Origin of the sequence: Enterobacter sp. R-1.6.2, assembly GCF_035064085.1 — a bacterium.
GTDB lineage: Bacteria > Pseudomonadota > Gammaproteobacteria > Enterobacterales > Enterobacteriaceae > Enterobacter > Enterobacter asburiae_B.
On the sequence record NZ_JASEYI010000010.1, the window covers coordinates 55,439 to 170,781 of the forward strand.

Sequence of the window (115,343 nt, forward strand, 5' to 3'; positions counted from 1 at the left end):
ATGTTTTCGATGCTGATGTGGTTGTCTTGCAGGGTGGTCAGAAGTTCTTTGTAGTAGCCCATATCGGTTTGCGGCATCACCCACTGCTCGTGCGTGAGCGATGCCAGTGTCGTCGGGCCGGTGCACGTTCGCGTTTTGCTGGCGACCAGCACAAACTCGGACTCAAACAGCGGTTCGACGTGCAGATCCTGCAGCAGCATTTCATCACTCAGCGTGCCGATAGCGAAATCCAGACGACCGTCGCGAATAGCCGGAAGGAAAGAGGAGAGCTGGGCTTCATACATCGAGACGCGTGCTTTCGGGAACACTTCCTTGAATTTTTTGATCATCTCGGACAGGAAGGTAAAGCCGATCAGCGACGGGTAGCCAAAGGAGACGTCCATGACGGTACTGAAGCTCAGGCTGTTAATCTCACTCACCATGTTTTTCATTTCGCGGGTGATCGACTCAGAGTACGAGAGCAGAACCTGACCCGCGGCGGTGAGTTTTACGCCGGTGTTTTTACGCACCATCACTTCCACGCCGAAGTAGGACTCAATATCGCTGATGATTTTGCTGACGGCGGGTTGCGTCAGGCCAAGCTGTCTTGCTGCAGAACCTATGGAGCCACTTTTAATGACTTCCTGAAATACCACGAGGTGCTGTGTTTTCGGTAGAATAATAGTGTTCATAATATTCTGCGCTTATTTCCCTATGACGGAGCGAATTCTACCTAATAGTGTTTAAGGGGGTATGTGCTGTCACTCACAATTTGCTTTTCCGCACGTTTTACAGGAACAATGACAACCAAAAAACATATTTATTATCAATAAGATGAATAAGTAAGGCCACACCATTACGCTGATATCGATCAATAAAATCAGTAGTAATAAATTTATTTTATGGCGATAACCTTGATAAATTTTCCTGCGTTAAAAAAATCAATAAAGACGATCTTTCAGGCAATTAAAGACCAATAAATAACCGCTATTTGTTTGAAACATTCTTTCAGTTTATTAAATTTTTCCGATGCGAATTTTCAGGTTTGCGGAAAAGAGTGGAATGCGTCACATATTCACGGGAGAAATGTATTTGATTTCAATATATGCATATCAAACGAGAAAAGATTCTCGATCATATAGGTAACAAACATAACAAATTATCAATACTAAAAATCGTGTGTTTTTTAGCGCGAAATTTTGTGATGGCGATCGTCTACAGGTACAGGAACGATACGAAAGGTATAAAAGCAGTGAAATGTGCTTAATGTCGCAAATATGAGAATTGATGTCGTTTGTCCGGCGCTGCGCTTACCCGGTCAGCAACACCCGGAAAGCAAAAAACCCGCCGAGGCGGGTTTTTTTAAGAAGTTGAAGCTGACCGATAAGCCGGGTTCTGTCGTGGACAGTCATTCATCTAGGCCAGCAATCGCTCACTGGCTCAAGCAGCCTACCCGGGTTCAGTACGGGCCGTACCATGTGAACCCCTATTTGGCCTTGCTCCGGGTGGAGTTTACCGTGCCACGGACTGTTACCAGCCGCGCGGTGCGCTCTTACCGCACCCTTTCACCCTTACCTGATCCCGCTTGCGCGGGCCATCGGCGGTTTGCTCTCTGTTGCACTGGTCGTGGGTTTCCCCCCCAGGCGTTACCTGGCACCCTGCCCTATGGAGCCCGGACTTTCCTCCCCTCCGCCCGTCTCCCCCGAAAGGGACGACGACGAAGCGGCGACTGTCTGGTCAGCTTCGGCGCGCAGTATAGAGGGTTTGCGCGCCGCTGTCACCCTCAGGTGTGGGCAAGGCGTGATTAACGCGCCACTTCCACCTTCGCCAGTTTTTCGTAGTAGCACGCAATCGCGCTGTGATCGGCCGTGCCCAGGCCATCCGCACGCAGCGCCTGCATCATCTCCATGACCGCCGCGGTCAGCGGCAGCTGTGCGCCTACGCCGTGTGACGTATCCAGCGCGTTCGCCAGATCTTTAATGTGCAGGTCGATGCGGAAACCGGGTTTGAAATTACGATCCATCACCATCGGCGCTTTGGCATCCAGTACGGTACTACCCGCCAGACCGCCGCGAATGGCCTGATAGACCAGATCCGGGTTGACGCCCGCTTTGGTTGCCAGCGTCAGCGCTTCGGACATGGCGGCAATGTTCAGCGCCACAATCACCTGGTTTGCCAGCTTGGTCACGTTACCCGCCCCGATGTCTCCGGTATGCACCACGGAGCCCGCCATGGCTTTCATCAGGTCGTAGTATCTATCGAAAACGGCTTTATCTCCGCCGACCATCACCGACAGCGTGCCGTCGATCGCTTTCGGCTCACCGCCGCTGACCGGCGCATCCAGCATATCGACGCCCTTCGCTTTTAACGCCTCGCTGATTTCACGGCTTGCAAGCGGCGCAATAGAACTCATATCAATCAGCACCAGGCCCGGCTTCGCACCGTCGATAATGCCGTTCTCACCCAGCGCAACCTCTTTAACATGCGGGGAGTTGGGCAGCATGGTGATGATGACATCGCACTGCTCGGCAATGGCCTTCGCGGTGGTGGCCGTTTCAGCGCCCGCCGCTATCACCTCTGCCACGGCCTGCGGATTGTGATCGGATACCACCAGTGAGTAACCCGCTTTGATGAGGTTCTTACTCATTGGTTTACCCATGATCCCCAGGCCAATAAAACCCACTTTCAGCGTCATAATCTGTTTCCTCAATGATGGTTATTTTTTAAAAGCGTCGGCTAATTTCTGCGTGGCCGAGCGGAAGACCCCGAGGTCGCTGCCGACGGCAACAAACGTGGCTCCCCACTCCAGATAGCGACGGGCGTCAGCCTCAACCGGCGCCAGAATGCCGCACGGTTTGCCGTGAGCTTTAGCGCGGGCAAAAATGTGCTGGATCGCGCGCTGCACGTCAGGGTGGCTGGCATTACCCAGATGGCCAAAGGCGGCCGCCAGATCGCTCGGGCCGACGAAGATACCGTCCACGCCGTTTGTGGCTGCAATCGCGTCAACGTTATCAACGCCCTGCTGGCTCTCGATCTGAACCAGAATAGTGATGTTGTTATTGGACTGCGCGAAGTAGTCCGGCACGGTGCCAAACATATTGGCGCGATGCGAAACGGAAACACCGCGGATCCCTTCTGGCGGATAGCGCGTTGAGGCTACGGCCAGGGCCGCTTGTTCTTCCGTCTCCACAAACGGGATCAGGAAGTTGTAGAAACCGATATCCAGCAGGCGCTTGATAATCACCGGCTCGTTAGTTGGCACGCGCACCACCGGGGCGCTGAGGCTGCCTTTCAGCGCCATCAGCTGCGGAATAAAGGTGCTGATATCGTTCGGCGCATGTTCGCCGTCCAGCACCAGCCAGTCAAAACCTGCCAGGCCCAGCACTTCGGTGCTGATTGGGTTTGCCAGCGCGGACCAGCAGCCAATCTGAATCTGGTGTGCCGCGAGGGCCGCTTTAAATTTATTCGGGAAGATATCGTTACTCATCGTATTTACCTTTTTAATTCGCAGCCTATATCAGCATCATTTTATTTATCCAGACACCGCACCAGCATTATATTTATTATTCCGTCGTATTTTGGCGTTATAAAATCGTCATTCAGTATAAGACGCAATCCACGACCGCACATTGTTTTAATGCTCAAGTATTGCGTTACACTTCGATAAATTTTTTTGCATATGCACAATGCGCTGGGCGCTAATGCACAGAATCAGGCATTACCGGTTCTGGAGCGATCGCGATCACATTTTCATATCCCCTATGCTGACATGCTTTATTTCTGAAAGCCGCGCATTTATTTCTGCCCTTTGAAAATTGGCTGAATTTATTATCAGACACTTTGCTGGAGAATACTGAACAATGGCCGACATTGAAATTCGACAGGCATCGCCGACGGCGTTTTATATAAAAGTCCACGACACCGATAATGTGGCGATAATTGTCAACGACAATGGCTTAAAAGCGGGCACCCGCTTTCCGGACGGGCTGGAACTGATTGAGCATATTCCACAGGGACATAAAGTCGCCCTGGTGGATATCCCTGCTAACAGCGAAATCGTACGTTACGGTGAAGTCATCGGCTATGCCGTTCGCTCTATACCGCAGGGCAGCTGGGTTGAGGAGTCGCTGGTGGCGCTGCCGGAAGCGCCGCCGCTGAACACGCTTCCGCTGGCGACCCGCGTGCCGGAACCGCTTCCTCCGCTGGAGGGCTATACCTTCGAAGGCTACCGCAACGCGGACGGCAGCGTCGGCACCAAGAATCTGCTCGGCATTACCACCAGCGTGCACTGCGTGGCGGGCGTAGTGGATTACGTGGTGAAAATCATCGAACGCGATCTGCTGCCGAAATACCCGAACGTCGACGGCGTGGTGGGCCTGAACCACCTCTACGGCTGCGGCGTGGCGATTAACGCACCCGCTGCGGTAGTGCCGATCCGCACCATTCACAATATTGCCCTCAACCCGAACTTTGGCGGCGAGGTGATGGTAATTGGTCTGGGGTGTGAAAAATTGCAGCCAGAGCGCCTGCTGCAGGGCACCGAAGATGTCAAAGCCATTCCGGCAGACGAGGCCAGCATCGTGCGCCTGCAGGACGAACGCCACGTGGGTTTCCGCTCAATGGTCGACGATATCCTGCAGGTGGCTGAACGCCATCTGGACAAGCTCAACAAGCGCCAGCGCGAAACCTGCCCAGCGTCTGATTTGGTAGTGGGAACACAGTGCGGCGGCAGCGATGCCTTCTCCGGCGTGACGGCCAACCCGGCGGTGGGCTATGCGTCCGATCTGCTTGTCCGCTGCGGCGCCACGGTCATGTTCTCCGAGGTAACCGAAGTGCGTGACGCCATCCATCTGCTTACGCCGCGCGCCGTTAATGAAGAGGTCGGCAAGCGCCTGCTTGAGGAAATGGCCTGGTACGATAGCTATCTCGATATGGGCAAAACCGACCGCAGCGCCAACCCGTCTCCGGGGAACAAAAAAGGCGGCCTGGCCAACGTAGTGGAAAAAGCCCTCGGGTCGATTGCCAAATCCGGCCAGAGCGCGATTGTGGAAGTGCTCTCTCCGGGCCAGCGCCCGACGAAACACGGCCTGATTTACGCGGCAACGCCGGCCAGCGATTTCGTCTGCGGCACGCAGCAGGTGGCGTCCGGCATTACGGTACAGGTCTTTACCACCGGGCGCGGCACGCCGTACGGCCTGATGGCGGTGCCGGTGATCAAGATGGCGACCCGTACCGAGCTGGCAAACCGCTGGTATGACTTAATGGACATCAACGCGGGCACCATCGCCACCGGAGAAGAGAGCATTGAGGACGTGGGCTGGAAACTGTTCCACTTCATTCTGGATGTCGCCAGCGGGCGGAAGAAAACCTTCTCCGACCAGTGGGGGCTGCATAATCAGCTGGCGGTGTTTAACCCGGCACCGGTGACGTGATTTTTCGCACCACATCTATCCCGCATTTAGGTAACCCGCCGGACACGCCGCAAACCTTCCAGGTTGAGGCGATACCTGTTAACTGAAAGACGCATAACGATCTGCAGGCCGGGTTAGGCTCAGCCGCCACCCGGCAAAACAGGCGGCAGGGGCTTACTCCCCCTGCTGCTCCAGCGCATGCTTATACAGCGCATTTTTCTTCACGCCGTGAATTTCCGCCGCCAGCGCAGCGGCCTTCTTCAGCGGCAGTTCCGCTTGCAGCAATGCCAGCGTGCGCAGCGCGTCGGCAGGGAGCGCGTCTTCCTGCGCCTTATGCCCTTCGACGATCAGCACCATTTCACCCTTGCGGCGGTTTTCGTCTTCCTTCACCCACGCCAGCAGTTCACCCACTGGGGCACCGTGAATGGTTTCCCAGGTTTTGGTCAGCTCGCGCGCCAGCACCACGTAGCGGGCTTCTCCCCAGACGGTCACCATATCTTCCAGGCTCTCCAGCAGGCGGTGCGTGGATTCGTAGAAAATCAGGGTGCGCGGTTCCGCTTCCAGATCTTTTAAAACGTCGCGACGGCCTTTGGATTTGGCAGGCAGGAAGCCTTCATAGCAGAAACGGTCAGACGGCAGACCCGCGGCACTCAGCGCAGCAATGGCGGCACACGGCCCCGGCAGCGGCACAACGCGAATACCGGCTTCACGACAGGTACGCACCAGGTGATAGCCGGGATCGTTGATCAGCGGCGTACCGGCGTCGGAGACCAGGGCAATGTTCTGCCCCTCTTTCAGCTTCGCCACCAGCGTTTCGGCTTTTTGTTGCTCATTGTGATCGTGCAGAGCAAACAGACGGGCGTTAATCGCGAAATGTTGCAGCAGCAGGCCGGTGTGGCGGGTATCTTCAGCAGCAATTAAATCAACAGCTTGCAGTACGGTGAGCGCACGTTGGGTAATATCAGACAAATTCCCGATAGGAGTAGGTACAATATAAAGCTGGCCTTGAGAATTATCTGCCGTTTCGTGTTGTTTCATTGTTTCGTCCGTATTGCCGATTTAATATTGAGCATTGCGTAAAAAAAATCACTGGATACAGTATGGTACCGTTAACGTTTCTTCGAAAAAAAGCCACGCGCAGCGTGCCGCTTCTGCTGGCAGCCCTGATCTTTGCAGGCTGTGGCACCCAGGCACCTGACCAGAGCACCGCCCATCTTCAGGGGTCTGCTCAGGCTGATTCTGGCTTTTATCTGCAACAAATGTCGCAGAGTTCAAATGATACCAAGACCAACTGGCAATTACTCGCCATTCGTGCACTGCTGAAAGAGGGTAAAACCCAGCAGGCAGCCGAACTGTTTAATCAGTTGCCGAAAGATCTTAACGACGCCCAGCGTCGTGAGCAGAGCCTGCTCTCTGCCGAGCTGAAGGTCGCGCTGAAAGATTACGCCGCCGCGAAGAAGATCCTCGGTGACATTGACGTGAGCGCGCTGGATAAAAATCAGCAGGCTCGCTTCTGGCAGGCGGGCATTACCGCTGAGCAGGGGCGCCCTTCTCTCACGCTGCTCCGCGCCCTCGTCGCGCAAGAGCCGCTGCTCGGCGGTGCCGATAAGCAAAAAAATATTGATGCCACCTGGCAAGCGCTTGCCTCGATGACTCAGGAACAGGCGCAGGCTCTGGTCATCAACGCCGATGAAAACGTCCTTCAGGGCTGGCTGGATCTGCAGCAGATGTGGTTTAACAACCGCAGCGATCCAAAGATGCTGAAGGCCGGTATTACGGACTGGCAGACGCGCTACCCGCAAAACCCGGGGGCGAAAATGCTGCCAACCCAGCTGGTAAACGTGCAGAACTTTAAGCCAGCGTCCACCAGCAAAATCGCCCTGCTTCTGCCGCTCAACGGCCAGGCGGCGGTGTTTGGCCGTACCATTCAGCAGGGCTTTGAAGCCGCGAAAAACGGTACCACTTCGGTAACCGGCAGCGCGGTTCCCGCGCAGGCGGCCCAGTCGGCTAACGTGAATGATGTGGTCAGCCCGTCCGCAGCGGAGACCAGCGATCTGACCACGGCGCAAGCGCCGGCGCAGGGTACGATGCAAAACCCGGTGACGGCCCCGACGACGCCTCCGGCTACAGCAGCACCTGCTGCGGCAGCCCCGGCTACTACAGCACCTGCTACTCAGGCTCCGGCCGAGACGCAAGCGGCACCAGCACCTGAAGCGACAGCAGAACAGCCTCAACCGCAGCCTGCACAACCCGCGGCCCAGCCTGCTGCGCAGCCGCAGACCGTGGCAACCACCAGCGCCAACCCGGGCGCTGAGGTGAAAATTTACGACACCAGCTCGCAGCCGCTTGACCAGGTTCTGGCGCAGGTTCAGCAGGACGGGGCGAGCATCGTTGTCGGTCCGCTGCTGAAAAACAACGTGGAAGAGCTGATGAAGAGCAATACCACGCTGAACGTGCTGGCGCTCAACCAACCTGAGCAGGTTCAGAACCGGGCCAATATTTGCTACTTCGCGCTTTCCCCTGAAGATGAAGCCCGCGATGCGGCGCGCCATATTCACGAGCAGGGTAAGCAGGCTCCGCTGCTGCTCATCCCACGCAGCGCGCTGGGCGATCGCGTGGCCAATGCCTTTGCCGATGAGTGGCAGAAGCTGGGCGGCGGCGTGGTGTTGCAGCAGAAATTTGGTTCCGCCTCTGAACTGCGCGCGGGCGTAAACGGTGGAGCGGGTATCGCGCTCAACGGCAGCCCTGTCACCGCGAGCCTGCCGCCGCAGCAGGGCGTGACGATTGGCGGCCTGACGATCCCTGCCCCGCCTACCGACGCGCAGATTAGCGGTGGCGGCAAAGTGGATGCGGCCTATATCGTTGCCACGCCGCAGGAGATCGCCTTTATCAAACCGATGATCGCGATGCGTAACGGCAGCCAGAGCGGCGCAACGCTTTACGCCAGCTCACGCAGCGCGCAGGGCACCGCAGGCCCGGATTTCCGTCTGGAAATGGACGGTCTGCAGTACAGCGAAATTCCGATGCTGGCAGGCAGCAACCCGGCGCTGATGCAGCAGGCGCTGAGTACCGTACGTAACGATTATTCGCTGGCGCGTCTGTATGCGATGGGTGTCGATGCATGGGCGCTGGCGAACCACTTTACCCAGATGCGTCAGGTGCCGGGCTTTGAGCTTAACGGCAACACCGGCGATCTGACCGCGACTCAGGACTGCGTGATCAACAGGAAGTTATCATGGCTCAAATACCAGCAGGGGCAAATCGTCCCGGCCAGTTAAGCCGTAAAGAGACCGGCGATGCGTGGGAGTTAAAGGCGCGTCGCTGGCTTGAAGGCAAAGGACTGCGCTTTATCGCCGCTAACGTCCGCGGGCGCGGCGGCGAAATCGACCTGATCATGAAAGACGGTCAGGTTATCGTGTTTGTAGAAGTCCGCTTTCGACAGTCCTCCCGTTTTGGCGGTGCTGCCGCCAGCGTGACGCTCGCCAAACAACATAAATTATTACAGACTGCCCACTTGTGGCTTGCCCGCCATAATGGGAGCTTTGATACTGTGGATTGCCGGTTCGATGTGATAGCCTTCACCGGAAATGAGATCGAATGGCTTAAAAACGCTTTTGGCGAAGACGCATAATTAAGATTTAAAAGGGATAACGTGCTCGAAAGAATTAAAGTGTGCTTCACAGAAAGCATCCAGACTCAGATTGCCGCGGCGGAAGCCCTTCCGGATGCTATCTCGCGTGCCGCAATGACGCTGGTGCAATCCCTGCTTAATGGCAACAAAATCCTCTGTTGTGGCAACGGCACGTCAGCCGCCAACGCACAGCATTTTGCTGCCAGCATGATCAATCGCTTTGAAACAGAACGCCCGAGTTTACCCGCCATTGCACTTAATACCGATAATGTGGTCTTAACGGCGATTGCTAACGATCGTCTGCATGACGAAATTTACGCAAAGCAGGTGCGAGCCCTGGGTCATGCGGGAGATGTGCTGCTGGCCATCTCCACGCGCGGCAATAGCCGGGACATTGTCAAAGCCGTTGAAGCCGCCGTCACCCGCGACATGACCATCGTGGCCCTTACCGGCTATGACGGGGGTGAGCTGGCGGGTCTGCTTGGGCCGCAGGATGTGGAAATCCGCATTCCTTCTCACCGAAGCGCGCGTATTCAGGAGATGCATATGCTCACGGTGAACTGCTTATGTGATTTGATCGATAACACGCTTTTCCCTCACCAGGATGATTAAGGAGTTCTTATGAAGGCTTTATCGACCCTCGCAGTCCTTATGTCTGCATTACTGCTTCAGGGATGTATCGCTGCGGCCGTTGTGGGTACCGCCGCGGTAGGCACCAAAGCGGCAACCGATCCACGCACCGTGGGGACACAGGTGGATGACGGTACGCTGGAGCTGCGCGTCAACAGTGCGCTGTCGAAAGACGAACAAATCAAGAAAGAAGCGCGTATCAACGTGACGGCTTATCAGGGCAAAGTGCTGCTGGCAGGCCAGGCGCCGAATCTGGAGCTCGCCTCTCGCGCGAAACAGATTGCGATGGGCGTCGAAGGGACCACAGAGGTGTTTAACGAAGTGCGCCAGGGCAAGCCAATTGGCCTGGGTGACGCCTCTTCCGATACCTGGATCACCACCAAAGTGCGTTCCCAGCTGCTGGGCTCGGACCAGGTGAAATCCTCCAACGTGAAAGTGACGACTGAAAACGGCGAAGTGTTCCTGCTGGGTCTGGTGACCGACCGTGAAGGGAAAGCGGCGGCGGATATCGCCAGCCGTGTGAGCGGCGTGAAGCACGTCACCACCGCGTTTACTTACATCAAATAAAAAAAATCCCCTCGCTTGAGGGGATTTTTTTGTAGGCCCGGTAAGCGCCAGCACCACCGGGCTTTTTTTACATCAACGCAATACTGCCCACAATCACCCCGCTCAACGCCACCAGTCCTGCGGTCAGCCACAGCGCTTTCGCCGGGAACGACTTACACAGCATGATAAGCGACGGCAGGCTGATCGCCGGCAGCGTAATCAGCAGCGCCAGCGCCGGCGCGGTGCCCATACCGGCCAGCATCATGGTCTGAACAATCGGGATTTCCGCCGCCGTTGGGATCACAAACAGGCAGCCTGCAACGGCCATCGCAATGACCCACATCAGCGTGTTGTCGATAGCGCCATCCGCATGCGGAAAGAGCCAGACGCGCGCCGCCCCCAGAACCAGTACCGCCAGGATATAGACCGGGATGGTGCTCCAGAAAAGCTGCCAGAGCGCCCTGCCCCAGCGCGCAAAGAAGCCACCCTGCGGCTCGCTGACGTCCAGTTCGACGGCTGAAGGTTCTGCGGCAGTATCCTTCACCAGTTTTTGCACCAGCGTCGCCACCACCAGCACGGTCAGCAGCCCGGCGACCAGGCGGATGAACGCGAAATGCCAGCCCAGCACAAAGCCCATAAACACCAGCGTCGCCGGGTTGAGCAGCGGGTTCCCCATCCAGAACGCCAGCGCGCCGCCCATCGATACGCGCTGACGGCGCATCCCTGCGGCCACGGGCGCGGCGCAGCAGGAACACATCATGCCCGGCAGGGAGAAAATCGTCCCCAGCAGCGTGCCCTGAAAGCGCGGCTGCCCAAGGGTTTTCACCAGCCAGTTGCGGGGGATAAGCACCTGAATCAGCGAGCCCAGAATGACGCCTAAAACGGCGGCCTTCCAGACGGCAAGGAAGTAGACCATGGCGTAGTCCCACGCCGCCTGAAGCGGGCTGGAATCAGCCTGAGCGAGAATAGATTTACCGATGCTGTGCGTTTCGGCGGCGGTGAAGGCTTTGCCGTAGTACGGCTGCCATTTCACGTACCAGAGGCCAACAATGACCACGAGAAAGAAGAGTGCGGGCTTCCACCACTGAACAGGTGTTGCCGCCTGAGATGAAGACTGACCAGTCATAGCATTCCCCGGAGAGTATTAGGTTATTAGCCGGGGGAGTTTACGCCTCGCCCTGCGCGATTTCACGCAGTTTTGCCGAAGGGATAATGTTAACACCCGCTTTCGACGGGGCCAGCCCCTCTTTTAGCATCGCGCGCGCGACGTCCCGCGCCTCGATGGATTTCCAGTTGCCGGGAAGAATGCGAAACAGCGGGGCAAATATCGACTCGTTAAACCGGCGTTCGTCCCGGTGGCCGATCAGCATCGAAGGGCGCACAATCGTCAGCTGCTCCCATTTCTGCGCAATCAGCGCATCCTCCATCTTGCCCTTCACCTTGTTGTAGAAGAAAGGCGACCCGGCACTGGCGCCCAGCGCGCTGACCACCAGAAAATGTTTGGCCCCCAGCTTTTTCGCCGTGAGCGCGGTATCCACCACCAGCGTATAGTCGGCGTGGATAAAGGCCTCTTTGCTGCCCGCCTCCCGCCGCGTGGTGCCCAGACAGCAAAAGGCGATATCAATGGGATCCTGCACCTGCGCCAGCGCGTCGGTCAGCTGAGGATCGTGCGGATTAAAGGCGCCGGATAAGTCCGCCAGCGGTCGACGCGTCGGGGCGGCGATATAATTCACGCGGCGATCCTGAATCAGCAGCCGCAGCAGATGATCGCCCACTAACCCGGTAGCACCCGTAATCAATACCTGACTCATCTTTTCCCCTTTACAGAATTGTCCGTTTGCGAACTCAGCGTCGTCGACCACACTTAGAAGTCTGTTACAGGTAAGTATTTACCACAAGCGGAGAAAAATCAGTCTGAAGCCAAAACAACGGAGGAAGCATGGGCAAGAAAATCGCAGTCTTGATTACCGACGAGTTTGAAGATTCAGAATTCACCTCTCCAGCAGAGGCGTTCCGCAAGGCGGGACATGAGGTCATCACCATTGAGAAAGAGGCAGGCAAAACGGTGACAGGCCATAAGGGCGAAGCGACCGTGACCATCGATGAAACCATCGATAACGTTAGCCCCTCAGATTTCGACGCTCTGCTGTTACCCGGCGGCCATTCCCCGGATTCCCTGCGCGGGGACGAGCGCTTCGTGACCTTCACCCGGGACTTTGTCTCGACCGGCAAACCGGTCTTTGCCATTTGCCACGGCCCGCAGCTGCTCATCAGCGCAGAAGTGGTCCGCGGGCGAAAGCTTACCGCCGTGAAACCGATCGTTATCGATCTGAAAAACGCGGGGGCCGAGTTTTACGATCAGGAGGTGGTCAACGACAAAGACCAGCTGATCACCAGCCGAACCCCGGACGATCTCCCGGCGTTTAACCGCGAAGCGCTACGCCTGCTCGGCGCGTAACCAGTGCAGCTTCTTGCCAAAGCCCAGGGTGTTGTCGGTAAATTTCAGCTCATCGAGGCGGATTTCCCACACCGGGGCTTTTAGCGCAGCGGCAACGGGAAAGCGGCGCGTGTAGAGCTTACGGCGCGCGTCGCTCTCTTCACCATCCAGACGACGGATCTCCCCTTTAAACTGCACGCCGCGGATCAGCGCGACCGTTTTCGGCTGGCCGTTTACCGTGCCTGCCACCTTTGCCTGCTGGCCGCTCATCTGCGCATGACGCGTTTTGTCTTCACTCATGACATAAAAAGCCACGCGCTCAGGGTCATAGTAGTAAAACGCATTTGCGCACCACATTTCACCCTCGTCACAGACGCACCAGGTGACAACATGCTGCTTCGCCAGCCAGCGGTTAATGGCGGCCAGTGTTTCCATTTTCGTTCTCTCTCATGCTATGGTGCGTTCACCTTAACATACTGAATCCGTTTACCGTGTGCTGGTTTCTCTATCTTGTCCGAACCGCTGATAACGCCCTCTACACCGGGATCACCACCGATGTGGCGCGGCGTTTTTTACAGCATCAAACGGGGAAAGGGGCAAAAGCGCTACGGGGGAAAGGGGAATTACAGCTCGCCTTCTCAGCGGCCGTCGGCGACCGATCGCTGGCGCTCAGGCTGGAATACCGCATCAAGCAGCTGACGAAGCGCCAGAAAGAGCGCCTCGTGACCGGAGACGGCTCCTTTGAGGCGCTGCGCGAGAGCCTGATTAAAAGCGATTGAAATGGTCGTGATACTCGACCAGGCCATTGACGCCGTTGAGCGCGTCGTCCGCCAGTCGATGGACCTGGAAAGCAGATTCCGTACCCGGCCAGCGACAGCGCAGATCGTAATGCGCGGCCTGCTCAAAGCCTAAACGGCCATAGAACGCCGGATCGCCCAGCGTGACAACGGCCGCGTAACCGAACTCATTGAGCGAATCCAGCCCTTCATAGACCAGCTGGCGTGCCAGCCCCTGCCCGCGATAGCTTTCATCTACCGCCAGCGGCGCCATGCCTACCCACTGCAGCTCTTCGCCCTGAACGATGACCGGACTGAAGGCAACATAACCCACCACCTGACCTTCGTCATCGGTGGCAACCAGCCCCAGCGTAATCAGGCCGTCTTCGCGAAGGTCATGGACCAGTTGGGCTTCGGCATCGCTCGCAAAGGCGCGGCGTAACAACGCATCGATCCCCGGCGCATCAATCCCAATTTCGACTCGAATCAGCATGGCTCACCTACTGAAGTGTGTTTACCGTCCGGCGGGGTTTTCAGCCCTGCCTCAACGAAATCTGCCATTTGCATTAACATCACGCGCAGCGCTTTTGGCATCTGCTCCAGCTCAATGGCATCCATTAAATTCTTCACGTACAGGCCCAGCTCCGTGTCGCCTTCAATTACCAGACGGCGCTGGAAGAAGAGCGTATCCGGATCCTGCTTGCGCGCGGCGATCATCAGCAGATCGCTGGCGTTGGCGCTAAAGCTCACATCCGCGTCGGCGGATTCGCGTACGATCAGCTGGTCATTCTCAACGGAGGTAAACCAGCGCAGCCCGATGTCACGCACCTCAATGCTTAACCAGCGGCCTTCCAGGAACTCCAGCTCGCCGTCCTGCAGCGCCTGGCGGAACTGCCAGCTCAGGACCTGCTCCAGCACCTGGCGTTTAAGCGCGAACGGCGCCAGCTTGACCGGCACGCTCAGCATTGATGGACCAAATTGTACGAGACGTGAACGCAGTTTATCCAGCACGAGCTTTACTCCCTGATATCTATAGTCCTGCTATTTTGCCATATCCGAAGCGCAACATAGCGGCGTAAATCAACAAACCGTCGTCAGCCGTACCTCATTATTGGTGTCATCAATACGCCATTAGCTGCCTTAAATCAAAAATTGTCGCGTATGGGTTAATTAAAATCCCAGCTCGTTAACAATTTTGCGATCGACTACATCAGGATAAATTATGGAGCTGCTCTGCCCTGCCGGAAATCTTCCGGCGCTTAAGGCGGCCATCGAAAATGGGGCCGATGCGGTCTATATCGGGCTGAAAGATGACACCAACGCCCGCCATTTTGCTGGCCTCAACTTTACGGAGAAAAAGCTTCAGGAAGCCGTTAACTTCGTTCACCAGCACCGCCGCAAGCTGCATATTGCCATCAATACCTTTGCTCATCCTGACGGCTACGCCCGCTGGCAGCGCGCGGTGGATATGGCAGCACAGCTGGGTGCCGATGCGCTGATCCTGGCCGACCTCGCCATGCTTGAGTATGCGGCAGAACGCTATCCCCATATTGAGCGCCACGTCTCTGTTCAGGCATCTGCCACCAACGAAGAGGCGGTGCGTTTTTACCATCAACACTTTGACGTGGCCCGCGTGGTGCTGCCGCGCGTGCTCTCTATTCATCAGGTTAAGCAACTCGCACGCGTCACGCCAGTGCCGCTGGAAGTTTTTGCCTTTGGCAGCCTGTGCATCATGGCCGAAGGCCGTTGCTATCTTTCCTCTTATTTAACCGGTGAATCGCCGAATACCGTCGGGGCCTGCTCTCCTGCCCGCTTTGTTCGCTGGCAGCAGACCCCTCAGGGCCTGGAATCTCGCCTGAATGAGGTGCTGATTGACCGCTACCAGGACGGTGAAAACGCCGGTTATCCAACCCTGTGTAAAGGCCGCTATCTGGTCGACGGCGAGCGCTATCACGCGCTGGAGGAGCCGACCAGCCTCAACACGCTGGAGCTACTGCCGGAACTGCTGGCGGCCAATATTGCCTCGGTGAAAATCGAAGGTCGTCAGCGCAGCCCGGCCTACGTGAGCCAGGTGGCGAAAGTGTGGCGTCAGGCCATCGACCGCTGCATGGCGGACCCGCAGAACTACGCTCCACAGCAGGCCTGGATGGAAACGCTTGGTTCGATGTCCGAAGGCACGCAAACCACGCTTGGCGCGTATCACCGTAAATGGCAGTGAGAAAATCATGAAATATTCATTAGGACCGGTGCTCTACTACTGGCCAAAAGAGACGCTGGAAGATTTTTACCAACAGGCCGCCACCAGCAGCGCCGACGTGATTTACCTCGGCGAAGCGGTGTGCAGCAAGCGCCGCGCCACAAAAGTGGGCGACTGGCTGGATATGGCGAAAGGTCTGGCCGGCAGCGGCAAGCAGGTGGTGCTCTCCACGCTCGCGCTGGTGCAGGCGTCGTCCGAACTGGGCGAGCTGAAGCGCTACGTCGAAAACGGCGAGTTCCTGCTGGAAGCGAGCGATCTGGGCGTAGTGAACATGTGCGCTGAACGCAGGCTGCCGTTCGTCGCGGGTCATGCCCTGAACTGCTACAACGCCGTCACCCTGCGCCTGCTGCTCAAACAGGGGATGACGCGCTGGTGCATGCCGGTGGAACTCTCGCGCGACTGGCTGGCAAACCTGCTTAACCAGTGCGACGAGCTGGGCATTCGCAATCAGTTTGAAGTGGAAGTGCTGAGCTACGGCCATCTGCCGCTGGCCTACTCCGCCCGCTGCTTCACCGCGCGCTCGGAAGACCGCCCGAAAGACGAATGCGAAACCTGCTGCATCAAGTACCCGAACGGACGCAGCATGCTGTCGCAGGAGAGTCAGCAGGTGTTTGTCCTCAACGGTATTCAGACCATGAGCGGCTATGTCTATAACCTCGGCAACGAGCTGGCGTCGATGGACGGGCTGGTGGATATGGTTCGGCTGTCGCCGCTGGATACCGGCGTGTTCGCGATGCTGGACGCCTTCCGCGCCAATGAAGACGGCGCCGCACCGCTGCCGCTGACGGCAAACAGCGACTGCAACGGCTACTGGAGACGGCTCGCCGGGCTGGAGCTGCAGGCGTAAAAAAGGCTCACTTTGTTAACAACGGTTATCATTATTTAATGCAGTATTAAAGATTGACCGTCGACAAAGTGAGCTGTTATGACTGACAAAACCATTCCGTTTTCGGTGCTGGACCTGGCGCCGATCCCTCAGGGCTCCTCGGCAAGAGAAGCCTTTTCGCACTCTCTGGATCTGGCTCAGCTGGCCGAAAAGCGTGGCTATCACCGCTACTGGCTGGCCGAACACCACAACATGGTGGGCATCGCCAGCGCCGCGACATCGGTACTGATTGGCTATCTGGCTGCAAATACCACCACCCTGCACCTGGGCTCCGGCGGCGTAATGCTGCCGAACCACGCCCCGCTGGTGATTGCCGAGCAGTTTGGCACCCTGAATACCCTCTATCCTGGGCGTATTGATTTGGGTCTTGGTCGTGCGCCCGGCAGCGACCAGCCGACCATGCGCGCCCTGCGCCGCCATATGAGCGGCGATATCGACAACTTCCCGCGCGACGTGGCCGAGCTGGTGGACTGGTTCGACGCGCGCGATCCGAACCCGCACGTACGCCCGGTACCGGGCTACGGTGAGAAGATCCCGGTGTGGCTGTTAGGCTCAAGCCTCTACAGCGCACAGCTCGCCGCACAGCTGGGGCTGCCGTTTGCGTTTGCCTCCCACTTTGCACCGGATATGCTGCATCAGGCGCTGCATCTCTACCGCACGAACTTCAAACCGTCCGAGCGTCTTGAGAAGCCGTACGCGATGGTGTGTATCAACATCATTGCCGCCGACAGCAATCGCGACGCGGAATTCCTGTTTACCTCCATGCAGCAGGCGTTTGTGAAGCTGCGCCGCGGTGAGACGGGCCAGCTTCCACCGCCGGTGGAGAATATGCATCAGCTGTGGTCCGCCTCCGAGCAGTATGGCGTGCAGCAGGCGCTGAGCATGTCGCTGGTAGGCGATAAATCGAAAGTGCGCCACGGGCTGGACGCGGTGCTGCGCGAAACGCAGGCGGATGAGATTATGGTTAACGGCCAGATTTTCGATCACCAGGCGCGTTTGCATTCGTTTGAACTGGCGATGCAAGTGAAAGAGGAACTGGTGGGGTAGTTTTTTGCATTTCTCCCTCTCCCTATGGGAGAGGGCCGGCGTGAGGGGTTCAAACCGCACGTTTTACTGGTAAACGGGCAACAGATTAAAACTCGACAGCACGTGTACCAGTGCGTTACCAACGCCGAATACCAGAATCAGCGCAATCATCGGCTTGCCGCCCCAGACGCGGAATTTCGGGCTACCGAAGCGTTTACGTGATTTGCGCGCCAGCAGCGCCGGCACAATTGCCGCCCAGATAGTTGCCGCCAGCCCTGCATAGCCGATGGCGTACAGGAAGCCGTTCGGCCACAGCAGACCGCCCACAATCGGCGGCAGGAAGGTCAGCAGCGCGGTTTTTAAACGCCCCATCGCAGAATCATCAAAGCCGAACAGATCCGCCAGATAGTCAAACAGGCCCAGCGTCACGCCCAGGAAAGAGCTCGCCACCGCAAAGTTAGAGAAGATAACCAGCAGTAGATCCAGGCTGCGGCTGTTCAGCACGCCGCTCAGCGCCTGCACCAGCACGTCGATGTTACCGCCCTTCTGGGCAATGCCGATAAATTCCGGACGCGGGATGTTGCCCATCGTCCCCAGCAGCCAAATCACATACAGACCCAGCGCCAGCAGCGTGCCGTAGACCAGACACTTCACAATGGTGCGGGGATCTTTGCCGTAGTACTTCATCAGGCTCGGCACGTTACCGTGGTAGCCAAACGACGCCAGACAGAACGGCAGCGTCATCAGCAGGTACGGCGTGTAGGAGGTGTTCACTTCGGCGACGTTAAACAGCGTGGCGGGCGTCACGTGCCCCAGCAGGCTGCCGAAGGTCAGGAAGAAAGTGATGACCTTCGCGCCTAATACGATCGCCGTCATGCGGCTCACCGCTTTGGTACTCATCCAGACGATAAACGCCACAGCCAGCGCAAAACATAACCCTGCCAGACGCGCCGGAACGTTCAGCGACATCTCCGAGAAGGTGTGATGCAGAATCGAGCCGCTCGCCGAAATATACGCGTAGGTCAGGATATAGAGCACAAACGCGATGGACAGGCCGTTCACCAGGTTCCAGCCTTTGCCCAGCAGATCTTTGGTGATGGTGTCGAAGCTGGAGCCAATGCGGTAGTTCAGGTTTGCTTCAAGGATCATCAGCCCGGAATGGAGCATGCAGAACCAGGTAAAGACCAGCGCCGCCAGCGACCAGAAGAACCACGCACCGGACATGACCACTGGCAGGGAAAACATCCCGGCACCAATGATGGTTCCGCCGATGATCACCACGCCGCCAAGCAGCGAAGGTGACGTTTGGGTGGTGGTTAGTGTCGCCATACAGCCTTTTCTCCAGTCAATCATGCGGTTCTGCATTTTAATGTGACGCACTGTACCAGTACAAGAGTACAAAAGGAATAAAAAAAGCCCCGATAGCGTGTATCGGGGCTGTATATTTTACTTTACGTCAGTTGCGTAAGGCTTACGCGTCACGGCGACGGCTGGTGCCTTCGTCACGACGTGGGCCGCGGTTTTCGCGACGCTCGCCGGAGAAACGACGTGGTTCACCGCGACCTTCGCTGCGGCCGCCTTCACGACGTTCGCCACCGAAGCTGCGACCACCGCCACGACGTTCACCACCGCGGTCAGGACGTGGCTGTGCATCGCCCATCAGCTGCATGTTCATCGGCTTATTCAGGATGCGGGTACGCGTAAAGTGCTGCAGCACTTCGCCCGGCATGCCTTTTGGCAGCTCGATGGTAGAGTGGGATGCGAACAGCTTGATGTTACCGATGTAACGGCTGCTGATGTCACCTTCGTTAGCGATCGCGCCAACGATGTGACGAACTTCAACGCCATCATCACGGCCCACTTCAATGCGGTACAGTTCCATATCACCCGCGTCACGACGTTCACGACGTGGACGATCTTCACCACCACGCTCTGGACGGTCACCACGTGGGCCACGGTCATTACGGTCGCCACGACGTTCGAAGCGATCGTCACGGTCACGGAATTCACGCTTAGGACGCATCGGCGCATCTGGTGGCACGATCAGGCTACGTTCGCCCTGAGCCATTTTCAGCAGTGCTGCAGCCAGGGTTTCCATGTCCAGCTCTTCGCCTTCAGCGGTAGGCTGAATCTGCGACAGCAGCGCACGGTACTGGTCCAGATCGCTGCTTTCCAGCTGCTGCTGTACTTTCGCGGCGAATTTTTCCAGGCGGCGTTTGCCCAGCAGATCTGCGTTTGGCAGGTCAGCTTCTGGAATGGTCAGCTTCATGGTGCGTTCAATGTTACGCAGCAGACGACGCTCGCGGTTCTCAACGAACAGCAGCGCACGACCCGCACGACCCGCACGACCGGTACGGCCGATACGGTGAACGTAAGACTCGGAATCCATCGGGATGTCGTAGTTAACAACCAGGCTGATACGCTCAACGTCCAGACCACGTGCTGCCACGTCGGTTGCAATCAGGATATCCAGACGACCGTCTTTCAGACGCTCCAGAGTCTGCTCACGCAGGGCCTGGTTCATGTCGCCGTTCAGCGCTGCGCTGTTATAGCCGCTATGCTCCAGGGCTTCAGCCACTTCCAGGGTCGCGTTTTTGGTACGCACGAAGATAATCGCCGCATCAAAATCTTCCGCTTCCAGGAAACGTACCAGCGCTTCGTTTTTGCGCATGCCGTACACAGACCAGTAGCTCTGGCTGATGTCCGGGCGAGTGGTTACGCTGGACTGAATACGCACTTCCTGAGGATCTTTCATGAAGCGCTTAGTGATACGACGAATCGCTTCTGGCATGGTGGCAGAGAACAGCGCGGTCTGATGACCGTCCGGGATCTGCGCCATGATGGTTTCGACGTCTTCGATGAAGCCCATACGCAGCATTTCATCTGCTTCATCCAGTACCAGGCCGCTCAGTTTAGAGAGGTCCAGAGTACCGCGCTTCAGGTGATCCAGCAGACGGCCCGGCGTACCGACAACAATCTGTGGCCCCTGGCGCAGGGCGCGTAACTGCACGTCATAACGCTGGCCGCCGTACAGGGCTACCACGTTTACGCCGCGCATATGTTTAGAGAATTCCGTCATGGCTTCTGCAACCTGAACAGCCAGTTCACGGGTTGGAGCCAGGACGAGGATCTGCGGTGCACGCAGGTCCGGATCAATGTTGTTCAGCAGCGGCAGCGAGAATGCTGCAGTTTTACCGCTACCAGTCTGGGCCATGCCCAGCACGTCACGACCAGAAAGCAGGTGTGGGATACACTCAGCCTGGATCGGAGATGGTTTTTCGTAACCCAGATCGTTAAGGGCTTCAAGGATAGGAGCCTTCAGGCCCAGATCTGCAAAAGTGGTTTCGAATTCAGCCATGTAGTACAAGTGCCTCGATATTAATGGCGGCCAGTCTACTTAGCTCATCGTGAAAATGATTAGCAATTTTCATTGAAAAGTGTGAACCGGCTCAAAGTAGGTGTATTGACGAACAACAACGCCCTCACCAGTTAAGGTGATGGCAATCAAAAGATTACGGGCTGATGTTTATGTCGTCAGCTATTGCTGGTCCGATTCTGCCAGGTCGTCATGCTCCTGGCCCAAGAGCGATAATTCCAACAATGCATAACGGTGCTCAACGAAGTTGTGTACGTTGTTAGCAACCGCTAATTTGAACAGTGCCGTAGCGCTGTCCATATCCCCCAGACTTAGGTAGTACTTACCTAAATAGAAGTTGGTTTCACTGAGATGCTCAGCGAGCGAGGTGTTATCCGTTGCGTCCGCCTTGAGGCGTTCCATCAGCGTTGCTTCGCTAATGTTGCCCAGGTAGAACTCGACAATGTTCCATCCCCACTGTTCCTTGTCCGATTTATCGAAGCGCTGTTTTAGTGCCTCTTTTGCCTGCTTCTCATCGAGCTTCCGCTCAACGATGTAAAGCCACAGGCTACGGAAAGGATCATTAGGATCGTCTTGATAAAACGCCAGCAGATCATCTTGCGCTAACTTATCACGACCGCCGTAATACAATGCGATACCGCGATTCAAGTGCGCGTAGTTGTAAGTTGGATCAAGCTCAAGTACAGAATCAAACGCTTCATAGGCAGCATCAAAATTGCCTGCCTGCGTTAAATAAATGCCTAAGTAATTGAATACTTCAGGCATATCAGGTCGGATAGCCAGCGCTTGTGAAAAATCATTTCGCGCCAATGCCCTCAGACCGAGACTATCATACAACACTCCGCGCTCATATAAAAGCTGTGCGCGTTCTTCATCGGTTAAAGCCCGACTGGCAAGTATTTGTTCCATGCGTGCCAGAATCACTTCCTGCTGCAAAGTCGGTTGCAATGGCACTGCGAGGACTTCGCTCTTACGCCAGGCAGAGTTGCTGCATCCTGCCAGCGTTAAAGCTGTCGCAACGAAACACCAGCGCAAAAAAGGCTTCATTTCCCACTCCCGAAGACAACTATTGGATGAACGTCCTGTCCCCCGGCGGCTTAACAAGGCGTCCTGCCTGATAATAGGCCCTCCGCAAAGCGGAGGGCAAATGGCAACTTACTCGCCTTGCTGTTCTGCTGCCTGTGCTTCTGGCGCAGCAGCTGGCTGAGACTGCTCGGTTGCTTCTTTAATGCTCAGACGGATACGGCCCTGGCGATCAACTTCCAGAACTTTCACCGGGACTTCCTGACCCATCTGCAGGTAATCGGTCACTTTCTCAACGCGCTTGTCAGCGATCTGAGAGATGTGAACCAGACCTTCTTTACCGCCACCGATGGCAACGAACGCGCCAAAGTCAACGATACGGGTCACTTTACCTGCATAGACGCGGCCCACTTCGATCTCTGCCGTGATTTCTTCGATGCGACGGATCGCGAATTTCGCTTTCTCGCCGTCGGTTGCTGCGATCTTCACAGTACCGTCATCTTCGATTTCGATCGTGGTGCCAGTCTCTTCGGTCAGCGCACGGATTACGGAACCGCCCTTACCGATAACATCTTTGATCTTGTCTGGATTGATCTTGATGGTGTGGATACGTGGAGCGAACTGAGAAATGTCGCCACGCGGCGCGTTAATCGCCTGTTCCATCACGCCCAGGATGTGCAGACGCGCACCTTTAGCCTGGTTCAGAGCAACCTGCATGATCTCTTTGGTGATACCTTCAATTTTGATATCCATCTGCAGCGCAGAGATACCTTCGCGGGAACCCGCTACTTTGAAGTCCATATCGCCCAGGTGGTCTTCGTCACCCAGAATGTCAGACAGAACAACGAAGTTGTCGCCTTCTTTCACCAGGCCCATTGCGATACCCGCAACAGCGGCTTTGATCGGCACGCCTGCATCCATCAGCGCCAGAGAAGCACCACACACGGAAGCCATGGAAGAAGAACCGTTGGATTCGGTGATTTCAGAAACCACACGAACGGTATACGGGAATTTGTCAGCTTCTGGCATCACTGCCAGCACGCCGCGCTTCGCCAGACGACCGTGACCAATTTCACGACGCTTCGGCGAGCCAACCATACCGGTTTCGCCTACGGAGTACGGAGGGAAGTTGTAGTGGAACAGGAAGCTGTCAGTGCGCTCGCCCATCAGTTCGTCGATGATCTGTGCATCACGTGCAGTACCCAGGGTCGCGGTAACCAGCGCCTGCGTTTCGCCACGGGTGAACAGCGCGGAACCGTGAGTACGTGGCAGAACGCCAGTACGCACATCCAGACCACGGATCATGTCTTTTTCGCGGCCATCGATACGCGGCTCGCCTGCCAGTACGCGGCTACGAACAACGTTTTTCTCGATTGCGTGCAGGATGTCGCTCAGTTCGTTAGCGTCCAGCGTTTCGTCTTCAGCAACCAGCGTCGCGATAGTTTCAGACTTGATCACGTCAACCTGAGCGTAACGCTCCTGTTTGTCAGTGATGCGGTATGCATCGCTCAGACGAGATTCTGCCAGAGCTGCAACACGTGCGTTCAGCGCGTCGTTTGCTGCTTCTGGCTGCCAGTCCCAACGTGGTTTACCGGCTTCTTTCACCAGGTCGTTGATGTTCTGGATAACGATCTGCTGCTGGTCGTGGCCAAATACCACAGCGCCCAGCATCTGGTCTTCGCTCAGCAGTTCAGCTTCGGATTCAACCATCAGCACAGCCGCTTCAGTACCCGCAACAACCAGGTCCAGCTTACTTTCTTTCAGCTCTTCCTGGGTTGGGTTCAGCACGTACTGGTCGTTGATGTAGCCAACGCGCGCGGCACCGATTGGGCCATTGAATGGAATACCAGACAGTGACAGGGCAGCGGATGCGCCGATCATGGCAACGATGTCCGGGTTAACCTGTGGGTTAACGGAAACAACGGTCGCGATAACCTGTACTTCGTTAACGAAGCCTTCCGGGAACAGCGGGCGAACCGGGCGGTCAATCAGACGCGCAATCAGGGTTTCGCCTTCGCTTGGACGGCCTTCACGACGGAAGAAACCACCCGGGATTTTACCGGCAGCGTAGGTACGCTCCTGGTAGTTAACGGTCAGCGGGAAGAAGTCCTGACCTGGTTTAGCTTTTTTCTGGCCAACAACGGTAACGAATACCGCAGTGTCATCCATGCTTACCATAACGGCAGCAGTAGCCTGACGTGCCATCATGCCGGTTTCCAGCGTGACGGTATGTTGACCATACTGGAATTTACGAACGATCGGATTCAGCAAAGTTCTGTCCTTTCTTAAATGTTTGACAGCACACCACCGGTGTGCTGTCGATTTAACCCGACCTTCTTCGCATCCTCGCGACTAATGACAACCAACACCCCCATGGGTGAAGCCTCTCATTAGCCGCGCGAACCTCTGCAATGAAGATCATTTATAGCAACAATACAATAGTTTCCAGTGAATTGCTGCCGTCTGGTTGAAAAAAGGGGCCATCAGGCCCCCTTTTCTGAAACTCGCAAGAATTAGCGACGCAGACCCAGACGCTCGATCAGCGCGGTGTAGCGTGCAACATCTTTACGTTTCAGGTAGTCGAGCAGTTTACGACGCTGAGAAACCATACGCAGCAGACCACGACGGCTGTGGTGATCTTTTTTGTGCTCTGCAAAGTGACCCTGCAGGTGGTTAATCTGTGCAGTCAGCAGTGCAACCTGAACTTCGGTAGAACCGCTGTCGTTAGTACCACGACCAAACTCAGAAACGATTTTAGCTTTAGCTTCAACGCTTAGAGACATTTTCAAACTCCAAAGTATAAAGAATGTAAGGATGCCGATCTCTAATTCAGCAATCCCATGTACGCCCCGCAGATTGTTAAACAATTTACCAGGCGTTAAGCGGCGATATTCTACTCGTCTCCCCTGCTTATCGCAAGACGAGGTGTTATCACCGTCACGCGTCGACCGGATATTCGACGACCAGACGACGCGGCGCAACGCGCCCTTCGCCATCCATTTCGCCCATACCGATGAATTTCCCTTCGTCACCTTCGGTCACGCGTACCAGTCCTTCCAGCGGCGCTTGTGCCGTACGAACCGGGTTGCCGTTCTTAAAGTAAACGGACGATGTTAAAGGAAGATTAACAACCGGGAAGTCCGCTGCCGGACTGTCCATCGGCATCAGCAAAGGATCCAGCAAATCTGCCGGCGCAATCCCCTGCGCTTCCGCCTGTTCTACCAGCTCGCGCAGATATTCCAGGGTCACCATCCGCTCCACCGGGTACTTGCTCACCGCCAGGCGGCGCAGGTAAATCACATGCGCGCCGCAGCCCAGCTTTTCACCGAGGTCGTCGATGATGGTGCGAATATAGGTCCCTTTCGAACAGTGTACTTCCAGCTCCAGTTCATCACCTTCGTGGCGAATAAACAGCAGCTCGTACACGGTTATCGGACGGGCTTCACGCGGAACGTCAATGCCCTGGCGCGCATATTCGTAGAGCTTCTTGCCCTGATATTTCAGCGCCGAATACATCGACGGCACCTGCATCGTGTCTCCACGGAAGCTCTCCAGCGCAGCATCAAGCTGCTCCGCGCTGAACGTCACCGGACGCTCTTCCACCACCAGGCCATCCGCGTCGGAGGTATCCGTGCGCTGGCCCAGTTTAGCGATAACGCGGTAGCGCTTATCGGAGTCGAGCAGGTACTGGGAAAACTTTGTCGCCTCTCCCAGGCAGACCGGCAGCATGCCGGTTGCCAGCGGATCGAGCGCGCCGGTGTGGCCCGCACGGTTGGCGTTATAAATGCGCTTAACTTTCTGCAGCACGTCGTTGCTGGAAGCGCCCTGGGGTTTATCCAGCAGCAGCACACCATGCACGTCGCGACCGCGACGACGAGGACGACTCATTAGTCCTCCTTGCTATCGTCCGCCGGGTTAACACGACGCTCGTCATCATGTTTAACCACGCTGGTCACCAGGTTGGACATACGCATACCTTCGACCAGCGAGTTGTCGTAGAAGAAGGTCAGCTCAGGCACGATGCGCAGGCGCATCGCTTTGCCTAGCAGGGAGCGGATGAAACCAGAGGCTTCCTGCAGCGCTTTAATGCCGTTTTTCACTGCCGCTTCGTCCTGATCGTTCAGGAAGGTGACGAACACTTTTGCATAGGCCAAATCGCGGGACATTTCGACACCGGAAACGGTGGTCATCATGCCGACGCGTGGGTCTTTAATTTCACGTTGCAGAATGAGTGCGATCTCTTTCTGCATTTCCTGCGCTACGCGCTGAGGGCGACCAAATTCTTTCGCCATAATAAATTCTCCAGACAAAAAAGGGGCTAAAAGCCCCTTTTAAAATTATTGCCGGGTGGCGCGAGGCGATCCCGGCTTACAATCGGTAATTAAGCGATGGTACGCTGAATTTCGATGATCTCGAACACTTCGATCATATCGCCAACGCGAACGTCGTTGTAGTTCTTCACGCCGATACCACATTCCATGCCGTTACGGACTTCGTTAACGTCATCTTTGAAGCGGCGCAGGGATTCCAGCTCGCCTTCGTAGATAACCACGTTGTCACGCAGTACGCGGATTGGGTTGTGACGCTTGATGTTACCTTCGGTAACCATACAGCCCGCGATCGCACCGAATTTCGGTGATTTGAACACGTCACGTACTTCAGCCAGACCGATGATCTGCTGTTTCAGCTCAGGAGACAGCATGCCGCTCATCGCTGCTTTCACTTCGTCGATCAGGTTATAGATGACGGAGTAGTAACGCAGATCCAGGCTTTCGGCTTCAATTACTTTACGCGCAGATGCATCCGCACGAACGTTGAAGCCAACCAGGATAGCGTTGGAGGCAGCAGCCAGGGTCGCGTCAGTTTCGGTGATACCACCTACGCCAGAACCGATGATCTTCACTTTCACTTCGTCGGTAGACAGTTTCAGCAAGGAGTCGGAGATCGCTTCCACAGAACCCTGAACGTCAGCTTTCAGAACGATGTTCACTTCGTGAACTTCGCCCTCGGTCATGTTGGCAAACATGTTCTCGAGTTTAGATTTCTGCTGGCGAGCCAGTTTAACTTCACGGAATTTGCCCTGACGATACAGCGCAACTTCACGCGCTTTCTTCTCGTCACGCACAACGGTCACTTCGTCACCGGCAGCCGGAACACCGGACAGACCCAGGATTTCCACTGGAATGGACGGACCCGCTTCCAGAACTTCCTGACCCAGTTCGTTACGCATCGCACGAACGCGGCCGTATTCGAAGCCACACAGAACGATGTCGCCCTTGTTCAGGGTACCTTCGCGTACCAGAACGGTTGCAACCGGACCACGACCTTTATCCAGGAAGGATTCGATTACCGCGCCGCTCGCCATACCATTACGGATCGCTTTCAGCTCCAGTACTTCAGCCTGCAGCAGGATCGCGTTCAGCAGGTCGTCGATACCGGTACCCGCTTTCGCAGATACTGGGATGAACTGCGCTTCACCGCCCCACTCTTCCGGCATAACGCCGTACTGAGACAGTTCGTTCTTCACGCGGTCCAGATCGGCTTCTGGCTTATCGATTTTGTTGACTGCAACAACCAGAGGCACCTGCGCCGCTTTCGCGTGCTGGATAGCTTCGATGGTCTGTGGCATCACGCCGTCGTCTGCGGCAACAACCAGTACAACGATATCCGTTGCCTGAGCACCACGAGCACGCATTGAGGTAAACGCTGCGTGGCCTGGGGTATCCAGGAAGGTGATCATGCCGTTTTCGGTTTCTACGTGGTAAGCACCGATGTGCTGGGTAATACCACCCGCTTCACCAGAGGCAACCTTAGTAGAACGAATGTAGTCAAGCAGAGAGGTTTTACCGTGGTCAACGTGACCCATGATGGTCACAACCGGTGCACGCGGTTCAGCCGCAGCGCCAGTATCACGGTCGCTCATTACTGCTTCTTCCAGCTCGTTTTCACGACGCAGGATAACTTTGTGGCCCATCTCTTCAGCAACCAGCTGTGCGGTTTCCTGGTCGATGACCTGGTTGATGGTCGCCATGGCGCCCAGTTTCATCATCGCTTTGATGACCTGAGAGCCTTTAACCGCCATCTTGTTCGCCAGATCGCCAACGGTGATGGTTTCGCCAATCACGACGTCACGGTTAACGGCCTGAGCAGGCTTCTGGAAGCTCTGCTGCAGAGCGGAACCTTTACGCTTACCGCCTTTACCGCCGCGAACAGCAGCGCGTGCTTCTTCACGGTCAGCTTTGGATTCAGCGTGTTTGTTGCCTTTTTTCGCCGGACGCGCTGCTTTTGCATTACGGCCACGGCCACGACCGCCTTCAACTTCACGGTCGTTATCATCTTCAGCCTGACGCGCATGCTGAGAAGTGGTCACGTGATAGTCGCTGGTGTCTTCAGTCGGCTCAACGGTATTCACACCATTCTTCTCGTTTTCTTCTGCCATACGGCGCGCTTCTTCGGCGACGCGGCGAGCTTCTTCTTCCAGCTTACGGCGGGCTTCTTCTTCCGCTTTACGCTTCAGCTCGGCAGCTTCATTTTCACGGCGGGCTTTTTCAGCCTGGGCGGTTTTGGTCATTTCGTCTGTCTGTTGATTGCTCACTTTGTCTTTTTCCGCAGCGTCACGCTTCACTTTATCACTTGCGTCGCGTTTCGCTTTTTCTGCGGCCTCACGTTCAGCTTTTAATTCTGCTTCACGTTTGGCGGTTGCTTCCGCCTCACGCTGAGCTTGTTCTTCCGCTTCACGCTGTGCCTGCTCTTCCGCGGCAAGGCGTTCTGCCTCTTGCGGATCACGTTTTACAAAGGTGCGCGTCTTGCGGACTTCAATTTGGACCGATTTGCTTTTGCCACCGGTACCAGGGATGTTTAACGTGCTACGCGTTTTGCGCTGCAGCGTTAACTTGTCAGGCGTAGAACCGTGTTCACGGTTCAGGTGCGTTAACAAGGTTTGTTTTTCTTGCGCGGTCACCGAGTCATCAGCGGACTTCGGGATCCCTGCATCAGCAAATTGCTGTACCAGGCGGTCCACGGAGGTCTGAATCTCAGCAGCCAGCGATTTTACAGTTACATCAGTCATGCTGTTCCTTCCTGCTACAGTTTATTACGCTTCGTCGCCGAACCAGCAAATATTACGTGCGGCCATGATGAGCTCGCCGGCTTTCTCGTCGGTTAAACCTTCGATATCAGCCAGGTCATCAACGCCTTGCTCAGCGAGATCTTCCAGCGTACAAACACCACGGGCAGCCAGCTTGAACGCAATCGCACGATCAAGACCTTCCAGATTCAGCAGGTCATCAGCCGGCTTCTTATCGCCAAGGCTTTCTTCCTGAGCCAGTGCCAGGGTGGTCAGTGCGTTTTTAGCGCGTTCACGCAGGGCTTCAACGGTTGGTTCATCCAGACCGTCAATTTCCAGCAGCTCTTTCATTGGCACATAGGCCAGTTCTTCCAGCGTAGAGAAACCTTCTTCAACCAGAACAGTGGCGAAGTCTTCGTCAATATCCAGGTATTTAGTGAAGGTATCGATCGCCGCATGGGCTTCAGCCTGATGCTTAGCCTGCAGGTCATCAACGGTCATTACGTTGAGTTCCCAGCCGCTCAGCTGTGACGCCAGGCGTACGTTCTGGCCGTTACGGCCGATTGCCTGCGCCAGGTTGCCCGCTTCAACAGCGATATCCATGGTGTGTTTGTCTTCGTCAACAACGATAGACGCCACATCAGCTGGAGCCATTGCGTTGATCACGAACTGCGCCGGGTTGTCATCCCACAGAACGATATCAATACGTTCGCCGCCCAGCTCAGTCGAAACTGCCTGAACGCGCGCACCGCGCATACCGACGCAAGCACCGACCGGGTCGATACGCTTGTCGTTAGTTTTCACCGCAATTTTCGCACGGGAGCCCGGATCGCGAGCCGCCGCTTTAATCTCGATAACTTCTTCACCGATTTCCGGCACTTCGATACGGAACAGTTCTACCAGCATTTCTGGTTTAGAACGGGTCACGAACAGCTGTGCACCACGCGCTTCAGGACGAACGGCGTACAGAACACCGCGAATACGGTCACCTGGGCGGAAGTTTTCACGCGGTAGCATATCTTCACGCAGGATCACGGCTTCAGCGTTACCCGGCAACCCTTCGGATTTGATCTCCAGGGAGATGTTGTCGCGGTTCACTTTCTTCACCACGCCGGTGATGATTTCGCCTTCCTGATCGCGGAACTGATCGACAACCAGCGCGCGCTCGGCTTCGCGCACTTTCTGCACGATAACCTGTTTAGCGGTCTGGGTCGTGATACGGTCAAAGGTCACAGATTCAATCTGATCTTCAACGTACTCGCCCACGTTCAGACTTTCGTCTTCAAAACGGGCAGCTTCCAGCGTGATCTCTTTGGTCGGCTGGGTCACTTCTTCAACGATTACCCAACGACGGAATGTATCGAAGTCACCGCTTTTACGATCGATTTCTACGCGAACATCGATCTCTTGTTCGTATTTTTTCTTGGTTGCTGTAGCCAGTGCACTTTCCAGCGCTTCGAAAATCTTCTCACGCGGCAGTGATTTCTCGTTGGAGACGGCTTCAACAACAGCCAAAATTTCTTTGTTCATCGCGGGCTTTTCACCTCAATCCAGACTGTTAAAAGTGGGGAACCAGGTTCGCCTTCTGGATATTACTCAGCGCGAACACTTCATCTTTGCCTTCGACTGTCACCGTGATCATTTCACCATCAACGGCTTTGATAATTCCCTGCCATTTACGGCGGTTCTGTACGGCCATACGCAGAACGAGAGCCACTTCTTCACCGGTAAAGCGCACATAGTGCTCGGCCGTGAACATCGGGCGATCGAGGCCAGGTGAGGAAACTTCCAGGTTGTACGCAACGGTAATCGGGTCTTCAACATCAAGAACCGCACTCACCTGGTGGCTGACATCAGCACAATCATCAACATTGATGCCATCTTCACTATCAATATAGATGCGCAGCGTCGATGTACGGCCGCGAACGAATTCGATGCCGACCAGTTCGTAGCCCAGTGCTTCGACCGGTGCAGTAATCATCTCTGTTAATTTTTGCTCTAATGTGGACAAGCCCACCCCCAAGACATAAAAAAAGGGCGTAAAGCCCAGTTATTCTGTAGTCAGATAACAAAAAACCCCGATAAATCGGGGCTTTAGATAACTGAACCCTATAGCCACAACTGTGGCCTGGAGCACTTTCCGAAAGAATTTTTTCAAATCCAGCTACGAAGGCTCTAAGTCTTCACAGTATATTTGAAAAAGAACTTTATGGGAAAGTGGTTGCGGGGGCCGGATTTGAACCGACGACCTTCGGGTTATGAGCCCGACGAGCTACCAGGCTGCTCCACCCCGCGCCTGAAACGTGGCAAATTCTACGCGTTTTGGACAGAATTTGCAAATAATGCTGGGATTTGGTACCGAAGACGGGACGTAAAATCGGCGTTTAGTATATTGATAGTTGACCCCACCTGTCAACCCAACTTCCGCCAGATCGATTAGACCAAAATTTTTACAAAAAACGCACGACTCTCTTCCGGTCTTCGCCAAAAGATGATTAAATGAATACTCACTTATTTTGCATAAAAATGCACAAGAGAGCGAAAGCGGTCTCTAATCAGTCAATCAAGCAGGGTTTTATTCTATGACGACGATTCTCAAGCATCTTCCGGTAGGACAACGTATTGGCATCGCTTTCTCAGGCGGCCTGGATACCAGCGCTGCACTGCTGTGGATGCGCCAGAAGGGAGCGGTTCCGTACGCCTATACTGCGAACCTGGGTCAGCCGGATGAGGACGACTACGATGCCATTCCTCGTCGCGCTAAAGAGTATGGTGCAGAGAACGCGCGCCTGATTGACTGCCGTAAGCAACTGGTCGCTGAAGGTATCGCGGCTATTCAGTGCGGTGCGTTCCATAACACCACCGGCGGCCTGACCTATTTCAACACCACCCCGCTGGGCCGTGCGGTCACCGGCACTATGCTGGTTGCGGCGATGAAAGAAGACGGCGTCAACATCTGGGGTGACGGTAGCACCTATAAAGGTAACGATATTGAACGTTTCTATCGTTATGGCCTGCTGACCAACGCCGAACTGCAGATCTACAAGCCGTGGCTGGATACCGACTTCATCGACGAGCTGGGTGGCCGTCATGAAATGTCCGAGTTTATGATCGCCTGCGGCTTCGACTATAAGATGTCAGTCGAGAAGGCCTACTCCACCGACTCCAACATGCTGGGTGCGACGCACGAAGCGAAAGACCTGGAATTCCTGAACTCCAGCGTGAAGATCGTTAACCCGATCATGGGCGTGAAGTTCTGGGACGAGAACGTAAAAATCCAGGCTGAAGAAGTGACCGTGCGTTTCGAACGCGGCCATCCGGTTGCGCTAAACGGTAAAACCTTCTCTGATGATGTTGAGCTGATGCTGGAAGCTAACCGTATTGGCGGTCGTCACGGTCTGGGCATGAGCGATCAGATTGAAAACCGTATCATCGAAGCGAAAAGCCGTGGCATCTATGAAGCCCCGGGAATGGCACTGCTGCACATCGCTTACGAGCGTCTGCTGACCGGCATTCACAACGAAGACACCATCGAGCAGTATCACTCTCATGGCCGTCAACTGGGTAAACTGCTGTATCAGGGCCGCTGGTTCGATCCACAGGCGCTGATGCTGCGTGATGCGCTGCAGCGTTGGGTGGCAAGCGCGATCACCGGTGAAGTGACGCTGGAGCTGCGTCGCGGCAACGACTACTCCATCCTGAACACCGTGTCTGACAACCTGACCTATAAAGCAGAGCGTCTGACCATGGAGAAAGGTGAATCCGTGTTCTCACCGGACGATCGTATTGGTCAGCTGACCATGCGTAACCTGGACATCACCGATACCCGCGAGAAGCTGTTCAACTATGTTGAGAATGGCCTGCTCTCCGCCAGTTCAGGTAACGGTCTGCCGCAGGTTGAAAACCTGGAGCACAGCGATAAGAAGTAATCGCTGATGTAACGTGCAAAAGGCGTCCTATGGACGCCTTTTTTTTGGACTTTCGTAGGGCGGGTAAGCGCAGCGTCACCCGCCATTTTGCCCGGTGGCGCTGCGCTTTCCGGGCCTACAAAACCACACCTCAGAATATGCAGACGAAAAAAAAGACGTCTTTCGACGTCTTTTTTCTGGAATATTGGTACCGAGGATGGGACTCGAACCCACAAGCCCGTTAGGGCACTACCACCTCAAGGTAGCGTGTCTACCAATTCCACCACCTCGGTACAGAATACTTAGTGCGGGATATCGCTGCTTGGCTTAGCCGGTGCAGCTGGCTGAGTTTGCTCAGTTTTCGCTGGCGCGCTCAGATTTTCCCACTCGCTTCCTTTGCTGGTCTTGTTGCTGTTGATATTGCCAAGCACAAGGCTGATGATGAAGAACAGCGTAGCCAGAATCGCCGTTGTGCGGGTCATGAAGTTCGCAGAACCACTTGAACCGAACAGCGTACCGGAAGCGCCTGCTCCGAAGGAGGCTCCCATATCAGCGCCTTTACCTTGCTGCAGCATGATCAGCGCTACGAGAGCGATGGCTACAATAAGGAAAATAACTAAAAGAGCTTCGTACATAATCAACCTGTTCCTTGCGGATTTGCCGCATACCAATGCTTCGACCAATTAGCAGGATTTTTGTTTCCCACTGAAGCGGGTGTGAATACTAACCAAAGCGAATGACCTTCGCAAGGGCATTTTTGACGCATTGTATCAACTGCGGAAAAAAACAGCAAAAAGCCATTAATTGCTTAAAACAAAGGCGACAAAAGCCGCCTTTTTATACATTTAGCGTGCACGATTATGCAGCTTTTACAGCATCCGCAATACGGTGTGCAAATTCGGTTACCTGCGCTTCGTCTTCACCTTCCACCATCACGCGGATCAGCGGTTCAGTACCGGACTTACGCAACAGCACACGTCCACGATTGCCCAGGGCCGCTTCAACGTCAGCCATCACCGCTTTAACGTTCTCATTTTCCAGAGGATCGCCTTTACCGGCAGTGAAGCGTACGTTAACCAGGATCTGTGGGAACATTTTCATCCCGCTGCACAGATCGTGCAGGTTCATATGGTTGCGCGCCATTGCGGCAACCACCTGCAGCGCGGCCACGATACCGTCCCCGGTGGTGGTTTTGTCGAGCAGGATAACGTGACCCGAGTTTTCTGCGCCGATGCGCCAGCCCTTCTCCTGTAGTTTTTCCAGCACATAGCGGTCACCCACTTTCGCGCGGACAAACGGAATACCGAGCTGTTTCAGCGCCAGTTCCAGGCCCATGTTACTCATCAGCGTGCCCACCGCACCGCCGCGCAGCTGGCCCTGACGCAGGCCCTCACGGGCAATGATGTAGAGGATCTGATCGCCGTCGACCTTGTTACCTTCGTGGTCGACCATGATCACGCGGTCACCGTCGCCGTCCAGGGCAATGCCCAGGTCGGCTTTCTCTGCCAGAACGCGTGCCTGCAGGGCACGAACATCAGTTGCACCCACCTGCTCGTTAATGTTCAGACCATCCGGCTCGCAGCCAATGGTGATGACTTTCGCACCCAGTTCGCGGAAGACATTCGGGGCGATGTGATAGGTCGCGCCGTTTGCACAGTCCACCACAATTTTGAGGTGAGCCAGGCTCAGCTCATTCGGGAAGGTACCTTTACAGAACTCGATATAACGGCCCGCCGCATCAACGATACGGTTCGCTTTACCCAGCTCTGCGGAATCTACACAGGTGATCTCTTTTTCCATTTCGGCTTCAATGGCTTCTTCTACGTCATCCGGGAGCTTGGTGCCGTCAATGGAGAAGAATTTAATGCCGTTGTCGTAGAACGGGTTGTGAGAAGCTGAGATAACAATCCCCGCTTCCGCACGGAAAGTGCGCGTCAGATACGCGACAGCAGGCGTTGGCATTGGGCCCGTAAAGGAAGCGGACAGTCCAGCCGCCGCCAGACCCGCCTCCAGCGCGGACTCCAGCATATAGCCGGAAATACGGGTGTCTTTACCGATAATGATCTTACGGGAACCATGACGCGCCAGCACTTTGCCAGCAGCCCAGCCGAGCTTCAGGACAAAATCAGGAGTGATGGGAGCATCGCCTACACGCCCACGGATACCATCGGTACCAAAATACTTACGATTACTCATAGCGTTTGTTTTCCTTCGCTGCCAGTGTGGCTTCCACCACACGCATGGCTTCTACTGTTTCTTTGACGTCATGGACACGAATAATGTGCGCGCCCTGCATCGCCGCAATCACCGCGCAGGCCAGGCTGCCGCTCAGGCGTTCGCTCGGCCCCACGTTCAGCAACTGCCCAATCATCGACTTTCTCGACATCCCCACCAGCAGCGGCAGGTCAAAGTGATGGAATTCCGATAAGCGCGCAAGCAACGCATAATTGTGGGAGAGATTTTTACCGAAACCGAACCCCGGGTCGAGCAACAATTTCTCTTTTGGGATACCTGCACGTTCGCAGCGCGCAATATGTTCAATAAAGAAGCGATTCACGTCGGCAAAGACATCGTCATACTTCGGTGCTTCCTGCATGGTTTTCGGTTGGCCCTGCATGTGCATCAGGCATACCGGTAACCCGGTCTCTGCCGCAGCTTCAAGTGCGCCGGGCTCAGTGAGCGAGCGAATATCATTGATAATGTGAGCGCCCACTCTCGCCACTTCACGAATCACTTCGGGTTTAGAGGTATCAACGGAGATCCATACTTCAAACCGCTGCGCGATAGCTTCAACCACCGGCACCACGCGCGCCAGCTCTTCTTCCACAGACACGTCAGCCGCACCAGGACGCGTCGATTCGCCGCCCACGTCAATAATGGTGGCACCCGCATTAATCATTAGATTCGCGTGTTTAACCGCCTCGATAAGCGTGTTATGCGTGCCGCCGTCAGAGAAGGAGTCAGGGGTAACATTCAGGATCCCCATCACATGGGGATGTGAAAGATCGAGATGCGAGTCCTGAGCGAATAATTTCATGGCGAAATCCCTGGTATCTATATCGTTAAACAGAAATGAAAAACCCCGGAGCAAGCTCCAGGGTTTGAGGTACAGACAAACGCTTCAACAGCAGTGACTTACTTATCGCCCAACTGTTCTGACATGGTGTTGCCCGGGTTTGGCGTACGCGGTTCATCAACCGGACGCGGCGCACGCGGGGTGCCATTGTTGTCAGAATTATTGGAAGCGCCTGGGTCTTCCCAGCCAGCTGGCGGACGCACTTCACGGCGCGCCATCAGGTCGTCAATCTGCGGTGCATCGATGGTCTCATATTTCATGAGCGCATCTTTCATCGAATGCAGGATGTCCATATTGTCGGTCAGGATCTGGCGTGCACGTGCATAGTTACGCTCTACCAGAGATTTTACTTCCTGGTCGATGATACGAGCCGTCTCATCGGACATATGTTTCGCTTTAGCCACAGAACGGCCGAGGAATACTTCACCCTCTTCCTCTGCATACAGCAGCGGACCGAGTTTGTCGGAGAAGCCCCACTGCGTCACCATGTTACGCGCCAGGTTTGTCGCAACTTTAATGTCGTTGGACGCACCGGTAGAAACATGTTCCACACCGTAGATAATCTCTTCTGCCAGTCGACCGCCGTACAGGGTCGAAATCTGGCTTTCCAGCTTCTGACGGCTGGCGCTGATCGCGTCGCCTTCAGGCAGGAAGAAAGTCACACCCAGCGCACGACCGCGCGGAATAATCGTCACTTTATGCACCGGATCGTGTTCCGGCACGAGGCGACCGATAATCGCGTGACCCGCTTCGTGGTATGCCGTGGACTCTTTCTGCGCTTCCGTCATCACCATGGAGCGACGTTCCGCACCCATCATGATTTTGTCTTTCGCTTTCTCAAACTCCACCATCGACACGACGCGCTTGTTACCGCGAGCGGCAAACAGAGCAGCTTCGTTGACCAGGTTCGCCAGGTCAGCACCGGAGAAGCCCGGGGTACCGCGCGCAATGATTGCCGCGTCGATATCTGGCGCCAGCGGTACGCGACGCATGTGAACTTTCAGAATCTGTTCACGACCGCGAACGTCCGGCAGACCCACAACAACCTGACGGTCGAAACGGCCTGGACGCAGCAGCGCGGGGTCAAGTACGTCCGGACGGTTAGTCGCCGCGATAACGATGATACCTTCGTTACCTTCGAAGCCGTCCATCTCAACCAGCATCTGGTTCAGCGTCTGTTCACGTTCATCGTGACCACCGCCCAGACCTGCGCCACGCTGGCGGCCCACGGCGTCGATTTCATCAATGAAGATAATGCACGGTGCTGCCTTTTTGGCCTGCTCGAACATGTCACGCACACGAGATGCACCGACACCCACGAACATTTCAACGAAGTCAGAACCTGAAATAGTAAAGAACGGCACCTTCGCTTCGCCCGCGATGGCTTTCGCCAGCAGGGTTTTACCGGTACCCGGAGGGCCAACCATCAGCACGCCTTTCGGGATCTTACCGCCCAGCTTCTGGAAACGGCTCGGTTCACGCAGGTACTCAACCAGTTCACCCACCTCTTCTTTCGCTTCGTCACAACCGGCGACGTCAGCGAAGGTGGTCTTGATCTGGTCTTCCGTCAGCATACGCGCCTTGCTCTTACCGAACGACATGGCACCTTTGCCACCGCCGCCCTGCATCTGGCGCATAAAGAAGATCCAGACGCCGATAAGAAGCAGCATCGGGAACCAGGAAATGAAGATAGAAGCCAGCAGGCTTGGTTCTTCTGGCGGCTCACCTACCACCTTGACGTTTTTGGTCAGAAGGTTATCAAGCAGCTTAGGATCGTTCACCGGGATGTAAGTCGTGTAACGGTTACTATCTTTCTTGGTAACGTTGATCTCACGTCCGTTGATACGCGCTTCGCGAACCTGGTCCTGATTGACCTCCTGCAGGAAGGTAGAATAATCCACCTTGCGGCCATTCGACTCGCTGGGCCCAAAGCTCTGGAATACTGACATCAGCACAACGGCAATGACCAGCCAGAGTATTAGGTTTTTCGCCATGTCACTCAAGGGATTAACCTCATATTACAACTGTGTTAAAAACAGCGTCAGGATACTCTATATCCAGTTTCATTCAAACTTTCGCCTGAAATCTACCGGTTATCATTTTCGCCCGGTCGCTACAATATACACTTCTCGGGAACGGGCCCGGGAAGAGTCCGGCTTACGAACTTTAACCTTCGCAAACAGGGAGCGAATTTCCTTAAGATACTCCTCGAAACCTTCGCCCTGAAACACCTTCACAACAAAACTACCACCAGGCGCTAGTACATCACGACACATTTCTAACGCTAGCTCCACCAGATACATGGCGCGGGGGATATCCACCGCCGGTGTTCCGCACATATTTGGTGCCATATCAGACATGACAACCTGGACCTTACTGTCACCTACACGATCAAGTAACGCTTTCAGCACTAATTCATCACGAAAGTCGCCCTGAAGGAAGTCGACACCGACGATGGGATCCATTGGTAAAAGATCGCACGCGATGATTCGGCCCGTTCCGCCGATCTGCGTTACCGCATACTGGGACCATCCGCCAGGTGCCGCACCGAGGTCTACAACCGTCATCCCCGGCTTAAAAAGTTTGTCACTTTGCTGTATTTCATCAAGTTTAAACCAGGCACGGGAACGCAACCCCTTTTTCTGTGCCTGTTGAACATATTTATCGCTAAAGTGTTCCTGAAGCCAGCGGCTGGAGCTGGCAGAACGCTTTTTACCTGTCATTTAACATTTCCGTCCTGGTTCATCGTTACCTGCCTGTGACGTAAATTTCTACGCAGCTATTTGGCGATATAAGGGAGATGGCGGTAGAATGAACCGTTTTCAATCCCAACGTAAGCAAAAATATACGATGAATCTGAGTACTAAACAAAAACAGCACCTAAAAGGTCTGGCACATCCGCTCAAGCCTGTAGTCATGCTTGGCAACAATGGTTTGACCGAAGGGGTGCTTGCCGAGATTGAACAAGCGCTGGAACACCACGAGCTGATCAAGGTGAAAATCGCCTCTGAAGACAGAGACACTAAAAACCTGATCGTGGAAGCCATCGTGCGCGAAACCGGCGCCTGTAATGTACAGGTCATCGGTAAAACGCTGGTGCTCTACCGCCCATCTAAAGAGCGTAAAATCTCGCTGCCACGCTAAGGATATCCTGAATCAAACACATTTTATGTGTGAAACGAGGGATTTCTGTCAGCAGGCGAGCAAAATGCCATGCTCCTTGAGTTGATAAAAGGCCGCTATGCGGCCTTTTTCTTTTCTTTACAATGTATCAACATCTTAGTAGAGAAGCGAATTACAGGTATTCAACCTTAATAATTTCGTATTCCACTTCACCGCCAGGGGTGCGAATGGTGACAACATCGTCCTGCTCTTTGCCAATCAGGCCGCGAGCAATCGGGGAGTTCACTGAAATCAGGTTCTGTTTGAAGTCTGCTTCATCATCACCCACGATGCGATAGGTCTGCTCTTCGTCGTTGTCCAGGTTCAGCACGGTCACGGTAGAACCAAAGATCACACGCCCGTTGTTAGGCATTTTGGTGATATCGATAACCTGTGCATTGGACAGTTTTGCTTCGATATCTTTAATACGCCCTTCACAGAAGCCCTGCTGCTCACGCGCGGCGTGGTATTCAGCGTTCTCTTTCAGGTCGCCATGCTCGCGTGCATCCGCGATAGCGGCGATGATTTCAGGACGACGCACGGATTTCAGGAAATCCAGCTCTTCGCGCAGTTTTTCGGCACCACGTAAGGTCATCGGAATAGCTTGCATTTGTTATACCTCTTAAACATTCCTGTTGGGAGCAGTGTTCCCTGCTCCTGCCCCCCTAAGCGGGCAAGAAGCAAAAAGAAAACCGACCCGGGAGCAATGCCCCAGGTCAGCAGCAATTTTTCAATTTGATATGCATTTTACCGCGAAGTTCACTATGGGTCATCGTTTACTTTGCAGTGCCATGCACCGTAGTATGACGGTTTGTTTTCGGGTTGTTAGCGCGAGATTATGCGATTTTCCAGATTTATCATCGGATTGACTACCAGTATAACGTTCACCGCCCAGGCCGCGAATGTTGATGAGTACATTAATCAGCTCCCCGCAGGCGCGAACCTTGCCCTGATGGTGCAGAAGGTTGGCGCACAGGCTCCCGAGATTGACTATCACAGTCAACAGATGGCCCTGCCTGCCAGTACCCAAAAGGTGATCACTGCCCTCGCTGCCCTGCTCCAGCTCGGGCCTGACTTCCGTTTTACGACCACACTCGAGACCAAAGGTAACGTCGAGGGTGGCGCACTGAAAGGCGATCTTATCGCCCGTTTTGGCGGCGATCCGACCTTTAAGCGCCAGGATATCCGCAATATGGTTGCGGTACTGAAAAAATCTGGCGTGCAGAAAATTGATGGCAATGTACTGATCGACACGTCCATCTTTGCCAGCCACGATAAAGCCCCAGGCTGGCCGTGGAACGACATGACCCAATGTTTTAGCGCCCCGCCCGCCGCCGCAATCGTTGACCGTAACTGCTTCTCGGTTTCGCTTTACAGCGCGCCAAAGCCAGATGATTTAGCGTTTATCCGCATAGCGTCCTACTACCCGGTCACAATGTTTAGCCAGGTCCGCACGCTGGCGAAAGGCTCCCCGGATGCGCAATATTGTGAGCTGGACGTCGTGCCGGGCGATCTTAACCGCTTCACGCTTACCGGCTGCCTGACGCAGCGCGCCGATCCGCTGCCGCTGGCCTTTGCGATACAGGATGGAGCAAGCTACGCGGGTGCCATTCTGAAAGATGAGCTGAAACAAGCGGGCATAACCTACACCGGCACGCTGCTTCGCCAGACGCAGGTCAATCAGCCCGGCACGGTCATCGCCAGCAAACAGTCTCCTCCGCTGCACGATTTACTGCGAATCATGCTGAAAAAGTCGGACAACATGATTGCCGACACCGTGTTCCGCATGATTGGCCACGCGCGTTTCGGCGTGCCGGGAACCTGGCGCGCGGGTTCAGACGCCGTTCGTCAGATCCTGCGCCAGCAGGCCGGGATCGAGCTGGGTAATACCATCGCCGTCGATGGCTCCGGATTATCGCGTCATAATTTGATCTCTCCGGCCACGATGATGCAGGTGCTTCAGTACATTGCACAGCATGACACTGAGCTAAACTTTATTTCAATGCTGCCGCTGGCCGGGCATGACGGTTCGCTGCAGTATCGCGCCGGGCTTCACGCTGCCGGCGTGGATGGCAAAGTATCCGCTAAGACAGGCTCGCTGCAGGGGGTTTACAACCTTGCAGGCTTCATCACTACCGCCAGCGGACAACGCATGGCATTCGTGCAGTATCTTTCCGGCTATGCCGTCGAACCGACCGACCAGCGCAATCGCCGTATTCCGCTTGTTCGCTTCGAAAGCAGGCTTTATAAGGACATCTACCAGAATAACTAGCGATGAAACTACTCATAGTTGAAGACGATCTGTTATTGCAGGAAGGGCTGGCGCTGGGGCTGGCCAATGAAGGGTATGCCCTCGACTGTGCTGGCACCGCAGCGGAGGCGGACGCCCTGATCCAGAGCGGCGAATACAGTCTGGTGATCCTCGATTTGGGCTTGCCTGATAAAGATGGCGCCACGCTGCTCAGCCAGTGGCGACGCCGCGGTATCGCCAACCCGGTGTTGATCCTGACGGCACGCGATGCCATTGAAGATCGCATCACCGGCCTCGATGCAGGCGCAGATGATTACCTGGTGAAGCCTTTTGCGCTTGCTGAGCTTCAGGCGCGAGTGCGGGCGTTGATTCGCCGCTATCAGGGCCATAGCGATAACTTACTCACCGACGGCGATATTACGCTGAATCTGCAAACCCAGCAGGTACTGCGCCGGGACCAGGCGGTAGAGGTGACGCCAAAAGAGTTCGCCCTGCTTACGCGTCTGATCATGCGCAGCGGACAAACGGTGCACAGAGAAACACTCCAGCAGGATATCTACTCCTGGCAGGACGATCCGGGGTCAAATACCCTTGAAGTTCACATCCATAACCTGCGTCGCAAGCTCGGCAAGGACAGAATCAAAACCGTCCGTGGCGTTGGCTATCGCCTTGAGAGCCAGAAATGAACAGCATGCGTCGGCGTTTGATGGTGCTGCTGGCGGTCATTCTCTTATTTTTCCAGCTGATAAGCGTCATCTGGCTGTGGCATGAAAGCCGCGAGCAGATCGGTTTTCTGGTGAATGAAACGCTGTCGGCAAAAGCCCGTAATAACCATGTCGAAAAAGAGATCCGCGAAGCGATTGCTTCCCTTCTCGTCCCTTCTCTGGTGATGGTAGGCTTTACGCTGTTTTTCTCTTTCTGGGCAGTCACCTGGATAACCCGACCGCTGAATAAACTGCGTGACAGCCTGGCTAACCGTTCGGCAGATAACTTAACTCCGCTTCCTATGTATTCCGACATGGAAGAAATCGGCGCGGTGACAACCTCCCTGAACCAGCTGCTCGCCCGGCTGGACAATACCATTCAGCAGGAGCGTCTCTTCACCGCTGACGCCGCACACGAGCTTCGAACGCCCCTTGCCGGTATCCGGCTTCATCTGGAGCTTATGGCGCAGTCAGGCGCACCACAGGCCGCGACGTTAATTAGCCGTATCGATCAGCTCATGCATACCGTCGAACAGCTGCTGATGCTGGCCCGTGCCGGACAGGCAATGGCCAGCGGACACTACGAAACCGTGAGCTGGACGGAAAATATCATTGAACCTCTCGGCCTGGGCCATGAAGCCAAAGAGCATACGGTGATTTGGCCCGCTAAAAGCGCGCTCACGGTTCAGGGAGACGCCGTGCTCCTGCGTCTGATGCTGCGCAACCTGCTGGAGAATGCCGGGCGCTACAGCCCGGCAGGGACAACGATTACAGTGACATTAACCGGGGTCGACGGGGGGACGCAGATCAGCGTGATCGATCAGGGGCCCGGTATTGATGACGCGCACCGACAGTCAATTACCGAGCCATTCCGCCGTCTTGACCAGCGCTACGGTGGCAGCGGTCTGGGGCTGAGTATCGTGCAGCGCATTGTACAGCTCCACCACGGCAGGCTGACGCTTGAGAACGGCGCTGAAGGTGGTTTGATCGCCAGCTGCTGGCTGCCCGCAACGCTGGAATAAAAAAAGCCCCCATAATGGGGGCTCTCGACAGATATTAGTGCTTGTAGATGAACTCGACGCCTTCTTCATCGTCTTCATCCCAGTCATCGTCCCAGTCTTCATCATCCTCTTCCGCTTCCAGCTCTTCGAGCTGCTGGCGGTGGTAGTCATCCCACATGAATTCGACTTTTTCAGGCTGTTTCGCTTCTTCCGCCTGAACAATTGGGTTCTCAATGATGAAGGTCATCACATCCCAGCACAGATCTTTCACGCCAACCTGGCTTGCCGCAGAGATCAGGTAGTATTTATCTTCCCAACCCATCGCTTCAGCAATCGCTTTAGCTTTCGCTTCCGCTTCGGCTTTGTCCATCAGGTCGATCTTGTTGAAGACCAGCCAGCGTGGTTTATTCGCCAGTTTTTCGCTGTATTTTTCCAGCTCACCGATGATGATGCGGGCGTTTTCAACCGGATCGGAACCGTCGATAGGATCGATATCGATAAGGTGCAGCAGCACGCGGCAACGCTCAAGGTGTTTCAGGAAGCGAATACCCAGACCCGCACCTTCCGCAGCGCCTTCAATCAGACCCGGAATATCGGCAACCACAAAGCTCTTCTCGTTATCCATACGGACAACGCCCAGGCTTGGTACCAGCGTGGTAAACGGATAGTCCGCCACTTTTGGTTTCGCCGCAGAAACGGCGCGAATGAACGTCGATTTACCGGCGTTTGGCATACCCAGCATGCCCACGTCTGCCAGAAGCATCAGCTCCAGCTGCAGATCGCGCTTATCGCCCGGCGTACCCATCGTTTTCTGACGCGGAGTACGGTTAACGGAGGATTTGAAACGGCTGTTACCCAGACCGTGCCAGCCGCCTTTCGCCACCATCAGGCGCTGACCGTGTTTGGTCATGTCACCCATGGTTTCACCGGTTCCCTGGTCAATCACACGCGTACCGACCGGAACCTTAATGGTGACGTCTTTACCGCGTTTCCCGGTACAGTCACGGCTCTGGCCGTTCTGGCCACGTTCAGCGCGGAAGGATTTTTCGAAACGGTAGTCGATCAGCGTGTTGAGGTTCTCATCCGCCTCCAGCCACACGTCACCACCATCCCCACCGTCGCCGCCGTCAGGACCGCCACGTGGGATATACTTTTCACGGCGGAAGCTCACGCAACCATTGCCGCCATCACCAGCCACGACCAGGATCGTCGCTTCATCAACAAACTTCATTTTACTCTCCGTAACTCATTCGCCTGAGCGGGGGACTACTACAACCGCTTCATTTTTGCGCCAACGTCCCCAAAGACGATGACCAATGGCGGAATACATCGCGCCCGCAACCACGACAAACGCACCGAGATAACCCAACAGGTTGAGCATCGGTCTGACGAAGACATCGGGCCAGGCCATTGATAACAAATCTGAAAATAACAGCGTAAACAGCGGAGTAAGCGTAATTAACGCGCTCACCTGTGCCGCCTGCCAGCGCGCCATCGCTTCGGCCAGCGCGCCATAACCGACCAGCGTGTTCAGCCCACAAAAAATGAGGCACGCCAGTTGCCAGTCGCTAAGCTGGGAAATCACACCCGGCTTTGCTAATGGCAGCAATGCTATTGTACACAAAGTGTACAATAAAAAGAGGATCTGCTGTGAGGCAAGACGACGCAATAACACCTTTTGTGCGACGCCATAGCTCACCCAAACCGTTGCTGCCCCCACACCAAAAATTACACCCCATGTGTAATCCGTCAGGCGGGTGAAAATCTCAATCAGACTGGTGTTGAAGAACATCACCAGACCGCACAGCAGCATGCTCGCCCCGATAATCTGCGTACCGCGCATCTTTTCCTTGAGGATAAAGACGCTGGCGACCATCATGCCCACCGGTGAAAGCTGACCTATCACCTGCGACGCCGTGGGGCTGAGATATTGCAGGGAAGAGCTGAACAGGATGAAGTTACCGAACAGACCGCCCGTCGCGATAGCCAGCAATACCAGCCAGCGCGGTTTGCGGAAGAGCCGCAAGGGTGGAAGCTTACCTTTGATAGCCAGAATGGCCCCGAGGCCGATGCTTGCCATCAGAAAGCGATAAAAGACCACCGTAGGCGGCTCCATCACTTCCAGTACCTGCTTCATTGCAATTGGCAGCGCACCCCAGCACATTGCGGTAGTGAGCGCCAAAAGAATACCAATGCCGGCCTGCTGCTTCATGCCCGTTTTCCCTACAGAAAAAATTACCGGGTTTCCAATGTAAAAAGCCCCGCAACAGGTTGCGGGGCTTTAATCCGTTACCGGACCGAGAAAACCTTACTCAGCAACGATGCTGATGTATTTACGGTTGTTCGGGCCTTTAACTTCAAATTTCACTTTACCGTCTGCTTTAGCAAACAGAGTGTGGTCACGACCGCAACCTACGTTGTTGCCAGCGTGGAATTTGGTACCACGTTGACGAACGATGATGCTACCCGCCAGAACGGATTCGCCACCGAAACGCTTAACGCCAAGGCGTTTAGCTTCTGAATCGCGACCGTTACGTGTGGAGCCGCCAGCCTTTTTATGTGCCATTTAAATCTCTCCTCAGGTCTTAGGCGCTGATGCCAGTAATTTTCACATCAGTGAACCACTGACGGTGGCCCTGCTGCTTACGGTAGTGCTTACGACGACGAAACTTAACGATTTTAACTTTCTCGCCACGACCGTGTGCAACAACTTCAGCTTTGATAACGCCGCCATCAACGAAAGGAACGCCGATTTTGACTTCTTCACCGTTTGCGATCATCAGAACTTCTGCGAACTCAACAGATTCGCCAGTTGCGATGTCCAGCTTTTCCAGGCGAACGGTCTGACCTTCGCTTACTCGGTGTTGTTTACCACCACTTTGGAAAACCGCGTACATATAAACTCCGCTTCCGCGCACGTCCTCGTATGAATCAGAGTGCGCTATAAATATTCACAATAGGGCGCGAATATTACGCAAAACGCGAGCCTTTGACAAGTGCTACCGTCAATACATGAAGAAAAAAAACACAACACGTACGGTAACGTTTATCTGTGCCGTTTTTTCAGTACAATCAGCACTACTATTGATAAACCGAAACCCTTCGTTACCCCATTGAAGATGGGATCAACAGGATAAAAAGCCCGGCTTTTGCGATGAATTTAGAAAAAATCAACGAGTTAACCGCGCAAGATATGGCGGGTGTGAATGCAGCAATCCTGGAGCAACTCAACTCTGACGTTCAGCTGATCAATCAGTTGGGCTATTACATCGTCAGCGGCGGCGGTAAACGCATTCGTCCGATGATTGCCATTCTGGCTGCCAGAGCCGTTGGCTATCAGGGAAATGCTCACATCACTATCGCAGCGCTCATCGAATTTATTCACACGGCGACGCTTCTGCATGACGATGTTGTGGATGAATCGGATATGCGTCGTGGCAAAGCCACGGCAAATGCCGCTTTCGGAAACGCAGCCAGCGTCCTGGTGGGGGATTTTATCTATACCCGCGCCTTCCAGATGATGACCAGCCTGGGCTCCCTGAAAGTGCTGGAAGTGATGTCCGAAGCCGTAAACGTCATTGCTGAAGGCGAAGTGCTGCAGCTGATGAACGTCAACGACCCTGATATCACCGAAGAAAACTACATGCGCGTCATCTACAGCAAAACGGCGCGCCTGTTTGAAGCGGCTGCCCAGTGTTCCGGCATTCTGGCCGACTGTACCGAAGCACAGGAAAAAGGCCTGCAGGACTATGGCCGCTATCTGGGTACGGCCTTCCAGCTGATTGATGATTTGCTGGACTACAGTGCGGACGGCGAAACGCTCGGTAAAAACGTGGGCGATGACCTGAACGAAGGTAAACCCACCCTGCCGCTGCTTCATGCTATGCGCAACGGAACAGCCGACCAGGCGAAAATGATCCGTGAAGCGATTGAGCAGGGAAATGGCCGCCATCTTCTGGAACCTGTACTAGAAACTATGGCTATCTGCGGATCGCTGGAATGGACGCGTCAGCGCGCGGAAGAAGAAGCCGACAAAGCCATCGAAGCGCTTCAGGTCATTCCAGACAGCCCGTGGCGCGAGGCACTGATTGGTCTTGCCCACATCGCCGTTCAGCGCGACCGTTAATCCCCTTGTTTCTCCCCGCAGCGATAGCGGGGAGATTCCAGTACACACCTGTAAATTCCGTGTTCATGTAAATTCATCGGTTTAGAGACCGCATGAATAAAGCCGTGTCTTATTCTGAATATCCCTTCAAGTAACGCGAACTTTTTAGAACAAGAAGTTGAAATGGGTATAGTAACCGCGTCGTTTCAGAAGAAACGGCGTAGGTGAATCCGAACTTAAGGACGGCGTTATGGATACGAAATTTATCGACTGGCACACGGCTGATATTATTGCCGCGCTGCGCAAAAGAGGCACTTCACTGGCAGCAGAGTCCCGCCGCCATGGACTGAGTTCTTCCACTCTGGCAAACGCCCTCACCCGCCCCTGGCCCAAGGGAGAATTAATTATCGCGACGGCGCTGGATACGCATCCGTGGGTAATTTGGCCTTCGCGCTATCACGATCCCATCACCCATGAATTTATCGACAGATCGCGCATGATTCGCCAGAGAAAGGTAAAAAGAGAACCGCAGGAATAACGCATTTTTGACAGGAACAGCAACCCCCCGGTCATTGCTGGCAGGGGGCTGCCGGAACGATTACTCGCCCTTCACACGCTCGATGTTGGCACCCAGCGCGCGCAGTTTATCTTCGATACGTTCATAACCACGATCGATGTGATAGATACGATCCACGATCGTTGTACCTTCCGCGATACAACCCGCCAGCACCAGGCTTGCAGACGCACGCAGATCGGTTGCCATCACCTGAGCACCTGACAGTTTCTCAACGCCGTGGCAAATCACGGTATTACTTTCGATCTCAGCATGCGCGCCCATACGGATCAGCTCCGGTACGTGCATAAAGCGGTTCTCGAAAATGGTTTCTGTGATGAAGCCAGTGCCTTCGGCAACCAGGTTCAACAGGGTGAACTGCGCCTGCATGTCCGTAGGGAACGCCGGATGCGGCGCCGTACGCACATTGACTGCTTTTGGACGCTGACCGTGCATATCGAGGCTGATCCAGTCTTCACCGATTTCGATATCCGCACCCGCATCGCGCAGTTTCGCCAGCACCGCATCCAGGGTATCTGGCTGCGCGTTGCGACAAACAATCTTACCGCCAGAAATCGCCGCAGCGACCAGGAAGGTGCCGGTTTCGATACGGTCCGGCAGAACGCGATAGACACCGCCGCCCAGACGCTCAACGCCTTCGATGGTGATACGGTCGGTACCCTGACCGGAAATCTTTGCCCCCAGCGCCACGAGGAAGTTGGCGGTATCCACAATCTCCGGTTCGCGCGCGGCATTTTCGATGATGGTGGTACCTTCTGCCAGCGTCGCCGCAGACATAATGGTGACCGTTGCGCCCACGCTCACTTTGTCCATGACGATGTGCGCGCCTTTCAGACGACCATTAACGGACGCTTTAACGTAACCTTCTTCCAGCTTGATCTCGGCGCCCAGCTTCTCCAGACCAAAGATGTGCAGGTCAACCGGACGCGCACCGATGGCGCAACCGCCAGGCAGAGAGACCTGCCCCTGACCAAAACGCGCCACCAGCGGGCCAAGCGCCCAGATGGATGCACGCATGGTTTTCACCAGATCGTAAGGGGCTGAGAAGTTGTTCACCTTGCTGGCGTCGATCCAGACGGAACCGTTACGCTCGACTTTCGTGCCCAGTTGGGTGAGCAGCTTCATGGTGGTGTCGATATCTTTCAGCTTCGGTACGTTCTGAATTTCTACCGGCTCTTCAGCCAGCAGCGCAGCAAAGAGGATTGGCAGCGCGGCGTTTTTAGCGCCAGAAATTGTGACTTCGCCCTGGAGACGCGTTGGCCCCTGTACACGAAATTTATCCATTGTGTGCTCTCTTATAAATTCAACCGTGCTGCGGGCCTGTCGCCCTCAGCTCAAAAACCGTTTAGTTTGCGATCGCGTGCCCACTCTTGCGGGGTGAACGCTTTAATCGACAGGGCGTGGATGCGGTTATCCGCAATATATTCCATCAGCGGCGCGTACACAGCCTGCTGTTTCTTCACGCGGCTCATACCGTCGAACATCTCACCCACAGCAATAACCTGGAAGTGACTGCCATCGCCAGTGACGTGGGCTTCCTGAAGGGAGAGTGCATTCATCAGCACTGTCTGGATTTCATGATTTTCCATGGGCTCTTAATCATCTGATAGTGAAAACAAGCCCAACATCTTAGAGCAAAGTGGCGTTGTCTTAAACAAGCAAAAAGCCCCGACGATGAAACAGTCAGGGCTTTCGGAAGTAACGCACTGAAAATATTAACGAGGCAGTACGTCCTGAGGGAGATTGTAGAGCTGCGCAAGGGTCACGACATTATCGCTCGCGCCGTGAAGCGTGACGCTTGTCCCCTGCTTTTTCCCCACGGCAATCAGATGGGCAAGCAGCGCAACACCTGCCGTATCTACCCGCGTGACGTCGGTTAAGTCGATAAGCGTCACGCCCTGCATCGCTTCGTGGCGTTTGTCCCACAGTGGGTTCAGCAGATCCTGATCCAGTTCACCGGACAGCTTTAATGTCTCGCCTTCACGCGACCAGCTGAGTTGCTGTGACATTACTTCTTCTCATCCAGAGTAATTTTCTGGCGAGAGATAGACTGCAACTGAGCGGTCAGGCCATCAATGCCTTTGGTGCGCAGCAGGTCGCTCCATTCGTTCTGTTTGGTGGTGATCATGCTTACCCCTTCGGCAATCATGTCATAAGCCTGCCAGTGACCGGTCTGGCTGTTTTTACGCCACTGGAAATCCAGACGAACCGGCGGACGACCGTTAGGATCGATGATCGTCACACGGATAGGGACGATGGTCGCATCGCCCAGCGGCTGCTCAGGCGCAATCTGATAGGTCTGGCCGTGGTACATCGCCAGCGCCTGGCCATAAGCCTGTTTCAGGTATTCACGGAACGCGGCAAAGTAGGCATCACGCTGCGCAGGGGTCGCGTCTTTGTAATAACGTCCCAGCACCAGCGCACCCGCATATTTAATCTGCACGTACGGCAGCAGTTCCTGGTCAACAACGTCACGCAGATAATCAGGATTAGCACGAATTTTAGGCTGTTCGTTTTTAAGACGGTCGAAGGTCTTCTTCGCCGCTTCGTCCATCAGTTTGTACGGGTTACTCTGATCCGCAGCGTGGGCGGCGGTTAGAGGGGCGATGACCAGCATGGCAACCATTAACAGTCGTTTAAACATGAATGACTTCTCCTGATATTAATTCGCAGCACCTGGCGTCGGTGCGACGTCGGTATGATCTTCGCTCTGCGCAGGGGCAGCGTCGGATTTTTTCTCATCCCCTTTACTGTTGTAAAGGAACTGACCAATCATATCCTCCAGAACCATCGCGGATTTCGTATCCTGAATGACGCTACCGTCTTTAAGGATAGTCGTTCCCAGCTCGGGATCTTCAAAGCCAACGTTAAGCGCCAGATATTGTTCGCCCAGCAGGCCGGAAGTACGGATAGAAAGGGAACTGGTGTCCGGGATATGGTTGTAACGCTCTTCGATATCCATCGCGACGCGGGGCAGATAGGTTTTCTCATCCAGCGTAATGTCAGATACGCGTCCGATCACCACGCCGCCGATGCGGACCGGTGAACGCGCCTTCAGCCCGCCGATGTTATCGAAGGTGGCATAGATGCGATACGTCGGCTCGGTGCGTACAGACGTGATATCCGCCGCTCTCAGGCAGATAAACAGCGCGGCCAGCAGCGCCAGCAGCAGGAATACACCGACCCAAATTTCATTTTTTCTCGTTTGCATGAACTCAATTCCCAAACATCAGTGCGGTGAGCACAAAATCCAGACCCAGTACGGCCAGCGACGAATGTACGACTGTACGTGTAGTTGCGCGGCTAATGCCCGCCGACGTCGGGATGGCATCATAACCATTGAACAATGCAATCCAGGTGACCGTAATGGCAAATACCACGCTTTTAATCAGGCAGTTAACCAGATCCATTCGCAGGTCGATGGCGTCCTGCATCGCGGACCAGAAGAAACCGGCATCAATGCCTTTCCAGTGCACACCAACCAGCGAACCGCCCCAGATACCCACGGCGACAAACAGAATAGTCAGTAACGGTAAAGAGATCACCCCAGCCCAGAAACGCGGCGAGATCACGCGACGCAGCGGATCGACCGCCATCATCTCCATGCTGGAGAGCTGCTCGGTCGCACGCATCAGGCCAATTTCAGCCGTTAATGCCGACCCCGCGCGCCCGGCGAACAACAGCGCCGCCACAACCGGCCCCAGCTCGCGCAGCAGCGAGAGCGCCACCAGCATCCCGAGGCTGGTTTCCGCACTGTAGGTTGTCAGAACCAGATAGCCCTGCAGCCCAAGCACCATACCGATAAACAGACCGGAGACAATGATGATGAGCATCGACAGCACGCCGACATTATAAAGCTGCCGCACCAGCAGCGGTGCGTGCTTACGGAATTCCGGCTTGCCGACCAGCGCGTTGAATAACATCAATCCGGCACGCCCGAACGTCCTGATGGTTTTTATGCCACGGTGTCCGAGAGCGGCCAACGCATTTAACAGCATGAGTGGCTTAACTCCCTATTCCCAGTAAATCGTCACGATAGTCGCCCGCCGGGTAGCGGAACGGCACAGGGCCATCGGCAATACCGTCAAGGAACTGCCGCACGCGCGGATCGCAATTTTCCTGCAGCGCCTGAGCGCTACCGTGTGCGACGATCTTTTTGTCCGCCACAATATAGGCGTAATCGGCAATGCTCAATACTTCCGGTACATCGTGAGATACCACAATGCAGGTGACGCCAAGCGCGCTGTTCAGTTCAGAGATGAGCTTCACCAGCACGCCCATCGTGATGGGATCCTGTCCAACAAACGGTTCGTCGAACATGATTAAATCAGGTTCTAATGCAATGGCGCGTGCCAGCGCAGCGCGGCGCGCCATCCCGCCGGACAGCTCCGAAGGCATCAACTTTGCGGCGCCCCGCAAACCGACGGCTTCGAGCTTCATCATCACCGTGCTTTTCAGCAGTTCTGGCGGCAGGCTGGTATGCTCACGCAGCGGATAGGCGACGTTATCAAAGACATTCATGTCGGTGAACAAGGCTCCCGACTGAAAGAGCATGCTCATGCGTTTGCGGACAGTATACAGACGCGAGCGTGACATCTCCGGGATGTTTTCGCCATCAAAGAGGATTTCACCGCTATCAGGTGGGATCTGCCCACCAATAAGGCGCAGCAGGGTCGTTTTACCGATCCCGGACGGCCCCATGATGGCAGTGATTTTGCCACGCGGTACGGTCAACGAAATATCATCAAATATCAATCTGTTGGCGCGAGAAAAACTCACGCCGCGAACATCGACTAAATTCGCCATCGTTTGGCTCATTTATGGTTCCTTTATTACCCTGCTCACGTTAAGGCATGCCGCCTGAATCAGCCCTCAACTCCGCATTTTTACAGAATAATAGCCGTTGAGGTTAGCGAAAGCTGGCATTTGTTTTACTTTTCCGGCGCATAAAGTCAAAATTAGGAATTCGTTACGCCTCAGACTGTATGCAGTCCAGCCATTCCCGTGCGATGGACCGACGAGTATACCTGAAGAAAGGACTTTTGATGCTTTTAGCAACAGCACTGTTAATAATTGGTTTACTTTTGGTGGTCTACAGTGCTGACCGTTTAGTGTTTGCCGCATCGATCCTGTGTCGCCTGACGGGCGTACCGCCTGTCGTCATCGGGATGACCGTGGTGAGTGTTGGAACGTCACTTCCTGAAATCATCGTCTCTGTCTCGGCATCGCTGCATGGTCAGTTAGACCTGGCAGTAGGTACCGCGATTGGCTCCAACATCGTCAATATACTCTTGATTTTGGGCCTGGCCGCACTGCTCCATCCATTTCGCGTGCATTCTGATGTTCTGCGCCGTGAATTGCCGCTAATGTTAATCGTAAGCCTGCTGGCAGGCTGCGTATTTTACGATGGTGTTCTGAGCTACAGCGACGGCATTTTCCTGCTGGCGCTGGCCGTCATCTGGCTGCTGTATAGTGTTAAAATCGCCCGTCTGGCTGAGAAGCAGGGTCAGGATAGCCTCACGCGGGAGCAGGTCGCCGAACTGCCGCGAGAAGGTACGCTGCCTGTTGCCCTCCTCTGGCTTGGCATTGCGCTGATCATCATGCCGATGGCAACGCGCATGGTCGTGGATAACGCGACCGTGCTGGCGAACTATTTCGCCATCAGTGAACTGACCATTGGCCTGACGGTGATTGCCATCGGCACCAGCCTGCCGGAGCTGGCCACGGCCATTGCGGGGGCGCGTAAAGGTGAGGATGACATTGCCATTGGTAATATCATCGGTTCCAACATATTTAATATCGCCATTGTGATGGGCCTGCCGGCCCTGATTACGCCAGGACCCTTTAATCCCCTGGCGTTCTCACGCGACTACGGCGTGATGTTATTGGTCAGCGTGATATTTGCCCTGCTCTGCTGGCGGCGGCAACGACAGATCGGCAAAGGCGCAGGCGCGCTGCTGACGGGTGGATTTATCGTATGGATGGCGATGCTGTACTGGCTCTCGCCTCTTCTCTCTGGGTAAACGGAAACGCATTATGTCGCAAATAGAATTGCAGCCGGGTTTTGACTTTCAGAAAGCAGGCAAAGAGGTTCTGGAGATTGAACGTGAAGGTCTGGCGCAGTTAGATCGGTACATTAATCAGGATTTTAGTCTGGCATGTGAGAAGATGTTCTACTGTGCCGGCAAAGTCGTGGTGATGGGGATGGGTAAGTCCGGCCACATTGGACGCAAAATGGCGGCAACGTTTGCCAGTACCGGAACCTCTTCCTTCTTTGTACATCCGGGGGAAGCCGCGCACGGTGACCTGGGGATGGTCACGCCGCAGGATATCGTCATTGCGCTGTCCAACTCCGGGGAGTCCAATGAAATTCTGGCGCTAATCCCGGTACTGAAGCGACTGCAGGTGCCGCTTATTTGCATGACCAGCCGTCCGGAAAGCAGCATGGCGCGGGCAGCCGATATTCACCTGTGCGTGAAAGTGCCCAAGGAGGCCTGTCCGCTCGGCCTGGCGCCGACGTCCAGCACCACCGCCGCACTGGTCATGGGTGATGCGCTTGCCGTCGCGCTGCTCGAAGCCCGCGGTTTTACGCCGGAAGATTTCGCGCTTTCCCACCCGGGCGGCGCGCTGGGGCGCAAGCTTCTGCTTCGGGTAAACGATATTATGCACACCGGGGATGAGATCCCTCACGTCAGTAAAGAAGCCTCCCTGCGTGATGCGCTGCTGGAAATCACCCGTAAGAATCTGGGTATGACGGTCGTGTGCGACGATCTGATGAAAATTCAGGGGATCTTCACCGATGGCGACCTGCGCCGCGTGTTCGACATGGGTGTAGATGTCCGCACGCTCGGCATTGCCGATGTGATGACGCCGGGCGGTATCCGCGTCCGTCCGGGTACGCTGGCCGTGGATGTGCTGAACCTGATGCAGTCCCGCCACATTACCTCAGTGATGGTTGCCGATGGCGACCAGTTGCTGGGTGTGATACATATGCATGATCTGCTGCGCGCAGGCGTAGTGTAATGAAGGATAAGACAATGAGTAATGCGGGTGCATCCCTTGCAACCTGTTATGGACCGGTCAGTACCCAGATGATGGCAAAGGCGAAAAACATTCGTCTGCTCATCCTGGACGTGGATGGCGTACTTTCCGATGGCCTGATTTACATGGGCAATAATGGTGAAGAGCTGAAAGCGTTTAACGTTCGCGACGGCTACGGTATCCGCTGCGCGCTCACCTCGGGTATTGAGGTGGCTATCATCACCGGGCGAAAAGCTAAACTGGTAGAAGACCGCTGTGAAACCTTAGGAATTACCCATCTGTATCAGGGTCAATCCGATAAGATGGCGGCGTTTAAGGATTTACTGGGTAAACTGGCTATCGCGCCGGAAAACGTAGCCTACGTCGGGGACGATCTGATTGACTGGCCCGTGATGGCTGAAGTCGGGCTGAGCATCGCCGTTGCCGATGCGCATCCGCTGCTGATCCCGCGCGCTGACTACGTTACCCACATCAACGGGGGCCGTGGTGCCGTACGTGAAGTCTGCGATCTGCTTTTGCTGGCGCAGGGCAAGCTTGATGAGGCCAAAGGGCAATCGATATGAGTAAAACCAGACGCTGGATTATCATTTTGCTTTCGCTTGTCGCACTGGTATTGATTGGCGTGAACCTTGCCGATCGCGACGATACGCAAACGGAAGTGGTCAACAATAACGATCCAACCTATAAAAGCGATCACAGCGACACCGTGGTCTACAGCCCGGAAGGCGCGCTGAACTATCGCCTGATTGCCCAGCATGTTGAATATTTTTCAGATGACGGTATTTCGTGGTTTACCCAGCCTGTCATGACCACCTTTGATAAGGACAAAGTGCCGACGTGGTCAATCAAGTCAGATCGGGCAAAACTGACAAATGACCGTATGCTTTATCTGTATGGCCACGTTGAAGTCAACGCCCTGACCGCTGACTCGCAACTGCGAAAAATTACGACGGATAATGCCCAAATTAACCTGGTAACCCAGGACGTGACCTCGCAGGATCTGGTCACACTGTATGGCACAACATTTAATTCCAGCGGTTTGAGAATGCGCGGGAACTTACGCAGCAAGAACGCCGAGCTGATTGAAAAGGTTAGAACCTCCTATGAAATTCAAAACAAACAAACTCAGCCTTAAAGTAATTATCGCCAGCGCGATGCTGGCGACCAGTCTCCCCGCGCTTGCTGTAACGGGCGATACCGACCAACCGATCCATATCGAGTCCGATACCCAGTCTCTCGATATGCAGGGCAACGTCGTCACCTTCACGGGAAACGTCGTCATGACTCAGGGCACCATCAAAATTAACGCCGACAAAGTGGTCGTGACTCGTCCGGGTGGCGAGCAGGGCAAAGAGATCATTGATGGTTACGGTAACCCGGCCACCTTCTACCAGATGCAGGACAACGGCAAGCCGGTGAAAGGCCGCGCTTCGCATATGCACTATGAGCTGGCGAAGGACCTGGTCATCCTGACCGGAAACGCGTATCTGGAACAGCTGGACAGCAACATTACCGGCGACCAGATCACCTATCTGGTGAAAGAGCAAAAAATGCAGGCCTCCAGCGAGAAAGGCAAACGCGTCACGACCGTACTGGTTCCGTCGCAGCTGCAGGACAAAGGCAAAGGCCAGGCCCCGGCACAGAAGAAGAGTAACTAATTCGTTATGGCAACATTAACTGCAAAAAATCTCGCGAAGGCCTACAAGGGCCGCCGTGTCGTAGAAGATGTCAGTCTGACCGTCAACTCCGGCGAAATCGTGGGGCTGCTTGGCCCTAACGGTGCGGGTAAAACCACCACTTTCTACATGGTCGTTGGCATTGTGCCACGCGATGCCGGCAACATTATCATTGACGATGAAGACATCAGCCTTCTGCCGCTGCACGCGCGCGCGCGTCGCGGGATCGGCTACCTGCCGCAGGAAGCCTCCATTTTCCGTCGTCTTAGCGTTTACGATAACCTGATGGCGGTCCTGGAAATTCGTAACGATCTGACCAGCGAACAGCGTCAGGATCGTGCCAACGAGTTGATGGAAGAGTTCCACATTGAGCATCTGCGCGACAGCCTCGGTCAGGCACTCTCCGGGGGTGAACGCCGTCGTGTTGAGATTGCACGTGCGCTGGCCGCAAACCCGAAATTTATCCTTCTGGATGAACCGTTTGCCGGCGTTGACCCGATCTCGGTTATCGACATTAAACGCATCATTGAACACCTGCGTGACAGCGGGCTTGGCGTACTGATCACCGACCACAACGTCCGTGAAACGCTGGCCGTGTGTGAACGCGCGTATATTGTCAGCCAGGGCAATCTGATCGCCCACGGTACGCCGCAGCAGATCCTCGAAGACGATCATGTTAAGCGCGTCTATCTTGGGGAAGACTTCAGACTCTGATAGGGTAGAGGTAACGTAACGCCGAACCGGAGAAAAATGCTCTGAACATGAAGCAAGGTTTGCAATTAAGGCTCAGCCAACAACTGGCAATGACGCCGCAGCTACAGCAGGCAATTCGCCTGTTGCAACTGTCCACGTTAGAACTTCAGCAGGAGCTCCAGCAGGCGCTGGACAGCAACCCCCTGCTGGAACAAACCGATCTTCATGACGAGGTAGATACTCAGCAGTCACAGGATACAGAAGCGCTCGACACCGCGGATGCACTCGAACAAAAAGAGATGCCCGACGAGCTACCGCTGGATGCCAGCTGGGATGAAATCTACACCGCCGGAACCCCTTCCGGTACGCGTGCAGACTACCAGGATGATGAGCTACCGGTCTATCAGGGAGAGACCACCCAGTCGCTGCAGGATTACCTGATGTGGCAGGTGGAACTCACCCCCTTCTCCGATACCGACCGCGCGATTGCCACCTCAATTGTCGATGCCGTTGACGACACCGGCTATTTGACCGTCACGCTGGACGATATCCTGGAAAGCATGGGCGACGAAGAGATTGAACTTGAGGAGATCGAAGCCGTTCTGAAGCGCATCCAGCGTTTCGATCCGGTAGGCGTGGCCGCAAAAGATCTGCGCGACTGCCTGCTGATCCAGCTATCTCAGTTCAGCAAAGAGACGCCATGGATCGACGAGGCGCGCTTAATTATTAGCGATCATCTGGATCTGCTGGCCAACCACGATTTCCGCAGCCTGATGCGCGTCACGCGCCTGAAGGAAGAGGTGCTGAAAGAAGCGGTGAATCTGATCCAGTCACTCGATCCCCGCCCGGGACAGTCGATCCAAACCAGCGAGCCCGAGTACGTGATCCCGGATGTGCTGGTCAGAAAACACAATGACCGCTGGGTCGTTGAACTGAACTCAGACAGCATCCCTCGCCTGCAAATCAACCAGCAGTATGCCTCCATGTGCACCAGCGCGCGTAACGACTCCGACAATCAATATATTCGTAGCAATCTTCAGGAAGCGCGATGGCTGATCAAAAGTCTGGAGAGCCGAAATGATACGCTGCTGCGCGTCAGCCGCTGTATTGTCGAACAGCAGCAGGCGTTCTTTGAGCAGGGCGAAGAGTATATGAAACCGATGGTACTGGCGGATATCGCCCAGGCCGTCGAAATGCATGAATCAACCATTTCCCGTGTCACCACGCAGAAGTATCTGCACAGTCCACGCGGTATATTTGAGCTTAAGTATTTCTTCTCCAGCCATGTGAATACCGAGGGCGGCGGCGAAGCGTCGTCAACGGCCATTCGTGCCCTGGTGAAGAAGTTGATCGCCGCGGAGAACCCCGCGAAGCCACTAAGCGACAGTAAGTTAACCACCATGCTGTCCGATCAGGGTATTATGGTGGCACGTCGTACTGTTGCGAAGTATCGAGAGTCTTTATCCATTCCGCCGTCCAACCAGCGTAAACAGCTGGTCTGACACAACCGATAAGGAAGGCACTATGCAGCTCAACATCACTGGACAAAACGTCGAAATTACTGAGGCTTTACGTGACTTCGTGAACGCGAAGTTTGCAAAACTCGAGCAGTATTTCGAAAGGATCAATCAGGTCTATATTGTGTTGAAAGTGGAGAAAGTGACTCATATCTCGGATGCCACCCTGCATGTTAACGGGGGTGAACTGCATGCCAGTGCGGAAGGGCAAGACATGTACGCTGCTATCGACGGCTTGATTGATAAGCTTGCACGACAGCTCAATAAACATAAAGATAAACTGAAACAACACTAATTGTCCGGGCAGTTAACGGGTGCAGGACGGCCTGTTGTGAAACACAACAGGCCATTTGTACAGTTAGCGCTTAGGTGAAATTATGATGAACAACGATTCCGCTCTTCAACTGAGCAATGTCCTTAACCAGGAATGTACCCGCAGTGCGGTTCACTGCCAGAGCAAAAAACGTGCGCTGGAGATCATCAGTGAACTGGCTGCCAAACAGCTGGGCCTGCCGCCGCAGGTGGTGTTCGAAGCGATTCTGACCCGTGAAAAAATGGGCAGTACCGGTATCGGCAACGGCATCGCGATCCCGCACGGCAAACTGGAAGAGGATACCCTGCGTGCCGTTGGTGTGTTTGTGCAGCTTGAAACACCCATCGCCTTCGATGCCATTGATAACCAGCCCGTCGATCTCCTCTTCGCGCTGCTGGTACCTGCCGACCAGACGAAAACCCATCTGCATACGCTGTCGCTGGTCGCAAAACGTCTGGCCGATAAAACCATTTGCCGTCGACTGCGCTCGGCCCAAAGTGATGAAGAGCTCTATCAAATTATCACTGAAGCAGAAGGCAATCAGGATGATGCATAACCAGGAGATGGCCTTCACATCTGTTGTCCTGAGGAGAAACGGAACATGGTGCTGATGATTGTCAGTGGCCGTTCAGGGTCGGGGAAATCCGTTGCTCTGCGCGCCCTGGAAGACATGGGTTTTTACTGCGTCGATAACCTGCCGGTCGTGTTGTTACCCGATCTGGCCCGCACGCTGGCGGAGAGACAAACCTCTGCCGCCGTCAGTATCGACGTTCGTAACATGCCTGAATCGCCAGAGATCTTCGAACAGGCCATGAGCAACCTGCCTGACGCGTTCTCGCCTCAGCTGCTGTTCCTCGATGCAGACCGCAATACGCTGATCCGCCGCTACAGCGATACCCGTCGTTTGCACCCGCTATCTAGCAAGAACCTCTCTCTGGAGAGCGCTATCGATGAAGAGAGCGACCTGCTGGAGCCGCTGCGTTCTCGTGCCGACCTGATTGTCGACACCTCTGAGATGTCCGTTCACGAGCTGGCGGAAATGCTGCGTACCCGGCTGTTGGGTAAACGCGAGCGCGAACTGACGATGGTGTTCGAATCCTTCGGCTTTAAGCACGGTATTCCGATTGATGCGGATTACGTTTTCGACGTGCGCTTCCTGCCGAACCCGCACTGGGATCCAAAACTGCGTCCAATGACCGGTCTGGATAAGCCGGTGGCGGCGTTCCTCGACCGGCACACAGAAGTACACAATTTTATCTACCAGACGCGTAGCTACCTTGAGCTATGGTTACCTATGCTGGAGACAAACAATCGTAGCTACCTGACGGTGGCGATTGGCTGTACCGGCGGTAAACATCGTTCGGTTTACATCGCCGAACAGCTGGCCGACTATTTCCGCTCGCGCGGGAAGAACGTTCAGTCCCGTCATCGCACGCTGGAAAAACGTAAAACATGACCGTAAAACAAACCGTTGAGATCACCAACAAGCTGGGTATGCATGCACGCCCGGCGATGAAGCTGTTTGAGCTGATGCAGGGTTTCGATGCAGAGGTTCTGCTGCGGAATGACGAAGGCACCGAAGCGGAAGCGAACAGCGTGATTGCGCTGCTGATGCTGGATTCCGCCAAAGGGCGCCAGATTGAAGTAGAAGCCACCGGCCCTCAGGAAGAGGAAGCGCTGGCGGCGGTGATTGCCCTGTTTAACGCAGGGTTCGACGAAGATTAAGGTCTGCTATTCAGGCGGGTAGCGCTGCGCTTACCCGCCCTACATAAGATTATTACGCTGCATAAACTCCTCTCCACCCAGCTGATTCATCTGGCGCATAATCCACGCCTGTCGGCTTCGCACGTACCCTGATGGGGCACTGGCCTTAAAGCGGATAGGGTTCGGTAACACAGCGGCCAATAGCGCTGCTTCTGACATACTCAGACGGCTGGCTGGCTTATTGAAATACCGCTGTGCGGCAGCTTCCACGCCAAATATACCGTCGCCAAACTCAGCGACGTTGAGATAGACGGTCAGAATGCGTTTTTTGCTCCAGACCGTTTCCATCCCAAGGGTCAACCCCGCTTCCAGCCCTTTTCGCAGCCAGCTTCGACCATCCCACAGAAACAGGTTTTTGGCCGTTTGCTGCGACAAGGTTGATGCCCCGCGCACGCGATTTTCATGGCGTTCGTTATGGGCTAGCGCCTTCTCAATGGCCGCCACGTCGAACCCCCAGTGCTCCGGGAATTTCTGGTCCTCCGCCGCGATGACCGCCAGCCCCATGAACGGGGAGATCTCGTCCATGCTCACCCAGTCAGAGTGGGCAACATAGCTGAAATCGCCGCTGAACCACGCGCTAAGCTGACGCTCAACCATAACGGCAGAGAACGGTACCGGCATAATGCTGAATAAAGCCAGCCCGCCTCCCCAGAATACCGCCAGCACAAGTACGATGCGCAAGAGAAAACGTTTCACCCCTGCGCCTGCGGCAAATTTACGCCTCATTCAGTCAGCACCAGCACGCGGGCCACCAGCTTTTCAATACCTGAGGCCGCCTCAGCGATATTGTTCGCCAGCATATACGCTGGCGTGGTGACAATTTTGTTATCTTCATCAACCACAATGTCATCAACCGGGCACGGAACGTGTTCGCCCCCCATTTCCTCGACGATCTCTGCGGTATCAATATCCGTCCCGATAGTCAGGCGCAGCGGAAAATCAAAAATCCTGGGCAGCATTGCCGGCGCGATGCAGATAAAGCCCTGCGGTTTTCCTGCCGCGTGCATGGCCTGCGACAGCGCTTTAAGATGAGGATCGATCTGACACTCCGCACCCTGCGCAGCAAAGGTACTGAGATTTTTGGCCGCGCCAAACCCACCCGGCAAAATGAGCGCATCAAGCTCTGTAGGGTCTGCCTGAATAAGAGGATGGATATCACCTCGCGCAATACGCGCGGCTTCAATCAGTACATTGCGGTTTTCTGCCATCGGCTCGCCGGTCAGATGATTAATCACATCCGCCTGATTTTTGTCCGGCGCAAAACAAATAACCTCTGCTCCCTGCTTAGCCAGGGCCAGCAGCGTGATTACGGCTTCATGTATTTCAGAACCATCGTAAACACCGCATCCGCTCAGCACGACACCAATCTTTTTCATCATGACAATCCTTTTCTGCAACTTGCTGAAGCACATTAATAATTTTGATTAAAACGCTATGCTTCACACATTTCACTGATTCATGTAACAAACCATTTAAGATTTGCTATCTTATCTGCGTGCGGCCTAAATTTTTCAGGCAGCGCCCTTTCGAAAATAACTTTATAAAACAGGCGCAGCCACGATTTCCCTGGTGTTGGCGCAGTATTCGCGCACCCCGGTTAATCCGGGGTCATTTTTTTCTGGCGTCGACCCAGGCTTTAAGCACCGCCACATCGTTTTGCCACTCTTGTTTCATCTCTTCAACCCAATCACCCACGTTATCTTCCCATGCAGGTAAATCAGGCGACTGAATCTGTTGACCCAGCTGCTGCAGATGGCGTAAGCCGACCGAGCCGGCGGCGCCTTTGATTTTATGTCCTTCTTCGACGATGCCCTTCTGGTCACGAGCCGTCAGGTTTGATTCCAGCACGCTCAGATAGCCCGGCATCATTTTTTCGAACACCGCCAGACCATCGGTAATCAGTTTCGGACCCACCAGATCGATGTACTGCTCCAGCATTGCGGTATCGAGTATCATTTGGGCTTTTGCGCTATCAACAGACGTCATGGTGCTCTCCTCTTCATCACGGGTATCCCAGAACTTCTTAATCATGGCGGTCAGAGCAGGCACCGCCAGCGGCTTGCTGAGTACATCGTCCATACCGGCATCGAGATACTCTTTTTTGTCTTTCAGCACGTTCGCCGTCAGCGCCACCAGCGGCGGCAGCTCGTCGGCCGCGTACTGACGCGTCAGCTCACGAGAGATATCCAGCCCGGTCATATCCGGCAGCTGGATATCGAGCAGAACAAGATCGTATTCGCCCGGTTTAAACATCTCCAGCGCGGCCTTACCGGTCATCGCGACATCCACGCTATTGCCCAGTTTTTCCAGCACCGAGCGCGCCACAATCACGTTCAGCTCAATGTCTTCCACCAGCAGAACGTGCAGCGCGGGCAGCGGCATGTCGTCGTTTTCAAAGGTGTCTTCAACCTCCTCTGCCACCGCCGGCGCATGGACCGTCAGCGTGAAGGTTGATCCTTTGCCCGGCTGGCTGACAACGGTGATATCGCCACCCATACTCTTCGCCAGCCGCTTAGAGACCGCCAGGCCAATGCCCGTTCCTGTCGCCGGTTTCCCGCCGTTGCTGTCCTTCACCTGGTAGTACATCGCGAAAATTTTGTCCTGCTCCTCCTGCGGAATACCCATCCCGGAGTCTTCCACCTCGAAGTGCAGCATATCGCCTTCGTCATAGCGGATGCGCACCGCCACCTGCCCCTTCTGGGTAAATTTCACCGCGTTGCTGATGAGATTCCACAGGATCTGACGCAGACGCGTGCCGTCGGTCACCACTTTATGCGGCAGCGGCAGGGTGGGATCCATGACAAAGCTCAGTCCCTTCTGCTGCGCCTGCAGGCCTGAGAGATTTTCGAGGTCGGCAAGGAAGCTGGTGAAATCAACCGGCTGATTATCAAGCTGAACTTTACGGCGCTCCATCTTATCCATATCAATAATATCGTTGAAGATATTACCCAGCGTGACCGCTGAGACATGGATAGTCTTGAGGTATTTTTCCTGCTCTGCGGTCAGGTCGGTATCCAGCAGAATACGGCTCAGCCCGACAATGCCATTAAGCGGCGTACGCAGCTCGTGGCTGATGGTGGAGATAAAGGTAGTCTTGTCGCGGCTGGCGCGCTCCAGAGCGTCCTGGTAGCGCTTACGCTCGGTGATATCGCGGCCAAAGCCCATCAGGCCGTGGCGTTTCCCCACGCGGTCATAGTAGGGCACCTTACGGATCTCAAAGCAGGCTTTGCGTCCGTCCGGGTAATCCAGCCACTGTTCATAGGTCAGCGAGACGTTATGGCGGAATACTTTTTCGTCCGTCTCCATGACCTTGGCCGCCGCCTCTTCAGAGTAAACGTCCTGCGGCTTCAGGTTAATCAGCTGCTTCTCGCTTTTCCCGGTAAGCAGCTCCATCGCCCGGTTACAGCCGGAAAATTCTTTATCTTCATTACGGTAAAACACCAGATCCGGCGAAGCATCGAGGAACGACCGCAGGAAAGAGGATTGCTGCTCAAGCTGGATCTGCGTGACCTCGCGCTCTTTCATTTCGATTTTCAGCTGCTCCAGCGTGGCCTGACGCTCGGCTTCCGCCTTCTCACGATCGGAGATCTCCTGATTCAGCTGCGCAATGTTGTCTTTAAGCTGGACGTTGAGCTTCAGGTCGCGCTCGCGCATCTCTTCCAGTTTATCGACCAGTTTTGACAGACGCTGACGGGACTCTTCCAGCTGTTCAACCACCACGGAAAGGAAATAGACCGCCCAGGGCGTAATGAGCAAGCCAAAGAAGATGGAGCGGATGACGTCGATACTCTCGACCTGACCATGCAGAACCATGGTGACGGCCATTTGCACGACAATAGCCAGAACGACCAGCGCCAGCGCAAGCAGCATGGAGAAACGCACCAGCCCAAGCTTCATCATCAGGTCGACGTAATACTGGGCAAGCATTCGAATTTGCTTCATAGAGGATCCCTTCACGACTTTATCGCTCAATAATACTCAAATTCAGGGCGAGGCGTTGAAGGTTGTGAGAAAAAGTGCGGGGTGAAACAGGAGATTAGCCTCGCTTCCGGTTAACCGGAAGCGAGGAGAGGTCAATCAGGAGCGTTTCAACAGCAGCCAGAGGCTGATCAGGAGGAAACTGGCGCTTGGCAGCAGCGCACCAATTATCGGCGGAATGCCATAAACCAGCGTCAGCGGACCGAAGATCTGATCGAGCACGTAGAACACAAAGCCGAAACTGATACCGGTCACGACGCGCACGCCCATCGGCACGCTGCGTAACGGGCCGAAGATAAACGACAGCGCCATCAGCATCATCACCGCCACGGACATCGGCTGGAAGATCTTGCTCCACATGTTGAGCTGATAACGTCCTGCGTCCTGTCCGCTCGACTTCAGATATTTCACATAGTTGTGCAAACCGCTGATGGAGAGCGCGTCAGGATCCAGCGCCACAACACCGAGCTTGTCAGGCGTCAGGTTGGTTTTCCACGTACCGGTTACCGTCTGAGAACCCGTAATCTGTTTCGGATCGGTCAGGTTAGACTCATCGACCTGGGACAAACGCCACTGTTTATGTTCGGCGTCAAATTTTGCCGAAGAGGCGTGGCGGACTGACTCCAGACGGCGCTGGTCATCGAAAGCATAGATGCTCACCCCACCCAGTTCATCATTCCCCTTTACCCGTTCGATGTAGACGAAGTTTTTACCGTCTTTCGCCCATAAACCTTGTTGGGTCGAGAGCAGCGAGCCGCCGTACATGGCCTGCGCACGGTAGTTACGCGCCATCTGTTCGCCCTGCGGCGCGACCCACTCGCCAATCGCCATGGTCAACAGCACCAGTGGGATCGCGGTTTTCATGACCGACAGCGCAACCTGCATGCGGGTAAAGCCCGAGGCCTGCATAACGACCAGCTCACTGCGCTGCGCCAGCATCCCCAGCCCCAGCAGCGCGCCCAGCAGGGCCGCCATCGGGAAGAAGATCTGTACATCTTTCGGCACGCTGAGCAGGGTATACATCCCCGCGCCCATCGCGTCATAGCTCCCCTGCCCGGCTTTTTTCAGCTGATCGACAAATTTGATAATGCCGGAGAGCGACACCAGCATGAACAACGTCATCATGATGGTGGTAAAAATGGTTTTACCGATATAGCGATCAAGAACGCCAAACGCCTGCATTAGATGGCTCCTTTACGCGAGAATCGGGCACGTATGCGGCGCACAGGCACCGTATCCCACAGGTTTAATCCCAGCGCCAGTAAGATGTACAGGCTGTTGACGAACCATGTCCAGACCATAGGGTCCAGCTTACCCTTCGCGCCGTTAGAACGAATCGAGGTTTGCAGCAGGAAATAGATCAGGTAAAGCAACATCGCCGGCAGCATAGAGAGCACGCGGCCCTGGCGCGGGTTCACCACGCTCAGCGGAACGACAATCAGCGCCATCATAAACACGGTGAATACAAGAGTAATACGCCAGTGGAACTCAGCACGCGCTCTGTCGGTATCGGTATTCCACAGGGTACGCATGTCCATTTGCTCGGTATCCGTTGGATCGAGCGCCACCGCCTGATGGCCGATAATGGCCTGATAGTTCTGGAAATCCGTAATACGGAAGTCGCGCAGCATGGCGGTGCCTTCGAAACGGGTGCCTTTGTTCAGCGTCACGATCTGAGAACCATCTTTGCGCTGAGCAAGCTGGCCGGAGTCTGCAACCACCACGGAAGGACGCGCGTTACCTTTGGGACGTAACTGCGCCAGGAATACGTCGTTGAATTTACTGCCGTCAACGCTCTCAATGAACAGCACGGAGTTGCCGTCGGTCGCCTGCTGGAACTGCCCCTGGGCTAAGGCTGCCATGCCGGGGTTGGCTTTCGCTTCGGCCAGCACTTCGTCCTGATGACGGGAAGACATGGGACCCGCCCACATCACATTCACCGCCGCGACAATACCCGTGAACAGCGCCAGTATCATGGCCGCTTTCACCAGTACCGCTTTGCTCAGGCCACAGGCATGCATCACCGTGATTTCACTCTCGGTGTAGAGTTTCCCAAGCGTCATGAGCAGGCCAAGGAAAAGACTTAGCGGCAGGATGAGCTGCGCCATTTCCGGGATCCCTAAGCCAAGCAGGGAAAGCACCAGATTTGTTGGAATTTCGCCGTCAACGGCCGCACCGAGGATCTTAACCAGCTTCTGACAGAAAAAAATCAGCAGCAGGATGAAGAGGATCGCCAGTTGGCTTTTGAGCGTCTCCCGCACCAGATATCTTATGATTATCACTTTAAATACGCCCGTAAAAACCCGTCTCTTTGCTGGAAAATCGCTTGTTTCATGGCTTAAACGTCATTTATTCTCTTGAGTCGTCGAAATCATCGCTAAGATTAAAACATCCGGCGGATTCACGCTTCAGGACTTTTTCTGACGTGTCGAAACCGTAGTAACGTAAGATTAACACGAAGTCACCACAACAGCGGACATGAGTTACGAAAGGTTTCAATTCTATCCGTAGCTGCCGCCGTTGTCTTTAAGATTCAGGAGCGTAGTGCATGGAGTTCAGTGTAAAAAGCGGTAGCCCGGAGAAACAGCGGAGTGCCTGCATCGTTGTGGGCGTCTTTGAACCACGCCGACTCTCCCCGATCGCCGAGCAACTCGATAAAATCAGTGACGGCTATATTAGCGCCCTGCTGCGCCGTGGCGAACTGGAAGGCAAACCTGGGCAGACGCTGTTACTGCACCATGTTCCGAACGTACTGTCAGAACGTATTCTGCTGATTGGCTGCGGCAAAGAACGCGAGCTGGATGAACGTCAGTATAAGCAGGTGATTCAGAAAACAATCAATACGCTGAATGATACCGGCTCAATGGAAGCCGTCTGCTTCCTGACGGAGCTGCACGTTAAAGGGCGTAACACCTACTGGAAAGTGCGTCAGGCGGTTGAAACGGCAAAAGAGAGCCTGTACAGCTTCGATCAGCTGAAGACCAATAAAAGCGAGCCGCGTCGTCCGCTGCGTAAAATGGTCTTTAACGTGCCAACCCGTCGCGAGTTGACCAGCGGCGAACGCGCGATCCAGCACGGTCTGGCGATCGCAGCCGGCATTAAAGCGGCCAAAGATCTCGGCAACATGCCGCCTAATATCTGTAACGCGGCGTACCTGGCCTCTCAGGCACGTCAGCTGGCCGACGCCTACAGCAAAAACGTCATTACCCGCGTCATCGGCGAACAGCAGATGAAAGAGCTGGGGATGCACTCTTACCTGGCGGTCGGTAACGGCTCGCAGAACGAATCCCTGATGTCCGTCATCGAGTACAAAGGCAATCCGTCCGAAGACGCGCGCCCGATTGTGCTCGTCGGTAAAGGCCTGACCTTCGATTCCGGCGGTATCTCCATCAAGCCTGCCGAAGGCATGGATGAGATGAAATACGACATGTGCGGTGCGGCGGCGGTTTACGGCGTGATGCGCATGGTCGCGGAACTGCAGTTGCCTATCAACGTGATCGGCGTACTGGCGGGCTGCGAAAACATGCCTGGCGGGCGCGCCTATCGTCCGGGTGACGTTCTGACCACCATGTCCGGCCAGACCGTTGAAGTGCTGAACACCGACGCCGAAGGGCGTCTGGTGCTGTGTGACGTGCTGACCTACGTTGAGCGCTTCGAGCCGGAAGCGGTGATTGACGTCGCCACCCTCACCGGAGCCTGTGTGATTGCGCTGGGTCACCACATCACCGGCCTGATGTCGAACCACAACCCGCTGGCGCACGAGCTTATTGGTGCCTCAGAGCAGGCCGGGGACCGCGCATGGCGCCTGCCGCTGGGTGACGAGTATCAGGATCAGCTTGAGTCTAACTTTGCGGATATGGCGAACATTGGCGGACGTCCTGGCGGGGCGATCACCGCGGGCTGCTTCCTGGCACGCTTCACCCGCAAGTACAACTGGGCACACCTGGATATCGCGGGCACCGCATGGCGCTCCGGTAAAGCCAAAGGCGCAACCGGCCGTCCAGTGGCGCTGCTGTCGCAGTTCCTGCTGAACCGCGCAGGTTTTAACGGCGACGAGTAAGTCAAAACGGCAGTAAACCGTAGGCCGGGTAAGGCGAAGCTGCCGCCCGGCTTAAGCATTTAAAGTGAGCACAAGAAGCCCCATATATGAAGAATGCAACGTTCTACCTTCTGGACAACGACACCCATCAGGATGGCCTCAGCGCCGTCGAACAGCTGGTGTGTGAAATTGCCGCAGAACGTTGGCGTGCAGGTAAACGCGTTCTGATTGCCTGTGAAGATGAACAGCAGGCCATTCGCCTTGATGAGGCGCTGTGGGCGCGCCCGCCGGAGAGTTTTGTCCCGCACAACCTGTCGGGCGAAGGCCCGCGCGGTGGAGCACCGGTTGAAATTGCCTGGCCGCAAAAGCGCAACAGCAGCGCGCGCGATATTCTGATTAGCCTGCGGATAGATTTTGCAGATTTTGCCACCGCTTTCACAGAAGTGGTAGACTTTGTCCCTTACGAAGAATCTTTGAAACAACTGGCGCGCGAACGCTATAAAGCGTACCGCCTGGCTGGTTTTAACCTGAATACGGCAACCTGGAAATAATGGAAAAGACATATAACCCACGCGATATCGAACAGCCGCTTTACGAGCACTGGGAACAGCAGGGCTATTTCAAGCCTAACGGCGACGAAAGCAAAGAGTCCTTCTGCATCATGATCCCGCCGCCGAACGTCACCGGCAGTTTGCATATGGGTCATGCTTTCCAGCAGACCATCATGGACACCATGATCCGCTACCAGCGCATGCAGGGTAAAAACACCCTGTGGCAGGCGGGGACTGACCACGCGGGTATCGCGACCCAGATGGTGGTTGAGCGTAAAATTGCCGCTGAAGAAGGTAAAACCCGTCACGACTACGGTCGCGACGCGTTCATCGACAAAATCTGGCAGTGGAAGGCGGAATCCGGCGGCACCATTACCCGTCAGATGCGCCGTCTCGGCAACTCCGTGGACTGGGAGCGCGAGCGCTTCACCATGGACGAAGGCCTGTCCAACGCCGTTAAAGAAGTCTTCGTCCGCCTGTACAAAGAAGACCTGATTTACCGCGGCAAACGCCTGGTAAACTGGGATCCAAAACTGCGCACCGCCATCTCTGACCTGGAAGTGGAAAACCGCGAGTCTAAAGGCTCCATGTGGCACATCCGCTATCCACTGGCCGATGGCGCAAAAACCGCCGACGGTAAAGATTACCTGGTGGTCGCAACGACCCGTCCGGAAACCCTGCTGGGCGATACCGGCGTGGCCGTTAACCCGGAAGATCCGCGTTATAAAGATCTGATCGGCAAATTCGTGGTGCTGCCGCTGGTAAACCGCCGTATTCCGATTGTGGGCGACGAACACGCCGACATGGAAAAAGGCACCGGCTGCGTAAAAATCACCCCGGCGCACGACTTCAACGACTATGAAGTCGGCCGTCGTCACGCCCTGCCGATGATCAACATTCTGACCTTCGACGGCGATATCCGCGAAAGCGCAGAAGTGTACGACACCAAAGGCAACGAATCCGACGTTTACTCCAGCGACATCCCGGCTGAGTTCCAGAAGCTGGAGCGTTTTGCCGCGCGTAAAGCCATCGTGGCTGCCGTTGACGCGCTGGGCCTGCTGGAAGAGATCAAACCTCACGATCTGACCGTGCCGTACGGCGACCGTGGCGGCGTGGTTATCGAGCCAATGCTGACCGACCAGTGGTACGTGCGTGCCGACGTGCTGGCGAAACCGGCTGTCGAAGCGGTTGAAAACGGCAGCATTCAGTTCGTGCCGAAGCAGTACGAAAACATGTACTTCTCCTGGATGCGCGACATTCAGGACTGGTGTATCTCTCGTCAGCTGTGGTGGGGTCACCGTATTCCGGCGTGGTACGACAACGAAGGCAACGTTTACGTTGGCCGTAGCGAAGACGAAGTGCGTCAGGAAAACAACCTGAGCGCGGACGTTGCGCTGCGTCAGGACGAAGACGTGCTGGACACCTGGTTCTCCTCCGCGCTGTGGACCTTCTCCACCCTCGGCTGGCCAGAAAACACCGACGCGCTGCGTCAGTTCCACCCAACCAGCGTGATGGTGTCCGGCTTCGACATTATCTTCTTCTGGATTGCCCGCATGATCATGATGACCATGCACTTCATCAAAGACGAAGACGGCAAGCCGCAGGTTCCGTTCCATACCGTCTACATGACCGGCCTGATCCGCGACGACGAAGGCCAGAAGATGTCCAAGTCCAAAGGGAACGTGATTGACCCGCTGGATATGGTTGACGGTATCTCTCTGGAAGATCTGCTGGAAAAACGTACCGGCAACATGATGCAGCCGCAGCTGGCTGAGAAAATCCGCAAGCGCACCGAGAAGCAGTTCCCGAACGGGATCGAGTCTCACGGTACCGACGCCCTGCGCTTCACCCTGGCGGCACTGGCCTCAACCGGTCGTGACATCAACTGGGACATGAAGCGTCTGGAAGGTTACCGTAACTTCTGTAACAAGCTGTGGAACGCCAGCCGCTTCGTGCTGATGAATACCGAAGATCAGGATTGCGGCTTCAACGGCGGCGAGATGACGCTGTCTCTGGCAGACCGCTGGATCCTGGCGGAATTCAACCAGACGGTGAAAGCGTTCCGCGAGGCGCTGGACAGCTACCGCTTCGATATCGCGGCGGGCATTCTGTATGAATTCACCTGGAACCAGTTCTGCGACTGGTATCTGGAGCTGGCGAAGCCGGTGATGAACGGCGGCACTGAGGCGGAGCTGCGCGGCACGCGCAACACGCTGATTACCGTTCTGGAAGGTCTGCTGCGCCTGGCGCATCCGGTCATTCCATTCATCACCGAAACCATCTGGCAGCGCGTGAAGGTGATTGCAGGCATCAACGCCGATACCATCATGCTGCAGCCGTTCCCGGAATTCGATGCGGCCAAGGTTGATGAAGCGGCGTCCGCGGATACCGAGTGGCTGAAACAGGCGATCGTTGCGGTACGTAACATCCGTGCTGAAATGAACATCGCCCCAGGCAAACCGCTGGAGCTGCTGCTGCGTGGCTGCAGCGAGGCTGCCGTTCGTCGCGTCACCGAGAATAACACCTTCCTGAAAACCATGGCGCGTCTGGAAAGCATCACCGTGCTGCCTGCGGATGACAAAGGTCCGGTTTCCGTGACCAAAATCATCGACGGCGCCGAGCTGCTGATCCCGATGGCGGGCCTGATCGACAAAGACGCCGAGCTGGCTCGTCTGGCGAAAGAAGTGGCAAAAGTCGACGTGGAAATTGGCAAAATCGAAAGCAAGCTGGCGAACGAAGGCTTTGTCGCCCGCGCGCCGGAAGCGGTCATCGCGAAAGAGCGCGAGCGTCTGGTTGCCTTCGCCGATGCGAAGACCAAGCTGATCGAGCAGCAGGCGGTTATCGCAGCCCTGTAATGCTTTTACCCCTTACGCTTCAGGGCGTAAGGGGTATCCTTCCTGAAAACTCCTCGCTTGCACTCCCCTTTCTGCGGTGCTATTAACAGCAGTTATGTGTCAATTTTTGTAATGAGTAATGCTATGAGCGTGATTACCCCCGTCGCGACGACGATGCGCCGGATCGCTGAGCAGGATAACCCGGCAATCGCCGCCGTTATCCGCACCGTTTCTGCCGAATATGGCCTGACGGCTGACAAAGGCTACACGGTTGCCGACCCGAACCTGGACGAGCTTTACCAGCTCTACAGCCAGCCAGGGCATGCCTACTGGGTAATCGAGCAGAACGGCCTGGTGGTGGGCGGCGGCGGCGTGGCGCCCCTCAGCTGCAGCGAGCCGGATATCTGTGAACTACAGAAAATGTATTTCCTGCCAACGGCGCGCGGGCAAGGACTGGCAAAAAAGCTGGCGCTGATTGCGCTGGACCACGCGCGCAAGCAGGGTTTTACCCGCTGCTACCTGGAAACCACCGCTTTCCTCAAAGAGGCCATCGGCCTGTATGAACATCTGGGCTTTGAGCATATCGATGCGCCGCTGGGCTGTACCGGCCACGTTGATTGCGAAGTCAGAATGCTGAAAAGTCTGTAACTTTCGTTCCTGCCCTGTTCTGTTAAGCGGCTGTAAACTGAATGCTCTACACTCTCAGTTCACACCACAACGGGGGAAACACGATGTCGAAGATAAAAAGCTACGCCGCACCGCAGGCGGGTGCAGAACTTGAGCTGTACGAGTACGATGCGGGCGAACTAAAAGCAGAAGACGTCGAAGTACAGGTTGATTACTGCGGGATCTGCCACTCGGATCTCTCGATGATCGACAACGAATGGGGCTTCTCGAGCTATCCACTGGTTGCCGGGCACGAAGTCATTGGCCGCGTCGTGGCGCTCGGTAGTGCCGCACAGGACAAAGGGCTGAAGGTAGGCCAACGCGTGGGCATTGGCTGGACGGCACGCAGCTGTGGTCACTGTGACGCCTGTATCAGCGGGAATCAGATCAACTGCCTCGAAGGCGCCGTTCCCACTATTCTGAACAAGGGCGGTTTTGCCGACAAACTGCGCGCCGACTGGCAATGGGTGATCCCGCTGCCGGACAGCATTGATATCGAATCCGCCGGGCCGCTGCTGTGCGGCGGTATCACCGTCTTCAAACCCCTGCTGATGCACCATATCACCGCCACCAGCCGCGTGGGCGTCATTGGTATTGGCGGCCTGGGGCATATCGCCATCAAGCTGCTGCATGCGATGGGCTGTGAAGTCACGGCGTTCAGCTCGAACCCGGCGAAAGAGAAAGAAGTGCTGGCGATGGGTGCGGATAAAGTGGTGAACAGCCGCGATCCTGACGCGCTGAACGCGCTGGCTGGGCAGTTTGACCTGATCATCAACACCGTTAACGTCGATCTCAACTGGCAGCCGTACTTTGAGGCGCTGGCCTACGGCGGTAACTTCCACACCGTAGGTGCCGTGATGAAGCCGCTGCCGGTTCCGGCGTTTACCCTGATCGGCGGGGATCGCAGCGTGTCAGGCTCCGCGACCGGTACGCCGTTTGAGTTGCGCAAGCTGATGAAGTTTGCCGGACGCACCAAAGTGGCGCCGACCACCGAACTGTATCCGATGTCGAAAATCAACGAAGCGATCCAGCACGTGCGTGACGGCAAAGCCCGCTACCGCGTGGTGTTGAAAGCGGATTTTTGATGTGACATATGCGGGGAATGTGCGGCCTGATGCCCTCACCCCAACCCTCTCCCACAGGGAGAGGGCGCACACACTAAAAGCGGTAACGGCCGTTACCGTTTTGCATCTTCCATGGCCTTAAACACCTCCGCCACCGCGACCGCACCGGGATCCATTACCCCATCCAGATTCTCTTTATTCACATACGATGAGCGCCCCGCACCGGCTTTCGCCATTTTCGCCGTTGCTTCGGCACCGTGCTGTGCTGCCTTCGCCGCCGCCTCGATATCGCCTTTCAGCAACGCCTCCAGCGCCGGCTGCAGCGCGTCGATCAGGGTACGATCGCCGAGATCTGCCCCACCGTACTGCTTCATCTGCGCCAGCCCGCTGAGCAATGCCTCGGGCAGCGGCTGACCATCGTGAAGCTTTTGCCCGGCCGCGGTGAAGAAGATCGACATCAGCACCCCGCTCGATCCGCCCATCACCGTCGCCAGCCGCTCGCCCACCAGCAACAGCAGCGTCGATACGTTATCAAGCGGGAGCTTGCGATCCTCCAGACGCTGCGCAATATCCCGCGCCCCTTGCGCAAAAGTGGAGCCGGTATCGCCGTCGCCCACTTTGGCATCCAGCGCGTTCAGTCGGTTTTCCAGCTGGAGCAGCGTTTTCGTCACCGAGGAGACATACTCGCCCACCCGCAGATTGTCCGACGGAGTGTATTCCACGCGATCGTGAATGGCGGTATGCGCCACGGTGCGCAGTGGCGCAAACGCCACGGGCTTCTGCCAGCCCAGCGTTTCGACCTCGGCGTGAATCGCCTTTTCAAAGAAGTCATTGAGCTTCAGCAGCGTGAGCGAAAAGCCCTTCATGTCCAGCGCGCTCACCAGCGGCGCGGGGCCTATCAGGTACGCGATCTCCTCTTTCAGCGCCGAATGCGCCAGCTCTTTGGTCAGCAGCGCCATCTCCAGCGCCGATACGCCGCCGAGATTGTTAATCAATACCGCAAACCGCCCTTCTCCCGCCTGCGCGCGTAACGGCGTCACCAGCGTGTCGATAATGGCTTTACTGTTCTGCGTATCCACGACGGAAGCACCGGGCTCGCCGTGAATGCCCAGCCCCAGCTCGACATGGCCCTGCTTAATGCGCCCCTCTTCCTCGTCGCTGCCCGGCAGGTTGCACGTTTGCATCGCAACGCCCAGGCTCCAGAGGTTATCGCAGGCCTGTTGCGCAATATCCCGCACCTCGCTTAGCGATTTACCGTGCTCCGCCGCATAGCCCGCAATCTTGTGCACCAGTGCCGTACCGGCAATACCGCGCGGCTGTTTGTTATCCGGCAGCGCGATATCGTCCGCCACGATCGCCATCTCCACCTTCAGGCCGTAGCGTTTGGCCTTTTCTGCCGCCAGACCAAAGTTCAGGCGATCGCCGGTGTAGTTTTTGACGATCAGCAGACAGCCGCGATCGCCCGTGACCGCCACAATGGCGTTCAGCACCGCATCCACGCTCGGCGAGGCAAACAGATCGCCACACACTGCCGCCGTCAGCATCCCTTTGCCAACAAACCCGGCGTGCGCGGGTTCGTGGCCTGAGCCGCCGCCGGAGATCACCGCCACGCGGCTTTTGTCCCAGTCGCCGCGTGCGACGATCCTGATGGCCGGATCGATATCAAGTTTGACGAGGTTTGCGTGTGGCGCAGAAAGCAGTATGCCTTCAATGGCATCGTTGACCAGCTGTTTGCGATCGTTAAAGAAGAATCTGGACATCGTTTCCCACTATTTTTGTGAACCGTATGCAAAAGCATAGTCCGCGCTGGATAATGCGCCGCAAAGTCAGGAATTTACTCAACCAAATTGCGGCCAGATTGCCTATACTCCCCCCAGGACAAAGAGAGGAAGCGCATCATGAGTACACCATTGTTAATTGCCAGGACGCTGGAAAAAGAGCTGTATTTACTGCCCTCGATGGCGAACCGCCACGGTCTCATCACCGGAGCGACCGGGACGGGGAAAACCGTCACCCTGCAAAAGCTGGCGGAGTCGCTTTCGGAGATTGGCGTACCGGTCTTTATGGCTGACGTGAAAGGCGATTTAACCGGTGTGGCTCAGGAAGGTACGGCCTCTGAGAAACTGCTCGAACGGCTGAAGAATATTGGCATCACGGACTGGACGCCGCATAACAATCCGGTGGTAGTGTGGGATATCTTTGGTGAGAAAGGCCACCCGGTGCGCGCTACCGTCTCCGATCTCGGCCCGCTGCTGCTGGCCCGTCTGCTTAACCTCAACGACGTGCAGTCCGGCGTGCTGAATATTATCTTCCGCATTGCCGACGATCAGGGGCTGCTGCTTGATTTCAAAGATCTGCGCGCCATTACCCAGTACATCGGCGATAACGCCAAATCCTTCCAGAACCAGTACGGCAATATCAGCAGCGCCTCGGTGGGTGCCATTCAGCGCGGGTTACTGACGCTGGAGCAACAGGGCGCCGAGCACTTCTTCGGCGAGCCGATGCTGGATATCAAAGACTGGATGCGCACCGACAGCAGCGGCAAAGGCATCATCAACATTCTGAGCTCCGAGAAGCTCTACCAGATGCCAAAGCTCTACGCCGCCAGCCTGCTGTGGATGCTCTCCGAACTGTACGAACAGTTACCCGAAGCGGGCGATCTGGAAAAACCGAAGCTGGTCTTCTTCTTCGACGAAGCGCACCTTCTGTTTAACGACGCGCCGCAGGTCTTGCTGGATAAGATTGAACAGGTCATTCGCCTGATCCGCTCCAAAGGCGTTGGCGTCTGGTTTGTCTCGCAAAACCCGTCGGACATTCCGGATAACGTTCTCGGCCAGCTCGGTAACCGCGTGCAGCACGCCCTGCGCGCCTTTACGCCGAAGGATCAGAAAGCGGTGAAAGCCGCCGCGCAGACCATGCGCGCCAACCCTGCCTTTGATACCGAAGCGGCGATTCAGGCGTTAGGCACCGGTGAAGCGCTGATCTCGTTCCTGGATGCGAAGGGCAGCCCGTCCGTGGTGGAACGCGCCATGGTGATCGCGCCCTGCTCGCGCATGGGGCCCGTTACCGACGATGAACGTAACGGCCTGATTAACCACTCTCCGGTTTACGGAAAGTACGAAGACGAGGTTGATCGCGAGTCCGCGTTCGAGATGCTGCAAAAAGGGGTGCAGGCGACAACGGAGTCGCAGGATGCGCCTGCCGCTAAAGGACAGTCCGTCGCCGTGGATGACGGTATTCTCGGGGGGCTCAAAGACATCCTGTTCGGCAGCACCGGGCCGCGCGGCGGCAAGCGCGACGGCGTGGTACAGACCATGGCGAAAAGCGCGGCGCGGCAGGTCACCAATCAGATAGTGCGCGGCATGCTGGGAAGTCTGTTAGGCGGCCGTCGCCGGTAGACGGGGAACCCACGGACGACCAAGCGCTGAGCCCTGTACGCCGTTCTCCTGCAGATAGCGGTCGATTTCCACCATCCCCGTCCAGCGGTTCTCACACCATAGCGGTGCCAGAAGCGTTGGACGGCGGGCGCTGGCGGAGATGCGGTGGTAAACAATTTCCGGCGGGGTGTGGCGAATCATCTCCCCCGCCGTCACCGTATAGTCCTCAAGCTCAATACCGCTTAACCGTCCGGCTTCCCAGGCTTTCGCCATAATGCTTCCCGTAACGATATGCAGCGGGTGCAGCTTAATGCCGTCCACGCCGGTCTCAACCACCTTTTCCAGCGTCTCCAGGCCGTGCTGCTGCCCTTCACCCGGCAAGCCGACAATCAGATGCGAGCAGACCTTCAGCCCACGCTCGCGGGCCAGGCGCGTGGTGCGCTGGTAGCAGGCGAAATCATGGCCACGGTTAATACGGTGCAGGGTTTTGTCGTGCGCGGTCTGCAAGCCCAGCTCCAGCCAGATCTCGTAGCCTTGTTCTTTGTACTCGCTGAGCAGGTCCAGCACCGCGTCCGGTACGCAGTCCGGGCGCGTGCCCACGCACAGCCCAACGATGTTAGCCTGGCTGACGGCCTGCTGATACATAGAGCGCAGCACCTGCACCTCCGCCCACGTGCTGGTGTAGGCCTGAAAATAGGCCAGATACTGCTTCGCGCGGTTCACCAGGCTCGCCTGATGGGCAAGCTGTTCAGCGATAGATTTATGCTGCTGGGCTTCGTCAGCAAAGGACGCAACGTTACAGAAGGTGCAGCCGCCGCGCCCGATGGTGCCATCGCGATTCGGGCAGCTAAACCCGCCGTGCAGCGTCAGCTTATGAACCTTTTGCCCGTACCGCTGCAAAAGATCCCCACCAAACATATTGACTAATTTCTGTAACTGCATAATCTGATAGACCGTCCCGGAGAAAGGGGACAAGCCTGCCACTTTTAGCCTCTGTCGGCGATGACCTGGATCAATCGTCCCGGACGGCCTTTATCTATATGAATAAATACTCAGGATTACTGCAATTTCATTCACGCCATTCGTGATTACTTTTCCTTATGTTCTGATTGTTTTTTTCATTTATAGCGCCACCACTGAAAAACAGTGGGTTTATGCGGGTTTGCAGCCGATACCAGATTATTATTCTGCTATAAAACTGCTATTCAGCACGCTACATTGATAATACCGCTTTCATATAGTGAGTCAGATCACACTCCGCTGCGTCCTGCCAGGGCATACATTCAATGTAAAAATAGTTAAATAACATTTACTTTCAAAGACATAAACGCTATTTAGCACATTTTTGTATAAATAAGATTGCCATTTGACCTGTGTACCAATTCCCGATAAGTTGGAAATCCGCTGGAAGCTTTCTGGATGAGCGGCCTGCTCATCATATTTATGCAGTAATTGAGATTCCCTCTGAAGCAAGTCCTCAAACTTGTTTACCTGCGCGAAAGGATGAAAAAGAGGGCGAATGCGAGGTCCGCGTATGAAACGCAAACCCCGTCGCCATGCTCTTTCTGTGCCTGTGCGCCACGGTAAAGTTCAGTGGGAAGCCCGACGAGCCTGGGGAGGTTCACTGATATGTTGTACGATAAATCCCTTGAGAAGGATAACTGTGGTTTCGGCCTGATCGCCCACATAGAAGGCGAACCTAGCCACAAGGTAGTGCGTACTGCTATTCACGCACTGGCCCGAATGCAGCACCGTGGCGCTATTCTTGCCGATGGTAAAACCGGCGACGGTTGCGGCCTGCTGCTGCAAAAACCGGATCGTTTCTTCCGCATCGTGGCGGAAGAGCGCGGCTGGCGTTTAGCCAAAAACTACGCTGTCGGCATGCTGTTCCTGAATCAGGATCCTGAAAAGGCTGCTGCCTCACGCCGCATCGTCGAAGAAGAACTTCAGCGTGAAACCCTGTCGATTGTCGGCTGGCGCAATGTGCCAACCAACGAAGGGGTGCTCGGTGAAATCGCCCTCTCCTCGCTGCCTCGTATTGAACAGATTTTCGTTAATGCGCCTGCGGGCTGGCGTCCGCGTGATATGGAACGCCGTCTGTTTATCGCCCGCCGCCGCATTGAAAAACGTCTCCAGGACGATAAAGAGTTCTACGTTTGTAGCCTCTCTAACCTGGTGAACATCTATAAGGGTCTGTGTATGCCGGCTGACCTGCCGCGCTTCTACCTGGACCTGGCGGACCTGCGTCTGGAATCGGCCATTTGCCTGTTCCACCAGCGCTTCTCCACCAACACCGTTCCACGCTGGCCGCTGGCTCAGCCGTTCCGCTACCTGGCGCACAACGGCGAGATCAACACTATCACCGGTAACCGCCAGTGGGCCCGCGCCCGTACCTATAAGTTCCAGACGCCGCTGATCCCCGATCTGCACGATGCTGCGCCGTTCGTGAACGAAACCGGCTCTGACTCCAGCTCCATGGATAACATGCTGGAACTGCTGCTGGCGGGCGGGATGGACATCGTGCGCGCCATGCGTCTGCTTGTGCCACCGGCCTGGCAGAACAACCCGGATATGGACCCTGAGCTGCGCGCGTTCTTCGACTTTAACTCCATGCACATGGAGCCGTGGGACGGCCCGGCGGGCATCGTCATGTCCGACGGCCGCTTCGCCGCCTGTAACCTGGACCGTAACGGTCTGCGTCCGGCGCGCTACGTTATCACCAAAGACAAGCTCATCACCTGCGCCTCTGAAGTCGGTATCTGGGATTACCAGCCTGACGAAGTGGTCGAGAAAGGCCGCGTCGGCCCGGGCGAGCTGATGGTTATCGACACCCGCGGCGGGCGCATTCTGCACTCTGCCGAAACCGATCACGATCTGAAAAGCCGCCATCCGTACAAAGAGTGGATGGAGAAAAACGTCCGTCGCCTCGTGCCGTTCGAAGATTTATCGGATGAAGAAGTGGGCCGCCGCGAACTGGACGACGATACGCTTGCAAGCTTCCAGAAACAGTTTAACTACAGCGCGGAAGAGCTGGACTCCGTTATTCGCGTGCTCGGTGAAAACGGCCAGGAAGCGGTCGGCTCGATGGGTGACGATACCCCGTTTGCCGTACTCTCCAGCCAGCCGCGCATCATTTACGACTACTTCCGCCAGCAGTTTGCGCAGGTGACCAACCCGCCGATCGACCCGCTGCGCGAAGCGCACGTGATGTCGCTGGCCACCAGCATCGGTCGCGAGATGAACGTCTTCTGCGAGGCCGAAGGCCAGGCGCACCGTCTGACCTTTAAATCGCCGATCCTGCTGTACTCCGATTTCAAACAGCTCACCACCATGAAAGAGGAGCACTACCGCGCCGACACGCTCGATATTACCTTCGACGTGACCGAAGCGAGCCTCGAAGAGACGGTGAATGCGCTGTGTGACAAAGCCGAACAGATGGTGCGTAACGGTACCGTTCTGCTGGTGCTGTCCGACCGCAATATCGCGAAAAACCGTCTGCCGGTGCCTGCCCCGATGGCTGTTGGCGCTATCCAGACGCGTCTGGTCGACAAGAGCCTGCGCTGTGACGCCAACATCATTGTGGAAACCGCCAGCGCCCGCGACCCGCACCACTTTGCCGTGCTGTTAGGCTTTGGCGCGACGGCGATCTACCCGTACCTGGCCTACGAAACGCTGGCGCGCCTGGTGGATACCCGCGCGATCGACAAAGATTACCGCGCGGTGATGCTGAACTACCGTAACGGCATCAACAAAGGCCTGTACAAGATCATGTCCAAAATGGGCATCTCGACCATTGCCTCCTACCGCTGTTCGAAGCTGTTTGAAGCGGTCGGCCTGCATGACGAGGTCGCCAACCTCTGCTTCCATGGCGTGGTCAGCCGCATCGGCGGCGCCGGTTTTGCTGACTTCCAGCAGGATCTGGTGAACCTGTCCAAACGCGCCTGGCTGGCACGTAAGCCGCTGGATCAGGGCGGTCTGCTGAAATACGTTCACGGCGGCGAATACCACGCCTATAACCCGGACGTGGTGCGCACGCTGCAGCAGGCGGTTCAGAGCGGTGAATACAGCGACTACCAGCAGTACGCTGAGCTGGTAAACAACCGTCCGGCGGCAACGCTGCGCGACCTCATTGCCCTCAATCCAGGCGATGAAGCGGTCAGCATTGACGAGGTTGAGCCTGCATCCGAACTGTTCAAACGCTTCGATACCGCGGCGATGTCCATCGGCGCGCTGAGCCCGGAAGCCCACGAAGCGCTGGCGGAAGCCATGAACAGCATCGGCGGTAACTCCAACTCCGGCGAAGGCGGTGAAGATCCGGCGCGTTACGGCACCAACAAAGTGTCCCGTATCAAGCAGGTGGCATCCGGTCGCTTTGGCGTGACGCCTGCGTACCTGGTCAACGCCGACGTGATCCAGATTAAAGTCGCTCAGGGTGCTAAACCGGGCGAAGGCGGCCAGCTGCCGGGTGATAAAGTTACTCCGTACATCGCCAAACTGCGCTATTCCGTGCCGGGCGTGACGCTGATCTCCCCGCCGCCGCACCACGATATCTACTCTATCGAGGACCTGGCGCAGCTGATTTTCGACCTGAAGCAGGTCAACCCGAAGGCGATGATCTCCGTGAAGCTGGTTTCCGAACCGGGCGTCGGCACCATCGCTACTGGCGTGGCGAAAGCCTATGCGGATCTCATCACCATCGCCGGCTACGACGGCGGCACCGGCGCAAGCCCGCTCTCCTCCGTAAAATATGCGGGCTGTCCGTGGGAGCTTGGCCTGGTGGAAACCCAGCAGGCGCTGGTGGCTAACGGTCTGCGTCACAAGATCCGTCTGCAGGTGGACGGCGGCCTGAAAACCGGCCTCGACATCATCAAAGCGGCGATCCTCGGCGCGGAAAGCTTCGGCTTCGGTACCGGCCCAATGGTTGCGCTCGGCTGTAAATACCTGCGTATTTGCCACCTGAACAACTGCGCAACCGGTGTGGCTACCCAGGACGAGAAGCTGCGTAAGAACCACTATCACGGTCTGCCGTTCAAAGTGACCAACTACTTTGACTTCATCGCCCGCGAAACCCGCGAGCTGATGGCGCAGCTGGGCGTGAAGCGTCTGGTGGACCTGATTGGCCGTACCGACCTGCTGAAAGAGCTGGAAGGATTCACGGCGAAGCAGCAGAAGCTTGAGCTGTCTAAGCTGCTGGAAACCGCGCAGCCGCACCCTGGCAAAGCGGTCTACTGCACCGAGAACAACCCGCCGTTCGATAACGGCGTGCTGAACGCGCAGCTGCTGCAGCAGGCGAAGCCGTACGTGGACGACAAGCAGAGCAAAACGTTCTGGTTTGATATCCGCAACACCGACCGCTCCGTGGGTGCCTCCCTCTCCGGCTACATCGCGCAGACGCACGGTGATCAGGGTCTGGCAGCGGATCCGATTACCGCGCACTTCAGCGGTACCGCGGGTCAGAGCTTCGGCGTATGGAACGCAGGCGGCGTTGAGCTGTATCTGACCGGCGATGCCAACGACTACGTCGGTAAAGGCATGGCGGGCGGTCTGCTGGCGGTGCGTCCTCCGGTTGGCTCAGCCTTCCGTAGCCATGAAGCCAGCATCATCGGTAACACCTGCCTGTACGGCGCGACCGGCGGTCGTCTGTTTGCAGCAGGCCGTGCGGGCGAGCGTTTTGCGGTGCGTAACTCCGGTGCTATCACCGTGGTGGAAGGTATTGGCGATAACGGTTGTGAATACATGACGGGCGGGATTGTTTGCGTTCTGGGTAAAACCGGCGTGAACTTCGGCGCGGGCATGACGGGCGGTTTTGCGTATGTCCTGGATGAAGACGGTGAGTTCCGCAAACGCGTGAACCCGGAGCTGGTGGAAGTGCTGGACGTTGATACGCTGGCTATCCATGAAGAACACCTGCGCGGTTTGATTACCGAACACGTGCAGCATACCGGTTCTTCGCGCGGCGAAGAGATCCTGGCGAACTGGCCAGCGTTCTCTGCGAAATTCGCGCTGGTTAAGCCGAAGTCCAGCGATGTTAAAGCCCTGTTGGGTCACCGTAGTCGTAGCGCAGCAGAGCTGCGCGTGCAGGCGCAGTAAGGAATTCAGATGAGCCAGAACGTATACCAGTTTATCGACCTGCAGCGTGTTGATCCGCCAAAGAAACCGCTGAAGATCCGCAAAATTGAATTTGTTGAAATCTACGAGCCATTTTCAGAAGGCCAGGCCAAAGCTCAGGCAGACCGCTGCCTGTCCTGCGGTAACCCTTACTGCGAATGGAAATGTCCTGTACACAACTACATCCCGAACTGGCTGAAGCTGGCCAACGAAGGGCGTATTTTTGAAGCCGCCGAGCTGTCTCACCAGACCAACACCCTGCCGGAAGTGTGCGGCCGCGTGTGCCCTCAGGACCGTCTGTGTGAAGGCTCCTGTACGCTGAACGACGAGTTCGGCGCGGTGACCATCGGCAATATTGAGCGCTATATCAATGATAAAGCGTTCGAGATGGGCTGGCGTCCGGATATGACCGGCGTGAAGCAAACCGACAAGCGCGTGGCAATCATCGGCGCGGGCCCGGCGGGCCTGGCCTGTGCGGACGTGCTGACCCGCAACGGCGTGAAGGCGGTGGTCTTTGACCGCCATCCGGAAATCGGCGGTCTGCTGACCTTCGGTATCCCTGCCTTCAAGCTGGAAAAAGAGGTCATGACCCGTCGCCGTGAAATCTTCACCGGCATGGGCATTGAGTTCAAACTGAACGTGGAAGTGGGCCGCGACGTGCAGCTCGACGACCTGCTGAAGGATTACGACGCCGTGTTCCTTGGCGTGGGCACCTATCAGTCCATGCGCGGCGGTCTGGAGAACGAAGACGCGCCGGGCGTGTACGACGCGCTGCCGTTCCTGATTGCCAACACCAAGCAGATCATGGGCTACGGTGAAACCGCCGATGAGCCGTTCGTCAGCATGGAAGGCAAACGCGTGGTGGTGCTGGGCGGCGGTGATACCGCGATGGACTGCGTGCGTACCTCCATTCGTCAGAATGCGGCACACGTGATCTGCGCCTACCGTCGTGACGAAGAGAACATGCCGGGCTCCAAACGCGAAGTGAAAAACGCGCGTGAAGAGGGCGTGGAGTTCCAGTTCAACATCCAGCCTCTGGGTATTGAAGTGAATGCCAACGGTAAAGTGAGCGGCGTGAAGATGGCGCGCACTGAGATGGGCGCACCGGATGCGAAAGGCCGTCGTCGCGCCGAGATCGTCGCCGGTTCTGAGCACGTGATCCCGGCCGATGCCGTGGTGATGGCGTTCGGTTTCCGTCCTCACAGCATGGAATGGCTGGCGAAGCACAGCGTTGAGCTGGATTCGCAGGGCCGCGTGATTGCGCCAGAAGGCAGCGACAACGCATTCCAGACCAGCAACCCGAAAATCTTCGCCGGTGGCGATATCGTTCGCGGTTCTGACCTGGTGGTAACGGCGATTGCCGAAGGCCGTAAGGCGGCTGACGGGATCCTGAACTACCTGGAAGTGTAAAAAAAACAGGCCCGATTGGGCCTGTTTTTATTTCACGACGCGAAGAGCCGGACGACCACCGCGCGGAGGCGGATCGTCATCAGGGTCATTGTCGTCGTGACGATCGGGTTTATCGCCATCGATAAGTGACATCACCGTGTCGCTTTCGCGCTCGTCGGATGCGTTGTCATCATTCAGGCTGGCAACATCTTCATCATACGCCGCTTCCGGCTCGAACATGGTACCCGCACCGTTTTCACGCGCGTAGATAGCCAGCACGGCTGCCAGCGGCACGGAAACCTGACGCGGCACGCCGCCGAAACGCGCGTTGAAGCGCACTTCATCGTTTGCCAGCTCCAGGTTACCCACCGCACGCGGCGCAATGTTCAGTACGATTTGTCCGTCACGCGCGTATTCCATTGGAACCAGCACGCCCGGCAACGTCACATCCACAACCAGGTGCGGCGTGAGCTGGTTATCCAGCAGCCATTCATAGAAGGCGCGCAGCAGATACGGACGGCGTGGGGTAAGTTGTGACATTTCCACAGTCATTAGCCTCGGCCGAGACGCATTTCACGTTCCGGTTCAGTTAAAGATGCCAGGAAAGAGTCGCGTTCAAATACGCGAGTCATATAGCCCTTCAGCTCTTTCGCGCCAGGACCGCTGAACTCTACGCCCAGGGTTGGCAGACGCCACAGCAACGGTGCCAGGTAGCAATCCACCAGGCTGAACTCATCGCTCAGGAAGAATGGTTTCTGACCAAACACAGGGGCGATTGCCAGCAGCTCTTCACGCAGTTGCTTACGTGCAGCGTCAGCTTCAGAAGCGGAACCGCTGGTAATCACGTTCATCAGCGAGTACCAGTCTTTTTCGATACGCTGCATGTACAGGCGGCTTTCACCACGCGCGACAGGGTAAACAGGCATCAGTGGCGGATGCGGGAAACGCTCATCCAGATATTCCATAATGATACGGGATTCCCACAGGGTCAGCTCGCGATCCACCAGCGTCGGTACGCTTTGGCTCGGGTTGAGATCGATCAGATCCTGAGGCGGGTTATCCTTTTCCACATGCTCGATCTCAAAACTGACACCCTTCTCGGCCAGCACGATACGAACCTGATGGCTATAAATGTCAGTAGGACCAGAAAACAGCGTCATTACCGAACGTTTGTTGGCAGCGACAGCCATGAAAACCTCCAGGTATATTCAGAATTTTTACTGCTACCAGCCCAACAGGGGCCAGCCAGATGTTGTATCGCCCATCCCAGAGAAAACACATTGTTCAAGAAACGAACAAAAATCGAGTATTCACCGATATTTGGGCAGAAAATTGGATGATAGTTTACCAGATTTTGATGGCTTTGTGGTGAGGGGATTCTGGAAATGTGGAAAAAGAGAAGATATATGCATGGATATTGTGGATAACCTGCGCATTATCCATAAAAAAACCCGCCGAAGCGGGTTTTTCGCCAATCGTTCTGCGTAAGCAGAATGGATTAACGTTTGGAGAACTGTGGACGACGACGTGCTTTACGCAGACCCACTTTCTTACGTTCAACCTGACGCGCGTCACGAGTAACGAAGCCAGCTTTACGCAGTTCAGAACGCAGGGATTCGTCGTACTCCATCAGAGCGCGGGTGATACCGTGACGGATCGCACCTGCCTGACCGGAGATACCACCACCTTTAACGGTGATGTACAGATCCAGTTTTTCTACCATATCAACCAGTTCCAGCGGCTGGCGAACTACCATGCGGGCAGTTTCGCGACCGAAGTATTGTTCCAGAGAACGCTGGTTGATTACGATTTTACCACTGCCCGGTTTGATGAAAACGCGAGCTGCGGAACTTTTGCGGCGACCAGTGCCGTAGTATTGATTTTCAGCCATTGCCTATAATCCCGATTAGATGTCAAGAACTTGCGGTTGCTGTGCCGCGTGGTTGTGCTCGTTGCCTGCGTAAACTTTCAGTTTACGGAACATAGCACGACCCAGCGGGCCTTTTGGCAGCATGCCTTTAACCGCGATTTCAATCACACGCTCAGGACGGCGGGCAATCATCTCTTCAAAGGTCGCTTCTTTGATACCACCGATGTGGCCGGTGTGGTGATAGTACACTTTGTCAGTACGCTTGTTGCCGGTTACAGCAACTTTATCAGCGTTCAGAACGATGATGTAATCACCGGTATCAACGTGCGGAGTGTATTCCGCTTTATGCTTACCGCGCAGGCGACGAGCCAGTTCAGTAGCCAGACGGCCCAGAGTTTTACCGGTCGCGTCAACAACATACCAGTCGCGCTGTACGGTTTCTGGTTTAGCTGTAAAAGTTTTCATTAAAAGCTTACCCAAATAAATAAGTTACACGTTGGTGAACACCCAAACGTTTAGTCAGTTGAGGCTCACACGACAAAGTCCGGCAAACCTACCCCTTCGAATAGCACATGCCGACACATAGAAAGTTTTGGGAAAAAAACCTTCTCGTAACGTGGGGTCGCAAGATTATAGAGAAGTTGAGGTCAAAGATCGACCCTTAAATGCGTTTTGGAATGGGTTTTTCGGGGGTGGGTATTGTGCGGTCTGGTGCCCTCACCCCCAGCCCCTCACCCACGGGAGAGGGGGGCATTTGTTACGGCATATGCTCCAGCTTCAGGTATTCCTCGCTCTGCATCTCCTGCAGGCGCGACAGGCAGCGCTGGAACTCGAACTTCAGCCGCTCGCCCTGGTAAATCTCATATAAAGGTACCTCGGCGCTGACCACCAGCTTGACGTGGCGCTCATAAAACTCGTCCACCAGCGCAATGAAGCGCCGTGCTTCGCTCTCCATCAGCCGCGTCATCACCGGCACGCCCAGCACCATCACGGTGTGGAACAGACGCGAAAGCGCAATGTAGTCGTGCTGGCTGCGGGCATCCACGCAGAGCGTCGTAAAGGAGACCGCCAGCGTTTGGTTTTCGACGCCGAGTGTGGGCAGCGGGCGATGGTTAATCTCGAGTTCTGGGGCGTGCTCGCGTTTTGCTCCCGCCAGCGCCAGCCAGAGTGTATCCATCTCGCGGGTGGTATCGGCATTTAACGGCGAAAGCCACAGATGCGCCTGGGTCAGCGTGCGCAGACGATAATCGACACCGGCATCGACGTTCATGATATCGCAGTGCTGCTTGATGGCATCGATGGCGGGCAGGAAGCGTGCGCGCTGCAGGCCGTTACGATAGAGTTCATCCGGCGGGATATTCGACGTAGCCACCAGCGTGATCCCGCGGGCAAATAGCGCCTTCATCAGGCCGCCTAGCAGCATGGCATCGGTGATGTCAGACACAAAAAATTCATCGAAGCAGAGCACGTCCGTTTCCGCCTTGAACCTGTCGGCCACAATCTCCAGCGGATCGCTTTTGCCCTGCAGTACGGTCAGCTCTTCATGCACCCGCAGCATAAAACGATGGAAGTGCAGACGCTGTTTACGTGCGCCAGGCAGGCTCAGATAGAACATGTCCATCAGCCAGGTTTTTCCGCGACCGACCCCGCCCCACATATATAAACCGCGCACCGGCGCGTGAGCCTGTGGCGCTTTTTTACCGAGCAACCGCCCAAACGCCGCCTTTAGCCCACCGTTCTGTTCGACTTCAGCGGGTTTTGCCGTGAGCTCCTGGTAAATCATCTCCAGACGGTTTACCGCCTCACGTTGAACGTCATCAGGCTGATGAGTGCCCTCGTTTAGGGCCAGTTGATATCGCGATGCAGGGGACAGGTTTTGCATAATATTATTGTTATTCCTTCAATTAACGCTCACCAGCAGACGTGACTGATGAAAAAAAGGCCGTTCTACACTACGCGATGATACGTCAGGATTCCACTTCTGCAGAAATAGCGGTTATAGTGGCATTATCAGGCACAGGCAGGAGCCGAGCCAACACCCTACGGAACAACAAGACAACGGGAGAAGTTCATGACCTGGGAATATGCGCTAATCGGTTTAGTCGTCGGCATCGTCATCGGTGCTGTGGCCATGCGTTTCGGTAATCGCAAATTGCGTCAGCAGCAGTCACTGCAGTACGAACTGGAAAAGAACAAAGCCGAGCTGGAAGAGTATCGTGAAGAGCTGGTCAGCCACTTTGCCCGTAGCGCCGAGCTGCTGGACAACATGGCAACCGACTATCGTCAGCTTTATCAACATATGGCAAAAAGCTCCAGCAGCCTGCTGCCGGAAATGACTGCGGAAACCAACCCGTTCCGCAACCGTCTGGCTGACTCTGAAGCCGGTAACGATCAGGCGCCCGTTCAGATGCCTCGCGACTATTCCGATGGCGCGTCCGGCCTGCTGCGCGGCGGTGTAAAACGCGATTAATCGCACAACCTGAATATATTTTACGGGCGCAGCGATTGCGCCCGTCCTTTCCTGATGACCCCAGCTATCATTTAGTTAAACACCTCATTGTTCAGCGGTTTAAAATTCAATAACATCAACGTGTTTTTAGGGCCGTTTTTCCTTTATTCCAGGTTACGAGAGTCAACATCGATGAAGAAAAAAAACCAGCTGTTGAGCGCTATCGCGTTAAGTGTCGGGTTATCTCTCTCGGCGTCCGTCCCTGTATTTGCCGCCATTCCCTCCCAGGTGCCTGGCCAGGCGGCCATTCCAAGCCTCGCGCCTATGCTGGAAAAAGTGTTGCCGGCGGTCGTCAGCGTTCAGGTTGAGGGCACCGCAGTACAAAGCCAACGCGTCCCTGAAGAACTGAAAAAATATTTTGGCGATGAGTCTCCCGACCAGCAGGCTCAGCCTTTTGAAGGCCTGGGTTCTGGCGTCATTATTGATGCGGCAAAAGGCTATATCCTGACCAACAACCACGTCATCAGCCAGGCCGATAAAATCAGCGTCCAGCTGAACGATGGCCGCGAATTTGATGCCAAACTGATCGGCGGCGATGACCAGAGCGACATCGCGCTGCTGCAGGTGCAAAACCCAAGCAACCTGACCCAGATTGCCATCGCGGACTCCGACAAACTGCGCGTCGGCGATTTTGCCGTCGCCGTAGGCAACCCCTTTGGCTTAGGGCAGACCGCCACCTCCGGGATCGTCTCGGCGCTCGGGCGCAGCGGCCTCAATCTGGAAGGGCTGGAAAACTTTATCCAGACCGATGCCTCAATCAACCGGGGTAACTCCGGCGGAGCGTTGCTCAACCTTAACGGCGAGCTGATTGGGATTAACACGGCGATTCTGGCCCCGGGCGGCGGCAGCATCGGGATCGGTTTTGCTATCCCCAGCAACATGGCCAAAACCCTGGCGCAGCAGCTGATCCAGTTCGGTGAAATCAAACGCGGACTGCTGGGTATTAAAGGTATGGAGATGAGCGCGGATATCGCAAAAGCGTTCAATATCAACGTACAGCGCGGGGCGTTTGTCAGTGAAGTGCTGCCAAACTCCGGCTCGGCAAAAGCGGGCGTGAAATCGGGAGATGTTATCGTCAGCCTGAACGACAAACCGCTGAACAGCTTTGCAGAACTCCGTTCACGGATTGCCACGACGGAACCTGGCGCCAAAGTGAAGCTGGGCCTGATACGTGACGGTAAGCCGCTTGACGTTGAAGTGACGCTGGATAAGAGCACCTCGTCCTCGGCCAGCGCGGAGCTTATTGCCCCGGCGCTACAGGGGGCTACGTTGAGCGACGGGCAGCTGAAGGACGGTACGAAAGGCATCAGCATCGACACCGTCGAGAAGAGCAGCCCTGCCGCACAGGCCGGATTGCATCAGGATGACGTGATTATCGGTGTAAACCGCAACCGCGTGCAGTCTATTGCCGAACTGCGCAAGGTGCTGGAAAGCAAACCAGCGGTTATTGCCCTGCAGGTCATGCGTGGCAATGAGTCCATCTATATTCTGTTGCGCTAAGCATTTGCGACCCGGACATCACCGCTGCGTGTGATGTCCGGATAACTCATGTTATGCTGCAAATCGTTCCTTTTTTAACGACACGCGCATCATGCTTTTAAAGCTCTTACGTTCTACTGTCATCGGTTTGATTGTCGCTGGCCTGCTGCTGCTGGCGCTGCCGTCTTTACGTCAGTTCAATAAACTGTCGGCTCCCCAGTTCGATAGCACGGATGAAACGCCGGCCACCTATAACCAGGCCGTCCGCCGTGCCGCACCTGCCGTGGTTAACGTCTATAACCGTGGCCTGAATACCTCAGCCCATAACCAGCTGGAGATCCGTACCCTCGGCTCCGGCGTAATCATGGACGAGCGCGGCTACATTATTACCAACAAGCACGTGATTAACGATGCCGACCAGATCATCGTCGCCCTGCAGGATGGCCGCGTGTTTGAGGCGTTACTCGTTGGGTCTGACAGCCTGACCGACCTGGCCGTTCTGAAAATTAACGCCACGGGCGGTTTGCCGGTCATCCCGATCAACCGTAAACGTACCCCGCATATTGGTGACGTCGTACTGGCTATCGGTAACCCTTACAACCTGGGCCAGACCATCACCCAGGGGATTATCAGCGCGACCGGTCGTATCGGTCTGAACCCCTCCGGGCGGCAGAACTTCCTGCAAACCGATGCCTCCATCAACCACGGTAACTCCGGCGGGGCGCTGGTCAACTCGCTGGGCGAACTGATGGGTATCAATACCCTCTCGTTCGATAAAAGTAACGACGGTGAGACGCCGGAAGGGATCGGCTTTGCCATTCCGTTTCAGCTGGCGACCAAAATCATGGATAAACTGATCCGCGACGGACGCGTGATCCGCGGCTATATCGGTATCGGCGGGCGCGAAATTGCGCCGATGCATACCCAGGGCGGCGGTATCGATCAGATTCAGGGCATCGTGGTTAACGAGGTGGCACCGGGTGGTCCGGCGGCTAACGCGGGGATTCAGGTAAACGATGTCATTGTGTCGGTCAACGGCACGCCAGCGGTCTCTGCGCTGGAGACGATGGATCAGGTGGCAGAAATTCGCCCGGGTTCTATCATCCCTGTTGAGGTCATGCGCAACGATAAGAAACTGACGCTGCACGTGACGATTCAGGAATACCCGGCCACTAACTGACAGGCATAAAAAAACGGAGCGATAAGCTCCGTTTTTTTTACCGGGAGACGGTTCGTATTACTTGTTAACGAACTCTTCGCCCAGGGTGATATCTTTCTTCAGCGTATCCAGCATGCCTTCCATCGCGTGTTGTTCAAACGCGCTCAGCGTACCAATGGATTTACGCTCTTCGATACCGTTTTTACCCAGCAGCAGCGGCTGAGAGAAGAAGCGAGCGTGTTCACCATCGCCTTCAACGTAAGCGCATTCAACAACGCCTTTCTCGCCCTGCAGAGCGCGAACCAGTGACAGACCAAAACGCGCAGCCGCCTGGCCCATAGACAGGGTTGCAGAGCCGCCACCCGCCTTCGCTTCCACCACTTCGGTGCCCGCGTTCTGGATGCGTTTAGTCAGGTCAGCCACTTCCTGCTCGGTGAAGCTCACGCCTGGGATCTGCGACAGCAGAGGCAGGATGGTGACGCCAGAGTGACCGCCGATTACCGGTACTTCTACTTCTGTTGGCTGCTTGCCTTTCAGCTCAGCAACAAAGGTGTTGGAACGGATGATATCCAGCGTGGTTACGCCGAACAGTTTGTTTTTGTCGTAAACACCCGCTTTCTTCAGCACTTCTGCCGCGATAGCCACGGTGGTGTTCACCGGGTTAGTGATGATCCCGATGCATGCTTTCGGGCAGATTTCTGCAATCTGCTGCACCAGGTTTTTCACGATGCCCGCGTTGACGTTGAACAGGTCTGAACGATCCATGCCTGGCTTACGCGCCACGCCTGCAGAAATCAGCACCACGTCGGCACCCTGCAGCGCAGGACGTGCATCTTCACCGGAGAAGCCTTTGATTTTTACAGCAGTCGGGATGTGGCTCAGGTCAACCGCCACACCTGGGGTTACCGGAGCAATATCGTACAGGGAGAGTTCTGAGCCTGAAGGCAGTTGGGTTTTCAGTAGTAGGGCAAGCGCCTGGCCGATACCACCAGCAGCGCCGAGGACTGCGACTTTCATCCTAAACTCCTTATTATGGTTAACTTAAGTATCTGTAAATCCGTTGCGGCGACCATAATTCAGCAAGTAAATAATTACAATTTTCGTAGCTAAAGAATTTGAGGTCACGCGACTTTATCTCTCACCAGAAGACTATCTGACGACAGAGGGCAACGCATTAAGAGGTGGTTACAATACACCCTGCCCCGCCACCAAAACAACATCATTTTGATAACATTTAATTTACTTTTAAGCTTATTTGCGCGGCGTGACCCAGGCATGTTTTCTGATAACGAAATCTGATAAAATCACTCCCTTTCATAACATTATTTCAGCCTGGCGCTGAGTAGATAATTTGCATAAAAATTCATCCACATGCATAATAATGTTGTTTCTATCGTCATATTCCGGGTGACTTATGCGAAGCTCGTCTAAGCAAGAAGAATTAGTAAAGGCGTTTAAGGCGCTACTCAAAGAAGAGAAATTCAGTTCTCAGGGAGAAATTGTTCAGGCGCTGCAGGAACAAGGCTTCGATAACATCAACCAGTCGAAAGTCTCCCGCATGTTAACGAAATTTGGCGCGGTGCGTACGCGTAACGCCAAGATGGAGATGGTCTATTGCCTGCCGGCAGAACTTGGCGTGCCGACCACCTCCAGCCCGCTCAAAAACCTGGTTCTGGATATCGATCATAACGATGCCGTCGTGGTGATCCACACAAGCCCGGGTGCCGCGCAGCTGATTGCCCGCATGCTGGACTCGCTGGGTAAAACGGAAGGTATCCTCGGGACTATCGCCGGTGATGACACCATCTTTACCACACCGGCTAGCGGTTTCTCCGTGAAAGATCTCCACGAAGCCATTCTGGTACTGTTCGAACAGGAACTCTAATCCCCTCTCCCCGTAGCGCCGCTGCGGGGATCGTTCTGCTTCCGCTGCGTTCTCCCCTCTTTTCTACTGCCCTTCACTTTGACAAATAGTGCTTTTTACCACCTATTAACATTCATCTGGTGAATGCTAAATCAAAAAATCGCACAAAAAATCAAAAGCTGATATCCATATGATTTTATTAGATATAACCAACTAAAATGAACAAAAAACGCCCAATATTATGCGATTTGGTTATAAAAAACAGACTGGTTAACACGTAATAACAATAGAAACCATTAGTCTGGTATTAATTTTTACCGTTATTAGTGTATACTTGATTTTGTGATGAGGGTCACGAAACAAGACCCCACTAAAAAATTCGACGAGGTAAAAATCATGAAAATCAAATCAACTGTAGCGGCGCTCAGCGTCCTGTCCGTCCTGTCATTCGGTGCTTTCGCAGCTGACTCTATCAATGCTGACCAGGCGCAATCCCGTCAGGCCATCGGTACGGTTTCTGTCGGCGCGGTCGGCACATCGCCAATGGACATGCATGAGATGCTGAACAAAAAAGCGGAAGAACAGGGTGCGTTATCCTATCGCATCATCGAAGCGCGTTCCGGTGACCACTGGCACGCCACCGCTGAGCTGTACAAATAAGTTTTAGTAATAACTGAAGACGTAAATCTCCACTCAACGGCACCAGGCATAAAAATAGCGGTTCAACCCTTCTCGCCGTTGAGTAAAAACCCTATTCAGGAGTAAAGACTATGAAAACCAAATTGATCATCGCAACCCTCGGTCTGGCATCCGTTCTCTCTTTCGGCGCGAGCGCAGCCGTACAGCAGGTGAATGCCGACCAGGCACAAAATCTACAGCGTATGGGCAGCGTCTCCGTAACGTCTGTCACCGGTTCACCGATGGATATTCGTCACGAACTTGCCGCCAAAGCTGAAAAAGCAGGCGCCAGCAGCTATCGCGTCACCGAACTGAATCAGGGTGACCACTGGCATGCAACGGCAGAACTGTATAAATAAACCCTCGTCGTATCTCATCATACGACTTGCCCCTGGCCTTATGGTCAGGGGCTTTTTTCATTCAATGCCGCGCGTTAAAGCGCAGCTGCCCTTCAAGCTCTTCTTCCGCTTCATCGAACAGCAATATCAGTGCGCCAAAACGTCTTCGCAGCTTATCGGGCAAATGGATGAACTCAATTTCCAGCGGTAGCGGCAACTGACTGCCGGTGACCACGTCCCACAGCGTATCCAGATTCGTCACGCTTTCCCGTTCAAGATCAAACGCCCGGATAAATTCACGGTAGAAGTCTTCCTGACTGTCGATCTCGTCAAAATCAAACGTATAGGTTTTCATTGCCAGCCACCCAGTCCAGGCGAGCGGCAGATGCCGCCCTGTCTATTATAATCCCCCAATATGCAGGGTTTTAACTTCCAGATACTCTTCCAGCCCCAGCACGGAGCCCTCTCGTCCAAGGCCTGACTCTTTTACGCCGCCAAAGGGCCCAAGCTCCGTGGAGACGGCGCACTCGTTGATGCCGATCATCCCGCTCTCGATGGCCAGTGAAACGCGGAAGACCCGTGAGAGATTCTGGGTGTAGAAGTAAGCCGCCAGCCCATAGGGCGTGTTGTTGGCGCGCTGGATGACTTCATCTTCCGAGGTGAAACGGAAGCACGCCGCCACCGGGCCAAACGTCTCTTCTTCTGCCAGCTTCATGCCTTCATGGCAGTCGCCCAGCACGGTTGGCATCCAGAAATTTCCGCCAAGCGGATGGGGCTTACCCCCTGCCAGTACGGTTGCGCCCCGGACAACGGCGTCGTCGACATGCTCACGCACCTTGTTGACCGCCGAAGGTTCAATCAGCGGCCCGACGACCACCCCCTCCTCAAGACCATTACCTACCTTCAGCGCATTCACCGCATCGGCGAGTTTATTCACAAATTTGTCGTAGACGGTTTCCTGAATATAAAAACGGTTCACGCTGACGCAGACCTGCCCGGCATTGCGGAACTTGTTGGCGATCGCGCCCTTAACCGCCGCGTCGATGTCCGCATCCTCAAAAACGATATACGGGGCATTTCCCCCCAGCTCCATCGAGACTTTTTTCATGGTTTCTGCGGCGTTACGCACCAGCGTTTTGCCGACGGAGGTTGAGCCGGTAAAGGAGATTTTACGCACGTCGCGGCTTGCCATGATCGCATCGCTGATTTCATGCGTATTCCCGGCGACGGCGTTGAGAACACCGTCGGGCACACCGGCCTGTTTCGCCAGCGTAAGCAGCGCAAAGGCGCTGAGCGGCGTGTTGTTGGCCGGTTTAATGACCCCGGTGCATCCTGCTGCCAGCGCCGGGCCTAACTTGCGGGTGAGCATGGCCATCGGGAAGTTCCACGGCGTAATCGCCGCGACCACGCCAATGGGTTCACGGGTCGCCAGAATGCGTGAGCCGGGTTTTATCGGCGGAATAATTTCACCGTTCGCGCGTTTGGCCTCTTCGGCAAACCACTGGATAAAGCTGGCGGCGTACTCGACTTCTCCCTCCGCTTCTTTCAGGGGTTTGCCCTGTTCGGTGGTCATCAACCGCCCGAGCCAGCTTTTATTCTCAATAATCAGTTCGTACCAGCGGTAGAGAATCGCCGAGCGTTCTTTCGCGGTTTTGGCACGCCATGCCGGGAAGGCCTGGGTAGCCGCTGCAATAGCGTCTTCGGTTTGCGCTTTACCCGCTTTAGCGACTTTAGCAATGACCTCGCCGGTCGCGGGATTCAGCACATCAAAGGTTGTATCCAGCGTTTTCCAGATTCCGTTGACCAGATAACCGGTCTGAAAAAGGATGTGGTCCTGAAGCGCCTGGGTCGTCATGTGTTCTCCCTTTCTGAAATGTAAGAACGTGCTGGAATAAGTATAGCCACAAAAAAACCGACGCTTTTGGCGTCGGTTTTTTTACTTCAGTCAGTTATCCGTGAGGGCATTCTGGTAGCGATGCAGCATAAACACCAGCCGTCCTACCGGCTCGGTCACCTGAGGCGGCGCCTCCCAGTGCTTGAGCTTTTCCTGATAGGTATCGAGCTCTTCAAGCAGCTGCGTAAAGTAGCGACGCCGTTTGTCATCGCTGCTGGCAGAAAGCACGTGATCGGCGGTACGACGCAGCTGGCGGTGGTATGCCGACAAATCGTCGTTGATCGGCACGGGCGCGTTACGCAAACGCTGGTGCGCAATGATCATGGTTAACGCCAGGCGGAACTTCGCGATATCGCCCGGGAACTTGTTCAGCAGCAAAAACAGCTGCTGGTAGAGCGCGGGCAGGTGGTTCTCTTTACGGCGCGCGGTATTGGTTGTCAAAGACGACACGGCAGCCGACACAAACTGGTTCAGCAGCACGCGGCCCGTTCTTGCCTGCGAGTTATCCCGCACCAGCAGTATCACCATCATGGCCAGGAAGCAGCCCACCAGCTGGCCTAACGCGCTGTCGAGGAACTGGCTGAAATGGAAGGTCATCGGGTTATCGAGCACGATGATGTTAATCGTACTCGCCAGCGCCCCCAGCGATCCCAGACGCCGCTTTTGCACTTCAATGCCGATAAAGAACGCCATTACCGCCAGGCTAATACAGAGCAGCAGCATGCTCTGTTGCGTCGACGGGATGATGACCAGGAAATAGAGCGCGCCTATCGGCAACGCGGCAATCGTGCCGTAAAGGAAATCAATGGCAACCATACGCGGGTTAGGCAGACGCATCGCCAGTGCGGTCACAACGGCAATCATTACCATCGCGCCGCTGCCGGACGTCCAGCCCGTCCACAGCCAGAACAGCGTGCCGAGCATACAGGCAAGCGTCGTACGCCAGAAATTGACCATGGCGTGATGGCGCTCGGCGGATTCCGCCTTGATCACCACTTCACCCTGCAACACCTCTTCTTCCGCCGCGCTGATTTTGGTGTTACCGATCACGCCGCGCTTCAGAAGCAGATAGCGCGTCGCGGCGCCGACCCAGGTGTAGATGGTTACCGGCGTGTCGCGCTCCCCGGTCCAGGCAATCACCCGGCGCATGCGCTTAAGCTGCTTATGCACGTCCTGTACGGTTTCCACCGGCTCGGCAAACAGTTCGCGGAACGTATCGGTGACCGCTTCCGGCCGGGTGTTCTGAATCAGATAGGTTTCACATGCCTGGGTAATCAGCGTCAGAGAGACGGTGTTGAGGGCTTTCAGGCGTCGATTCGCGCGGGCCCAGCGCGACGACTCCATATTAAGGTTGCTGCGCATTCCTTCCAGCGCCTGCGTACGACGTACCAGCCCGCTCCAGGCTTTATCCACCTCTTCGCTATCGCCATGCTTAATGCACAGCTGCATCAGCTGATACTGGGCAACAATCAGCGCGTCGAGCTCACGGTCGACTTCCTGCTTGATGGAGCGCGGAGAGAAAAGCAGGTCAGCGACGATCGCGCTGACAATACCAATCACAATCTCGCTGCAGCGCTCAACCGCAAACTGCGGGGCGAGCAGCGGTTCACTTTGGATAGTGATGACAATAATCAGCGCGGTATAGCCCGCCAGTCCCCAGGCGTAGGAGTTCTCCACTTTCACCAGAGACGAGATCCAGGTGCAGAAACCGGCCCAGATACAGCACACCATCAGCATCAGCAGCGGGGTGCGGATCATGAGAATAATAATGGTCAGCGCCGCGAAACAGCCGATAAACGTCCCGATGATACGCAGCATCCCGCGATAGCGGATCGCGCCTGAATAGGGTTCCCCGCCCGCAGCAAAGGCCGGGCCCGCCGCGACAATCGCAGCCGTCAGCACTGCCCAGCGAGGGGTTTCAAGCTGGAAGTGAAAGCCAACAAACAGCGCCAGCACGATGGCGCACGCCAGCTTCACGGCGAAGCGAATATGCTGGCTGGCGATGGAAAAGATACCCATGGCGATTAACCAAACTCGCGCAGGCGGTGGGCAATTTTACGGAAGAACGAGTCCTGGCTGGCATCCCGGTCCTTTTCACCGGTGATCACCACCGTCGCCGTGGTACCCGCAGGCCACAGATTTCCCTGCTGTTCATCCAGATGAATACGTACCGGCACGCGCTGGGCCAGACGCACCCACTCCAGGTTGGAATCGACCGTCGCCATCCCTTTGGCATCGTTAGAACTGCTGGAGTTAGTCACCCCTGCGGCAACGCTGTCGACGGTGCCTTTAAAGACGCGGTTGCTGCCGAGCGGCGTGATTTCCGCCCGGTAACCTGGGCGCACGCCTTCCAGCTTGGTCTCTTCCATATAGGCTAGCACGTAGAAGGAGTTCTGTTTAACCAGCGCCACGGCGGTAGAGCCACGGGTAATGAATTCCCCGGCATAGACGTTAAGGTTGGTGACCCAACCATCGGATGGCGCGCGGATCACGGTGCGCTCGAGATCGAGCTTCGCCAGATCGCGCGTTGCCTGCGCTTTCGCCAGCTGGTGCAGCACGGTTTGCAGCACGTTGTTGGACTGGTCAATCTCTTCGCGGGACATTGCCTGAACGCCCAGCTGATTACGGCGACCTGCCTCGCGGCGTTTCTCCGCAGCCAGCGCCTGATAATAGGCCACGTCCGCTTCCGCCTCTTCCAGCGCTTTCTGGTAACGAGGCTGGTCGATGGTGAACAGGACCTGATCTTTTTTCACCAGCTGGTTATCGTGGACGTTGACCGCCGTGATAAGGCCGGCCACGTCAGGGGCTATTGCCACCACATCGGCGCTGAAGCGTGCATCACGCGTCCACGGTGATTCGGTGTAATAAACCCAGGCGCGGAAAATAGCGATGAAGGCGAGGATAACCAGCGCCATTGTGATGGCAGTGCGGGAGATTTTTCTTGTTAGCGTTTTCACATCAACCTCAGACAAACATGCGCGATATCAGATAAAACAGGCAGCAATACAGCGCGGTATTGAACAATGCAGGGTGCCAGACGAAATCGTAGATCCCGGTAGGGACCAGCACCTTGCGCACCAGCCAGAAGATCGCCAGTGATAAAAGAAGCTCGAAAAATATCGGTGGGAACGACAGACCGAACACCACGATAACGGGAAACAGACTCATGTTGACCTTGATAAGAGAGAGTGCAGGCTTCAGAATTTTTTAGCGCACGCCACCGCAGGAGAGCAAGAAACGCCGGGCGAGAATGGCGCAGCCGTTATGTAATTAATAATATATTAACGTAACTGTTATGCTGTTATCTATAATATGTGATCTAAATCACTTTTAAGCCAGAGTGAACAATGGAACGTTTAAAACGCATGTCGGTCTTCGCCAAAGTGGTTGAGCTGGGCTCTTTTACCGCCGCTGCACGCCAGCTTCAGATGAGCGTCTCATCCATCAGCCAGACGGTGTCCAAACTGGAAGATGAGCTTCAGGTCAAGCTGCTCAACCGCAGTACCCGCAGCATTGGGCTGACGGAAGCGGGTAAAATTTACTATCAGGGCTGTCGCCGTATGCTGCTTGAAGTGCAGGATGTTCACGAACAGCTCTATGCCTTCAACAACACCCCCATCGGCACGCTGCGCATCGGGTGTTCTTCAACTATGGCACAAAATGTTCTCGCTGCCATGACGGCGGATATGCTGAAAGAGTACCCCGGTCTTACGGTCAATCTGGTGACGGGTATCCCGGCGCCGGATCTGATTGCCGACGGGCTGGACGTGGTGATCCGCGTCGGCGCGTTGCAGGATTCCAGCCTGTTCTCGCGACGGCTGGGCAGCATGCCGATGGTGGTCTGCGCCTCGAAAAGCTATCTGGCGCAGTACGGCGTTCCGGAGAAGCCCGCCGATCTCACCAACCACTCGTGGCTGGAGTACAGCGTGCGGCCCGATAATGAATTTGAGCTGATTGCCCCGGAAGGGATTTCTACCAAACTGCTGCCGGAAGGGCGGTTTGTCACTAACGATCCGATGACGATTTCACGCTGGCTGGTGGCCGGCGCCGGGATCGCCTACGTGCCGTTAATGTGGGTGATCAACGAGATCAACAGCGGCGTGCTGGAGATCCTCTTCCCGCGCTACCAGTCCGATCCGCGCCCGGTGTACGCCCTGTATACCGAAAAAGACAAACTCCCGCTCAAGGTTCAGGTGTGTATTAACTATCTGACCGAGTATTTTGTGGACGTGGCGGAGCTGTTTCAGGGGATGCGGGGGAGAAGGAAAGAGTAGGCCTTTTTCCATAATGACGAGGGAGAAAAGACAGCGCGGAGCAGCCCCCTCTCCCCTTTGGGGAGAGGGTCAGGAAATTACGCCGTGCCGCCCACCGTCAGGTTGTCCACCTTCAGCGTTGGCTGGCCCACGCCAACCGGCAGGCTCTGGCCCTCTTTACCGCAGACGCCCACGCCGTTATCCAGCTTCAGATCGTTACCGACCATGGAAATCTGCTGCATGGCTTCAATACCGGAGCCAATCAGCGTCGCCCCCTTCACCGCTTTGGTCACTTTACCTTTCTCGATCAGATACGCTTCTGACGTGGAGAAAACAAACTTACCGGAGGTAATGTCCACCTGGCCGCCGCCAAAGTTTGGCGCAAAGATACCGTAATCGACGGATTCGATAATCTCCTGCGGCGTCGATTTGCCCGGCAGCATGTACGTGTTGGTCATGCGCGGCATCGGCAGATGCGCGTAAGATTCACGGCGTCCGTTGCCCGTCGGCGCGACGCCCATCAGGCGCGCGTTAAGTTTGTCCTGCATGTAGCCTTTCAGCACGCCGTTTTCGATCAGCACATTGTACTGGCCTGGCGTACCTTCATCGTCGATAGCCACCGAGCCGCGACGATCGCGCATGGTGCCGTCATCCACCACGGTGCACAGCTCAGAGGAGACAAGCTGCCCGATTTGACCGCTGAACACGGACGTCCCGCGACGGTTAAAGTCGCCTTCCAGGCCGTGGCCTACGGCTTCGTGTAACAGCACGCCCGGCCAGCCGGCGCCCAGCACCACCGGGAATGAGCCCGCCGGCGCCGCGACGGCATTAAGATTCACCAGCGCCATGCGCACGGCTTCTTTCGCCCACGCGTCGGCGCGTGCTTCACCGTCAACGTCGCCCAGGAACCAGTCATAGCCGAAACGACCGCCGCCGCCGCTTGAGCCGCGCTCGCGTTTGCCGTCGTCATCGACCTGCACGCTGATGGAGAGACGCACCAGCGGGCGAACGTCTGCCGCAAGGGTACCGTCCGTTGCCGCAACCAGAATCAACTCATACACGCCGCTCAGGCTGGCAGAAACTTCCTGCACGCGTTTGTCCGCCGCGCGGGCGACTTTGTCCACGCGACGCAGGATATCCAGCTTCTCTTCACGGCTCATGCTCTGCAGCGGATCGATGCTGGTATAGAGCGCAGAGTGCTGCACTTCTCCCAGTGTTTTCACGCGACCATCACCGGTATCACGCACAATGGTACGCGCGGCCTGCGCGCTCTGCTCGAGTGCGGCAAGGCTAATCTGATCGGCATAGGCAAAACCGGTTTTCTCGCCGCTGACGGCACGGACGCCGACGCCCTGGTCAATGTTGTAGGAGCCATCTTTGATGATGCTGTCTTCTAAAACCCAGGATTCGTGATAGCTCGACTGGAAATAAAGGTCGCCGTAGTCGAGACGGCGTTCGGTCAGTTGACCAAGAATGGAGAACAGGTCCTGATGGCTCAGGCCGTTCGCTGCGAGCAAATGTTCACTTACCAGGTTCAGACTCATCGTATTGCTACTCGTTCGTTGCCGCCCGTGGCGGTATAAAGATCGTATTTATTGAGAGTGAGGCAATTACCTGCCCACGTCAAATCATTGCTGTGCATCTTTGCGCGGCTGGCGCAGCACCTCGTTAATCTGCGGTTTATCTACCGGACCGGTAATGCGGTAGCGCAGAATGGAGACCTTGCTCCACAGCGGACCCAGCACTTTGCTGGCGGCAAACACCGCCGCACCGACAATCGGGTTCACCACAAAGGCCGCCGCCACGCCCACGCTCGCGGAAATTTCCGGCGCCACCACGGCTTCCATATCCAGCTCGCGACGCACGAGGTTAACGGAGCCTTTCATAGCGATATCCGCTTCCAGGCCATCCACCAGCGTGTCGTCCGTATGCAGAACACCGTCCTTGATCCACGCCGTGCTGCGGATGGAATCGTAGTAGAAACCTTCGCTGAAGGTATCGCTGAAATCGAAGCGCAGCTTGCGCAGCAGCGCATCAAAACTCAGCAGGCGCAGGATCTGCCCGGCGCGCCCCGTGCTCACGTCGGCAATTTCACCTTTGCCGAAGCGGGTTTTCAGAATGCCGTTCAGCGAGGCCTCATCCGGCTTCCACGGAGCGTCACGCCAGTGAAGATCGTAATCGACGTCAAACGACGAGCCGCGCAGCGGCGTGCTGATTCCAAAGAAATTGGCTGCCGCATCCAGCTTGTTGCCTTTAATGTCGCCCTTCAGGGAAGTTCGCTGCTCGCCCGGGTTATTCACCCATTCCCCTGCGGCCGTCATGCGGCCAAAACCGGTATCAACCAGGCCACCGGAGAGCGTAAGCGTGTTGGCCTGAATAGTGAAATCACCGTCAATACGGCCATATTTCTGCCCCCACAGCCAGCACTCCGCGCAGCGCAGCTGGAGATCGGGCCAGCCGCTAAAATCGACGCGGGAGACATTGCTCAGCGGCGAGGCTTCTGCCGGTTTATCTTTCCCGCTCGCGGCGCTTGCCGGGTTGTAGTAGAGATAGCGGATCGCCGCCTGCCACGGCGCGTGATTGCGCATGGTCAGCGTGCCGTTGATCTCTCTGCCCTGGGCCTCCACCTTCGTGCCGTTAGCGCCAGGCTGTGAAACCAGGCTCAGGTTGTTCCACTGCTGCCCGCCCAGCATCAGCGACGGCGTGCGTACGGTAATGGCTTGCGGGAACTGGGCGGTTTCATCAACGTTTTGCCCGACGCCTTTCTGGAACAGCGCCAGCCACTCTGCACCGTCCATCGGCGGGAGATTCAGCTCAATGCCCGACTGCTCCGGCAGAGGCGGCGTGGAGCGGCTATCCGTTGTCCAGATGGCTTTGTCGAGGGTGAGCTTGCGGTTAAGCAGCCAGCGGCTGTTGAAGTGGTTTGTCCCGCCCGCGCTTCCGGTCAGCGCGAAGCTGTTCAGGTTGCCATCGACGTTCAGCTTTACCGGCAGCGGCTGTCCGGCCTGTTTATCCAGCGGCGCAGGCAGCTGGCTCTGCAGGTTTTTCAGATCGCCCGTGATGTCGACCTTATACTGGGCGCCCGCGTGATATGGCAGGTCGATTGCCACTTTACCCTGCCAGGCGACTGCGCCCTGCACTGACGCCTCAATGGGTTTCGGCAGGACCTCCATGCGCGCTGGCTGCCAGTTACCGTCCAGATTGACGGCTACCTGATAAGCCTTTTCACCCTCGGTGGTCGTGAAGTCGATATTAACGGGCTGATTAAACCAGCTGGCCGTAAGCGGCTCGCTCTTCAGGTTTCCGTTGTCAAAGCTGAACTGCCCGCTGAGATTTTTCAGCGTGCTCTCAAGGGGTTTGATGAACAGGCTGTTGTTCTTAAGGCGGACGTCACCTTTGGCGGTGGTCATCTCGCCGTCCAGCGGGATATCAAGATGTAAGCGAGCATTCACATCGCCATCGAGCTGTAGCTGCTGGAGCGTCGCCGCCAGCGACTCTTTCAGGGGCGTCTCCTCAAAGTACGGCCCCACCGCTTTGCCCGGGCCATTGATGTCGGCATCAATCAGCAGCTTCTCTTTGGAGTAATCCGGGATGTTGGCCGTCAGGTTGCTGGCCGTCACGCCGCCCAGCGCCACGCTGTCGGACTTCATCCATAGTCCGTCATTGAGGAAGTTGAGCTCGATATCCAGATCTTTCAGCGCGGGCCAGCCGGGCTGGAACGCAAAGGTCGCGTTATGCAGCGGCACCAGCACCTGGAACTGGCCTTCATTGTGTTTGTACGGGAAAAGATGCGGATTACCGCCGTACACCAGCGTGGCATTGTCCGCCTGACCGCCCTGAATCGCGCCGCTGAGATAGTCCACCAGGGCTTTTCCCATCAGGTTTTCCGGGAAGTAGCGCCAGGCCTGAGAGCCGTCATCGGTGCTGATCCCGGCCAGAATCCCCAGCCACGGCTCGTCACCTTCAGGCTGCAGATAGCGAAAATCGCCGCGCGCGTGCACCGCTTTGGCTTTCACATCGATATGGCGGCCATCAAGCTGGAAGCCCTTGTCGTTACGGAGCCAGTTAAGCACCGCGCTGCCCTGTTCGATTTCCAGCGGCGCGCGGAAGACCGTCTCGTAAGGCATTTTGGCATCGTGCATATCAACCGTCAGCCTGCCGTTTTTCACGCTGCCTTCCAGCTTGCCGCTAAAGTGCTCCGCCCCCGGCAGCAGCTTCCACTGCTTCCAGGCAAGATCTTTCCATGTTGCCTGGAAGCGGGTTTTTTCCGTCGCCTGGAGCGGGATATCCAGCGCCAGAGCGTCTATCTTCCCGCTAGGCTGCGTTGCCAGCCAGATCTCGCCCAGGTCCGGAGAGAGTTTTGCCGCCATCGAGCGCAGGCCCTCAATGGCCGCCAAATCGAGGTTGCTGGCGCGGATGCGCAGCTCGTCGCTGCGTTTACTGGCCGTGCCGCCGACGTCCTGCTCCGGCATCCAGGCCAGCGTCAGCGCACCGCGCGGCCACGGCTTGCCGTCCATGGTGATGCGCGTATCCGGAATGGCAAACTGCCAGCCCTCTTTTTCCTGCGTCACGTGCGCGGTGAGGTTATCGACGGAAAGCTGATGCTGCTGTTTTTCGCCTTTCCAGCTGGCGCCCCCCTGCTTGAGCCAGATATCGCCGCTGGCAAATTCACCTTTGGTCAGGGTCAGCCAGCCTTCAAGGCTGAAACGGGCAGTCTCCAGCTGCATATTTTGCTGGAGCCAGTCGCCCAGCCACGGCTTTACGTCAACATCGTCGGCCTGCAGCCAGACTTTGCCGTTGTTTAACAGGCCGTCATCGTCCCGCAGATCCATGCGCACCTGCATCACGCCGTGCTGGCCGTTCAGGCTTGAGAGATTGACCTGCCCCTCAGCGCGGTGACGTTCTTTACCGTTGAGCCAGGTCAGCTGAGGGATCGCCAGTTCGGCGCGCTGGCCGGAGAGGGTAATGAAGCTCACTTCACTGTCGCGCAGATCGAAGTGATCGAACTGACGGAGGAAAAGATCGCTGAAGCGGTTGGCTTCCAGACCCTGACCGCTATCGCCGCCGGACAGAGGCGTATTGGTCAGGAACTGGAGTTGATAAAAGGTGAGATCGCGAAACTGCCAGCGCAGATGCAGCAGGCTTTGCCAGACGTCCAGCGCCAGGGTCACGCGTTTGATTTTCAGGTGGCCGCCATCTTTGAGGCTGGCGTTGATATCCCGGACATCGAGCGTCGGGCCAAAATTCTGCCAGTTAGCGCTAATCTGGCTTACGTTCACCGGCACGCCGGTGGTGGATTCAATTTTAGCCAGCAGTTGCGGACGCCAGCTGTCCAGATGCGGTAATACGAGGCGTAGCCCGCTCACGAGCAACGCGACAATCACGACCAGCGTTGCCCCTGTAAGCAATAAAATCCCCGGCAATCGCCTCACGCATCTCTCCTTGTCAGCTTTCGTCACGCAGCGTACTGCGTCTTACATCATCACGACGTCAAACTGCTCCTGGTTATAGAGCGGTTCAATTTGTACTTTTACCTGTTTGCCGACAAAGATTTCCACTTCCGCCAGCGCGTGTGACTCTTCGCCTTTCAGCGCTTCAGCCACCGCAGGGGAAGCATAGACCAGAAAACGATCGGAGTCGTAGGCATGATGAACACGGACGATTTCGCGCATAATTTCATAGCAGACGGTCTCAACCGTCTTTACCGTTCCGCGCCCATGGCAGGTTGGGCATTCATTACACAGCACATGCTCAACGCTCTCGCGGGTACGCTTACGCGTCATTTCCACCAGCCCCAGCTGCGAGAAGCCGTTAATGCTGGTTTTCACGCGGTCTTTGCTCAGCGCCTGCTCAAGCGAGTGCAGCACGCGGCGACGATGGTCTTCATTACTCATATCGATGAAGTCGATGATGATAATGCCGCCCAGATTGCGCAGACGAAGCTGGCGCGCAATCGCCTGCGTGGCTTCGATGTTGGTGTTGAAGATGGTGTCATCGAGGTTGCGATGGCCGACAAACGCGCCGGTGTTGATATCGACGGTGGTCATCGCTTCGGTCTGATCGATGATCAGATAGCCGCCTGACTTCAGCTCAACCTTACGCTCCAGCGCGCGCTGGATCTCGTTTTCGACATCATAGAGATCGAAGATCGGCTGACGCCCTGAATAATGCTCCAGCAGGCCGGGCATCTCCGGGATATATTCGGCGGTAAACTCCAGCAGCGCTTCATAGGTCAGACGCGAGTCCACGCGAATGCGGTCGAGCTGGGCATCAGCAAAGTCGCGCAGAACGCGCTGAGCAAGGGCCAGTTCACCGTAGAGCTGGTAGCGGGTCTGGTTGCGTTTTTTACGCTCCATCACCTTGGTCCAGACGCGCTTCAGGTAAGCCGCATCCGACGCCAGGTCTTCTTCGCTGATCCCTTCCGCAGCGGTACGGATGATAAACCCACCCTGTTCATCGCAGTAGGCGCTGACCACTTTCTTCAGACGCTCGCGCTCGGTTTCGCTCTCAATACGCTGCGAAACGCCCACGTGCGACGCGCCGGGCATAAAGACCAGATAGCGGGAAGGTAAGGTGATGTCGGTGGTCAGACGGGCGCCTTTGGTACCGAGGGGGTCTTTCACCACCTGCACCATCAGATCCTGTCCCTGACGCACCAGTTCAGAAATATCTCGCACGGCAAACTGCTTTTGCTCTTCGCCCGCGACGCACTCGGTGTGCGGCATGATATCGGAGGCATGTAAAAATGCCGCCTTATCCAGTCCAATATCTACAAAAGCCGCCTGCATACCCGGTAGTACACGACTGACACGACCTTTGTAGATATTGCCTACTATTCCGCGCCGCGCTTCACGCTCAATATGAATTTCCTGAAGAATGCCACCATCAATATAGGCCACACGGGTTTCCGATGGCGTTACGTTTACCAACAATTCAGCCGTCATAATTATCCCTTCCCTCACGCAGTGAGTTAAAATTGCTCAGCAACTCATACGTTTCCACCAGCGGTAAGCCGACTACGGCGTGATAGCTGCCATTAATCTTCCTGACAAAACAGCCACCCAGCCCCTGAATACCGTATGCACCTGCTTTATCCATTGGTTCACCGCTGGCAATATAAGCGGCGATGTCGTCGTCGGTAAGTACTCTGAACGTCACTTCGGTCACTACCAGGCAATCCAGCACGTGCTGGCGGTCAGCCAGGGCGACGGCCGTCATCACCTGATGCGTTTGTCCGGACATTTTGTGCAGCATGCGCGCCGCATGATCGGCGTCGCGCGGTTTCTCAAGCACTTCACCGTTCAGAATAACGATGGTATCTGCTCCCAGCACGGGAAGATCGCGTGGCACACTGGCCACACCCGCCTGCGCTTTCTCGCGCGCCAGGCGAGACACGTACTGTTGAGCGCTTTCGCCCTCAGCACGTTTTTCTTCAATGCCGGTAACGATGCGTTCAAAAGAGACGCCTAGCTGCGTCAGGAGTTCCTGACGGCGCGGGGAGCCGGAAGCGAGATACAAAGACGTCATAGAAACCTTTTATTGCACAGCAAACTGCTGGCGAACCTTACGCATCAGCAGGAATAACCAAGGCCAGAGCACACCGTTTACTACACTACTCCAGAACACTTCCGGTCGGAAAGAGACGTTGATCACTAAAAACTCAGCCCAGAAAACAACGATATCCGCAGCGAGCGACAATAGCATCACTACCAGGGCCTGTTGCCAGAGCGCAAGGTTACGAAAGAGCTGGAATTTGAGTGCGACGAGGTACGCAATAATGCTCATGGACAAGGCGCGCACGCCAAGCGTAGAGCCGCTAATGAGATCCAGTATGGCACCCATCACGAAACCTGTGCCGACATTTACGCGATGCGGCAGGGCAAGGATCCAGTAGAGTAAAATGAGCAATACCCAGTTTGGCCGGAAAACGAGAATGTCATCCGGCCAGGGCATCACTTGCAGTAACAGTGCAATGAGAAACGAGAGCCAGATGACCCAGCGTCCCTGGCTACGATAGCTTGCCACTACTGCCCTCCCGAAGAGAGTTTAGGCGGTGGCGGCGCATCCGGCAGCGGCTGCGTTAACCCGGTTGCCGGTGCCGGTACTGGCGCAGGCGGCCCCATGGAATCCGCAGGTGGGAGAACCTGCGGCATCATCTGCATCAGGCGCTCGTTCGCCACGCGATGCACCTCTTCAGGCGTCATCGGATTAGAACCGTTACGATCGGCGCCCCACAGCAGCAGCAGATAGCGCAGACGCTGCAAACCGGCGGTTGGACGGGCCTGAATCACGGTATAGGCACGCTGGGTGTCCAGCTTGACCGAAGAGACCACCGCAACCGGATAACCTTCAGGGAAGCGTCCACCCAGGCCGGACGTCACCAGCACGTCGCCCACGCGGATATCCGTGTTAGCCGGCAGGTGTTCCAGCTGCAGGTCGTCCGTACAGCCGTTACCAGCCGCAATCACGCGGATGTCGTTGCGCAGAACCTGGATCGGCAGCGCATGCGTGGCATCGCAAATCAGCAGCACGCGGCTGGTCAGTTTAGCCACGGCAACAACCTGGCCCACAACGCCTTTATCGCTGATAACAGGCTGACCTTCATACACCCCGTTCACGCTCCCTTTGTCGATCACTACCTGATCGCTGTAGGGGTCGTTCACGGTGGAAATCACCTGCGTGACCATTTTCTGCTCATCCTGACGCAGCGGCGAGCCGAGCAGTTCACGCAGACGCGCGTTCTCCTGCTTGTATTGCCCCAGCATCAGCAGTTCGCTGTTTTTCAGCAGCAGTTCCTGACGTAATGCCCGGTTTTCGAGTTCGAGTTGGTCGCGCGAAGACAGCGTTTGAGAAACGGAGTCGAGCAGTTCACGGGGACCATTTGAAACAAAGTAGAAAGGACTGACGGCGGTATCCATGTACGTTCTGATCTGGCTGAACGTACCGAGGCGGCTATCGGCAATAATGACCCCAAGCGCAACCAGAACCGCCAGAATAAGGCGAAACTGTAGCGATGGGCCACGGCTAAAAATTGGCTTCATAGGCTATGCGTATTCTCGCGTCAGAGAGAAAGGGTAGCAAATTGCTACCCTCTCAAACTCGACTACTCTTCGCTGAACAAATCGCCGCCGTGCATGTCGATCATTTCCAGCGCCTTGCCACCACCACGGGCGACGCAAGTCAGTGGATCTTCTGCAACTACGACAGGAATACCTGTCTCTTCCATTAACAGGCGGTCGAGGTTACGCAGCAGCGCACCACCACCGGTCAGAACCATACCGCGCTCGGAGATATCGGACGCCAGCTCTGGTGGGCACTGTTCCAGCGCAACCATTACCGCGCTCACGATGCCCGTCAGTGGTTCCTGCAGAGCTTCCAGAATTTCGTTGGAGTTCAGGGTGAAACCGCGTGGAACACCTTCAGCCAGGTTACGGCCACGTACTTCGATCTCACGCACTTCATCGCCCGGATACGCAGAGCCGATTTCGTGTTTGATACGCTCTGCGGTGGCTTCACCGATCAGAGAGCCGTAGTTACGGCGCACATAATTAATGATGGCTTCATCGAAGCGGTCACCACCGATACGTACGGAAGAGGAGTACACCACGCCGTTCAGAGAGATAACGGCCACTTCAGTGGTACCACCACCGATATCCACCACCATAGAACCGGTAGCTTCGGAAACAGGCAGGCCAGCACCGATGGCCGCAGCCATTGGCTCTTCAATCAGGAACACTTCACGTGCACCTGCACCCTGGGCAGATTCACGGATTGCGCGACGCTCTACCTGGGTTGCGCCAACCGGCACACACACCAGAACACGCGGGCTTGGACGCATGAAGCTGTTGCTGTGAACCTGCTTGATGAAGTGCTGAAGCATTTTTTCAGTCACGAAGAAGTCGGCGATAACGCCGTCTTTCATTGGGCGAATGGCGGCGATGTTGCCAGGGGTACGACCCAGCATCTGCTTCGCGTCATGACCCACTGCGGCCACGCTTTTCGGCGAGCCTGCACGATCCTGACGAATGGCCACAACGGAAGGCTCATTCAATACGATGCCTTGTCCTTTTACATAAATAAGGGTATTCGCGGTACCCAGGTCAATGGACAGGTCATTGGAAAACATGCCACGAAATTTTTTCAACATACTAAGGGATAATCCTGAAAGCTGGGGCGGAAAACAAAATCCGCTTACTTTACCAACCACACGCAGCAGCGACAAGGCGCAAAAATCATCTGCAACGGTGAAAATTTGTGCAGTACGTTTCCTGATGTTACAAAATCATCCCCTGATTCCCTCAGGGCTGAGTAAACAGTAGCGTTCCCCACTGACGTTTGTAACCCGTTACAGGTCGTTCACTGGCTTTTTGCTCGACATACTCAAAGCTACAGGCGCGATATTCTACGTGAAAACAGCGTAAACGGCAGGTCAAACAGAGTATCTTTGCAAATATTTTTTCACGTTGGTGTCAAGCGGTTGAGAGGCAGCAAAAAAATCCCCCTGACCGCCCATCACGCCGCGCGCTGTTAACATCTGCCATTCGCTTCTGGAGCGCACGCCCGTGGCAAATACTTGTGTTCGCGTACCCTTGCACGCTTCTACCAGACTCTGTACCAGCAGCTGGTTTTCCGTACGCTTCTCAATATTCCTTACCAGCCCCGGATGTAGCTTTAATAACTCCACATCCAGTTCCTTGATCCAGTTGGTGCTGACCAGCGTTAAACCTGCCTGCGTCACAGCGATACGTGCACCGAGCGCATTGATCAAACGTACCACCGGACGTAACCGGCTGATGTGTTGACCTACATCGGCCTCAGCAAGTTCAAAAATAATGTGTTTACGTTGCGATTTTTCGCATTGCATTAACGTATCACGTAGCCAGCGCTGAAAACGTGGGCGTATTAACGACTCCACGGTGACCTGTAACGCCAGGTTTTCTTCAGGCCAGAAGGATAAAAACGGAATCAGCCGGGTAATTTGCTGGCGGTCATACTCTTCGGACAGGCCAAATTGCAGCACCATCGGCAGATATTCCGCAGAGATGACCTCTTCGGTACCGTCAAAAATACGACACATCAGTTCACGGTGATGAACGTTGCCGTTTTTCATGACCGCGGGTTTTTGATAAATACGTGGCCCGCCGCGGCTGAGCATTTGCTCAATCAGCGTGCGCCAGCGCACGTTGCCGCGCCCTTTTTCCGGCAGCGAGTCATCGTAAACCGCCCATCCGTTGGCCCCCTGCAACACGGCGTTGCGGGTAGCGGCTTCCGCATGTTCCATCACCTGCTCTGTGGATTGTCCGCCACGCCAGGCGCAGATCCCCATGTGGACCATATCGTCCCTGTCGAGCATTTTGCTCTGCGGCAGCGCATCTACCGCCTTCAGCAGCTGGCTGGCGATGCTTTCGGATTCCTTCAGCGTACGGTGAGGCAACAGCACGGCAAAGTCGCTGCGGTGATAGCGGGCCAGCAGCGCGCCCGGGTAGCGCATAATAAAGGTGGAGAGCAGGTTGATCAGCGTAAAGAGGTTTTCTTCCGCGGCACGCTGTCCCCAGGTGTCGCGCAGGAGATCGAAATCGGGCAGGCGAATCATCATCACCACCCCGTGTGTCCCCACTTTTTCTGAATCGTCGAGCAGCGTGGCGAGCTGATTATCAAAGAAAAGACGGTTGTTAAGGCCAGTTTTATTATCCTGCGCCGCATAAGAGCGGATCAGCGTATCCATACGGCTGCGCTGATCGCTGGCAAACTGGATTTCGGAGAGCAGGGTATCGAGCGCGCTGCTGGCGCGTGACGGCCACTCGTGAACAGAGCCACGCACCTGCGGGCCGCGTTCACCGTTCAGGATACGTACGGATCGCATCTCCAGCAGCTCCTGACCAGAGAGCTGGCGGCGCAGCCAGCGGACCGCGAGAAAGATCAGCAGGACGATAAACGCAACGGCGACGGTGAGCGGTGCGGTGGTCATCATGGAACGGAAATAGCTGGCCATCGGATCGAGGTAGACCATGTGTATGGTCATCCCCGGATTTTTAAGGGAATGCACCGTCACTTCCCGATACTGGCTTACCACGCCCGCGGGGCGATAGCTTCCCGGTCGTTCATGGCTTAAAACACGATGCTTTCCCTGCAGAATGTCGATCTGAACGATATCAACAGGTACCATCAACTCATCAAGCTCACGGGAGAGCGCCGGTAGGGGCGTCGTCAGCAGACGCGTATCAATCACCGAGGCAACAGACTGTACCCGGTTGACCAGCTTGTCCTGAATGGCGGTGTAAAAACTCAGGGAACAGCCCAGAAGCGTGACAAAAATGGTAAGCCCCGTCAGCAAGGTGATAAAAGCTGAGAACTTCGTCGTTAATCGCATCCTTGAGATTACTCCGTGGGTTGATGGGGTAGCGAGTAAGCGCTAACTTGCATTTCAAATGCGGCATACTACCAAATCGGGCGTATCTGGCAATTTATTGCGTTAAATCGGCACTGCGTTTCCCTGAGCGAGTATAGTCTTCAGAAATTATTTTCCAATCATCTGAGTCGTGAGGACCCCGTATGCAGGCTTTGATCTTAGAACAGCAGGACGGCAAAACGCTTGCCTCAGTGCAGGCGGTTGAAGAGAGTCGCCTGCCGGAAGGCGACGTAACCGTCGACATCGACTGGTCCAGTTTAAATTATAAAGATGCGCTGGCTATTACCGGTAAGGGTAAAATCATCCGAAATTTCCCTATGGTGCCGGGGATCGATTTCGCTGGGCGGGTTCATACCAGCGAGGATCCGCGCTTCCATCCGGGCCAGCATGTGCTGCTCACCGGCTGGGGCGTGGGTGAAAATCACTGGGGTGGGCTGGCAACGCAGGCGCGCGTGAAGGGCGACTGGCTGGTGCCTGTGCCGAAAGGCATGGATGGCCGCAAGGCGATGATCGTCGGCACGGCAGGCTTTACCGCCATGCTGTGCGTGATGGCGCTGGAAGATGCGGGTATTCGCCCTGAGTCAGGGGAAATTGTCGTCACCGGCGCCAGCGGCGGCGTGGGCAGCACGGCAGTCACGCTGCTCCACAAGCTGGGCTATCAGGTCGCTGCGGTTTCCGGCCGAGAAAGCACCCATGACTATCTGCGCCAGCTCGGTGCCAGCCGCATTCTCAGCCGCGACGAATTTGCCGAAACCCGTCCGCTGGAAAAACAGGTTTGGGCAGGGGCGGTGGATACCGTCGGTGATAAGGTGCTGGCAAAAGTCCTGGCGCAGATGAACTACGGCGGCTGCGTGGCAGCCTGCGGTCTGGCGGGCGGATTTGCCCTGCCAACCACCGTGATGCCATTTATTCTGCGTAACGTACGCCTGCAGGGCGTGGATTCCGTGATGACCCCGCCGGCCCGTCGTCATCAAGCCTGGGAACGGCTGGTGCGCGATCTGCCGGAATCTTTCTATACCCAGAGCGCAACGGAGATAACCCTCAGCCAGGCGCCGGAATACGCCAGTAAGATCATGGACAACCAATTCCACGGCCGCGCGCTGGTGAAAATCGCCTAATCTTCAAATTTTCGTGACATATTCGCGCGAATCCCTCTCCTCCGTCATGCTTAGAAAAACGCATGACGGAGGATGCCATGAAAAACCGAAAACTGACGGAAGCTGACGTAACGTCTGAGTCTGTCTTTATGTTACAGCGCCGCCAGATCCTGAAAATGCTTGGCATCAGCGCCACAGCCCTGACGCTCTCTCCCGCGGCACACGCCGACCTGCTCGACTGGTTTAAAGGCAACGATCGGCCAAAGGCCCCATCCGGCGCCCCGCTCACCTTTACCAAACCGGCCGAATGGCAAAACAAGCTGACGCTCACGCCGGAAGATAAAGTTACCGGCTACAACAACTTCTACGAATTTGGTCTCGATAAGGCCGATCCTGCCGCCAACGCGGGGAGCCTCAAAACCGATCCGTGGACGCTGAAAATTGATGGCGAAGTGGCGAAACCCCTGACGCTGGACCATCACGATCTCACCACCCGTTTCCCGCTCGAAGAGCGTATCTATCGCATGCGCTGCGTGGAAGCCTGGTCGATGGTTGTGCCCTGGGTCGGCTTCCCGCTGCATAAACTGCTGGCGATGGTTGAACCCACCAGCAATGCAAAATATGTCGCTTTCCAGACGCGCTATGCGCCGGACGAGATGCCCGGGCAGAAAGATCGGTTCATCGGCGGCGGGCTTGAATATCCATATGTGGAAGGGCTACGTCTCGACGAAGCTATGCACCCCCTCACCCTGCTGACCGTTGGCGTTTATGGCAAAGCGCTTCCGCCGCAGAACGGTGCCCCCATCCGTTTAACCGTACCGTGGAAATATGGCTTCAAAGGGATTAAGTCTATCGTCAGCATTAAGCTTACCCGCGAACGTCCGCCAACCACCTGGAATCTGGCGGCCCCGGACGAATACGGTTTCTTCGCCAACGTGAACCCGCACGTGGATCATCC

At 55.7% G+C, this 115,343-nt stretch carries 107 protein-coding genes, 2 tRNA genes, 1 other RNA gene and 1 pseudogene (2 of these 111 running past the window's edge); 45 read left to right on the forward strand and 66 right to left on the reverse strand.

Annotated features, from left to right (window positions below; translation table 11 throughout):
- The 4 genes from tdcA to garL all read right to left on the reverse strand — a co-directional run.
- Window positions 1-671: the 5' portion of a transcriptional regulator TdcA gene (gene tdcA, locus QMN93_RS12530; protein WP_008501504.1), read on the reverse strand. Its footprint begins 250 nt before the window's first position; the window shows 671 of its 921 coding nt (coding positions 1-671); it begins with the start codon at window positions 669-671; the stop codon falls past the left edge of the window.
- Between the two features lie 676 nt (window positions 672-1,347).
- Window positions 1,348-1,724: RNase P RNA component class A (gene rnpB, locus QMN93_RS12535), an RNA gene on the reverse strand.
- 59 nt (window positions 1,725-1,783) lie between these two features.
- The gene (garR, locus tag QMN93_RS12540; RefSeq protein ID WP_047060279.1) at window positions 1,784-2,674 is read right to left on the reverse strand and encodes a 2-hydroxy-3-oxopropionate reductase; all 891 of its coding nucleotides are present in this window, start codon (window positions 2,672-2,674) and stop codon (window positions 1,784-1,786) included.
- Between the two features lie 21 nt (window positions 2,675-2,695).
- Window positions 2,696-3,466 (reverse strand): 2-dehydro-3-deoxyglucarate aldolase, encoded by a 771-nt coding sequence (garL, locus tag QMN93_RS12545; RefSeq protein ID WP_045888055.1) that lies wholly within the window; start codon window positions 3,464-3,466, stop codon window positions 2,696-2,698.
- 373 nt (window positions 3,467-3,839) lie between these two features.
- On the opposite strand from garL, the gene garD reads away from it, so the two are divergent.
- The gene (gene garD, locus QMN93_RS12550) at window positions 3,840-5,411 is read left to right on the forward strand and encodes a galactarate dehydratase (protein ID WP_087823151.1); all 1,572 of its coding nucleotides are present in this window, start codon (window positions 3,840-3,842) and stop codon (window positions 5,409-5,411) included.
- Window positions 5,412-5,564: 153 nt separating this feature from the next.
- Here garD and rsmI read toward each other — a convergent pair whose 3' ends face one another.
- A complete protein-coding gene (rsmI, locus tag QMN93_RS12555) occupies window positions 5,565-6,428 on the reverse strand; it encodes a 16S rRNA (cytidine(1402)-2'-O)-methyltransferase (RefSeq protein WP_023309315.1) in 864 nt (287 codons plus the stop codon).
- A gap of 62 nt (window positions 6,429-6,490) precedes the next feature.
- Between rsmI and QMN93_RS12560 the strand changes: the two genes are divergently transcribed.
- The 4 genes from QMN93_RS12560 to dolP are packed head-to-tail and all read left to right on the forward strand — an operon-like array spanning window position 6,491 to window position 10,218.
- The gene (locus QMN93_RS12560; protein WP_182382745.1) at window positions 6,491-8,668 is read left to right on the forward strand and encodes a penicillin-binding protein activator; all 2,178 of its coding nucleotides are present in this window, start codon (window positions 6,491-6,493) and stop codon (window positions 8,666-8,668) included.
- Window positions 8,626-9,021: a YraN family protein gene (locus QMN93_RS12565; RefSeq protein WP_028014533.1), complete on the forward strand. Its 396-nt coding sequence runs from the start codon at window positions 8,626-8,628 to the stop codon at window positions 9,019-9,021. Before QMN93_RS12560 ends, QMN93_RS12565 begins: the two co-directional genes overlap by 43 nt.
- Window positions 9,022-9,042: 21 nt before the next feature.
- Entirely contained in the window at window positions 9,043-9,633 is a 591-nt protein-coding gene (diaA, locus tag QMN93_RS12570; RefSeq protein ID WP_003861754.1) for a DnaA initiator-associating protein DiaA, read from the forward strand.
- Window positions 9,634-9,642: 9 nt separating this feature from the next.
- On the forward strand, window positions 9,643-10,218 hold the full coding sequence (gene dolP, locus QMN93_RS12575) for a division/outer membrane stress-associated lipid-binding lipoprotein (protein ID WP_029739641.1): 576 nt from the start codon (window positions 9,643-9,645) through the stop codon (window positions 10,216-10,218).
- Between the two features lie 67 nt (window positions 10,219-10,285).
- On the opposite strand, the gene QMN93_RS12580 is transcribed toward dolP, so the two are convergent.
- The gene (locus QMN93_RS12580) at window positions 10,286-11,323 is read right to left on the reverse strand and encodes a permease (RefSeq protein WP_182382746.1); all 1,038 of its coding nucleotides are present in this window, start codon (window positions 11,321-11,323) and stop codon (window positions 10,286-10,288) included.
- A gap of 40 nt (window positions 11,324-11,363) precedes the next feature.
- Window positions 11,364-12,008, reverse strand: coding sequence for an NAD(P)H-binding protein (locus QMN93_RS12585; protein WP_064673361.1), 645 nt, complete (start codon window positions 12,006-12,008; stop codon window positions 11,364-11,366).
- 128 nt (window positions 12,009-12,136) lie between these two features.
- Here QMN93_RS12585 and QMN93_RS12590 point away from each other — a divergent pair, with 128 nt between their 5' ends.
- Window positions 12,137-12,655, forward strand: coding sequence for a type 1 glutamine amidotransferase domain-containing protein (locus QMN93_RS12590; RefSeq protein WP_023333577.1), 519 nt, complete (start codon window positions 12,137-12,139; stop codon window positions 12,653-12,655).
- On the opposite strand, the gene QMN93_RS12595 is transcribed toward QMN93_RS12590, so the two are convergent.
- Entirely contained in the window at window positions 12,635-13,069 is a 435-nt protein-coding gene (locus QMN93_RS12595; protein WP_064673362.1) for a YhbP family protein, read from the reverse strand. The two genes, QMN93_RS12590 and QMN93_RS12595, sit on opposite strands and share 21 nt — an antisense overlap.
- 14 nt (window positions 13,070-13,083) lie before the next feature.
- Between QMN93_RS12595 and QMN93_RS12600 the strand changes: the two genes are divergently transcribed.
- Window positions 13,084-13,413 (forward strand): GIY-YIG nuclease family protein, encoded by a 330-nt coding sequence (locus QMN93_RS12600; RefSeq protein WP_023309323.1) that lies wholly within the window; start codon window positions 13,084-13,086, stop codon window positions 13,411-13,413.
- Here QMN93_RS12600 and QMN93_RS12605 read toward each other — a convergent pair.
- Window positions 13,400-13,903 carry a GNAT family N-acetyltransferase gene (locus tag QMN93_RS12605; RefSeq protein ID WP_023309324.1) on the reverse strand — a complete coding sequence of 168 codons (504 nt, stop codon included), beginning with the start codon at window positions 13,901-13,903 and terminating at the stop codon, window positions 13,400-13,402. The two genes, QMN93_RS12600 and QMN93_RS12605, sit on opposite strands and share 14 nt — an antisense overlap.
- On the reverse strand, window positions 13,897-14,421 hold the full coding sequence (locus QMN93_RS12610) for an SCP2 domain-containing protein (protein ID WP_029739636.1): 525 nt from the start codon (window positions 14,419-14,421) through the stop codon (window positions 13,897-13,899). The genes QMN93_RS12605 and QMN93_RS12610 overlap by 7 nt, the downstream gene beginning before the upstream one ends.
- A gap of 211 nt (window positions 14,422-14,632) precedes the next feature.
- Here QMN93_RS12610 and QMN93_RS12615 point away from each other — a divergent pair, with 211 nt between their 5' ends.
- From QMN93_RS12615 to QMN93_RS12625, 3 genes are all read left to right on the forward strand, one after another.
- Window positions 14,633-15,628 (forward strand): peptidase U32 family protein, encoded by a 996-nt coding sequence (locus QMN93_RS12615; RefSeq protein ID WP_023309326.1) that lies wholly within the window; start codon window positions 14,633-14,635, stop codon window positions 15,626-15,628.
- Window positions 15,629-15,635: 7 nt separating this feature from the next.
- On the forward strand, window positions 15,636-16,514 hold the full coding sequence (locus tag QMN93_RS12620; protein WP_047060462.1) for a U32 family peptidase: 879 nt from the start codon (window positions 15,636-15,638) through the stop codon (window positions 16,512-16,514).
- Between the two features lie 78 nt (window positions 16,515-16,592).
- Window positions 16,593-17,600, forward strand: coding sequence for an LLM class flavin-dependent oxidoreductase (locus QMN93_RS12625; RefSeq protein WP_047060267.1), 1,008 nt, complete (start codon window positions 16,593-16,595; stop codon window positions 17,598-17,600).
- 63 nt (window positions 17,601-17,663) lie between these two features.
- Here the strand turns inward: QMN93_RS12625 and mtr are convergent, their stop codons facing one another.
- The 12 genes and pseudogenes from mtr to QMN93_RS12685 all read right to left on the reverse strand — a co-directional run bounded on the left by mtr (window position 17,664) and on the right by QMN93_RS12685 (window position 31,339).
- Window positions 17,664-18,908: a tryptophan permease gene (gene mtr, locus QMN93_RS12630; protein WP_045355428.1), complete on the reverse strand. Its 1,245-nt coding sequence runs from the start codon at window positions 18,906-18,908 to the stop codon at window positions 17,664-17,666.
- Window positions 18,909-19,050: 142 nt separating this feature from the next.
- Entirely contained in the window at window positions 19,051-20,937 is a 1,887-nt protein-coding gene (locus QMN93_RS12635) for a DEAD/DEAH family ATP-dependent RNA helicase (RefSeq protein ID WP_193140089.1), read from the reverse strand.
- The gene (yrbN, locus tag QMN93_RS12640; protein WP_097397692.1) at window positions 20,930-21,010 is read right to left on the reverse strand and encodes a protein YrbN; all 81 of its coding nucleotides are present in this window, start codon (window positions 21,008-21,010) and stop codon (window positions 20,930-20,932) included. The genes QMN93_RS12635 and yrbN overlap by 8 nt, the downstream gene beginning before the upstream one ends.
- Window positions 21,011-21,117: 107 nt before the next feature.
- On the reverse strand, window positions 21,118-22,002 hold the full coding sequence (nlpI, locus tag QMN93_RS12645) for a lipoprotein NlpI (RefSeq protein ID WP_023309331.1): 885 nt from the start codon (window positions 22,000-22,002) through the stop codon (window positions 21,118-21,120).
- 50 nt (window positions 22,003-22,052) lie between these two features.
- Window positions 22,053-24,249 (reverse strand): annotated as a pseudogene (gene pnp, locus QMN93_RS12650) (polyribonucleotide nucleotidyltransferase).
- Between the two features lie 242 nt (window positions 24,250-24,491).
- The gene (gene rpsO, locus QMN93_RS12655) at window positions 24,492-24,761 is read right to left on the reverse strand and encodes a 30S ribosomal protein S15 (protein WP_003861789.1); all 270 of its coding nucleotides are present in this window, start codon (window positions 24,759-24,761) and stop codon (window positions 24,492-24,494) included.
- A gap of 154 nt (window positions 24,762-24,915) precedes the next feature.
- Window positions 24,916-25,866: a tRNA pseudouridine(55) synthase TruB gene (gene truB / locus QMN93_RS12660; RefSeq protein ID WP_193140091.1), complete on the reverse strand. Its 951-nt coding sequence runs from the start codon at window positions 25,864-25,866 to the stop codon at window positions 24,916-24,918.
- On the reverse strand, window positions 25,866-26,270 hold the full coding sequence (gene rbfA / locus QMN93_RS12665) for a 30S ribosome-binding factor RbfA (protein ID WP_003024988.1): 405 nt from the start codon (window positions 26,268-26,270) through the stop codon (window positions 25,866-25,868). Before rbfA ends, truB begins: the two co-directional genes overlap by 1 nt.
- A gap of 89 nt (window positions 26,271-26,359) precedes the next feature.
- Complete coding sequence (gene infB / locus QMN93_RS12670) at window positions 26,360-29,047, reverse strand: translation initiation factor IF-2 (protein ID WP_029739629.1); 2,688 nt, start codon at window positions 29,045-29,047, stop codon at window positions 26,360-26,362.
- Window positions 29,048-29,071: 24 nt separating this feature from the next.
- Window positions 29,072-30,574 carry a transcription termination factor NusA gene (gene nusA, locus QMN93_RS12675; RefSeq protein ID WP_029739628.1) on the reverse strand — a complete coding sequence of 501 codons (1,503 nt, stop codon included), beginning with the start codon at window positions 30,572-30,574 and terminating at the stop codon, window positions 29,072-29,074.
- Window positions 30,575-30,602: 28 nt separating this feature from the next.
- Window positions 30,603-31,055, reverse strand: coding sequence for a ribosome maturation factor RimP (gene rimP, locus QMN93_RS12680; RefSeq protein ID WP_014833432.1), 453 nt, complete (start codon window positions 31,053-31,055; stop codon window positions 30,603-30,605).
- A gap of 207 nt (window positions 31,056-31,262) precedes the next feature.
- A tRNA-Met gene (locus tag QMN93_RS12685) sits at window positions 31,263-31,339 on the reverse strand.
- A gap of 287 nt (window positions 31,340-31,626) precedes the next feature.
- On the opposite strand from QMN93_RS12685, the gene argG reads away from it, so the two are divergent.
- Entirely contained in the window at window positions 31,627-32,973 is a 1,347-nt protein-coding gene (gene argG / locus QMN93_RS12690) for an argininosuccinate synthase (RefSeq protein WP_024906366.1), read from the forward strand.
- Between the two features lie 185 nt (window positions 32,974-33,158).
- On the opposite strand, the gene QMN93_RS12695 is transcribed toward argG, so the two are convergent.
- From QMN93_RS12695 to rlmE, 6 genes are all read right to left on the reverse strand, one after another.
- Window positions 33,159-33,245, reverse strand: a tRNA-Leu gene (locus QMN93_RS12695).
- A 9-nt stretch (window positions 33,246-33,254) separates the two neighbouring features.
- Window positions 33,255-33,587 (reverse strand): preprotein translocase subunit SecG, encoded by a 333-nt coding sequence (secG, locus tag QMN93_RS12700; RefSeq protein ID WP_058841638.1) that lies wholly within the window; start codon window positions 33,585-33,587, stop codon window positions 33,255-33,257.
- 223 nt (window positions 33,588-33,810) lie between these two features.
- A complete protein-coding gene (gene glmM / locus QMN93_RS12705; protein WP_045888050.1) occupies window positions 33,811-35,148 on the reverse strand; it encodes a phosphoglucosamine mutase in 1,338 nt (445 codons plus the stop codon).
- Window positions 35,141-35,989 carry a dihydropteroate synthase gene (gene folP / locus QMN93_RS12710; protein ID WP_023309340.1) on the reverse strand — a complete coding sequence of 283 codons (849 nt, stop codon included), beginning with the start codon at window positions 35,987-35,989 and terminating at the stop codon, window positions 35,141-35,143. The genes glmM and folP overlap by 8 nt, the downstream gene beginning before the upstream one ends.
- Before the next feature lie 98 nt (window positions 35,990-36,087).
- Window positions 36,088-38,022 carry an ATP-dependent zinc metalloprotease FtsH gene (gene ftsH, locus QMN93_RS12715; RefSeq protein WP_029739626.1) on the reverse strand — a complete coding sequence of 645 codons (1,935 nt, stop codon included), beginning with the start codon at window positions 38,020-38,022 and terminating at the stop codon, window positions 36,088-36,090.
- A 102-nt stretch (window positions 38,023-38,124) separates the two neighbouring features.
- Window positions 38,125-38,751: a 23S rRNA (uridine(2552)-2'-O)-methyltransferase RlmE gene (gene rlmE / locus QMN93_RS12720; RefSeq protein WP_003861812.1), complete on the reverse strand. Its 627-nt coding sequence runs from the start codon at window positions 38,749-38,751 to the stop codon at window positions 38,125-38,127.
- 127 nt (window positions 38,752-38,878) lie between these two features.
- Between rlmE and yhbY the strand changes: the two genes are divergently transcribed.
- Entirely contained in the window at window positions 38,879-39,172 is a 294-nt protein-coding gene (gene yhbY, locus QMN93_RS12725; protein ID WP_003861814.1) for a ribosome assembly RNA-binding protein YhbY, read from the forward strand.
- A gap of 151 nt (window positions 39,173-39,323) precedes the next feature.
- Here yhbY and greA read toward each other — a convergent pair whose 3' ends face one another.
- Window positions 39,324-39,800, reverse strand: coding sequence for a transcription elongation factor GreA (gene greA / locus QMN93_RS12730; RefSeq protein WP_014171793.1), 477 nt, complete (start codon window positions 39,798-39,800; stop codon window positions 39,324-39,326).
- Window positions 39,801-40,028: 228 nt separating this feature from the next.
- On the opposite strand from greA, the gene dacB reads away from it, so the two are divergent.
- The 3 genes from dacB to pmrB are packed head-to-tail and all read left to right on the forward strand — an operon-like array spanning window position 40,029 to window position 43,167.
- On the forward strand, window positions 40,029-41,462 hold the full coding sequence (gene dacB, locus QMN93_RS12735) for a serine-type D-Ala-D-Ala carboxypeptidase (RefSeq protein ID WP_033146743.1): 1,434 nt from the start codon (window positions 40,029-40,031) through the stop codon (window positions 41,460-41,462).
- A 2-nt stretch (window positions 41,463-41,464) separates the two neighbouring features.
- The gene (gene pmrA / locus QMN93_RS12740; protein ID WP_033146744.1) at window positions 41,465-42,127 is read left to right on the forward strand and encodes a two-component system response regulator PmrA; all 663 of its coding nucleotides are present in this window, start codon (window positions 41,465-41,467) and stop codon (window positions 42,125-42,127) included.
- Window positions 42,124-43,167, forward strand: coding sequence for a two-component system sensor histidine kinase PmrB (gene pmrB / locus QMN93_RS12745; RefSeq protein WP_064673369.1), 1,044 nt, complete (start codon window positions 42,124-42,126; stop codon window positions 43,165-43,167). Before pmrA ends, pmrB begins: the two co-directional genes overlap by 4 nt.
- A gap of 34 nt (window positions 43,168-43,201) precedes the next feature.
- Here pmrB and cgtA read toward each other — a convergent pair whose 3' ends face one another.
- The 4 genes from cgtA to rplU all read right to left on the reverse strand — a co-directional run bounded on the left by cgtA (window position 43,202) and on the right by rplU (window position 46,043).
- Window positions 43,202-44,377, reverse strand: coding sequence for an Obg family GTPase CgtA (gene cgtA / locus QMN93_RS12750; protein WP_023333597.1), 1,176 nt, complete (start codon window positions 44,375-44,377; stop codon window positions 43,202-43,204).
- A 15-nt stretch (window positions 44,378-44,392) separates the two neighbouring features.
- The gene (locus QMN93_RS12755) at window positions 44,393-45,358 is read right to left on the reverse strand and encodes a DMT family transporter (protein WP_023309346.1); all 966 of its coding nucleotides are present in this window, start codon (window positions 45,356-45,358) and stop codon (window positions 44,393-44,395) included.
- Window positions 45,359-45,454: 96 nt separating this feature from the next.
- Window positions 45,455-45,712, reverse strand: a complete 258-nt coding sequence (gene rpmA, locus QMN93_RS12760) for a 50S ribosomal protein L27 (protein ID WP_004385076.1) — start codon at window positions 45,710-45,712, stop codon at window positions 45,455-45,457.
- A gap of 19 nt (window positions 45,713-45,731) precedes the next feature.
- Complete coding sequence (gene rplU, locus QMN93_RS12765) at window positions 45,732-46,043, reverse strand: 50S ribosomal protein L21 (protein WP_003025032.1); 312 nt, start codon at window positions 46,041-46,043, stop codon at window positions 45,732-45,734.
- A gap of 257 nt (window positions 46,044-46,300) precedes the next feature.
- Here rplU and ispB point away from each other — a divergent pair, with 257 nt between their 5' ends.
- Entirely contained in the window at window positions 46,301-47,272 is a 972-nt protein-coding gene (gene ispB / locus QMN93_RS12770) for an octaprenyl diphosphate synthase (RefSeq protein WP_024906360.1), read from the forward strand.
- Window positions 47,273-47,501: 229 nt separating this feature from the next.
- Complete coding sequence (gene sfsB / locus QMN93_RS12775; protein WP_023309348.1) at window positions 47,502-47,789, forward strand: DNA-binding transcriptional regulator SfsB; 288 nt, start codon at window positions 47,502-47,504, stop codon at window positions 47,787-47,789.
- 60 nt (window positions 47,790-47,849) lie between these two features.
- Here the strand turns inward: sfsB and murA are convergent, their stop codons facing one another.
- The 7 genes from murA to mlaF form a co-directional block, all read right to left on the reverse strand.
- Window positions 47,850-49,109 (reverse strand): UDP-N-acetylglucosamine 1-carboxyvinyltransferase, encoded by a 1,260-nt coding sequence (gene murA, locus QMN93_RS12780; RefSeq protein ID WP_023309349.1) that lies wholly within the window; start codon window positions 49,107-49,109, stop codon window positions 47,850-47,852.
- Between the two features lie 50 nt (window positions 49,110-49,159).
- Window positions 49,160-49,414 (reverse strand): BolA family iron metabolism protein IbaG, encoded by a 255-nt coding sequence (ibaG, locus tag QMN93_RS12785; RefSeq protein WP_008501458.1) that lies wholly within the window; start codon window positions 49,412-49,414, stop codon window positions 49,160-49,162.
- Between the two features lie 126 nt (window positions 49,415-49,540).
- Window positions 49,541-49,834 carry a lipid asymmetry maintenance protein MlaB gene (gene mlaB / locus QMN93_RS12790; protein WP_023309350.1) on the reverse strand — a complete coding sequence of 98 codons (294 nt, stop codon included), beginning with the start codon at window positions 49,832-49,834 and terminating at the stop codon, window positions 49,541-49,543.
- Window positions 49,834-50,469, reverse strand: a complete 636-nt coding sequence (gene mlaC / locus QMN93_RS12795) for a phospholipid-binding protein MlaC (protein WP_033146748.1) — start codon at window positions 50,467-50,469, stop codon at window positions 49,834-49,836. The genes mlaB and mlaC overlap by 1 nt, the downstream gene beginning before the upstream one ends.
- 18 nt (window positions 50,470-50,487) lie before the next feature.
- Window positions 50,488-51,036, reverse strand: a complete 549-nt coding sequence (mlaD, locus tag QMN93_RS12800) for an outer membrane lipid asymmetry maintenance protein MlaD (protein ID WP_033147081.1) — start codon at window positions 51,034-51,036, stop codon at window positions 50,488-50,490.
- Between the two features lie 4 nt (window positions 51,037-51,040).
- On the reverse strand, window positions 51,041-51,823 hold the full coding sequence (mlaE, locus tag QMN93_RS12805; protein ID WP_010436044.1) for a lipid asymmetry maintenance ABC transporter permease subunit MlaE: 783 nt from the start codon (window positions 51,821-51,823) through the stop codon (window positions 51,041-51,043).
- Between the two features lie 7 nt (window positions 51,824-51,830).
- Window positions 51,831-52,643, reverse strand: coding sequence for a phospholipid ABC transporter ATP-binding protein MlaF (gene mlaF, locus QMN93_RS12810; protein WP_024906354.1), 813 nt, complete (start codon window positions 52,641-52,643; stop codon window positions 51,831-51,833).
- A 227-nt stretch (window positions 52,644-52,870) separates the two neighbouring features.
- Between mlaF and QMN93_RS12815 the strand changes: the two genes are divergently transcribed.
- The 11 genes from QMN93_RS12815 to npr all read left to right on the forward strand — a co-directional run bounded on the left by QMN93_RS12815 (window position 52,871) and on the right by npr (window position 60,790).
- Entirely contained in the window at window positions 52,871-53,848 is a 978-nt protein-coding gene (locus QMN93_RS12815) for a calcium/sodium antiporter (protein ID WP_182382750.1), read from the forward strand.
- Between the two features lie 13 nt (window positions 53,849-53,861).
- On the forward strand, window positions 53,862-54,848 hold the full coding sequence (gene kdsD, locus QMN93_RS12820; RefSeq protein ID WP_182382751.1) for an arabinose-5-phosphate isomerase KdsD: 987 nt from the start codon (window positions 53,862-53,864) through the stop codon (window positions 54,846-54,848).
- 14 nt (window positions 54,849-54,862) lie between these two features.
- On the forward strand, window positions 54,863-55,429 hold the full coding sequence (kdsC, locus tag QMN93_RS12825; protein ID WP_048981180.1) for a 3-deoxy-manno-octulosonate-8-phosphatase KdsC: 567 nt from the start codon (window positions 54,863-54,865) through the stop codon (window positions 55,427-55,429).
- Window positions 55,426-56,001 (forward strand): LPS export ABC transporter periplasmic protein LptC, encoded by a 576-nt coding sequence (lptC, locus tag QMN93_RS12830; protein WP_023309357.1) that lies wholly within the window; start codon window positions 55,426-55,428, stop codon window positions 55,999-56,001. The genes kdsC and lptC overlap by 4 nt, the downstream gene beginning before the upstream one ends.
- On the forward strand, window positions 55,970-56,524 hold the full coding sequence (lptA, locus tag QMN93_RS12835; protein WP_033146750.1) for a lipopolysaccharide ABC transporter substrate-binding protein LptA: 555 nt from the start codon (window positions 55,970-55,972) through the stop codon (window positions 56,522-56,524). The genes lptC and lptA overlap by 32 nt, the downstream gene beginning before the upstream one ends.
- A gap of 6 nt (window positions 56,525-56,530) precedes the next feature.
- Entirely contained in the window at window positions 56,531-57,256 is a 726-nt protein-coding gene (gene lptB / locus QMN93_RS12840) for an LPS export ABC transporter ATP-binding protein (protein WP_033146751.1), read from the forward strand.
- A 47-nt stretch (window positions 57,257-57,303) separates the two neighbouring features.
- A complete protein-coding gene (rpoN, locus tag QMN93_RS12845) occupies window positions 57,304-58,737 on the forward strand; it encodes an RNA polymerase factor sigma-54 (protein WP_063143582.1) in 1,434 nt (477 codons plus the stop codon).
- A 22-nt stretch (window positions 58,738-58,759) separates the two neighbouring features.
- Entirely contained in the window at window positions 58,760-59,047 is a 288-nt protein-coding gene (gene hpf, locus QMN93_RS12850) for a ribosome hibernation promoting factor (protein WP_008501444.1), read from the forward strand.
- An 82-nt stretch (window positions 59,048-59,129) separates the two neighbouring features.
- Window positions 59,130-59,621 carry a PTS IIA-like nitrogen regulatory protein PtsN gene (gene ptsN / locus QMN93_RS12855; RefSeq protein ID WP_008501443.1) on the forward strand — a complete coding sequence of 164 codons (492 nt, stop codon included), beginning with the start codon at window positions 59,130-59,132 and terminating at the stop codon, window positions 59,619-59,621.
- A 45-nt stretch (window positions 59,622-59,666) separates the two neighbouring features.
- On the forward strand, window positions 59,667-60,521 hold the full coding sequence (rapZ, locus tag QMN93_RS12860) for an RNase adapter RapZ (RefSeq protein WP_014885397.1): 855 nt from the start codon (window positions 59,667-59,669) through the stop codon (window positions 60,519-60,521).
- The gene (gene npr, locus QMN93_RS12865; RefSeq protein WP_003861872.1) at window positions 60,518-60,790 is read left to right on the forward strand and encodes a PTS phosphocarrier protein NPr; all 273 of its coding nucleotides are present in this window, start codon (window positions 60,518-60,520) and stop codon (window positions 60,788-60,790) included. The genes rapZ and npr overlap by 4 nt, the downstream gene beginning before the upstream one ends.
- 39 nt (window positions 60,791-60,829) lie before the next feature.
- On the opposite strand, the gene mtgA is transcribed toward npr, so the two are convergent.
- The 5 genes from mtgA to lptF all read right to left on the reverse strand — a co-directional run bounded on the left by mtgA (window position 60,830) and on the right by lptF (window position 67,089).
- Entirely contained in the window at window positions 60,830-61,555 is a 726-nt protein-coding gene (mtgA, locus tag QMN93_RS12870; RefSeq protein ID WP_039260411.1) for a monofunctional biosynthetic peptidoglycan transglycosylase, read from the reverse strand.
- A complete protein-coding gene (elbB, locus tag QMN93_RS12875; RefSeq protein WP_193140158.1) occupies window positions 61,552-62,205 on the reverse strand; it encodes an isoprenoid biosynthesis glyoxalase ElbB in 654 nt (217 codons plus the stop codon). Before elbB ends, mtgA begins: the two co-directional genes overlap by 4 nt.
- 232 nt (window positions 62,206-62,437) lie before the next feature.
- Complete coding sequence (arcB, locus tag QMN93_RS12880; RefSeq protein ID WP_033146754.1) at window positions 62,438-64,771, reverse strand: aerobic respiration two-component sensor histidine kinase ArcB; 2,334 nt, start codon at window positions 64,769-64,771, stop codon at window positions 62,438-62,440.
- A 135-nt stretch (window positions 64,772-64,906) separates the two neighbouring features.
- A complete protein-coding gene (gene lptG, locus QMN93_RS12885) occupies window positions 64,907-65,989 on the reverse strand; it encodes an LPS export ABC transporter permease LptG (protein ID WP_024906346.1) in 1,083 nt (360 codons plus the stop codon).
- Complete coding sequence (gene lptF, locus QMN93_RS12890) at window positions 65,989-67,089, reverse strand: LPS export ABC transporter permease LptF (RefSeq protein WP_024906345.1); 1,101 nt, start codon at window positions 67,087-67,089, stop codon at window positions 65,989-65,991. The genes lptG and lptF overlap by 1 nt, the downstream gene beginning before the upstream one ends.
- 266 nt (window positions 67,090-67,355) lie before the next feature.
- On the opposite strand from lptF, the gene pepA reads away from it, so the two are divergent.
- The 5 genes from pepA to QMN93_RS12915 all read left to right on the forward strand — a co-directional run bounded on the left by pepA (window position 67,356) and on the right by QMN93_RS12915 (window position 73,982).
- Window positions 67,356-68,867, forward strand: a complete 1,512-nt coding sequence (gene pepA, locus QMN93_RS12895) for a leucyl aminopeptidase (protein WP_023309366.1) — start codon at window positions 67,356-67,358, stop codon at window positions 68,865-68,867.
- An 86-nt stretch (window positions 68,868-68,953) separates the two neighbouring features.
- Window positions 68,954-69,397: a DNA polymerase III subunit chi gene (gene holC, locus QMN93_RS12900; protein WP_008502815.1), complete on the forward strand. Its 444-nt coding sequence runs from the start codon at window positions 68,954-68,956 to the stop codon at window positions 69,395-69,397.
- Entirely contained in the window at window positions 69,397-72,252 is a 2,856-nt protein-coding gene (locus tag QMN93_RS12905) for a valine--tRNA ligase (protein ID WP_023309367.1), read from the forward strand. The genes holC and QMN93_RS12905 overlap by 1 nt, the downstream gene beginning before the upstream one ends.
- 123 nt (window positions 72,253-72,375) lie before the next feature.
- The gene (locus QMN93_RS12910; RefSeq protein WP_182382755.1) at window positions 72,376-72,879 is read left to right on the forward strand and encodes a GNAT family N-acetyltransferase; all 504 of its coding nucleotides are present in this window, start codon (window positions 72,376-72,378) and stop codon (window positions 72,877-72,879) included.
- An 83-nt stretch (window positions 72,880-72,962) separates the two neighbouring features.
- On the forward strand, window positions 72,963-73,982 hold the full coding sequence (locus tag QMN93_RS12915) for an NAD(P)-dependent alcohol dehydrogenase (protein ID WP_033146757.1): 1,020 nt from the start codon (window positions 72,963-72,965) through the stop codon (window positions 73,980-73,982).
- Window positions 73,983-74,074: 92 nt separating this feature from the next.
- Here the strand turns inward: QMN93_RS12915 and QMN93_RS12920 are convergent, their stop codons facing one another.
- A complete protein-coding gene (locus QMN93_RS12920) occupies window positions 74,075-75,721 on the reverse strand; it encodes a dihydroxyacetone kinase subunit DhaK (protein ID WP_182382756.1) in 1,647 nt (548 codons plus the stop codon).
- A 138-nt stretch (window positions 75,722-75,859) separates the two neighbouring features.
- On the opposite strand from QMN93_RS12920, the gene QMN93_RS12925 reads away from it, so the two are divergent.
- Window positions 75,860-77,359 carry a DUF853 domain-containing protein gene (locus tag QMN93_RS12925; RefSeq protein WP_323619690.1) on the forward strand — a complete coding sequence of 500 codons (1,500 nt, stop codon included), beginning with the start codon at window positions 75,860-75,862 and terminating at the stop codon, window positions 77,357-77,359.
- Here QMN93_RS12925 and QMN93_RS12930 read toward each other — a convergent pair.
- Window positions 77,339-78,280, reverse strand: a complete 942-nt coding sequence (locus QMN93_RS12930) for a TIGR01212 family radical SAM protein (protein WP_101744690.1) — start codon at window positions 78,278-78,280, stop codon at window positions 77,339-77,341. The genes QMN93_RS12925 and QMN93_RS12930 overlap by 21 nt on opposite strands.
- 687 nt (window positions 78,281-78,967) lie before the next feature.
- Here QMN93_RS12930 and gltB point away from each other — a divergent pair.
- Window positions 78,968-83,428, forward strand: a complete 4,461-nt coding sequence (gene gltB, locus QMN93_RS12935; protein WP_193140095.1) for a glutamate synthase large subunit — start codon at window positions 78,968-78,970, stop codon at window positions 83,426-83,428.
- A 9-nt stretch (window positions 83,429-83,437) separates the two neighbouring features.
- Entirely contained in the window at window positions 83,438-84,856 is a 1,419-nt protein-coding gene (gene gltD, locus QMN93_RS12940) for a glutamate synthase subunit GltD (RefSeq protein ID WP_023309377.1), read from the forward strand.
- 27 nt (window positions 84,857-84,883) lie between these two features.
- Here the strand turns inward: gltD and sspB are convergent, their stop codons facing one another.
- From sspB to zapE, 5 genes are all read right to left on the reverse strand, one after another.
- Window positions 84,884-85,381, reverse strand: a complete 498-nt coding sequence (sspB, locus tag QMN93_RS12945; RefSeq protein ID WP_029740078.1) for a ClpXP protease specificity-enhancing factor — start codon at window positions 85,379-85,381, stop codon at window positions 84,884-84,886.
- A gap of 5 nt (window positions 85,382-85,386) precedes the next feature.
- Window positions 85,387-86,025: a stringent starvation protein SspA gene (gene sspA / locus QMN93_RS12950; RefSeq protein ID WP_014885418.1), complete on the reverse strand. Its 639-nt coding sequence runs from the start codon at window positions 86,023-86,025 to the stop codon at window positions 85,387-85,389.
- Between the two features lie 308 nt (window positions 86,026-86,333).
- A complete protein-coding gene (gene rpsI / locus QMN93_RS12955) occupies window positions 86,334-86,726 on the reverse strand; it encodes a 30S ribosomal protein S9 (protein WP_003860436.1) in 393 nt (130 codons plus the stop codon).
- Between the two features lie 15 nt (window positions 86,727-86,741).
- A complete protein-coding gene (gene rplM, locus QMN93_RS12960; RefSeq protein WP_006178824.1) occupies window positions 86,742-87,170 on the reverse strand; it encodes a 50S ribosomal protein L13 in 429 nt (142 codons plus the stop codon).
- A 292-nt stretch (window positions 87,171-87,462) separates the two neighbouring features.
- Window positions 87,463-88,587: a cell division protein ZapE gene (zapE, locus tag QMN93_RS12965; RefSeq protein ID WP_182382758.1), complete on the reverse strand. Its 1,125-nt coding sequence runs from the start codon at window positions 88,585-88,587 to the stop codon at window positions 87,463-87,465.
- A gap of 189 nt (window positions 88,588-88,776) precedes the next feature.
- Between zapE and zapG the strand changes: the two genes are divergently transcribed.
- The 3 genes from zapG (at window position 88,777) to degS (ending at window position 91,873) form a co-directional block, all read left to right on the forward strand.
- Window positions 88,777-89,175 carry a Z-ring associated protein ZapG gene (gene zapG, locus QMN93_RS12970; protein ID WP_008502832.1) on the forward strand — a complete coding sequence of 133 codons (399 nt, stop codon included), beginning with the start codon at window positions 88,777-88,779 and terminating at the stop codon, window positions 89,173-89,175.
- Between the two features lie 171 nt (window positions 89,176-89,346).
- Window positions 89,347-90,714, forward strand: coding sequence for a serine endoprotease DegQ (gene degQ, locus QMN93_RS12975; protein WP_023309385.1), 1,368 nt, complete (start codon window positions 89,347-89,349; stop codon window positions 90,712-90,714).
- A gap of 91 nt (window positions 90,715-90,805) precedes the next feature.
- Window positions 90,806-91,873 (forward strand): outer membrane-stress sensor serine endopeptidase DegS, encoded by a 1,068-nt coding sequence (degS, locus tag QMN93_RS12980; protein WP_023309386.1) that lies wholly within the window; start codon window positions 90,806-90,808, stop codon window positions 91,871-91,873.
- 57 nt (window positions 91,874-91,930) lie between these two features.
- On the opposite strand, the gene mdh is transcribed toward degS, so the two are convergent.
- On the reverse strand, window positions 91,931-92,869 hold the full coding sequence (gene mdh, locus QMN93_RS12985) for a malate dehydrogenase (RefSeq protein ID WP_023309387.1): 939 nt from the start codon (window positions 92,867-92,869) through the stop codon (window positions 91,931-91,933).
- A 397-nt stretch (window positions 92,870-93,266) separates the two neighbouring features.
- Between mdh and argR the strand changes: the two genes are divergently transcribed.
- From argR to yhcN (QMN93_RS13000), 3 genes are all read left to right on the forward strand, one after another.
- Window positions 93,267-93,737 (forward strand): transcriptional regulator ArgR, encoded by a 471-nt coding sequence (argR, locus tag QMN93_RS12990; protein ID WP_023309388.1) that lies wholly within the window; start codon window positions 93,267-93,269, stop codon window positions 93,735-93,737.
- A 375-nt stretch (window positions 93,738-94,112) separates the two neighbouring features.
- Window positions 94,113-94,376: a peroxide/acid stress response protein YhcN gene (yhcN, locus tag QMN93_RS12995; RefSeq protein ID WP_182382759.1), complete on the forward strand. Its 264-nt coding sequence runs from the start codon at window positions 94,113-94,115 to the stop codon at window positions 94,374-94,376.
- A gap of 110 nt (window positions 94,377-94,486) precedes the next feature.
- On the forward strand, window positions 94,487-94,753 hold the full coding sequence (yhcN, locus tag QMN93_RS13000; RefSeq protein WP_032659672.1) for a peroxide/acid stress response protein YhcN: 267 nt from the start codon (window positions 94,487-94,489) through the stop codon (window positions 94,751-94,753).
- A gap of 61 nt (window positions 94,754-94,814) precedes the next feature.
- Here yhcN (QMN93_RS13000) and QMN93_RS13005 read toward each other — a convergent pair whose 3' ends face one another.
- The 5 genes from QMN93_RS13005 to aaeX form a co-directional block, all read right to left on the reverse strand.
- The gene (locus QMN93_RS13005; RefSeq protein WP_023309391.1) at window positions 94,815-95,087 is read right to left on the reverse strand and encodes a barstar family protein; all 273 of its coding nucleotides are present in this window, start codon (window positions 95,085-95,087) and stop codon (window positions 94,815-94,817) included.
- Between the two features lie 45 nt (window positions 95,088-95,132).
- Window positions 95,133-96,587: an NAD-dependent succinate-semialdehyde dehydrogenase gene (locus QMN93_RS13010; RefSeq protein WP_182382760.1), complete on the reverse strand. Its 1,455-nt coding sequence runs from the start codon at window positions 96,585-96,587 to the stop codon at window positions 95,133-95,135.
- 90 nt (window positions 96,588-96,677) lie between these two features.
- Window positions 96,678-98,645 (reverse strand): p-hydroxybenzoic acid efflux pump subunit AaeB, encoded by a 1,968-nt coding sequence (gene aaeB, locus QMN93_RS13015; RefSeq protein WP_033146764.1) that lies wholly within the window; start codon window positions 98,643-98,645, stop codon window positions 96,678-96,680.
- Between the two features lie 5 nt (window positions 98,646-98,650).
- Complete coding sequence (aaeA, locus tag QMN93_RS13020; protein WP_023309394.1) at window positions 98,651-99,583, reverse strand: p-hydroxybenzoic acid efflux pump subunit AaeA; 933 nt, start codon at window positions 99,581-99,583, stop codon at window positions 98,651-98,653.
- Window positions 99,584-99,590: 7 nt separating this feature from the next.
- Window positions 99,591-99,794, reverse strand: coding sequence for a p-hydroxybenzoic acid efflux pump operon protein AaeX (aaeX, locus tag QMN93_RS13025; protein ID WP_003860416.1), 204 nt, complete (start codon window positions 99,792-99,794; stop codon window positions 99,591-99,593).
- Between the two features lie 179 nt (window positions 99,795-99,973).
- On the opposite strand from aaeX, the gene aaeR reads away from it, so the two are divergent.
- Window positions 99,974-100,900 (forward strand): HTH-type transcriptional activator AaeR, encoded by a 927-nt coding sequence (gene aaeR, locus QMN93_RS13030; RefSeq protein WP_023616809.1) that lies wholly within the window; start codon window positions 99,974-99,976, stop codon window positions 100,898-100,900.
- A 77-nt stretch (window positions 100,901-100,977) separates the two neighbouring features.
- Here aaeR and tldD read toward each other — a convergent pair whose 3' ends face one another.
- From tldD to csrD, 8 genes are all read right to left on the reverse strand, one after another.
- Window positions 100,978-102,423: a metalloprotease TldD gene (gene tldD, locus QMN93_RS13035; protein ID WP_045355381.1), complete on the reverse strand. Its 1,446-nt coding sequence runs from the start codon at window positions 102,421-102,423 to the stop codon at window positions 100,978-100,980.
- 84 nt (window positions 102,424-102,507) lie between these two features.
- Window positions 102,508-106,311: an AsmA2 domain-containing protein YhdP gene (gene yhdP / locus QMN93_RS13040; protein ID WP_193140097.1), complete on the reverse strand. Its 3,804-nt coding sequence runs from the start codon at window positions 106,309-106,311 to the stop codon at window positions 102,508-102,510.
- A gap of 42 nt (window positions 106,312-106,353) precedes the next feature.
- The gene (rng, locus tag QMN93_RS13045) at window positions 106,354-107,823 is read right to left on the reverse strand and encodes a ribonuclease G (protein ID WP_010436156.1); all 1,470 of its coding nucleotides are present in this window, start codon (window positions 107,821-107,823) and stop codon (window positions 106,354-106,356) included.
- A complete protein-coding gene (locus tag QMN93_RS13050) occupies window positions 107,813-108,406 on the reverse strand; it encodes a nucleoside triphosphate pyrophosphatase (RefSeq protein WP_023309398.1) in 594 nt (197 codons plus the stop codon). Before QMN93_RS13050 ends, rng begins: the two co-directional genes overlap by 11 nt.
- A gap of 9 nt (window positions 108,407-108,415) precedes the next feature.
- Complete coding sequence (mreD, locus tag QMN93_RS13055; protein WP_023309399.1) at window positions 108,416-108,904, reverse strand: rod shape-determining protein MreD; 489 nt, start codon at window positions 108,902-108,904, stop codon at window positions 108,416-108,418.
- Entirely contained in the window at window positions 108,904-109,920 is a 1,017-nt protein-coding gene (gene mreC, locus QMN93_RS13060; RefSeq protein ID WP_033146767.1) for a rod shape-determining protein MreC, read from the reverse strand. Before mreC ends, mreD begins: the two co-directional genes overlap by 1 nt.
- Window positions 109,921-109,982: 62 nt before the next feature.
- Complete coding sequence (gene mreB, locus QMN93_RS13065; RefSeq protein ID WP_000913396.1) at window positions 109,983-111,026, reverse strand: rod shape-determining protein MreB; 1,044 nt, start codon at window positions 111,024-111,026, stop codon at window positions 109,983-109,985.
- Window positions 111,027-111,308: 282 nt separating this feature from the next.
- Entirely contained in the window at window positions 111,309-113,249 is a 1,941-nt protein-coding gene (gene csrD, locus QMN93_RS13070; RefSeq protein WP_048981162.1) for an RNase E specificity factor CsrD, read from the reverse strand.
- Window positions 113,250-113,431: 182 nt separating this feature from the next.
- Here csrD and QMN93_RS13075 point away from each other — a divergent pair, with 182 nt between their 5' ends.
- Both QMN93_RS13075 and msrP read left to right on the forward strand, forming a co-directional pair.
- Entirely contained in the window at window positions 113,432-114,406 is a 975-nt protein-coding gene (locus QMN93_RS13075) for an MDR family oxidoreductase (RefSeq protein ID WP_039260397.1), read from the forward strand.
- Between the two features lie 77 nt (window positions 114,407-114,483).
- A protein-coding gene (gene msrP, locus QMN93_RS13080) for a protein-methionine-sulfoxide reductase catalytic subunit MsrP (protein ID WP_032659657.1) crosses the window boundary here: on the forward strand, window positions 114,484-115,343 show its 5' portion. Its footprint extends 142 nt past the window's final position; 860 of the gene's 1,002 nt are visible here — the first part of the coding sequence; the start codon lies at window positions 114,484-114,486; its stop codon lies beyond the right edge, outside the window.

Bases quoted from the DNA above. Each gene is read 5' to 3' on its own strand.
- QMN93_RS12600 (WP_023309323.1), top strand. From the start codon at position 13,084: ATGCTATGGTGCGTTCACCTTAACATACTGAATCCGTTTACCGTGTGC.
- lptG (WP_024906346.1), bottom strand. From the start codon at position 65,989: ATGCAGGCGTTTGGCGTTCTTGATCGCTATATCGGTAAAACCATTTTT.
- lptC (WP_023309357.1), top strand. From the start codon at position 55,426: ATGAGTAAAACCAGACGCTGGATTATCATTTTGCTTTCGCTTGTCGCA.
- rpmA (WP_004385076.1), bottom strand. From the start codon at position 45,712: ATGGCACATAAAAAGGCTGGCGGCTCCACACGTAACGGTCGCGATTCA.
- rplM (WP_006178824.1), bottom strand. From the start codon at position 87,170: ATGAAAACTTTTACAGCTAAACCAGAAACCGTACAGCGCGACTGGTAT.
- QMN93_RS12925 (WP_323619690.1), top strand. From the start codon at position 75,860: ATGAGTACACCATTGTTAATTGCCAGGACGCTGGAAAAAGAGCTGTAT.
- lptA (WP_033146750.1), top strand. From the start codon at position 55,970: ATGAAATTCAAAACAAACAAACTCAGCCTTAAAGTAATTATCGCCAGC.
- rsmI (WP_023309315.1), bottom strand. From the start codon at position 6,428: ATGAAACAACACGAAACGGCAGATAATTCTCAAGGCCAGCTTTATATT.
- dacB (WP_033146743.1), top strand. From the start codon at position 40,029: ATGCGATTTTCCAGATTTATCATCGGATTGACTACCAGTATAACGTTC.
- rng (WP_010436156.1), bottom strand. From the start codon at position 107,823: ATGACGGCTGAATTGTTGGTAAACGTAACGCCATCGGAAACCCGTGTG.
- mreC (WP_033146767.1), bottom strand. From the start codon at position 109,920: ATGAAGCCAATTTTTAGCCGTGGCCCATCGCTACAGTTTCGCCTTATT.
- rplU (WP_003025032.1), bottom strand. From the start codon at position 46,043: ATGTACGCGGTTTTCCAAAGTGGTGGTAAACAACACCGAGTAAGCGAA.
- mdh (WP_023309387.1), bottom strand. From the start codon at position 92,869: ATGAAAGTCGCAGTCCTCGGCGCTGCTGGTGGTATCGGCCAGGCGCTT.
- yhbY (WP_003861814.1), top strand. From the start codon at position 38,879: ATGAATCTGAGTACTAAACAAAAACAGCACCTAAAAGGTCTGGCACAT.
- yrbN (WP_097397692.1), bottom strand. From the start codon at position 21,010: ATGAAAATTGCTAATCATTTTCACGATGAGCTAAGTAGACTGGCCGCC.
- nusA (WP_029739628.1), bottom strand. From the start codon at position 30,574: ATGAACAAAGAAATTTTGGCTGTTGTTGAAGCCGTCTCCAACGAGAAA.
- arcB (WP_033146754.1), bottom strand. From the start codon at position 64,771: ATGAAGCAAATTCGAATGCTTGCCCAGTATTACGTCGACCTGATGATG.
- nlpI (WP_023309331.1), bottom strand. From the start codon at position 22,002: ATGAAGCCTTTTTTGCGCTGGTGTTTCGTTGCGACAGCTTTAACGCTG.
- rapZ (WP_014885397.1), top strand. From the start codon at position 59,667: ATGGTGCTGATGATTGTCAGTGGCCGTTCAGGGTCGGGGAAATCCGTT.
- npr (WP_003861872.1), top strand. From the start codon at position 60,518: ATGACCGTAAAACAAACCGTTGAGATCACCAACAAGCTGGGTATGCAT.
- QMN93_RS13075 (WP_039260397.1), top strand. From the start codon at position 113,432: ATGCAGGCTTTGATCTTAGAACAGCAGGACGGCAAAACGCTTGCCTCA.
- argR (WP_023309388.1), top strand. From the start codon at position 93,267: ATGCGAAGCTCGTCTAAGCAAGAAGAATTAGTAAAGGCGTTTAAGGCG.
- truB (WP_193140091.1), bottom strand. From the start codon at position 25,866: ATGAGTCGTCCTCGTCGTCGCGGTCGCGACGTGCATGGTGTGCTGCTG.
- QMN93_RS12615 (WP_023309326.1), top strand. From the start codon at position 14,633: ATGGAGCTGCTCTGCCCTGCCGGAAATCTTCCGGCGCTTAAGGCGGCC.
- degQ (WP_023309385.1), top strand. From the start codon at position 89,347: ATGAAGAAAAAAAACCAGCTGTTGAGCGCTATCGCGTTAAGTGTCGGG.
- argG (WP_024906366.1), top strand. From the start codon at position 31,627: ATGACGACGATTCTCAAGCATCTTCCGGTAGGACAACGTATTGGCATC.
- sfsB (WP_023309348.1), top strand. From the start codon at position 47,502: ATGGATACGAAATTTATCGACTGGCACACGGCTGATATTATTGCCGCG.
- ibaG (WP_008501458.1), bottom strand. From the start codon at position 49,414: ATGGAAAATCATGAAATCCAGACAGTGCTGATGAATGCACTCTCCCTT.
- mtr (WP_045355428.1), bottom strand. From the start codon at position 18,908: ATGGCGACACTAACCACCACCCAAACGTCACCTTCGCTGCTTGGCGGC.
- gltB (WP_193140095.1), top strand. From the start codon at position 78,968: ATGTTGTACGATAAATCCCTTGAGAAGGATAACTGTGGTTTCGGCCTG.
- mlaD (WP_033147081.1), bottom strand. From the start codon at position 51,036: ATGCAAACGAGAAAAAATGAAATTTGGGTCGGTGTATTCCTGCTGCTG.
- kdsD (WP_182382751.1), top strand. From the start codon at position 53,862: ATGTCGCAAATAGAATTGCAGCCGGGTTTTGACTTTCAGAAAGCAGGC.
- garR (WP_047060279.1), bottom strand. From the start codon at position 2,674: ATGACGCTGAAAGTGGGTTTTATTGGCCTGGGGATCATGGGTAAACCA.
- QMN93_RS12605 (WP_023309324.1), bottom strand. From the start codon at position 13,903: ATGCTGATTCGAGTCGAAATTGGGATTGATGCGCCGGGGATCGATGCG.
- gltD (WP_023309377.1), top strand. From the start codon at position 83,438: ATGAGCCAGAACGTATACCAGTTTATCGACCTGCAGCGTGTTGATCCG.
- hpf (WP_008501444.1), top strand. From the start codon at position 58,760: ATGCAGCTCAACATCACTGGACAAAACGTCGAAATTACTGAGGCTTTA.
- rlmE (WP_003861812.1), bottom strand. From the start codon at position 38,751: ATGACAGGTAAAAAGCGTTCTGCCAGCTCCAGCCGCTGGCTTCAGGAA.
- lptB (WP_033146751.1), top strand. From the start codon at position 56,531: ATGGCAACATTAACTGCAAAAAATCTCGCGAAGGCCTACAAGGGCCGC.
- csrD (WP_048981162.1), bottom strand. From the start codon at position 113,249: ATGCGATTAACGACGAAGTTCTCAGCTTTTATCACCTTGCTGACGGGG.
- rpsI (WP_003860436.1), bottom strand. From the start codon at position 86,726: ATGGCTGAAAATCAATACTACGGCACTGGTCGCCGCAAAAGTTCCGCA.
- greA (WP_014171793.1), bottom strand. From the start codon at position 39,800: ATGCAAGCTATTCCGATGACCTTACGTGGTGCCGAAAAACTGCGCGAA.
- mlaF (WP_024906354.1), bottom strand. From the start codon at position 52,643: ATGAGCCAAACGATGGCGAATTTAGTCGATGTTCGCGGCGTGAGTTTT.
- pmrB (WP_064673369.1), top strand. From the start codon at position 42,124: ATGAACAGCATGCGTCGGCGTTTGATGGTGCTGCTGGCGGTCATTCTC.
- QMN93_RS12580 (WP_182382746.1), bottom strand. From the start codon at position 11,323: ATGACTGGTCAGTCTTCATCTCAGGCGGCAACACCTGTTCAGTGGTGG.
- QMN93_RS12595 (WP_064673362.1), bottom strand. From the start codon at position 13,069: ATGGAAACACTGGCCGCCATTAACCGCTGGCTGGCGAAGCAGCATGTT.
- secG (WP_058841638.1), bottom strand. From the start codon at position 33,587: ATGTACGAAGCTCTTTTAGTTATTTTCCTTATTGTAGCCATCGCTCTC.
- ftsH (WP_029739626.1), bottom strand. From the start codon at position 38,022: ATGGCGAAAAACCTAATACTCTGGCTGGTCATTGCCGTTGTGCTGATG.
- QMN93_RS12560 (WP_182382745.1), top strand. From the start codon at position 6,491: ATGGTACCGTTAACGTTTCTTCGAAAAAAAGCCACGCGCAGCGTGCCG.
- degS (WP_023309386.1), top strand. From the start codon at position 90,806: ATGCTTTTAAAGCTCTTACGTTCTACTGTCATCGGTTTGATTGTCGCT.
- pmrA (WP_033146744.1), top strand. From the start codon at position 41,465: ATGAAACTACTCATAGTTGAAGACGATCTGTTATTGCAGGAAGGGCTG.
- pepA (WP_023309366.1), top strand. From the start codon at position 67,356: ATGGAGTTCAGTGTAAAAAGCGGTAGCCCGGAGAAACAGCGGAGTGCC.
- cgtA (WP_023333597.1), bottom strand. From the start codon at position 44,377: ATGAAGTTTGTTGATGAAGCGACGATCCTGGTCGTGGCTGGTGATGGC.
- rpoN (WP_063143582.1), top strand. From the start codon at position 57,304: ATGAAGCAAGGTTTGCAATTAAGGCTCAGCCAACAACTGGCAATGACG.
- sspA (WP_014885418.1), bottom strand. From the start codon at position 86,025: ATGGCTGTCGCTGCCAACAAACGTTCGGTAATGACGCTGTTTTCTGGT.
- glmM (WP_045888050.1), bottom strand. From the start codon at position 35,148: ATGAGTAATCGTAAGTATTTTGGTACCGATGGTATCCGTGGGCGTGTA.
- QMN93_RS13010 (WP_182382760.1), bottom strand. From the start codon at position 96,587: ATGACGACCCAGGCGCTTCAGGACCACATCCTTTTTCAGACCGGTTAT.
- QMN93_RS13050 (WP_023309398.1), bottom strand. From the start codon at position 108,406: ATGACGTCTTTGTATCTCGCTTCCGGCTCCCCGCGCCGTCAGGAACTC.
- QMN93_RS12920 (WP_182382756.1), bottom strand. From the start codon at position 75,721: ATGTCCAGATTCTTCTTTAACGATCGCAAACAGCTGGTCAACGATGCC.
- mtgA (WP_039260411.1), bottom strand. From the start codon at position 61,555: ATGAGGCGTAAATTTGCCGCAGGCGCAGGGGTGAAACGTTTTCTCTTG.
- murA (WP_023309349.1), bottom strand. From the start codon at position 49,109: ATGGATAAATTTCGTGTACAGGGGCCAACGCGTCTCCAGGGCGAAGTC.
- ispB (WP_024906360.1), top strand. From the start codon at position 46,301: ATGAATTTAGAAAAAATCAACGAGTTAACCGCGCAAGATATGGCGGGT.
- QMN93_RS12590 (WP_023333577.1), top strand. From the start codon at position 12,137: ATGGGCAAGAAAATCGCAGTCTTGATTACCGACGAGTTTGAAGATTCA.
- mlaB (WP_023309350.1), bottom strand. From the start codon at position 49,834: ATGTCACAGCAACTCAGCTGGTCGCGTGAAGGCGAGACATTAAAGCTG.
- QMN93_RS12910 (WP_182382755.1), top strand. From the start codon at position 72,376: ATGAGCGTGATTACCCCCGTCGCGACGACGATGCGCCGGATCGCTGAG.
- mreB (WP_000913396.1), bottom strand. From the start codon at position 111,026: ATGTTGAAAAAATTTCGTGGCATGTTTTCCAATGACCTGTCCATTGAC.
- rbfA (WP_003024988.1), bottom strand. From the start codon at position 26,270: ATGGCGAAAGAATTTGGTCGCCCTCAGCGCGTAGCGCAGGAAATGCAG.
- QMN93_RS13005 (WP_023309391.1), bottom strand. From the start codon at position 95,087: ATGAAAACCTATACGTTTGATTTTGACGAGATCGACAGTCAGGAAGAC.
- infB (WP_029739629.1), bottom strand. From the start codon at position 29,047: ATGACTGATGTAACTGTAAAATCGCTGGCTGCTGAGATTCAGACCTCC.
- ptsN (WP_008501443.1), top strand. From the start codon at position 59,130: ATGATGAACAACGATTCCGCTCTTCAACTGAGCAATGTCCTTAACCAG.
- kdsC (WP_048981180.1), top strand. From the start codon at position 54,863: ATGAGTAATGCGGGTGCATCCCTTGCAACCTGTTATGGACCGGTCAGT.
- zapG (WP_008502832.1), top strand. From the start codon at position 88,777: ATGACCTGGGAATATGCGCTAATCGGTTTAGTCGTCGGCATCGTCATC.
- aaeB (WP_033146764.1), bottom strand. From the start codon at position 98,645: ATGGGTATCTTTTCCATCGCCAGCCAGCATATTCGCTTCGCCGTGAAG.
- QMN93_RS12625 (WP_047060267.1), top strand. From the start codon at position 16,593: ATGACTGACAAAACCATTCCGTTTTCGGTGCTGGACCTGGCGCCGATC.
- aaeR (WP_023616809.1), top strand. From the start codon at position 99,974: ATGGAACGTTTAAAACGCATGTCGGTCTTCGCCAAAGTGGTTGAGCTG.
- garL (WP_045888055.1), bottom strand. From the start codon at position 3,466: ATGAGTAACGATATCTTCCCGAATAAATTTAAAGCGGCCCTCGCGGCA.
- QMN93_RS12565 (WP_028014533.1), top strand. From the start codon at position 8,626: ATGGCTCAAATACCAGCAGGGGCAAATCGTCCCGGCCAGTTAAGCCGT.
- yhcN (WP_182382759.1), top strand. From the start codon at position 94,113: ATGAAAATCAAATCAACTGTAGCGGCGCTCAGCGTCCTGTCCGTCCTG.
- garD (WP_087823151.1), top strand. From the start codon at position 3,840: ATGGCCGACATTGAAATTCGACAGGCATCGCCGACGGCGTTTTATATA.
- rpsO (WP_003861789.1), bottom strand. From the start codon at position 24,761: ATGTCTCTAAGCGTTGAAGCTAAAGCTAAAATCGTTTCTGAGTTTGGT.
- holC (WP_008502815.1), top strand. From the start codon at position 68,954: ATGAAGAATGCAACGTTCTACCTTCTGGACAACGACACCCATCAGGAT.
- mlaC (WP_033146748.1), bottom strand. From the start codon at position 50,469: ATGTTTAAACGACTGTTAATGGTTGCCATGCTGGTCATCGCCCCTCTA.
- QMN93_RS12755 (WP_023309346.1), bottom strand. From the start codon at position 45,358: ATGAAGCAGCAGGCCGGCATTGGTATTCTTTTGGCGCTCACTACCGCA.
- tldD (WP_045355381.1), bottom strand. From the start codon at position 102,423: ATGAGTCTGAACCTGGTAAGTGAACATTTGCTCGCAGCGAACGGCCTG.
- folP (WP_023309340.1), bottom strand. From the start codon at position 35,989: ATGAAATTATTCGCTCAGGACTCGCATCTCGATCTTTCACATCCCCAT.
- zapE (WP_182382758.1), bottom strand. From the start codon at position 88,587: ATGCAAAACCTGTCCCCTGCATCGCGATATCAACTGGCCCTAAACGAG.
- aaeX (WP_003860416.1), bottom strand. From the start codon at position 99,794: ATGAGTCTGTTTCCCGTTATCGTGGTGTTCGGTCTGTCGTTCCCACCG.
- QMN93_RS12815 (WP_182382750.1), top strand. From the start codon at position 52,871: ATGCTTTTAGCAACAGCACTGTTAATAATTGGTTTACTTTTGGTGGTC.
- QMN93_RS12620 (WP_047060462.1), top strand. From the start codon at position 15,636: ATGAAATATTCATTAGGACCGGTGCTCTACTACTGGCCAAAAGAGACG.
- QMN93_RS12930 (WP_101744690.1), bottom strand. From the start codon at position 78,280: ATGCAGTTACAGAAATTAGTCAATATGTTTGGTGGGGATCTTTTGCAG.
- QMN93_RS12905 (WP_023309367.1), top strand. From the start codon at position 69,397: ATGGAAAAGACATATAACCCACGCGATATCGAACAGCCGCTTTACGAG.
- QMN93_RS12585 (WP_064673361.1), bottom strand. From the start codon at position 12,008: ATGAGTCAGGTATTGATTACGGGTGCTACCGGGTTAGTGGGCGATCAT.
- QMN93_RS12915 (WP_033146757.1), top strand. From the start codon at position 72,963: ATGTCGAAGATAAAAAGCTACGCCGCACCGCAGGCGGGTGCAGAACTT.
- mlaE (WP_010436044.1), bottom strand. From the start codon at position 51,823: ATGCTGTTAAATGCGTTGGCCGCTCTCGGACACCGTGGCATAAAAACC.
- yhcN (WP_032659672.1), top strand. From the start codon at position 94,487: ATGAAAACCAAATTGATCATCGCAACCCTCGGTCTGGCATCCGTTCTC.
- dolP (WP_029739641.1), top strand. From the start codon at position 9,643: ATGAAGGCTTTATCGACCCTCGCAGTCCTTATGTCTGCATTACTGCTT.
- elbB (WP_193140158.1), bottom strand. From the start codon at position 62,205: ATGAAAAAGATTGGTGTCGTGCTGAGCGGATGCGGTGTTTACGATGGT.
- QMN93_RS12635 (WP_193140089.1), bottom strand. From the start codon at position 20,937: ATGGCTGAATTCGAAACCACTTTTGCAGATCTGGGCCTGAAGGCTCCT.